General features: G+C 59.5%; 113 protein-coding genes and 4 tRNA genes (2 of these 117 only partly in view). 57 read left to right on the top strand and 60 right to left on the bottom strand.

Annotation, left to right across the window (positions count from 1 at the left end):
- The 3 genes from BTE54_RS15410 to BTE54_RS15400 all read left to right on the top strand — a co-directional run.
- Window positions 1-538, top strand: the 3' portion of a protein-coding gene (locus tag BTE54_RS15410; RefSeq protein WP_078053036.1) for a DUF2059 domain-containing protein. Its footprint begins 32 nt before the window's first position; the window shows 538 of its 570 coding nt (coding positions 33-570); its start codon lies beyond the left edge, outside the window; its stop codon occupies window positions 536-538.
- 147 nt (window positions 539-685) lie between these two features.
- On the top strand, window positions 686-2,074 hold the full coding sequence (gor, locus tag BTE54_RS15405; protein ID WP_078053035.1) for a glutathione-disulfide reductase: 1,389 nt from the start codon (window positions 686-688) through the stop codon (window positions 2,072-2,074).
- A 248-nt stretch (window positions 2,075-2,322) separates the two neighbouring features.
- Window positions 2,323-3,699 carry a 3-deoxy-7-phosphoheptulonate synthase class II gene (locus tag BTE54_RS15400; protein WP_078053034.1) on the top strand — a complete coding sequence of 459 codons (1,377 nt, stop codon included), beginning with the start codon at window positions 2,323-2,325 and terminating at the stop codon, window positions 3,697-3,699.
- A gap of 170 nt (window positions 3,700-3,869) precedes the next feature.
- Here BTE54_RS15400 and BTE54_RS15395 read toward each other — a convergent pair whose 3' ends face one another.
- The 6 genes from BTE54_RS15395 to phaC form a co-directional block, all read right to left on the bottom strand.
- On the bottom strand, window positions 3,870-5,609 hold the full coding sequence (locus BTE54_RS15395) for a TadG family pilus assembly protein (protein ID WP_078053033.1): 1,740 nt from the start codon (window positions 5,607-5,609) through the stop codon (window positions 3,870-3,872).
- Window position 5,610: 1 nt separating this feature from the next.
- A complete protein-coding gene (locus tag BTE54_RS15390; RefSeq protein ID WP_078053032.1) occupies window positions 5,611-6,033 on the bottom strand; it encodes a TadE/TadG family type IV pilus assembly protein in 423 nt (140 codons plus the stop codon).
- Window positions 6,034-6,170: 137 nt separating this feature from the next.
- Complete coding sequence (radC, locus tag BTE54_RS15385; RefSeq protein ID WP_065654999.1) at window positions 6,171-7,004, bottom strand: DNA repair protein RadC; 834 nt, start codon at window positions 7,002-7,004, stop codon at window positions 6,171-6,173.
- Between the two features lie 14 nt (window positions 7,005-7,018).
- Window positions 7,019-7,858, bottom strand: a complete 840-nt coding sequence (gene map / locus BTE54_RS15380) for a type I methionyl aminopeptidase (RefSeq protein ID WP_078053031.1) — start codon at window positions 7,856-7,858, stop codon at window positions 7,019-7,021.
- 31 nt (window positions 7,859-7,889) lie between these two features.
- Window positions 7,890-8,609, bottom strand: a complete 720-nt coding sequence (gene sfsA / locus BTE54_RS15375; RefSeq protein WP_078053030.1) for a DNA/RNA nuclease SfsA — start codon at window positions 8,607-8,609, stop codon at window positions 7,890-7,892.
- A 32-nt stretch (window positions 8,610-8,641) separates the two neighbouring features.
- On the bottom strand, window positions 8,642-10,501 hold the full coding sequence (gene phaC / locus BTE54_RS15370) for a class I poly(R)-hydroxyalkanoic acid synthase (protein ID WP_078053029.1): 1,860 nt from the start codon (window positions 10,499-10,501) through the stop codon (window positions 8,642-8,644).
- 139 nt (window positions 10,502-10,640) lie between these two features.
- Between phaC and BTE54_RS15365 the strand changes: the two genes are divergently transcribed.
- Window positions 10,641-11,066, top strand: a complete 426-nt coding sequence (locus tag BTE54_RS15365) for a hypothetical protein (protein ID WP_245316604.1) — start codon at window positions 10,641-10,643, stop codon at window positions 11,064-11,066.
- Between the two features lie 635 nt (window positions 11,067-11,701).
- Here the strand turns inward: BTE54_RS15365 and fnrN are convergent.
- Window positions 11,702-12,427, bottom strand: coding sequence for a transcriptional regulator FnrN (fnrN, locus tag BTE54_RS15360; RefSeq protein ID WP_004441967.1), 726 nt, complete (start codon window positions 12,425-12,427; stop codon window positions 11,702-11,704).
- Between the two features lie 213 nt (window positions 12,428-12,640).
- On the opposite strand from fnrN, the gene hemN reads away from it, so the two are divergent.
- The 8 genes from hemN to BTE54_RS15320 all read left to right on the top strand — a co-directional run bounded on the left by hemN (window position 12,641) and on the right by BTE54_RS15320 (window position 20,742).
- Window positions 12,641-13,990: an oxygen-independent coproporphyrinogen III oxidase gene (gene hemN / locus BTE54_RS15355; RefSeq protein ID WP_078053027.1), complete on the top strand. Its 1,350-nt coding sequence runs from the start codon at window positions 12,641-12,643 to the stop codon at window positions 13,988-13,990.
- A gap of 114 nt (window positions 13,991-14,104) precedes the next feature.
- Complete coding sequence (locus tag BTE54_RS15350) at window positions 14,105-14,389, top strand: acyl carrier protein (RefSeq protein ID WP_003495848.1); 285 nt, start codon at window positions 14,105-14,107, stop codon at window positions 14,387-14,389.
- Window positions 14,390-14,477: 88 nt separating this feature from the next.
- The gene (locus tag BTE54_RS15345) at window positions 14,478-14,957 is read left to right on the top strand and encodes a 3-hydroxyacyl-ACP dehydratase FabZ family protein (protein WP_078053026.1); all 480 of its coding nucleotides are present in this window, start codon (window positions 14,478-14,480) and stop codon (window positions 14,955-14,957) included.
- Window positions 14,958-15,166: 209 nt separating this feature from the next.
- Window positions 15,167-16,363 (top strand): beta-ketoacyl-ACP synthase, encoded by a 1,197-nt coding sequence (locus BTE54_RS15340; protein ID WP_078053025.1) that lies wholly within the window; start codon window positions 15,167-15,169, stop codon window positions 16,361-16,363.
- Between the two features lie 11 nt (window positions 16,364-16,374).
- A complete protein-coding gene (locus BTE54_RS15335; protein ID WP_059758707.1) occupies window positions 16,375-17,658 on the top strand; it encodes a beta-ketoacyl-ACP synthase in 1,284 nt (427 codons plus the stop codon).
- A 145-nt stretch (window positions 17,659-17,803) separates the two neighbouring features.
- Entirely contained in the window at window positions 17,804-18,832 is a 1,029-nt protein-coding gene (locus BTE54_RS15330) for a zinc-binding dehydrogenase (protein WP_059758710.1), read from the top strand.
- On the top strand, window positions 18,829-19,767 hold the full coding sequence (locus BTE54_RS15325) for a lipid A biosynthesis lauroyl acyltransferase (protein WP_078053024.1): 939 nt from the start codon (window positions 18,829-18,831) through the stop codon (window positions 19,765-19,767). Before BTE54_RS15330 ends, BTE54_RS15325 begins: the two co-directional genes overlap by 4 nt.
- 279 nt (window positions 19,768-20,046) lie before the next feature.
- The gene (locus BTE54_RS15320; RefSeq protein ID WP_035240634.1) at window positions 20,047-20,742 is read left to right on the top strand and encodes a hypothetical protein; all 696 of its coding nucleotides are present in this window, start codon (window positions 20,047-20,049) and stop codon (window positions 20,740-20,742) included.
- A gap of 31 nt (window positions 20,743-20,773) precedes the next feature.
- On the opposite strand, the gene BTE54_RS15315 is transcribed toward BTE54_RS15320, so the two are convergent.
- Entirely contained in the window at window positions 20,774-21,577 is an 804-nt protein-coding gene (locus BTE54_RS15315; protein ID WP_078053023.1) for a TSUP family transporter, read from the bottom strand.
- A gap of 183 nt (window positions 21,578-21,760) precedes the next feature.
- Between BTE54_RS15315 and BTE54_RS15310 the strand changes: the two genes are divergently transcribed.
- The 5 genes from BTE54_RS15310 to recJ all read left to right on the top strand — a co-directional run bounded on the left by BTE54_RS15310 (window position 21,761) and on the right by recJ (window position 27,929).
- A complete protein-coding gene (locus tag BTE54_RS15310) occupies window positions 21,761-22,720 on the top strand; it encodes a nucleoside hydrolase (RefSeq protein WP_078053022.1) in 960 nt (319 codons plus the stop codon).
- Window positions 22,721-23,022: 302 nt separating this feature from the next.
- Window positions 23,023-24,243: an LL-diaminopimelate aminotransferase gene (locus tag BTE54_RS15305; RefSeq protein WP_035260789.1), complete on the top strand. Its 1,221-nt coding sequence runs from the start codon at window positions 23,023-23,025 to the stop codon at window positions 24,241-24,243.
- Between the two features lie 60 nt (window positions 24,244-24,303).
- The gene (locus tag BTE54_RS15300) at window positions 24,304-25,614 is read left to right on the top strand and encodes a homoserine dehydrogenase (protein WP_003524852.1); all 1,311 of its coding nucleotides are present in this window, start codon (window positions 24,304-24,306) and stop codon (window positions 25,612-25,614) included.
- A gap of 187 nt (window positions 25,615-25,801) precedes the next feature.
- Entirely contained in the window at window positions 25,802-26,026 is a 225-nt protein-coding gene (locus BTE54_RS25115; RefSeq protein ID WP_161987935.1) for a hypothetical protein, read from the top strand.
- A 94-nt stretch (window positions 26,027-26,120) separates the two neighbouring features.
- Window positions 26,121-27,929: a single-stranded-DNA-specific exonuclease RecJ gene (recJ, locus tag BTE54_RS15290; protein ID WP_078053109.1), complete on the top strand. Its 1,809-nt coding sequence runs from the start codon at window positions 26,121-26,123 to the stop codon at window positions 27,927-27,929.
- 142 nt (window positions 27,930-28,071) lie between these two features.
- Here the strand turns inward: recJ and BTE54_RS15285 are convergent.
- From BTE54_RS15285 to BTE54_RS15260, 7 genes are all read right to left on the bottom strand, one after another.
- Window positions 28,072-28,146 (bottom strand) — tRNA-Glu (locus BTE54_RS15285).
- A gap of 218 nt (window positions 28,147-28,364) precedes the next feature.
- A complete protein-coding gene (locus tag BTE54_RS25430; RefSeq protein WP_272872066.1) occupies window positions 28,365-28,490 on the bottom strand; it encodes a hypothetical protein in 126 nt (41 codons plus the stop codon).
- 106 nt (window positions 28,491-28,596) lie between these two features.
- A tRNA-Glu gene (locus BTE54_RS15280) sits at window positions 28,597-28,671 on the bottom strand.
- A gap of 303 nt (window positions 28,672-28,974) precedes the next feature.
- Window positions 28,975-29,748, bottom strand: coding sequence for an amino acid ABC transporter ATP-binding protein (locus tag BTE54_RS15275; protein WP_003524857.1), 774 nt, complete (start codon window positions 29,746-29,748; stop codon window positions 28,975-28,977).
- Window positions 29,749-29,759: 11 nt separating this feature from the next.
- The gene (locus BTE54_RS15270; protein ID WP_065655013.1) at window positions 29,760-30,917 is read right to left on the bottom strand and encodes an amino acid ABC transporter permease; all 1,158 of its coding nucleotides are present in this window, start codon (window positions 30,915-30,917) and stop codon (window positions 29,760-29,762) included.
- Window positions 30,918-30,919: 2 nt separating this feature from the next.
- Window positions 30,920-32,116 (bottom strand): amino acid ABC transporter permease, encoded by a 1,197-nt coding sequence (locus tag BTE54_RS15265; protein WP_065655014.1) that lies wholly within the window; start codon window positions 32,114-32,116, stop codon window positions 30,920-30,922.
- Between the two features lie 106 nt (window positions 32,117-32,222).
- Window positions 32,223-33,245: an amino acid ABC transporter substrate-binding protein gene (locus tag BTE54_RS15260; protein WP_065655015.1), complete on the bottom strand. Its 1,023-nt coding sequence runs from the start codon at window positions 33,243-33,245 to the stop codon at window positions 32,223-32,225.
- 376 nt (window positions 33,246-33,621) lie between these two features.
- Between BTE54_RS15260 and BTE54_RS15255 the strand changes: the two genes are divergently transcribed.
- Window positions 33,622-34,809 (top strand): cystathionine beta-lyase, encoded by a 1,188-nt coding sequence (locus BTE54_RS15255; protein WP_078053021.1) that lies wholly within the window; start codon window positions 33,622-33,624, stop codon window positions 34,807-34,809.
- 2 nt (window positions 34,810-34,811) lie between these two features.
- On the opposite strand, the gene BTE54_RS15250 is transcribed toward BTE54_RS15255, so the two are convergent.
- Complete coding sequence (locus BTE54_RS15250; protein ID WP_078053020.1) at window positions 34,812-35,993, bottom strand: FAD-dependent monooxygenase; 1,182 nt, start codon at window positions 35,991-35,993, stop codon at window positions 34,812-34,814.
- A 30-nt stretch (window positions 35,994-36,023) separates the two neighbouring features.
- The gene (locus BTE54_RS15245) at window positions 36,024-36,269 is read right to left on the bottom strand and encodes a zinc-finger domain-containing protein (protein WP_035261222.1); all 246 of its coding nucleotides are present in this window, start codon (window positions 36,267-36,269) and stop codon (window positions 36,024-36,026) included.
- Window positions 36,270-36,439: 170 nt separating this feature from the next.
- Between BTE54_RS15245 and BTE54_RS15240 the strand changes: the two genes are divergently transcribed.
- The 3 genes from BTE54_RS15240 (at window position 36,440) to BTE54_RS15230 (ending at window position 38,588) form a co-directional block, all read left to right on the top strand.
- Window positions 36,440-37,216 (top strand): alpha/beta hydrolase, encoded by a 777-nt coding sequence (locus tag BTE54_RS15240; protein ID WP_078053107.1) that lies wholly within the window; start codon window positions 36,440-36,442, stop codon window positions 37,214-37,216.
- A gap of 202 nt (window positions 37,217-37,418) precedes the next feature.
- The gene (cysE, locus tag BTE54_RS15235; RefSeq protein WP_065115719.1) at window positions 37,419-38,243 is read left to right on the top strand and encodes a serine O-acetyltransferase; all 825 of its coding nucleotides are present in this window, start codon (window positions 37,419-37,421) and stop codon (window positions 38,241-38,243) included.
- Between the two features lie 141 nt (window positions 38,244-38,384).
- A complete protein-coding gene (locus BTE54_RS15230; RefSeq protein ID WP_003524869.1) occupies window positions 38,385-38,588 on the top strand; it encodes a DUF3126 family protein in 204 nt (67 codons plus the stop codon).
- A 55-nt stretch (window positions 38,589-38,643) separates the two neighbouring features.
- Here BTE54_RS15230 and BTE54_RS15225 read toward each other — a convergent pair whose 3' ends face one another.
- Window positions 38,644-40,038, bottom strand: a complete 1,395-nt coding sequence (locus BTE54_RS15225) for a cytochrome P450 (RefSeq protein ID WP_078053019.1) — start codon at window positions 40,036-40,038, stop codon at window positions 38,644-38,646.
- A 111-nt stretch (window positions 40,039-40,149) separates the two neighbouring features.
- Here BTE54_RS15225 and BTE54_RS15220 point away from each other — a divergent pair, with 111 nt between their 5' ends.
- Complete coding sequence (locus BTE54_RS15220) at window positions 40,150-40,809, top strand: TetR/AcrR family transcriptional regulator (protein ID WP_078053018.1); 660 nt, start codon at window positions 40,150-40,152, stop codon at window positions 40,807-40,809.
- A 97-nt stretch (window positions 40,810-40,906) separates the two neighbouring features.
- Here BTE54_RS15220 and fdhA read toward each other — a convergent pair whose 3' ends face one another.
- Window positions 40,907-42,097, bottom strand: coding sequence for a formaldehyde dehydrogenase, glutathione-independent (gene fdhA, locus BTE54_RS15215; RefSeq protein ID WP_003524961.1), 1,191 nt, complete (start codon window positions 42,095-42,097; stop codon window positions 40,907-40,909).
- A gap of 161 nt (window positions 42,098-42,258) precedes the next feature.
- Window positions 42,259-43,131, bottom strand: a complete 873-nt coding sequence (locus BTE54_RS15210; RefSeq protein ID WP_065655019.1) for an ATP-binding protein — start codon at window positions 43,129-43,131, stop codon at window positions 42,259-42,261.
- 206 nt (window positions 43,132-43,337) lie between these two features.
- On the opposite strand from BTE54_RS15210, the gene yajC reads away from it, so the two are divergent.
- The 5 genes from yajC (at window position 43,338) to BTE54_RS15185 (ending at window position 48,204) form a co-directional block, all read left to right on the top strand.
- Entirely contained in the window at window positions 43,338-43,685 is a 348-nt protein-coding gene (gene yajC, locus BTE54_RS15205; protein WP_003524964.1) for a preprotein translocase subunit YajC, read from the top strand.
- A gap of 80 nt (window positions 43,686-43,765) precedes the next feature.
- Window positions 43,766-46,339 carry a protein translocase subunit SecDF gene (gene secDF, locus BTE54_RS15200; protein ID WP_003524965.1) on the top strand — a complete coding sequence of 858 codons (2,574 nt, stop codon included), beginning with the start codon at window positions 43,766-43,768 and terminating at the stop codon, window positions 46,337-46,339.
- Window positions 46,339-46,731, top strand: a complete 393-nt coding sequence (locus tag BTE54_RS15195; protein ID WP_003524967.1) for an Mth938-like domain-containing protein — start codon at window positions 46,339-46,341, stop codon at window positions 46,729-46,731. The genes secDF and BTE54_RS15195 overlap by 1 nt, the downstream gene beginning before the upstream one ends.
- A gap of 23 nt (window positions 46,732-46,754) precedes the next feature.
- On the top strand, window positions 46,755-47,600 hold the full coding sequence (locus BTE54_RS15190) for a phytoene/squalene synthase family protein (RefSeq protein WP_078053017.1): 846 nt from the start codon (window positions 46,755-46,757) through the stop codon (window positions 47,598-47,600).
- A 145-nt stretch (window positions 47,601-47,745) separates the two neighbouring features.
- A complete protein-coding gene (locus tag BTE54_RS15185) occupies window positions 47,746-48,204 on the top strand; it encodes a hypothetical protein (RefSeq protein ID WP_078053016.1) in 459 nt (152 codons plus the stop codon).
- A gap of 20 nt (window positions 48,205-48,224) precedes the next feature.
- Here the strand turns inward: BTE54_RS15185 and BTE54_RS15180 are convergent, their stop codons facing one another.
- The 3 genes from BTE54_RS15180 to lipB all read right to left on the bottom strand — a co-directional run bounded on the left by BTE54_RS15180 (window position 48,225) and on the right by lipB (window position 51,114).
- Window positions 48,225-49,160, bottom strand: a complete 936-nt coding sequence (locus tag BTE54_RS15180; RefSeq protein ID WP_198939155.1) for a DMT family transporter — start codon at window positions 49,158-49,160, stop codon at window positions 48,225-48,227.
- Window positions 49,161-49,248: 88 nt separating this feature from the next.
- Window positions 49,249-50,316, bottom strand: a complete 1,068-nt coding sequence (locus tag BTE54_RS15175) for an NAD(P)-dependent alcohol dehydrogenase (RefSeq protein ID WP_078053015.1) — start codon at window positions 50,314-50,316, stop codon at window positions 49,249-49,251.
- A gap of 66 nt (window positions 50,317-50,382) precedes the next feature.
- A complete protein-coding gene (lipB, locus tag BTE54_RS15170) occupies window positions 50,383-51,114 on the bottom strand; it encodes a lipoyl(octanoyl) transferase LipB (protein WP_065655042.1) in 732 nt (243 codons plus the stop codon).
- Window positions 51,115-51,303: 189 nt separating this feature from the next.
- On the opposite strand from lipB, the gene BTE54_RS15165 reads away from it, so the two are divergent.
- A tRNA-Leu gene (locus BTE54_RS15165) sits at window positions 51,304-51,388 on the top strand.
- Window positions 51,389-51,586: 198 nt separating this feature from the next.
- On the opposite strand, the gene BTE54_RS15160 is transcribed toward BTE54_RS15165, so the two are convergent.
- Entirely contained in the window at window positions 51,587-51,832 is a 246-nt protein-coding gene (locus BTE54_RS15160; RefSeq protein WP_143240724.1) for a hypothetical protein, read from the bottom strand.
- Between the two features lie 216 nt (window positions 51,833-52,048).
- Here BTE54_RS15160 and BTE54_RS15155 point away from each other — a divergent pair, with 216 nt between their 5' ends.
- Window positions 52,049-52,474, top strand: a complete 426-nt coding sequence (locus BTE54_RS15155) for a PAS domain-containing protein (protein WP_065655024.1) — start codon at window positions 52,049-52,051, stop codon at window positions 52,472-52,474.
- A gap of 77 nt (window positions 52,475-52,551) precedes the next feature.
- On the opposite strand, the gene BTE54_RS15150 is transcribed toward BTE54_RS15155, so the two are convergent.
- A complete protein-coding gene (locus BTE54_RS15150; RefSeq protein ID WP_003502827.1) occupies window positions 52,552-52,719 on the bottom strand; it encodes a Thivi_2564 family membrane protein in 168 nt (55 codons plus the stop codon).
- Window positions 52,720-52,830: 111 nt separating this feature from the next.
- Here BTE54_RS15150 and BTE54_RS15145 point away from each other — a divergent pair, with 111 nt between their 5' ends.
- A complete protein-coding gene (locus tag BTE54_RS15145; protein WP_078053014.1) occupies window positions 52,831-53,256 on the top strand; it encodes an OsmC family protein in 426 nt (141 codons plus the stop codon).
- A gap of 3 nt (window positions 53,257-53,259) precedes the next feature.
- On the opposite strand, the gene BTE54_RS15140 is transcribed toward BTE54_RS15145, so the two are convergent.
- From BTE54_RS15140 to BTE54_RS15130, 3 genes are read right to left on the bottom strand one after another with little or no spacing between them, the layout of a single operon-like run.
- Window positions 53,260-53,754: a peptide deformylase gene (locus BTE54_RS15140; protein ID WP_078053013.1), complete on the bottom strand. Its 495-nt coding sequence runs from the start codon at window positions 53,752-53,754 to the stop codon at window positions 53,260-53,262.
- A gap of 17 nt (window positions 53,755-53,771) precedes the next feature.
- Window positions 53,772-54,074, bottom strand: coding sequence for a hypothetical protein (locus BTE54_RS15135; protein WP_078053012.1), 303 nt, complete (start codon window positions 54,072-54,074; stop codon window positions 53,772-53,774).
- Window positions 54,074-56,374 (bottom strand): FdhF/YdeP family oxidoreductase, encoded by a 2,301-nt coding sequence (locus BTE54_RS15130; protein ID WP_198939154.1) that lies wholly within the window; start codon window positions 56,372-56,374, stop codon window positions 54,074-54,076. Before BTE54_RS15130 ends, BTE54_RS15135 begins: the two co-directional genes overlap by 1 nt.
- Window positions 56,375-56,767: 393 nt before the next feature.
- On the opposite strand from BTE54_RS15130, the gene mgtE reads away from it, so the two are divergent.
- The gene (mgtE, locus tag BTE54_RS15125; RefSeq protein WP_065655029.1) at window positions 56,768-58,195 is read left to right on the top strand and encodes a magnesium transporter; all 1,428 of its coding nucleotides are present in this window, start codon (window positions 56,768-56,770) and stop codon (window positions 58,193-58,195) included.
- Between the two features lie 72 nt (window positions 58,196-58,267).
- Entirely contained in the window at window positions 58,268-58,654 is a 387-nt protein-coding gene (locus tag BTE54_RS15120) for a MerR family DNA-binding transcriptional regulator (protein WP_003524989.1), read from the top strand.
- Window positions 58,655-58,923: 269 nt separating this feature from the next.
- Here the strand turns inward: BTE54_RS15120 and BTE54_RS15115 are convergent, their stop codons facing one another.
- Both BTE54_RS15115 and BTE54_RS15110 read right to left on the bottom strand, forming a co-directional pair.
- Window positions 58,924-59,889 carry a DUF1624 domain-containing protein gene (locus BTE54_RS15115; RefSeq protein ID WP_078053010.1) on the bottom strand — a complete coding sequence of 322 codons (966 nt, stop codon included), beginning with the start codon at window positions 59,887-59,889 and terminating at the stop codon, window positions 58,924-58,926.
- A 69-nt stretch (window positions 59,890-59,958) separates the two neighbouring features.
- Complete coding sequence (locus BTE54_RS15110; protein WP_003524993.1) at window positions 59,959-60,651, bottom strand: DUF599 domain-containing protein; 693 nt, start codon at window positions 60,649-60,651, stop codon at window positions 59,959-59,961.
- A gap of 503 nt (window positions 60,652-61,154) precedes the next feature.
- Between BTE54_RS15110 and cobU the strand changes: the two genes are divergently transcribed.
- The 5 genes from cobU (at window position 61,155) to ccoP (ending at window position 65,312) form a co-directional block, all read left to right on the top strand.
- Complete coding sequence (cobU, locus tag BTE54_RS15100) at window positions 61,155-61,676, top strand: bifunctional adenosylcobinamide kinase/adenosylcobinamide-phosphate guanylyltransferase (RefSeq protein WP_065655031.1); 522 nt, start codon at window positions 61,155-61,157, stop codon at window positions 61,674-61,676.
- 238 nt (window positions 61,677-61,914) lie between these two features.
- Window positions 61,915-63,537 carry a cytochrome-c oxidase, cbb3-type subunit I gene (gene ccoN / locus BTE54_RS15095; protein WP_065655032.1) on the top strand — a complete coding sequence of 541 codons (1,623 nt, stop codon included), beginning with the start codon at window positions 61,915-61,917 and terminating at the stop codon, window positions 63,535-63,537.
- 10 nt (window positions 63,538-63,547) lie between these two features.
- On the top strand, window positions 63,548-64,279 hold the full coding sequence (gene ccoO / locus BTE54_RS15090) for a cytochrome-c oxidase, cbb3-type subunit II (RefSeq protein WP_078053009.1): 732 nt from the start codon (window positions 63,548-63,550) through the stop codon (window positions 64,277-64,279).
- A 13-nt stretch (window positions 64,280-64,292) separates the two neighbouring features.
- Window positions 64,293-64,445 carry a CcoQ/FixQ family Cbb3-type cytochrome c oxidase assembly chaperone gene (locus BTE54_RS15085; protein ID WP_003502810.1) on the top strand — a complete coding sequence of 51 codons (153 nt, stop codon included), beginning with the start codon at window positions 64,293-64,295 and terminating at the stop codon, window positions 64,443-64,445.
- A 3-nt stretch (window positions 64,446-64,448) separates the two neighbouring features.
- Window positions 64,449-65,312, top strand: a complete 864-nt coding sequence (ccoP, locus tag BTE54_RS15080; RefSeq protein WP_078053008.1) for a cytochrome-c oxidase, cbb3-type subunit III — start codon at window positions 64,449-64,451, stop codon at window positions 65,310-65,312.
- Window positions 65,313-65,549: 237 nt separating this feature from the next.
- Here the strand turns inward: ccoP and BTE54_RS15075 are convergent, their stop codons facing one another.
- Entirely contained in the window at window positions 65,550-65,906 is a 357-nt protein-coding gene (locus BTE54_RS15075; RefSeq protein WP_078053007.1) for a VOC family protein, read from the bottom strand.
- Between the two features lie 10 nt (window positions 65,907-65,916).
- On the bottom strand, window positions 65,917-66,321 hold the full coding sequence (locus tag BTE54_RS15070) for an SRPBCC family protein (RefSeq protein ID WP_078053006.1): 405 nt from the start codon (window positions 66,319-66,321) through the stop codon (window positions 65,917-65,919).
- A gap of 118 nt (window positions 66,322-66,439) precedes the next feature.
- Between BTE54_RS15070 and ccoG the strand changes: the two genes are divergently transcribed.
- The 5 genes from ccoG to gndA all read left to right on the top strand — a co-directional run bounded on the left by ccoG (window position 66,440) and on the right by gndA (window position 72,558).
- The gene (gene ccoG, locus BTE54_RS15065) at window positions 66,440-68,023 is read left to right on the top strand and encodes a cytochrome c oxidase accessory protein CcoG (protein ID WP_078053005.1); all 1,584 of its coding nucleotides are present in this window, start codon (window positions 66,440-66,442) and stop codon (window positions 68,021-68,023) included.
- A complete protein-coding gene (locus BTE54_RS15060) occupies window positions 68,020-68,520 on the top strand; it encodes a FixH family protein (RefSeq protein ID WP_020813183.1) in 501 nt (166 codons plus the stop codon). The genes ccoG and BTE54_RS15060 overlap by 4 nt, the downstream gene beginning before the upstream one ends.
- Window positions 68,517-70,808 (top strand): cation-translocating P-type ATPase, encoded by a 2,292-nt coding sequence (locus BTE54_RS15055; protein ID WP_078053004.1) that lies wholly within the window; start codon window positions 68,517-68,519, stop codon window positions 70,806-70,808. The genes BTE54_RS15060 and BTE54_RS15055 overlap by 4 nt, the downstream gene beginning before the upstream one ends.
- Window positions 70,805-70,963 carry a cbb3-type cytochrome oxidase assembly protein CcoS gene (gene ccoS, locus BTE54_RS15050; RefSeq protein ID WP_003502794.1) on the top strand — a complete coding sequence of 53 codons (159 nt, stop codon included), beginning with the start codon at window positions 70,805-70,807 and terminating at the stop codon, window positions 70,961-70,963. Before BTE54_RS15055 ends, ccoS begins: the two co-directional genes overlap by 4 nt.
- 164 nt (window positions 70,964-71,127) lie before the next feature.
- A complete protein-coding gene (gene gndA / locus BTE54_RS15045; protein ID WP_078053003.1) occupies window positions 71,128-72,558 on the top strand; it encodes an NADP-dependent phosphogluconate dehydrogenase in 1,431 nt (476 codons plus the stop codon).
- A gap of 68 nt (window positions 72,559-72,626) precedes the next feature.
- Here gndA and BTE54_RS15040 read toward each other — a convergent pair whose 3' ends face one another.
- The 3 genes from BTE54_RS15040 to BTE54_RS15030 form a co-directional block, all read right to left on the bottom strand.
- Window positions 72,627-72,953, bottom strand: a complete 327-nt coding sequence (locus BTE54_RS15040; protein WP_035223395.1) for an RcnB family protein — start codon at window positions 72,951-72,953, stop codon at window positions 72,627-72,629.
- A gap of 190 nt (window positions 72,954-73,143) precedes the next feature.
- On the bottom strand, window positions 73,144-74,175 hold the full coding sequence (mgrA, locus tag BTE54_RS15035) for an L-glyceraldehyde 3-phosphate reductase (protein ID WP_078053002.1): 1,032 nt from the start codon (window positions 74,173-74,175) through the stop codon (window positions 73,144-73,146).
- Window positions 74,176-74,279: 104 nt separating this feature from the next.
- Complete coding sequence (locus tag BTE54_RS15030; RefSeq protein ID WP_198939153.1) at window positions 74,280-76,778, bottom strand: glycoside hydrolase family 2 protein; 2,499 nt, start codon at window positions 76,776-76,778, stop codon at window positions 74,280-74,282.
- Between the two features lie 489 nt (window positions 76,779-77,267).
- Between BTE54_RS15030 and BTE54_RS15025 the strand changes: the two genes are divergently transcribed.
- Entirely contained in the window at window positions 77,268-78,320 is a 1,053-nt protein-coding gene (locus tag BTE54_RS15025; RefSeq protein ID WP_162934075.1) for a LacI family transcriptional regulator, read from the top strand.
- Window positions 78,321-78,514: 194 nt separating this feature from the next.
- Here BTE54_RS15025 and znuA read toward each other — a convergent pair whose 3' ends face one another.
- Entirely contained in the window at window positions 78,515-79,507 is a 993-nt protein-coding gene (gene znuA / locus BTE54_RS15020; protein ID WP_078053000.1) for a zinc ABC transporter substrate-binding protein ZnuA, read from the bottom strand.
- A gap of 104 nt (window positions 79,508-79,611) precedes the next feature.
- On the opposite strand from znuA, the gene znuC reads away from it, so the two are divergent.
- Genes znuC through zur form a run of 3 tightly spaced genes read left to right on the top strand, consistent with a single transcriptional unit; the run spans window position 79,612 to window position 81,753 of the window.
- Complete coding sequence (gene znuC / locus BTE54_RS15015; protein ID WP_078052999.1) at window positions 79,612-80,532, top strand: zinc ABC transporter ATP-binding protein ZnuC; 921 nt, start codon at window positions 79,612-79,614, stop codon at window positions 80,530-80,532.
- Window positions 80,525-81,343 (top strand): zinc ABC transporter permease subunit ZnuB, encoded by an 819-nt coding sequence (gene znuB / locus BTE54_RS15010; RefSeq protein WP_078052998.1) that lies wholly within the window; start codon window positions 80,525-80,527, stop codon window positions 81,341-81,343. Before znuC ends, znuB begins: the two co-directional genes overlap by 8 nt.
- Entirely contained in the window at window positions 81,340-81,753 is a 414-nt protein-coding gene (gene zur / locus BTE54_RS15005; protein WP_020809932.1) for a zinc uptake transcriptional repressor Zur, read from the top strand. The genes znuB and zur overlap by 4 nt, the downstream gene beginning before the upstream one ends.
- A gap of 37 nt (window positions 81,754-81,790) precedes the next feature.
- Here zur and BTE54_RS15000 read toward each other — a convergent pair whose 3' ends face one another.
- Both BTE54_RS15000 and BTE54_RS14995 read right to left on the bottom strand, forming a co-directional pair.
- Window positions 81,791-82,324: a gamma carbonic anhydrase family protein gene (locus BTE54_RS15000; protein ID WP_065655446.1), complete on the bottom strand. Its 534-nt coding sequence runs from the start codon at window positions 82,322-82,324 to the stop codon at window positions 81,791-81,793.
- Window positions 82,325-82,355: 31 nt separating this feature from the next.
- On the bottom strand, window positions 82,356-83,045 hold the full coding sequence (locus BTE54_RS14995; protein ID WP_078052997.1) for a fumarylacetoacetate hydrolase family protein: 690 nt from the start codon (window positions 83,043-83,045) through the stop codon (window positions 82,356-82,358).
- A gap of 137 nt (window positions 83,046-83,182) precedes the next feature.
- Between BTE54_RS14995 and dusA the strand changes: the two genes are divergently transcribed.
- The gene (gene dusA / locus BTE54_RS14990) at window positions 83,183-84,193 is read left to right on the top strand and encodes a tRNA dihydrouridine(20/20a) synthase DusA (protein ID WP_078052996.1); all 1,011 of its coding nucleotides are present in this window, start codon (window positions 83,183-83,185) and stop codon (window positions 84,191-84,193) included.
- 6 nt (window positions 84,194-84,199) lie between these two features.
- Here dusA and BTE54_RS14985 read toward each other — a convergent pair whose 3' ends face one another.
- Together BTE54_RS14985 and uvrA are read right to left on the bottom strand one after the other, a co-directional pair.
- Window positions 84,200-85,000 (bottom strand): DUF72 domain-containing protein, encoded by an 801-nt coding sequence (locus BTE54_RS14985; protein WP_078052995.1) that lies wholly within the window; start codon window positions 84,998-85,000, stop codon window positions 84,200-84,202.
- Window positions 85,001-85,056: 56 nt separating this feature from the next.
- On the bottom strand, window positions 85,057-87,978 hold the full coding sequence (gene uvrA / locus BTE54_RS14980; protein ID WP_078052994.1) for an excinuclease ABC subunit UvrA: 2,922 nt from the start codon (window positions 87,976-87,978) through the stop codon (window positions 85,057-85,059).
- A 264-nt stretch (window positions 87,979-88,242) separates the two neighbouring features.
- On the opposite strand from uvrA, the gene BTE54_RS14975 reads away from it, so the two are divergent.
- The 3 genes from BTE54_RS14975 (at window position 88,243) to BTE54_RS14965 (ending at window position 89,461) form a co-directional block, all read left to right on the top strand.
- Window positions 88,243-88,818: a single-stranded DNA-binding protein gene (locus BTE54_RS14975; protein ID WP_198939152.1), complete on the top strand. Its 576-nt coding sequence runs from the start codon at window positions 88,243-88,245 to the stop codon at window positions 88,816-88,818.
- Between the two features lie 93 nt (window positions 88,819-88,911).
- Window positions 88,912-89,178, top strand: a complete 267-nt coding sequence (locus BTE54_RS14970; RefSeq protein ID WP_065655440.1) for a type II toxin-antitoxin system ParD family antitoxin — start codon at window positions 88,912-88,914, stop codon at window positions 89,176-89,178.
- Window positions 89,171-89,461, top strand: a complete 291-nt coding sequence (locus BTE54_RS14965; protein ID WP_078052993.1) for a type II toxin-antitoxin system RelE/ParE family toxin — start codon at window positions 89,171-89,173, stop codon at window positions 89,459-89,461. The genes BTE54_RS14970 and BTE54_RS14965 overlap by 8 nt, the downstream gene beginning before the upstream one ends.
- Window positions 89,462-89,538: 77 nt before the next feature.
- Here the strand turns inward: BTE54_RS14965 and BTE54_RS14960 are convergent, their stop codons facing one another.
- Together BTE54_RS14960 and BTE54_RS14955 are read right to left on the bottom strand one after the other, a co-directional pair.
- Window positions 89,539-90,687, bottom strand: coding sequence for an HPP family protein (locus BTE54_RS14960; protein WP_078052992.1), 1,149 nt, complete (start codon window positions 90,685-90,687; stop codon window positions 89,539-89,541).
- A 132-nt stretch (window positions 90,688-90,819) separates the two neighbouring features.
- Window positions 90,820-91,449 carry a MarC family protein gene (locus BTE54_RS14955; RefSeq protein WP_003525062.1) on the bottom strand — a complete coding sequence of 210 codons (630 nt, stop codon included), beginning with the start codon at window positions 91,447-91,449 and terminating at the stop codon, window positions 90,820-90,822.
- Window positions 91,450-91,666: 217 nt separating this feature from the next.
- Between BTE54_RS14955 and gyrA the strand changes: the two genes are divergently transcribed.
- A complete protein-coding gene (gene gyrA / locus BTE54_RS14950) occupies window positions 91,667-94,450 on the top strand; it encodes a DNA gyrase subunit A (protein ID WP_078052991.1) in 2,784 nt (927 codons plus the stop codon).
- A 96-nt stretch (window positions 94,451-94,546) separates the two neighbouring features.
- Here the strand turns inward: gyrA and BTE54_RS14945 are convergent, their stop codons facing one another.
- The 3 genes from BTE54_RS14945 to BTE54_RS14935 form a co-directional block, all read right to left on the bottom strand.
- A complete protein-coding gene (locus BTE54_RS14945; protein WP_078052990.1) occupies window positions 94,547-94,807 on the bottom strand; it encodes a hypothetical protein in 261 nt (86 codons plus the stop codon).
- 83 nt (window positions 94,808-94,890) lie between these two features.
- Window positions 94,891-96,384, bottom strand: a complete 1,494-nt coding sequence (locus BTE54_RS14940) for a D-alanyl-D-alanine carboxypeptidase family protein (protein WP_078052989.1) — start codon at window positions 96,382-96,384, stop codon at window positions 94,891-94,893.
- A gap of 138 nt (window positions 96,385-96,522) precedes the next feature.
- A complete protein-coding gene (locus BTE54_RS14935) occupies window positions 96,523-97,242 on the bottom strand; it encodes a hypothetical protein (RefSeq protein ID WP_078052988.1) in 720 nt (239 codons plus the stop codon).
- Window positions 97,243-97,379: 137 nt separating this feature from the next.
- Here BTE54_RS14935 and BTE54_RS14930 point away from each other — a divergent pair, with 137 nt between their 5' ends.
- The 4 genes from BTE54_RS14930 (at window position 97,380) to BTE54_RS14915 (ending at window position 98,559) form a co-directional block, all read left to right on the top strand.
- On the top strand, window positions 97,380-97,643 hold the full coding sequence (locus BTE54_RS14930) for a hypothetical protein (RefSeq protein WP_035261275.1): 264 nt from the start codon (window positions 97,380-97,382) through the stop codon (window positions 97,641-97,643).
- A gap of 15 nt (window positions 97,644-97,658) precedes the next feature.
- Complete coding sequence (locus BTE54_RS14925; protein WP_035261278.1) at window positions 97,659-97,886, top strand: hypothetical protein; 228 nt, start codon at window positions 97,659-97,661, stop codon at window positions 97,884-97,886.
- Window positions 97,887-98,228: 342 nt separating this feature from the next.
- The gene (locus BTE54_RS14920) at window positions 98,229-98,381 is read left to right on the top strand and encodes a hypothetical protein (protein ID WP_162856850.1); all 153 of its coding nucleotides are present in this window, start codon (window positions 98,229-98,231) and stop codon (window positions 98,379-98,381) included.
- 88 nt (window positions 98,382-98,469) lie between these two features.
- A tRNA-Ser gene (locus BTE54_RS14915) sits at window positions 98,470-98,559 on the top strand.
- 136 nt (window positions 98,560-98,695) lie between these two features.
- Here the strand turns inward: BTE54_RS14915 and BTE54_RS14910 are convergent.
- The 15 genes from BTE54_RS14910 to BTE54_RS14840 all read right to left on the bottom strand — a co-directional run bounded on the left by BTE54_RS14910 (window position 98,696) and on the right by BTE54_RS14840 (window position 109,650).
- Entirely contained in the window at window positions 98,696-99,124 is a 429-nt protein-coding gene (locus BTE54_RS14910; RefSeq protein WP_143240723.1) for a hypothetical protein, read from the bottom strand.
- A 127-nt stretch (window positions 99,125-99,251) separates the two neighbouring features.
- Window positions 99,252-99,563: a hypothetical protein gene (locus tag BTE54_RS14905; protein WP_078052985.1), complete on the bottom strand. Its 312-nt coding sequence runs from the start codon at window positions 99,561-99,563 to the stop codon at window positions 99,252-99,254.
- Window positions 99,560-99,904, bottom strand: a complete 345-nt coding sequence (locus tag BTE54_RS14900; protein ID WP_078052984.1) for a head-tail adaptor protein — start codon at window positions 99,902-99,904, stop codon at window positions 99,560-99,562. Before BTE54_RS14900 ends, BTE54_RS14905 begins: the two co-directional genes overlap by 4 nt.
- Window positions 99,901-101,106, bottom strand: coding sequence for a phage portal protein (locus tag BTE54_RS14895; protein WP_078052983.1), 1,206 nt, complete (start codon window positions 101,104-101,106; stop codon window positions 99,901-99,903). The genes BTE54_RS14900 and BTE54_RS14895 overlap by 4 nt, the downstream gene beginning before the upstream one ends.
- Window positions 101,093-101,635, bottom strand: coding sequence for an HK97 family phage prohead protease (locus BTE54_RS14890; RefSeq protein WP_078052982.1), 543 nt, complete (start codon window positions 101,633-101,635; stop codon window positions 101,093-101,095). The genes BTE54_RS14895 and BTE54_RS14890 overlap by 14 nt, the downstream gene beginning before the upstream one ends.
- Window positions 101,632-101,910: a head-tail connector protein gene (locus BTE54_RS14885; protein WP_051674137.1), complete on the bottom strand. Its 279-nt coding sequence runs from the start codon at window positions 101,908-101,910 to the stop codon at window positions 101,632-101,634. Before BTE54_RS14885 ends, BTE54_RS14890 begins: the two co-directional genes overlap by 4 nt.
- A 1-nt stretch (window position 101,911) precedes the next feature.
- Window positions 101,912-103,078 (bottom strand): phage major capsid protein, encoded by a 1,167-nt coding sequence (locus tag BTE54_RS14880; RefSeq protein ID WP_078052980.1) that lies wholly within the window; start codon window positions 103,076-103,078, stop codon window positions 101,912-101,914.
- Between the two features lie 280 nt (window positions 103,079-103,358).
- Complete coding sequence (locus BTE54_RS14875; RefSeq protein WP_078052979.1) at window positions 103,359-103,610, bottom strand: hypothetical protein; 252 nt, start codon at window positions 103,608-103,610, stop codon at window positions 103,359-103,361.
- Window positions 103,611-103,624: 14 nt separating this feature from the next.
- Window positions 103,625-105,289, bottom strand: coding sequence for a terminase TerL endonuclease subunit (locus BTE54_RS14870; protein ID WP_078052978.1), 1,665 nt, complete (start codon window positions 105,287-105,289; stop codon window positions 103,625-103,627).
- Between the two features lie 155 nt (window positions 105,290-105,444).
- Complete coding sequence (locus BTE54_RS24970) at window positions 105,445-105,774, bottom strand: hypothetical protein (RefSeq protein ID WP_078052977.1); 330 nt, start codon at window positions 105,772-105,774, stop codon at window positions 105,445-105,447.
- A gap of 127 nt (window positions 105,775-105,901) precedes the next feature.
- Entirely contained in the window at window positions 105,902-106,159 is a 258-nt protein-coding gene (locus BTE54_RS14860; RefSeq protein ID WP_078052976.1) for a hypothetical protein, read from the bottom strand.
- A gap of 186 nt (window positions 106,160-106,345) precedes the next feature.
- Window positions 106,346-107,443 (bottom strand): AAA family ATPase, encoded by a 1,098-nt coding sequence (locus tag BTE54_RS14855; RefSeq protein WP_078052975.1) that lies wholly within the window; start codon window positions 107,441-107,443, stop codon window positions 106,346-106,348.
- Between the two features lie 2 nt (window positions 107,444-107,445).
- Window positions 107,446-107,649: an AlpA family phage regulatory protein gene (locus BTE54_RS14850; protein WP_034495695.1), complete on the bottom strand. Its 204-nt coding sequence runs from the start codon at window positions 107,647-107,649 to the stop codon at window positions 107,446-107,448.
- Between the two features lie 272 nt (window positions 107,650-107,921).
- The gene (locus BTE54_RS14845) at window positions 107,922-109,064 is read right to left on the bottom strand and encodes a site-specific integrase (RefSeq protein WP_078052974.1); all 1,143 of its coding nucleotides are present in this window, start codon (window positions 109,062-109,064) and stop codon (window positions 107,922-107,924) included.
- A 247-nt stretch (window positions 109,065-109,311) separates the two neighbouring features.
- Window positions 109,312-109,650: a hypothetical protein gene (locus tag BTE54_RS14840; RefSeq protein WP_003523701.1), complete on the bottom strand. Its 339-nt coding sequence runs from the start codon at window positions 109,648-109,650 to the stop codon at window positions 109,312-109,314.
- A gap of 318 nt (window positions 109,651-109,968) precedes the next feature.
- Between BTE54_RS14840 and BTE54_RS14835 the strand changes: the two genes are divergently transcribed.
- Both BTE54_RS14835 and BTE54_RS14830 read left to right on the top strand, forming a co-directional pair.
- Entirely contained in the window at window positions 109,969-111,057 is a 1,089-nt protein-coding gene (locus tag BTE54_RS14835) for a septal ring lytic transglycosylase RlpA family protein (protein WP_065655433.1), read from the top strand.
- 75 nt (window positions 111,058-111,132) lie between these two features.
- On the top strand, window positions 111,133-112,137 hold the 5' portion of the coding sequence (locus BTE54_RS14830; protein ID WP_078052973.1) for a D-alanyl-D-alanine carboxypeptidase family protein. The gene runs 168 nt beyond the window's last position; the window shows 1,005 of its 1,173 coding nt (coding positions 1-1,005); it begins with the start codon at window positions 111,133-111,135; its stop codon lies beyond the right edge, outside the window.

Raw genomic sequence — 112,137 nt, 5'->3', positions numbered from 1 at the left:
CGCTGCTTCGATCCTCATTTCCGGCGTCGTGTTCGGTACTGCCGCACGCGCTCAGGAAATTTCGGAAGCGCATATCGCTGCCGCACGGCAGGCGATCACCTCTCTTGGCGTTACCGACCGTTTCGACGACATTCTGCCGGGTCTGGCGGAGCGTCTGAAGGCCGAACTCATTCAGGCTTCGCCGAACGTTCAGGACGCGATCACCGAGACTGTCGATGCGAAGGCTCTCGAGCTTGCGCCGCGCCGCGCAGATCTGGAGCGCGAAGCAGCGCTCACCTATGCGCGCGCCTTCACCGTCGAAGAGCTGAACGCCATTTCCACCTTCTACAGCAGCGAAGCCGGCAAGAAGCTTCTGAAGGACGGCCCGATCGCCACGCGCGAACTGATGAAGGCTGCCGACATCTGGGCCGCCGGCATCAACCGCGACCTCAACGCTTCCAGCATGTCGGAACTGCAGAAGGTTGCCGGCGCCGATCTGAAGCCGCTTCCGGCCGATCAGAACGCCACCGGTGGCGCTCCGGCTGCTCCCAAGCCCTGATTGGGTGAACGGACAATTCAGAAATATTCAAAGCCCGGCCGCAAGACCGGGCTTTTCATTTGTGCGTCGCAGCACCTATATGTGCCGTGAATGCGCCGCCGCCCGTCTCGAGGCTGAGGACGGCGGTTTTGATCAGGGGTTTTGACTATGACAGCTTATGACTACGATCTTTTCGTCATCGGTGGCGGTTCCGGCGGCGTGCGCAGCGGCCGCGTGGCGGCCTCGCTCGGCAAGCGCGTCGCGATCGCCGAGGAATACCGCTATGGCGGAACCTGCGTCATCCGCGGCTGCGTGCCGAAGAAGCTGTTCGTCTACGCCTCGCAATTCCCTGAGCATTTCGAGGATTCGGAAGGATTCGGCTGGAGCGTCGGCGAGCGCAGCTTCGACTGGAAGAAGCTCATCGCGGCCAAGGACAAGGAAATCACCCGTCTCGAAGGGCTCTACCGCAAGGGTCTGGAAAACGCCAAGGCCGATATTTTCGATAGCCGGGCGGAACTGGTCGACGCCCATACCGTGAAGCTGACGAAAACCGGCGAGACCTTCACCGCCGAGCGCATCGTGATTGCCGTCGGCGGCACGCCGAACGAGCACAAGGCGCTGCCCGGCCATGAGCTGACGATCTCGTCCAACGAGGCTTTCGACCTGGAAGAGCTGCCGAAATCGATCCTGATCGCCGGCGGCGGTTATATCGCGGTGGAATTCGCCAATATCTTCCATGGGCTCGGCGTCGAAACGACCCTGATCTATCGCGGCAAGGAAATCCTGTCGCGCTTCGATCAGGACATGCGCAAGGGCCTGCATGAAGCGATGGAGGCCAAGGGCATCCGCATCCTTCTGGAAGATATCATCGAGGAAGTCAGCAAGGACGGCGCCGGCGGTTTCGTGGCACGCACCAAGCAGGGTAGCTCTCTGCATGTAGGTCTTGTCATGCTGGCGCTTGGTCGCGATCCGAATACCAAGGGCCTCGGTCTCGAAAACGCCGGTGTGAAGGTGGATGCGCGCGGCGCGATCATCGTTGACGATTATTCGCGCGCGAATGTGCCGAATATCTTCGCGCTGGGTGACGTCACCGACCGGGTACAGCTGACGCCGGTGGCAATCCATGAGGCAATGTGCTTCATCGAAACCGAATACAAGAACAACCCGACCAAGCCGGATCACGAGCTGATCGCGACGGCGGTGTTCTCGCAGCCGGAAATTGGCACCGTCGGCCTTTCGGAAGAGGAAGCCGGCAAGAAATATCCGGAACTGGAAGTCTATCGCGCCCAGTTCCGGCCGATGAAGGCGACGCTTTCCGGCCGTCAGGAAAAGACGATCATGAAGCTGATCGTCAATGCCGCCGACCGCAAGGTTGTTGGCGTCCATATTCTCGGCCATGAGGCGGGCGAGATGGCGCAGCTTCTCGGCATCACGCTGAAAGCCGGCTGCACCAAGGATGATTTCGACCGCACCATGGCGGTTCATCCCACAGCCGCCGAAGAACTGGTGACGATGTATTCGCCGAGCTATCGCGTCGTGAATGGCGAGCGTGTGTAACGCCGGTACGGGCGTCGTATAATCGTCGCCCACATCAGCCTGCCGCCCTTTGAAAGCGAAGTTTTCGAATGGCGGTGGGGTTGTTAAATCGTTTGAATTGACTTTTGTGCGTCTGGAGCGCTCAAAACGGGCAGAATGAGCCGGATGGCTCGGGGATCGGCTATGCAAAGCCGATGCTTGGAGCTATAAGCCGCTCAATTTTTCGAGGCGGCCGCGCGACGTCGCGTGGGCGAGAAAAGGGTGAGAACATGGCACAGAATTGGACCCCCGGCAGCTGGCGGCAGAAACCGATCCAGCAGGTTCCCGAATATCCGGATGCGGCAGCACTTGCGGCAACGGAAGCCACGCTTGCGACCTATCCGCCTCTGGTCTTTGCCGGCGAAGCCCGCCGCCTGAAGAAGCAGCTCGCCAATGTGGCTGAAGGCAACGCCTTCCTGCTGCAGGGCGGGGATTGCGCCGAAAGCTTCCTCGAGCATGGCGCGGACAACATCCGCGACTTCTTCCGTGCCTTCCTGCAGATGGCCGTCGTGCTGACCTATGGCGCGCAGCTGCCCGTCGTAAAGGTCGGCCGCATTGCCGGTCAGTTCGCCAAGCCGCGCTCTTCCAACGTGGAAGCGCAGGATGGCGTGACGCTGCCGTCTTACCGCGGCGACATCATCAACGGCATCGAATTCAACGAGGCCTCGCGCATCCCGAACCCGGAGCGCCAGCTCGACGCCTACCGCCAGTCGGCGGCGACGCTGAACCTGCTGCGCGCTTTCGCGATGGGTGGTTACGCCAACCTTGAAAACGTTCACCAGTGGATGCTCGGCTTCATCAAGGACAGCCCGCAGGCGGACCGTTACCGCAAGCTGGCCGACCGGATTTCCGAAACCATGGACTTCATGAAGGCGATCGGCATCAGCGCGGACAATAATCCGAGCCTGCGTGAGACCGACTTCTTCACCAGCCATGAGGCGCTGCTGCTCGGTTACGAAGAGGCGCTGACCCGCGTCGATTCCACCTCCGGTGACTGGTATGCCACATCCGGCCACATGCTGTGGATCGGCGACCGCACGCGCCAGCTCAACCATGCGCATGTGGAATATTTCCGTGGCATCAAGAACCCGATCGGCCTGAAATGCGGTCCGTCGCTGACGCCCGACAATCTGATCGAGCTGATCGATGCGCTGAACCCGGCAAACGAGGCCGGCCGCCTGACGCTGATTTGCCGTTTCGGCCATGACAAGGTGGCGGACAGTCTGCCGAAGCTCATCCGCGCTGTCGAGAAGGAAGGCCGCAAGGTCGTCTGGTCCTGCGATCCGATGCATGGCAACACGATCACGCTCAACCACTACAAGACGCGTCCGTTCGAGCGCATCCTGTCGGAAGTCGAAAGCTTCTTCCAGATCCACCGCGCTGAAGGCACGCATCCGGGCGGCATCCATATCGAGATGACAGGCAAGGACGTGACGGAATGCACGGGCGGTGCGCGCGCCGTGACGGCGGATTCGCTGTCCGACCGTTACCACACCCATTGCGATCCGCGCCTCAATGCCGATCAGGCGCTGGAACTGGCCTTCCTGCTGTCCGAGCGCATGAAGAGCGGCCGCGATGAGAAGCGTCTGGCAATCGCCAACGCCTGATCTGACACCATAAACAAAAAAGCCGCCGGGAGACCCTCCGGCGGCTTTTTCGTGCGCGGCGCTGACCTAAAGCGCCTCGCGTTTAATCTGATTCATGCGACGCGCTTTATATTTTTGTTTTTACGCATGTCTTTGTCCCAAAACCGCTGCACACTTTTGGGAGACATGCTCTATTGCACCAGCGCCGGCTGCTGGCAGCGGACATCCGTGACCCGCACATCGGCTTCGCCGATCTTGACGCCGAGAACCAGAAGCACGTTGTAGAGCAGCTGATCGACCGGAGCGGTGACTGCCGCGAGCGTGTTGGCAAGCGCCGACTGAATGCCCGCCAGACCTCCCAAATCCAGGTTGAGGAAGAGAAGCCTTATATCCAGGTTGAGGTTTTTCAGCAGTGAACTGACAAGAGTGGTGACTGTGTCCTTGGTGGAGACGCTCTTGATCTTGGCCTGGGTAATATCGGACTGCGTGAAGGTCAGCTTGCTCTTGGTCATATTGGTGGCGTTGATGAGGGCGCTGCCATTGATGGCGAGCAGTGCTGAATCCACGATTGCGGCCTTGGTGACGCGCGGGTCCCTGCCGAAATTGGCAAAGGCAGTGGTATCGACATTGCCAAGGGCGATTTCGGCAATGCCGGGAACGACCTCGACATCGACGGTGCCCTGTCCGCCACCCGTGCAGCGAATATCGGCAAGCCGCGCTTCGGCATGGGCGACTTCCACATAAAGCGGGAGATTGACCTTGAGGCCGGCAATGGCCTGAAGCCCGTCCACCACGACGTTGACCGCCAGCCGGGTCTGTGCAGTACGCACGATGGTGCCCTGACCGCCAACGGCGAGCGACGGCGTTTCGACCGGCGGTTCACCGATGGCGAGCGTTGCCTTGACCGAGGCGAGGCCGAGAAGATTGGCGTTGATGTTAAGCCCCAGCTGGTTACCGCCATTGCCCGCCACGGCGGCGGCATTGATGAGATCGAAGACGCCGGCGGTGACCTTGAGGTTTTCGCCCGTACCGATCAGCTTGTCCGAGAACGGGCCGAGATTGAGTATCTCCTCGAGCTTGATCTTCACGTTGCTCTTGTTGACGGTTTTTTGCAGCGTATTCAAAATGTTGACGACCGCCGGCTGCAAGCCTGCGGTTTTCGTCAGTACGTCGAGGAATTTGCCGTAGCTGATTTCCGTCTTCAGAACATCCTTATAGGTGCCGGCGGTGAGGTTGAGATCGATGGCCAGCGCCTCGACGATCTTGAGCGCATTGACATCGGCGGCGAGAAGCGCCTGATAATCCATGAGTTTCAATGAAACCGTGGTGCCGAGCAGACCGCCGAGCAGGCTGTTGAGAATTCCCTCATCGAGGCTGGCGAGGCGCGATCCCACCGAAAATGCCGCGATCCTTTGGGACGAGGCCGTTCCGACCGCCGAGACCTTTGGCGGCTTGGTGAAGGCGGAAGCGAAGAATATCTGGCCCTGTTCGACGATGTTCACCTTTATCGCATTGGTGGGCAGGGCGTTATCGACGAAACGCTGGCCGACCGGGACAGTCGCATCCGGCTCGTAATGACCTTTGATGACCTCGGCATAACCCTTGCTGTTGGCGAATTCATTCAGCGGGTCGAAGGGTTGCAGGCCCTTTTCGGTCAAAAGTCCCTGCGCCGTCCTGACACCGAGATCCATGCCATTGAGGGCGAAATATTGCTGAACCGCCTTTTCGGCGTCCGTGGCGTTGGCTGCTGCCGATATGGCTGCGAGATCGGCGGTCTGCTGCAATTGCCGTTTTTGCAATGTCAGATAACCGTAGTCGACGCCGAGCGCCAATATGCCGATGAAGAGCGGTGCGGTGAGCCCCGCCGAAATGGCGATGTTGCCCGTTTTGTCCTTGAGGAAGCGGGGAAGCAGGGAATGAAAATCTCGCATGTCATGCTCCTCCGATCCGGATGGTGGAAAAACGCCGGATGACCGGCTCGGGCAGGGTGTAGCTGTAGAGGCTCCAGATCGGCAGATCGCGGGCGTCATATTCGACCTTCACCGTGAACTGGTTGGCATTGGCGGGATCCGTCGCGACATTGACGGTGAAGCGGCTCTTGTCCATGAAGGCGTAGCTGAGGTCGCTTTTGGTGACGAAATCCCGGGCAAGCTGCTGGCGCTCGGTCGTATTGAGGCCGGCAACCGCTGTGCGCGCCGCGTCGGCGGCGATCTGCTGCACCGAATAGGCCGCCATCAGATAAATGCCATAGGCGATCATGGTGAGCAGGACGAGAAAGAATATCGGTGCGACGATGGCGAACTCGACAGCAGACGAGCCAGATCTATCGCGAAAGAAACGCACTCCATTAAACATAAAGCACCCCCGTTCCTTCAGGCATCAAGGTTCGATGCCTTGATTTATTATTTTCGGAAATGCTAATTTATAGGTGTTAATTTTGTGTTGATGCCGCTCCTATGGGTTGCAGCTCTTCTTAAACTTTCGCGTCTACTTCAAATCAACCGAAGGCCTTTGAAACTGGCGTGGCCGTCCTTGCCGATGATGATGTGGTCGTGGACGGTGATGCCGAGCGGCTTTGCCGTATCGATGATGGTCTTGGTCATCTCGATATCCGCGCGCGAAGGGGTGGGGTCTCCACTTGGATGATTATGTATTAAAATCAAGGCGGTAGATGAAAGTTCAAGGGCGCGGCGCACCACTTCGCGCGGGTAGACCGGCGTATGATCCACTGTTCCCTGACCCTGCACCTCATCGGCGATCAGGACGTTGCGCTTGTCGAGGAACAGGACGCGGAACTGTTCGCGCGTTTCATGGGCCATGGCGGCGTGGCAATAATCGATGACTGAGGACCAGGAGCCGAGCACCTGCTTGTTGCGGATTTCGCTTTTCAGCATGCGCTGGGAAACGGAGGCGACGAGCTTCAGATCGAGCGCCACGGTTTCGCCCACGCCCTTCACCTCCTGCAACAACGGCAAGGGCGCGCCGAGCACGCCGCCAAGCGTCCCGAAACGGGCGATCAGGGCCTTGGCGATAGGTTTGGTATCGCGCCTCGGGATCAGCCGGAAGAGAAGAAGCTCCAACAATTCGTAATCGGCGAGCGCCGCGTCGCCGCCATCGCGATAACGCGCCCGCAGCCGGTCGCGATGTCCGTGATAATGGGCGGCATCCGTTTCCTGTTCGACCATGGCTGCCGGCCTTTTCGCGCCGCTTCGCGATTCGGCGAAAAAGCCGCGCTCATCCGCTCCGTTGAACAGATCGCCTTCGCCCGCCTGAAAGCCGGGAGTTTTGGAAAGATCGGCGGAAGGCGGGGCGGGGCGTTTTGCCATAGGCGGGTCTGGCCTTATGCGGGGGGAAGCGGCGGCAGGCCCGGACGGTCGAAGCCGCCGGGCGACAGTGTGAAGATTTCGCAGCCCGTGGCCGTGACGCCGACGGCATGTTCATATTGGGCGGAGAGCGACCGGTCGCGCGTTACCGCCGTCCAGCCGTCGGAAAGCACCTTCACATGCGGTTTGCCGAGATTGATCATCGGCTCGATGGTGAAGATCATGCCTTCGCGGATTTCCGGGCCTTCGTCCGGGCGGCCGTAATGCAGGATGTTCGGCGTGTCGTGGAACAGGCGTCCGACGCCATGGCCGCAGAAATCGCGCACGACGGAGCAGCGCTCGGCTTCCGCATAGGCCTGGATTGCCGCGCCGATTGCGCCGGTGCGCACGCCGGGCTTCACCGCCGCGATGCCGCGCAGCAGGCATTCATAGGTCACTTCCATCAGCCGCTCGGCGGCGCGCTTGATCTGGCCGACCGGATACATGCGGCTCGAATCGCCATGCCATCCGTCAAGCACATAGGTCACGTCGATATTGACGATATCGCCTTCGCGCAGCGGCTTTTCATCCGGAATGCCGTGGCAGACGACGTGGTTGATCGAGGTGCAGACGGATTTGGTATAGCCGCGATAATTCAGCGTTGCCGGCAGCGCGCCGTGGTCGGCGCCGAATTCGAAGACGAAACGATCAATGGCGTCGGTCGTCACGCCCGGCTTGACGATTGCGGCAAGTTCATCGAGGCAACGCGCCGTCAGCTGGCACGCCTTGCGCATCCCGTCGAAGTCCTCAGCGGTATAGAGGCGGATAACGCCGGTATTCTTGAGGGGGGCGGAGGCTGCGTCGATATAGGTGACCATTTTGGTGCTTTCTGTCTCTTTACGTCCCTGTTCATAAAACAGCCGGACGCCATTCGTCCATCTTAACCGTTCCGCTGACCGAAATTTGTGCCGGGGAGACCGTGCATTTCACCGCATAGGCCTCTACGCCGCGCGCCATCGCCCGCTGAAACGCCAGCGCATAGACGGGATCGAGATCGTCGCAGATGCGCATCCGGTCGCAATCGTCGCGCTGGATGAGATAGAGCATCACCGAACGGTAACCGGCTTCCGCAGCGTCACCCAGTTCCTCCAGATGTTTCGCGCCGCGTTTGGTGGCGGTATCGGGAAATTCGGCGAGGCCTTGCTCGCGCATGAAATGCACGTTCTTGACTTCCACATAGGCGTCCGGCCGGCCGGGCTCGGACAACAGGAAATCGATGCGGGAATTGCGGCCGTATTTCTGTTCGCGCCGGATCGTCGAATAGCCGCCAAGTTCAGGGATGCGGCCGTTCAGGATCGCTTCTTCCGCCAACCGGTTCGGCATGCCGGTATTAATGCCGACCGTGGTGCCATCGGCCTCGACCATTTCCAGCATGTGCCGGTACTTGCGGGTCGGGCTGTCATGTTCCGACAGCCATATGCGGGAGCCCGGAGCCGTGAGCCCGCGCATGGAGCCGGTATTGGGGCAGGAGCCGGTGATCGCGGTGCCGTCTTCCAGAATGGCGTCGAACAGGAAACGCTTGTAGCGGGCGATCAGCGTGGCGGGAGTAAGCGGGGGCGTGAAGAACATGTGGCCTGAAAGATGAGAAATGATGGGTGCGGTCAGGAGAGGACATAGGTTCCCGGCGCATCGCCGAGCACGGGGCGCTTGCCGTCTTCCGGTTTTCGCGCCGTCACCTTTTCAGCGCTCTGGCTTTCGATCCAGTTCTGCCAGTGCACCCACCAGGAGCCTTTGTGCGGGGTGGCGGCGGCCTGCCAGCCGTCAAAGTCTCCGGCCGGTGACGGGCCTGTCCAATATTGGTATTTTTCAAGCTGCGGTGGATTGATGACGCCGGCTATGTGGCCGGAAGCGCCGAGCACGAATTCCACCGGGCCGCCGAACAGCGCAGCACCCGTGAAGACCGATTTCGCCGGCGCGATATGATCGTCGCGGGTGGCGAGGTCATAGACCGGGATTTTGATGTCGCCGAGATTGATCCGCTTGCCGGCGACCCGCATCAGCCCGCGGGCGAGATTGTTCTCGAGGTAACAATTGCGCAGATAAAAAGAGTGGCTGGCGGCCGTCACCCGGGTCGAATCGGAGTTCCAGTAGAGCAGGTCGAAGGGCAGGGGCTCGGCGCCGCGCAGGTAATTATCGACCACATAGGGCCAGATGAGATCGGAGGCGCGCAGCATGTTGAAGACGGTCGCCATGATCGAGCCGTCGAGATAACCGACCGCCTGCATGTGCTTGTCGAGCGCCGCCAGCTGGCCTTCGTCGATAAAGACCTTGAGATCGCCGGCATGGATGAAATCGGTCTGGGCGGCCAGCAGCGTGGCGCTGCGGATGCGCTCATTGCCTTCCTGCGCATGCAGCGCCAGCGCGGAAGATAAAAGCGTGCCGCCGACGCAATAACCGATGGCGTTGATTTCTTTTTCGCCGGTCCGCTCCTCGATGGTATCAAGCGCAAAATCGATGCCTTCGCGAACGTAATCATCCCAGCCCTTGTCGGCGAGGCGGGCATCCGGGTTGATCCAGGAGACCATGAAGACGCTGTGACCCTGCTCGAGGCACCAGCCGACGAAGGATTTCTGCGGGTTGAGATCGAGGATGTAGAATTTGTTGATCCATGGCGGCACGATTAGCAAAGGCCGTTTGAAGGCCTTCTGCGTCGTCGGCGCATAATGGATGATTTCGCAGAGCGGGCTTTTTGCCACCACCTTGCCCGGCGTGACGGCGATATTCTGGCCGATGACGAATTTGCTGTAATCGGTCTGGCGCAGTTTCAGATGGCCATTGCCGGCCGCTACATCCTCGGCCAGCTGCGCCATGCCCTTGACGAGATTGGCGCCGCTGGAGGCGACCGTTTCGCGAAAAACCTGCGGATTGGTGAAGACGAAATTGGCCGGCGAAAGGGCCTCCGTCACCTGGCGCATATAAAACAGCGCCTTGGTGCGGGTATGTTCGTCCAGCCCATCGGCCTCCGTCACCATCCGGTCGGCGAAACCAACGGTGGTCTGGTAGGCTTTCAGGAGAAAATCGAAGAACGGATTTGCCTGCCAGTCGGCATCGGCAAAACGCCTGCTCCTGCGTTCCGCAGGGCCGCTTTCGGCGGGTTTTTGCGGGGCCGAATCGGCATCGCCGGAAAACTGCGCCACCGATTTCGCCCACAGATCGTAATAGCTGGAGAGAAGATGGGTCTGCGCCTCCAGCGACCGCTTCGGTTCGGCCATCCAGTATTCGGCGACATCGGAGAGCGTCTTGACCAGATCGGTTACCGGATCGGCGCTTGCCTGGGGGATTTCACCGCGTTCGCGCGGCGCCAGCCATTCGGAGGCGGCCTTCCCGAGATTTTCGAGCGCGCGGGCGATGTTGATCGCGAAGGCTTCAGGGTCGCGGATCAGGTAGGCCTCGGCGGAACTGGCGTCGAAGCCGGGCGTTTTGCGACCCTTTTTCCCAGCCCCGCCGTCAACACCTGCCATGCACGATCCTCCACCAAATTTGTGTTTGCACATTCTGCATGAAAACGAATACAAGTTCCACCAGCAAGGGGAGGCCGCAAAGGGCCGAACCGCGGTCGAATTCGATATCGGCAGATAACCTTACAGGCGGAACATGACGATGGGCAAGCAGATGGGCACATTCGGAACATATGCGGAAAATGCCGCGAGAATCGCTGTGCTTTCGCTCTCCGGCGCCATGCTCGTCACCACGCTTGCTGCCTGCAAGACCCCGGAGCCGATCGTGGCACCTGCCCATATGCGCCGCCCGACGACCGAAATCGTTGGTCCGCGCCCCGTCAGCGACACCGCGGTGAGCCAGAAGCGCGACACCGGCACCTATCCGACCTTTTCCCAGCCGCTGACGGCCGCAGGCAGCCAGATGGGCGATGACGAGGCCTCCAAGATGGAAACAAATCTTTCGCGTCTGGGTGCTGCACGGCGCAATGGCCAGATTTCGGAAGCCGAATACAATCGCAAGGTGGCCGAGCTGCGGGCGCTTGCCGAAAACCAGAAGCCGGTCGCGACGCCTGCCGCCTCGCAATAAATCCAAATCAATACATGCTATGGCCATCGCCTATGGCAGCTTTGGCACCATATTTTGCGAAACCGGTTTTGATCGAAATGCGCAATCCAAAAGTGCTTTTAGTTTTTGTAGTTTTGTTGGGCTTTCTGCCTCTTGTCCTGCGCTTATTCGAGGTGAGGCCGTCGATGTACCTAGGTATATCGATCTTTGTTCTGAATATTTTAGTCTGCTTGTGTGGTGCGGCCACGCGATATCGTTTGGGGTGGCTGAGTTACGGGGTCGCCTGCGTATTCGCTTTTGTGCTGTCTGGCACGTCTAGCCCTCTCTCCCTTGTCCTGTTGTTGCTTGCATCGAAAGTCTGATTTGTTTTGATGGCTCTGTCTTGCGGGATGAGCGGCAATCATAACCCCTTTTTTACCCTGCCTCTGAACCATCCGCTTACCCAAGATGTTAAGCGGATGGATGCGGTTTGCCGCTTATGATGCAGCCATAACAAACAGGCCGCTGGAAAAGCGGGGCACGGGGTGAAATATCATGAAATGCATCGCCGCTCTGCTGGTTCTTGCCAGTTTTGCGCTCGCACCCGCTCAGGCGCGGGCGCCACACATCAATTTTGGTGCTCCCGCACTTGAAGGGCGGTAACAGGGCAGATTTCGTCAGTCGTTGCCGGCGGCTTCGCTGAGGGCGTCGAGGTCCGGCACCGTGATATGGCGGTTGTTCTCGATGCGGATAATGCCTTCCTTGCGCAGCTTTGTCATTTGCCGGCTAACTGTCTCGATGGTGAGACCGAGGAAATCCGCGATGTCGGCGCGTGAAAGCGGCAGGTCAAAGCAGGATTTGTCGTCGTTTTCCGGGTCGATATGGGTGGCGATCATATAAAGGAAGCTGGCAACCTTTTCCTGCGCCGATTTGCGCCCCAGCGTCAGCATCCAGTCGCGCGCCTCGTCCAGTTCCTTCAGGGACTGGCTGTGGAGCTTGCGTTCCATATCGGGCACTTCGGAAACCATCCGGTCGACGACGCGGCGCGGGAAGAGACAAATTTCCACATCGGTTGCGGCTTCCGCCGTCATCTTGCTTTCCGCCATGAAGGGGCGGCCGAGAAAGTCCGGTGCGAATTGCAGGCCGACGATCTGCTGGCGGCCGTCCGACATCATTTTCGACAGCTTCACCACGCCGTTCAGGATATTGCCGTAGGAGGTGACGAGTTCGCCCTGGCCAAGAAGCTCGTTGCCCGCTTCCAGTTTCTTGCGGCTGGAATGGCGATTGAGGTCACAGAGCTGCTGCGGCGTCAGCGTGCTGCAAAGACCGCCGTGACGCGCCTCGCAGGAGCGGCAAACAACGGGTTCTTCCGAATTGTGGATGGTCTTCTGCAGCGTGTCCATAAGCCTTTTCCAATGCTGGCTTTTTCGGGACGATTACGACCGTGGGTGTCAAATCCGGTCTCATGCAAGGCTTTCGCCACGTAGCCGTCGCCCCTGCGTCTACTTTAGCAAGAACTTACGGTGCAATTTGATTGAAGTCAAAGTTGCAAACTGTCGCAGCCGTTACTGAAAGAGAGGAAATCGACATTTTCTTGATAAAAGGCAAATCGGGCGATGAATACCGAACTTCTTCACAAATATTCGGGTGCAGTGCCGCGCTACACGAGCTATCCGACCGCGCCGCATTTCCACGAGGGAATCGATAATGGCACCTATCGCCGCTGGCTCGGCGCGCTCGGTCACAGGAATCGCCTCTCGCTTTATCTGCATATTCCCTATTGCGACCGGCTGTGCTGGTTCTGCGCCTGTCACACCAAGCACACGCTGAAATACGAGCCGATTGCCGTTTATCTTGAAGCACTTAAGCAGGAGATCGAAGCCGTCGGCGCGCTTGTTTCGCCGGATGCGGTGGTGAGTGCCGTGCATTTCGGCGGCGGCTCGCCCACCATGTTGAAGCCAGAGGACATGCAGAGCCTGATGGACTGTCTGCGGCGTCATTTCACCTTCGGCCTCGCACCCGAGATCAGCGTCGAGATGGACCCCAACGATCTGGATGACAGCCGCTACGATGCGCTTGCCGCCATCGGCATGTCGCGGGCGAGCCTCGGGGTTCAGGACTTCGATGACAAAGTGCAAAAAACCATCAACCGCATCCAGTCCTTCGAACAGACGAAATCCGTGGTGGATGCGGTGCGGGCGAGGGGCGTTCATTCGGTCAATTGCGACATTCTTTATGGGTTGCCGTTCCAGACCTGCGGGACATTGGAAAAGACGGTGAACCAGATCGTGTCGCTCGACCCCGATCGCATCGCGCTTTTCGGTTATGCGCATGTTCCGTGGATGAAAAAACACCAGTCGCTGATCCCGGAGCATGCCCTGCCGGATATTGCCGAACGCTACCGCCAGATGACGATGGCGGCGGAGATGCTGAAACAGGCGGGTTACGAGGCCATCGGCATCGATCACTTCGCCAAGCCGACCGATACATTATGCCAGGCCGCCGAAGCGGGCGCCCTGCGGCGGAATTTTCAGGGATATACGACCGACACGGCCGATGCGCTGATCGGGCTTGGCGCATCATCCATCGGCAGGCTGCCGCAGGGTTATGTGCAGAACATGGTGGCGACGGGGGAATATCAGCGGATGGTGGGCGAGGGCGGTCTTGCCGCCGTCAAGGGCATAGAGTTGTCGCAGGACGATCATCTGCGCTCGCATGTCATCGAAAGGCTGATGTGCGATTTCGCTATCGATCTTTCGCAGTTGCAGCACCGTTTCGGCGAGGTCAGCCACTCCGTGAGAGCCCAGGCGCAGCGTTTTGCGGCAAGCGACAAGGATGGCGTAGTGCGGATGGACGCCGATATTTTTGCGGTGACGGAGGCTGGAAAGCCCTTCGTGCGTAATATCGCGGCAATCTTCGACGCCTATCTCGGCAATGGACGCGGCCGCCATTCGGTTGCTGTTTAGGCAACAGTTTTGGGGCAAATTTCAAAGTTACGTCACGAAACCATTGGCTTTTTTGTGCGACTTGCCTATGTGGTGCGTCAGACAGGATAATTCATACGAACGACAATAAGGATTATGGGCGTGACAGCTACATTCGACAAGGTTGCCGACATTATCGCCGAAACCAGCGAAATCGACCGCGAAACCATTACGCCGGAGAGCCACACGATCGACGATCTGGGCATCGACAGCCTCGACTTTCTTGATATCGTTTTCGCGATCGACAAGGAATTCGGCATCAAGATTCCGCTCGAGCAGTGGACGCAGGAAGTCAACGAAGGCAAGGTTTCCACCGAAGAATATTTCGTGCTGAAGAACCTTTGCGCCAAGATCGACGAATTGCGCGCAGCCAAGGGCTGATCTGACAGTGCCCGCTTCAGGCGGGCATTTTCTTTTGATGCCGCCTGCGGGCAAACTATGACTAACCGACCAGAGACGGGCCGGACGGATGCTGCTTGAATATTTTCAGATGATCGACAAGGTCGAGGCCGTGGACATGACGACGCGCACGTTGAAGGCGCAGTCTGTCGTTCCCGACAAAAGCCCGGTTTTCGAAGGCCACTTTCCCGGCATGCCGCTGGTTCCGGGCGTGCTTCTGATCGAGACCATGGCGCAGGCTTCCGGCATGATGGTTCTGGCGTTTTCCGATTTCGCCTCCATGCCGTTCCTGATGTCGGTCGACGGCGCCAAGATGCGGACCTTCGTGGAGCCGGGCGCGGTTCTCGACATCGAGGCGGTGCTGGAGCATGACGGTTCCGGCTTTGCAGTTACCAAGGCGAAGATCACCTCGGATGGCAAGAAGGTCTGCGACGCGCAGCTTAAACTCAGGACCATGCCCTTCAGCGAAATCCGGCTTGGGCCTATCGTCAAGAAGCGGGCCGAGGAAGTCGGCCTGATGGCGGCGATTGCCGCGGATGCGCAGAAATAAGCGTTTCCGTCCGTTTCGAAGGAGAGCGTTTTTCCCGCCGGCTCGGTTTTTGAGCACGAAAATCGTGGGCTCGCGACGGCGGATCAGGCCTTCACCATTGCCAATCCGCATCGCGCGCTTTATTCCGCAACGCATGAAGTGGTTGTTCGCGACCGCTGTTGGATAGCCGTGACCGTTTCGACGGGGCCGGCTGCAAAGGATGACAGACGATGAAATCTGACAATGATGTGGTGATAACAGGGGTCGGCATCGTGACCTGTCACGGCGTCGGCAGCCAGGCGCATGTGGCGCTTCTTTCGGGAACCGCCGTGCCGGAGCCGGTGGTCGAGACCGAAAAGTTCAAGCCCTATCCGGTCCATCCCATGCCGGAGATCGACTGGTCCGCGCAGATCGCCAAGCGCGGCGACCAGCGCCAGATGGAAAACTGGCAGCGTCTCGGCGTTTTCGCCGCCGGTCTGGCGCTCGACGATGCTGGGCTGAAGGAAGATGCCGAAGCCTGCGCCACCATGGACATGATCGTTGCCGCCGGCGGCGGTGAGCGCGACATCAATGTCGATACGCTGATCGTCGACGAGGCGCTGAAGCGTAATGACCGCGAAAAGCTGCTCAATGAGAAGCTGACGACGGAGCTGCGCCCGACGCTGTTTCTCGCCCAGCTTTCCAACCTGATGGCCGGCAATATTTCTATCGTGCACAAGGTTACCGGGTCTTCCCGCACCTTTATGGGCGAGGAAGCGGCCGGCATTTCCGCCGTCGAAACCGCGTTCCACCGCATCCGCTCCGGCGAATCGAGCCACGCGCTGGTGGGCGGCGCCTTCTCGGCGGAACGTCCCGACATGATCCTGCTGTTTGAGGCCATCGGCGCGCATGCGCAGGGCGGCTGGCAGCCGCTGTGGTCGCGTCAAGGTCAGGAAGGCGGCGGCATGGTTTCCGGTTCGCTCGGCGCGTTCCTGGTGCTGGAATCGCGCAAGCACGCCAGCGAGCGCGGCGCACGCATTTATGCCCGCATCGACGCCATCGAGGGCGACCGCGGCAGCCGTGACGAAGGCAAGATGGAAAAGCGCATGGAGCGGTTGCTTGCTCCCGCCAAGGACAGTGCGGCGACCGTCGTGTTTTCCGGCGCGAGCGGTTATGACGGCGTAACGGCCCGCGAGAAGGATATTCTCGAAAGGGCCCTGCCGAATGCCGTCATTCGCGGTTTTGGCGGTGTCACCGGTCATGGGCTGGAAGCACAGTTTCCGCTCGGGCTGGCGCTTGCCGCGCTGACGCTTGAAAGCGGCGCGAAGGTGCCTGCCTTCGATGCGGCTGAGGAAAAGCCCATGGGCGAGGCGGCCAGCGAAGCCGTCGTCACCACCGTCGGCCATGTGCGCGGCGAAGGTGTCGCCGTTCTGTCCCGCGACGTTTGAGGAGAAAGACCATGACTTCCAATTTCAGGGATCATCTCGGTCGTCCCATCGTCGCCGTCACCGGCATGGGCATCATCACCTCGCTCGGGCAGGGGCTTGCCGATAACTGGGCGGCGCTGACATCGGGCAAATCGGGCATCCACAAGATCACCCGTTTCCCGACCGAGGGGCTTTCGACCCGCATCAGCGGTACGGTGGATTTCATCGATATCCCGGTTCCGAATTCGGTCGAGCGTTCCTATGCCTTCGCGCGCGAAACCACCATCGAGGCACTGGCGCAGGCCGGTATCTCCGGCGATTTCGACGGCCCGCTATTTCTCGCGGCGCCGCCTATCGAGCCGGAATGGAGCGCCCGTTTCGAGCTTGCCGACCGGTCTCCGCCGGCCGCCCAGCCGGGTGACGCCTATGAACGGTTCTTGACGGCCTTCCGCCAGCGTCCCGACCCGGCATTCCAGGAAGCCGCCCTGTTCGGCGCAATTTCCGAGCGTCTTTCCGACCGTTTCGGCACACGCGGCCTGCCGGTCACGTTGTCTACGGCCTGTGCATCCGGCGCGACCGCGATCCAGCTCGGCGTCGAGGCAATCCGCCAGGGCCGCACCGAGCGGGCGCTGACGGTCGCCACCGACGGTTCGGTCAGCGCCGAGGCGCTGATCCGCTTCTCGCTTCTCTCCGCGCTTTCCACCCAGAACGATCCGCCGGAAAAGGCCTCCAAGCCGTTCAGCAAGGACCGCGACGGTTTCGTGATCGCCGAGGGTGCTGCGACGCTGGTGCTGGAATCGCTGGAAGCCGCCGTTGCACGCGGCGCGAAGGTTCTCGGCATCATCAAGGGTGCGGGCGAAAAGGCCGATAGCTTCCACCGCACGCGCTCTTCGCCCGATGGCGGCCCGGCGATTGCGACGATCCGCGCGGCACTGGCCGATGCGGGCGTGGCCGAAAGCGATATCGGTTACATCAACGCCCACGGCACTTCGACGCCTGAGAACGACAAGATGGAATATGGCTCCATGCTCGCCGTCTTCGGCGAGGGCCTGAAGAATATTCCGCTGTCGTCCAACAAGTCGATGATCGGCCATACGCTCACCGCCGCCGGCGCCGTGGAAGCGGTGTTCTCGCTGCAGACCATGCTGACCGGCACGCTGCCGCCGACGATCAACTACAACAATCCCGATCCGACCATCACGCTCGATGTGGTGCCGAATGTGAAGCGGGATGCTCAGGTGAGTGCGGTTCTGTCCAACTCCTTCGGGTTCGGCGGGCAGAATGCAAGCCTTGTCATGACGCGGGAACCGGCTTAACCGGTTTCGCCATCAACAGGAGCGTTTCCCGGGCAACTGCGGAAACGCTCTCGCTTCTTTGATTACGCATTCCGGCCGCAAAACGGTTACAGAGTTTTGCTGGAATCGCACTAGAGATTAACGCCTTCGGGCGAAGGACTGATATATGCGCGCTCTTCAACTCGTGGACGACCGGAAGCTCGAAAAAGTGGACCTGCCCGAACCGGATGCCCCGGCGCCGGGCGAGGTGACGCTGCGCGTCAAGGCGGTTGCGCTCAACCACATCGATGTATGGGGCTGGCGCGGCATGGCTTTCGCCAAGCGCAAGATGCCGCTCACCATCGGTGCCGAGGCTTCGGGTGTGGTCGAAGCCATCGGTCCGGGCGTTTCGAATGTGCTGCCCGGCCAGCTCGTGTCGATCTACGGTGCGCGCACCTGCGGGCTGTGCAAGCCGTGTCGCGAAGGCCGTGACAATCTGTGCGAACATGTGCAGGGTGTGCACGGTTTCCACCTTGACGGTTTCGCGCAGGAAAAGATCAATATTCCCGCCCGCCAGCTGGTGCCCGCGCCGCATGGCGTCGATGCCGTTGCAGCGGCTCTCGCACCGGTGACCTTCGGCACCGTCGAGCACATGCTGTTCGACAATGCCAAGCTGGAGTCCGGCGAAACCATCCTCATCCATGCCGGCGGTTCCGGCATCGGCACGGCGGCGATCCAGCTTGCCAAGAAGATGGGCTGCACCGTCATCACCACTGTCGGTTCCGACGACAAGATCGAACGGGCGAAGGCGCTGGGCGCCGATCACGTCATCAACTACCGGACTGACCGTTTCGAAGGCGTCGTGCGCAAGCTGACGAAAAAGAAGGGTGTCGACGTGGTGTTCGAACATGTCGGCAAGGACACCTGGGCGGGTTCGATGTTCTCGCTGAAGCGCGGCGGCCGTCTCGTCACCTGCGGTTCGACGTCGGGCGTCTCCACCGATATCAACCTGATGATGCTGTTCCAGCAGCAGCTGAAACTGCTCGGCTCGTTCGGCTGCCGCATGGAAAACATGGCCAACGCCATGCAGAAGATGGCGCGCGGCATCGTTCATCCCGTCATCGACACCGAAGTGACCTTCGACGATATCGACCGGGCGCTGGAGCGCATGGAGACACGCCAGGTATTCGGCAAAATCGTGCTGCGGATGGACTGAGCATCTTGAAGCTTTTCCTGACACGGATTGTCCTGAAACTGGACCACTTCCGGCAGTGGCTGATTGCGACATTCGCCTTCGGCCTTCTCAACCTGCTGAAGCTCTTTCCCGCTGATGCGGGCATTCGCGCCGCCGACCGGCTGGCGCGCTGGGTGGGGCCGAAAACCGGCCGCCACAAGCTGATGCTCCATAATCTGGCGCGCGCTTTTCCGGAGAAATCCGAAGATGAGCGGCTTGAGATCGCCATGGATAGCTGGGCCAATATGGGCCGGCTTGCGGCGGAATACGTGTTTCTCGACCGGCTGTTCGATTTCGATCCGGAAAAGAACGAAACGGGCCGCATCGAGGTCGAGGGCATTCCGACCTTCCTCGAGCTGCGCGACAATCCGCGACCCTTCATCGTCTTTACCGCCCATAGCGGCAATTTCGAATTGCTGCCGGTGGCCGGCTCGGCTTTCGGTCTCGATGTAACGGTGCTGTTCCGTCCACCGAACAATCCTTTCGTGGCCGACAAGGTGTTCAACTTCCGCAAGGAGCGCATGGGCAATCTTGTGCCGTCGCACGCCGGCTCCTCTTTCGCGCTGGCGCGGCAGCTGGAAAAGGGCGGCGGTGTCGGCGTGCTCGTCGACCAGAAGTTCGGCAAGGGGCTGACGACAAAGTTCTTCGGCCTTGAAGTCCGCACCAACCCGCTGCTTGCCAAGCTGGTGCGGCAGTTCAACTGCGATGTCTATCCGGCCCGTTGCGTTCGTCTTCCCGACAATCGCTACAGGTTGGAAATAGAGCCCAAGGTTGAAATTCCGCGCGATGAGAAGGGTAATGTCGACATTCAGGCGACGGCGCAGCTTCTGAACGACAAGGTGGAAAGCTGGGTGCGCGAATACCCCGGACAATGGCTGTGGTATCACGACCGATGGGACGTGAAGCACCAGATTTAAGGTGATGCCGTGCGGCCCGATCCTCGGCGATTTTTACGAAATTCGGCCGTAGAATGATGTGTTCCGATGTTTTTTCCATATTAATGGAACCTCATTTTTCGTTCATGGATTATCGAAATTGAAAAATTGGCGGCTGCTGTGATATTTTGGACAACAATCCTCGCAGCGTTCCTGCGTTTCGTTACGTCATTTTTAAGCGCAAAGACGCTATAATCAGGGGGCAAAGGGTTAATTCGTTCGCATTGGGAACCGGGTTATGCCCGTTCAGGGAGAGTTGGGTTGAAAGATTTGATTGAGTTGTTCTGGCTGCGTTATACGGAACTGCAATCTGCCGTTGGTAAGAACGAAGCCGACAAGATCGCAGTGCTGGAGCGTGAACTGGAGCAGCTTCTCGAGCGGGTCGTCGGACGCAAGACAGAAAATTCCGAAGATATTCGCGAGCAGTTCCGTTTCGCCATCGACCTCCTCAACCACGAGGCGGAGGATCTGGGCTGCGTGCAGCGCAACTCCGAGCTTCTGCGGACACTCGTTGATCGTTATGTCGGGATGCCTTCGAAGGCCAAAGTCGTTGGTGACGAGGACGAGGACACGCTGGAGTGGCATCATCGCCACCTGATCCTCGATGAAGACATGCTGAACGATCTGGACGATCCCGTCGTGATCGTTACGCCCGGCTACCGCGTTTCGTTCGCCAATTCTCTTGACGCATTTCAGCGCAATGCGCCGGAAGGGCTTGTGGGTTGCCATATTGCGGAGCTGGTTGGCGTCCACCGTTTCCAGAACGACCTCAGGGACAAGCTCGACAATTGTTTCAAGGGCGATACGTCGAAGTATACCTACGCGGAAGACCAGAACGGCCGCACGATCGTGAAATCGTTGGAAATGTCGCCGTGTTATTCATCTGCCTACAAACTTGTTGGCGCGATGGTCGTCATCCGTGAAATCGAGGATCGCAGACGCCGCGCCACGGCGTGACGTTACACGTCCGTCTCTGACGACCATCCTTTTACGTCGGGAATATCGTTTCCCATATCGTCGCGATGGACCACGCGGACGAAGCGTCAATAAGAAGCTTCGTCGCCATGGCCAGGCAGGAAATCACCAGCAGAGGGCGGATGATCTTCGCGCCGTTCTTCATGGCGAAGCGGGAGCCGATCTGTGCGCCGATGAACTGGCCGACGCCCATGGCGAGGCCGAGCTTCCACAAAACCGCACCACCTATCGCAAACACAACGAAACCGCCGAAGTTCGAGCCGAGGTTCAGAAGCTTGGTGTGGGCGGTTGCTTTCAACATGCCGAAACCGGCAAGCGCCACGAAGGCGAGCATGTAGAAGGAACCCGCGCCGGGGCCGAAAACACCGTCGTAGAAGCCCACCAGCGGCGCGACGGTGAAGCCGAACACGAAGGGTGTGATGCGGCGGTGGCTGTCGATATCGCTGAGCTGCGGCTTGAAGGCGAAATAGATCGCAATCGCGATCAGCAGGAACGGCATGATGGTGCGCAGCACGCTCGAAGGCACGAAGCCGGCGGCGACCGCGCCAAGCCCGCCGCCAAGCATAGCCATGACGGCCATGGGCAATTGTTCCCTCAGATTGACATGGCCGCGCCGGGCATAAGCGATGGTGGCGGAGGCAGAGCCGAATTGCGATTGCAGCTTGTTGGTGCCGAGCGTATCGAGCGGTGCAATGCCCATGATCAGCATCGCCGGAATGGTGATGAGGCCGCCGCCACCGGCAATGGAATCGATAAAGCCGGCAAAGATGGCGACGCAGAAAAGGACGAGAAAAACGTTGAGGGCGATATCTTGCACTGGGGATGTCCGGGCAGCGGCGGGAGAGGGCTTCTTCTTTCACTGAAAAGACCGCCACGCAATATTTTTCTGCATGATATGCCGCCTGCGGGGGGATTGCGGTGTTGCCGCTTATCGTTATGTTTCCGTGGCGCGTCGCCGGCAGAAGCGGATGGCGCTTGAAGACATACGGATGAGGGCATTATGCATAAAGTGATATTCGATACGGATCCCGGTGTAGACGACGCCATGGCGCTTCTGTTCCTGCACCGTCACCCCGATATCGATCTGATCGGCGTCACCACGGTTTTCGGCAACGCTCCCATCGATATCACCACCCGCAATGCGCTCTTCCTCAAGCGGGAATGGCAGATGACAGCGCCGGTCGCAAAAGGCGCGGGCGTGACCTTCGATCCCGCCCGCAAAGAGGGGCATTGGCCGACCTTCATCCACGGCGAAAACGGCCTCGGCGATATCGATATCCCTGAAACCATCGATCTGCCGCTCGATCCGCGGCCCGCGCATCGCTTCATCATCGAAACGGTCAAGGCCAATCCAGGCGAAGTGACGTTGATCGCTGTTGGCCGCATGACCAATCTGGCGCTGGCTTTGCGCGAAGAACCTGACTTCGCCGCTCTGGTGAAGGAAGTGATCGTCATGGGCGGCGCCTTCGACATCAACGGCAATGTCTCGCCGGCGGCCGAGGCCAATATTCATGGCGATCCGGAAGCGGCCGATCTTGTCTTCACTGCGCCGTGGCGCGTGGTCGTCGTCGGTCTCGATGTCACGACAAAAACCGTGATGACGAGCGCCTTCATGGCTGAGATGGCAGAGGCGGGCGGCAAGCCGGTGCAGCTGCTTTCGGACCTGTCGCAATTCTATATCGATTTCTACAAGACCCGCACCGGTGACGGCATGGTGGTGCATGACAGCTGCGCCTGCGTTTATCTCGTCGCGCCGGAACTGTTTACCACCCGCAGCGGCCCGGTGCGTGTCGTCTGCGGCGGGCTTGCCGATGGCCAGACGATCCAGAGGCCGGATGGCCGCGCCTTTCCGCCGGGCGACTGGGACGGGCATCCGAGCCAGCTCATCTGCACGGATATCAAGCCGGAGCGCGTGCTTTCGGTCATCCGCGCGGCAATTGTGAAGGGTGAGCACGGCTGAAGGGCAGGAATGGCCGTTCTTGAGCATGGCTTGCCTTGCATTTTCCAAGAATCTGGCGTTATGCAAGTTCCCTGATCATAGTGCGCGATCCGCCTTGCCGGCGGGGCTGAGAAGGCCGTGCCGGAAGGACGGGCGGATCACCGCTATGCGGCGTGGGCCGAGAAAAGCCTTGTAGGTTTTCCCGTGCTTTGCGCTACAATGAATAACGCCTGCCGGGTCGGTTCGTGTCGGCGGCGTTTAACAACAAAAAACGAACCTTCGTTATGGGCCGGCAGAACCGGTCCATTCCCATGAGGAAAGAGATGGAAGAGTTTCACAAGGTCCGGCGTCTGCCGCAATACGTCTTCGAACAGGTCAACCGTTTGAAAGCGAGCGCGCGAGCGGCCGGGGCCGATATCATCGATCTCGGCATGGGCAATCCCGACCTTCCGACCCCGAAGGCCATCGTCGACAAGCTTTGCGAGGTCGTTCAGGACCCGCGCACCCATCGTTATTCCTCGTCCAAGGGCATTCCCGGCCTTCGCCGCGCGCAGGCAGCCTATTATGCCCGCCGTTTCGGCGTGAAGCTGAACCCCGACACGCAGGTCGTCGCCACGCTCGGCTCCAAGGAAGGCTTCGCCAATATGGCGCAGGCCATCACCGCACCGGGTGACGTGATCCTGTGCCCGAACCCCACCTATCCGATCCATGCCTTCGGCTTCCTGATGGCGGGCGGGGTTATCCGTTCGATGAATGTCGAGCCGGATGACAGCTTCTTCGGACCGCTGGAGCGCGCGGTGCGCCATTCCATTCCGAAGCCACTGGCGTTGATTGTCAACTACCCGTCGAACCCGACGGCGCATGTCGCCTCGCTGGATTTCTACAAGGACGTCATCGCCTTTGCGAAGAAGCACGAGATCATCGTGCTTTCCGACCTTGCCTATTCGGAAATCTATTTCGACGAAAACAATCCGCCGCCATCGGTTCTTGAAGTTCCCGGCGCAATCGACGTTGCGGTGGAGTTCACCTCCATGTCGAAGACCTTCTCCATGCCCGGCTGGCGCATGGGCTTTGCCGTCGGCAACGAGCGGCTGATCGCGGCGCTGACGCGCGTGAAGTCCTATCTCGATTACGGCGCCTTCACGCCCATCCAGGTTGCGGCGACCCATGCGCTGAACGGTGACGGTTCCGACATCGCGGAAGTGCGCAATGTCTATCGCCGCCGCCGCGATGTGATGGTCGACACCTTCGGCAAGGCGGGCTTCGAAGTTCCGCCGCCGGCGGCGACGATGTTCGCCTGGGCGAAGATCCCGGAAAAATTCCGCCATCTCGGCAGCCTGGAATTCTCCAAGCTTCTGGTCGAGAAGGCAGATATTGCCGTTGCTCCCGGCATCGGCTTTGGCGAGATGGGCGACGATTACGTCCGTCTCGCGCTCGTGGAAAACGAGCATCGAATTCGTCAGGCAGCGCGCAATCTGAAGCGTTTCCTGTCGAGCGCAGACGAAACGATGCATAACGTCGTTTCGCTCAACGCCCACAGATAAGGGCAACCCAAGGCGGCCGGGTCCCGGCCGCCACCATCAACAGCAATCAGGAACATACCCATGGCAGATTCATTGAGAATCGGCATAGCGGGGCTCGGCACTGTCGGCGCTTCGCTCGTGCGCATCCTCCAGCAGAGAAGCAACGAACTTGCGATTACCTGCGGACGCGCGATTGAGATTATTGCCGTGAGTGCGCGCGACCGTTCGCGCGACCGTGGCATCGATCTCAAGGGTATTACCTGGTTCGACACGCCGGAGCAGCTGGCGAGCGAAGCGGAGATCGACGTGTTCGTCGAACTGGTCGGCGGTGCTTCCGGTCAGGCGGAAAATGCGGTGCGCGCGGCACTTGCACGCGGTCTCCATGTGGTGACAGCCAACAAGGCGCTGCTGGCCAAACATGGCGTCGAATTGGCGACCATTGCCGAAGACAAGGGCGCGCTTCTTAATTTCGAAGCGGCGGTGGCCGGCGGTATCCCCGTCATCAAGGCACTGCGCGAATCCTTGACCGGCAACCATGTGTCGCGCATCTACGGCATCATGAACGGCACCTGCAACTACATCCTGACCAAGATGGAGAAGGAAGGGCTGTCCTTCGAGGCCTGTCTGAAGGAAGCGCAGCGGCTCGGTTACGCGGAGGCCGATCCGGCCTTCGATATTGAGGGCAACGATACGGCCCACAAGCTGGCAATCCTGACGACGCTTGCCTTTGGCAACAAGATTTCGGCCGATGACATCTATCTGGAAGGCATCACCAATATCTCCAGCGAGGACATTCAGGCGGCCGCCGAACTCGGTTATCGCATCAAGCTTCTCGGCGTGGCGCAGGTGACCGAATCCGGCATCGAGCAGCGCGTGCATCCGACCATGGTACCGCTCGATTCCGTTATCGCCCAGGTGGATGGCGTCACCAATGCGGTGGCGATCGAATCCGATATTCTCGGCGAATTGCTGATGGTTGGTCCGGGTGCGGGCGGCAACGCCACGGCGTCTGCCGTGCTTGGCGACATTGCCGATATCGCCAAGAGCCGTCCGGGGGCCCAGCAGGTGCCCGTTCTCGGCCGTCCGGCAAAATCGCTGACGGAATACCGCCGCGCCAAGATGAAGAGCCATGAGGGCGGTTATTTCATCCGCCTGACGGTGAAGGATCAGGCCGGCGTCTTCGCCTCCATCGCCACCCGCATGGCGGATAACAATATCTCGCTGGAATCCATCGTGCAGCGCCAGCGCGTGCACGTGGAAGGCGCGCCGCAGACCATCATCCTCGTTACCCACGCGACGATGGAAGATGCGATCCGGAAGGCCGTGAAGGCGATCAAGAACGAGAAATATCTCGTCAGCGAACCGCAGGTTATCCGGATCGAGCGCACCTGAGACGCTTCGTCATCTTGATGTTATCGAGGGCCGCGCTTCCGGATGGAGGCGCGGTTTTTCGTTCTATGGCTGCCCGCATCGTGCCGGTAGTCTCGCGCCCATAAAATTTGGGGGGACGGCGTCGGAAGCGCTGGAAAACAAGGCGATTCGGCACTATGGTTAATCCAGTTCACCAAGCGAGGGAGGCGTGGCCGTGACATCGATCATCCTGTTCAAGGACAATAAGCGCGCAGGCTTTGCGGCCGCCCATCACCGGGCGCGGCCTCACAATGCCAATGACAATATTCGCAGCATGGAATTCGATATGGGGAAGCATGAGCGCAACTGGTGTTCGCTTGCCGTGTTCTCACTGCTGCTGCTTGTTGGCGCGGTCTCGATCGTCAGCCCGTTTTTCTCGATTTTTTCGGTGTGAATCCTCATAAGCGCGTTTTTGCTTGAAAAACGCGCCATCGCCATTTAGCCCGTTTTAGAGCGCGATTGGGCGCATGACAGGATGAATGGACAGCATGGCAATGATGGAGCCGGCCGATACCGTGGCCCGCGCGTTTCTAAGCGTGGAGCGGTCGGCGACAGAACAGCGCTGGGTGTCGCGGCTGGATCAGGCCGGGCAAAACCGCGCGCTGGCGATGTCCCAGATCCACGCTATTCCAGAACTGATCGCACGGGTGCTTGCCGGGCGCGGTGTGGGTGTTGATGACGCCCTGGCGTTCCTCGAGCCGACCATCCGTTCCCTGATGCCCGATCCGCATGTGCTGACCGATTGCGAAAAGGCCGCCGAGCGGCTGGTGCGGGCCATCGAGACAGGCGAGAAGGTGGCGATCTTTGGCGACTACGACGTCGACGGCGCTGCTTCCTCCGCTTTGATGTACCGGTTTCTCGCGCATTTCGGTCTTACACCGGAAATCTATATTCCCGACCGCATTTTCGAGGGCTATGGGCCGAACCCGGCGGCGATGCAGCAACTTGCCGCCAATGGTGCGACGCTGATTGTGACGGTCGATTGCGGTTCCACCAGCCATGAATCGCTGAAGGCCGCCAGGGATGCGGGAACGGATGTGGTGGTGATTGACCACCATCAGGTCGGCACGGAGCTGCCGCCGGCCGTGGCGCTGGTCAATCCCAACCGCGAGGACGATCTTTCGGGGCAGGGGCATCTCTGCGCCGCCGGCGTCGTGTTCCTCGTGCTGGTCGCCACCCTGCGGCTGTTGAAGGAGAGGCGGCACAGGCAGGCCTTCACGCTCGATCTGCTGTCGCTTCTCGATATCGTCGCGCTTGCCACCGTGTGCGATGTGGTGCCGCTGAAGGGGCTCAACCGCGCCTATGTGGTGAAGGGGCTGATTGCCGCGCGCCATATGAACAATGCCGGGCTCGCTGCCTTGTTCAAGAAGGCGGGGCTGGGCGGGCCCGTGACGCCCTATCATTTCGGTTTCCTGATCGGGCCGCGCATCAATGCCGGCGGCCGCATTGGCGACGCTGCGCTCGGCAGCCGTCTCCTGACCATCGACGATGCGTCGCAGGCCGAGGTCATTGCCGAGAGGCTGGATGAGCTGAACCGCGAGCGGCAGGCCATGGAAGCGGCCATGCTGGCGGAAGCCGAAGCTGAGGCGCTGTTCGAATATGGCGACGGCTCGGGTGCGGGCGTCATCGTTACCGCGCGTGAAAACTGGCATCCCGGCATTGTCGGTCTGCTTGCCTCGCGTCTGAAGGATCGCTTCCGTCGTCCCGCCTTCGCCATTGCCTTTGATCCCTCCGGCAAGGGCACCGGTTCAGGCCGTTCGATCAACGGCTTCGATATGGGGCGCATGGTGCGCTCCGCCGTGGAGGCCGGCTTGCTGGTCAAGGGTGGCGGTCACGCCATGGCGGCCGGCCTGACGGTGGAGCGCGCCAATCTCGGCAAGCTCAGGACTTTCTTCGAGGAAGCGGCGGCAAAGACCGTGAACGAGCTGGTGGAAAGCAGCGTGCTGAAGATTGACGGCGCTATCGGCGCGTCGGGTGCCACATTGCAGCTTGTCGACCAGCTGGAGCAGGCCGGTCCATATGGCTCCGGTCATTCGCAGCCCATCTTTGCCGTGCCGGCGCATCGTCTGCGCGATGTGCGGCTTGTGGGTACAGCTCACGTCAAGATCACGCTGGAGGCCATGGACGGCTCGCGGCTGGACGGCATCGCGTTCCGCGCCGCAGAAGCGCCTCTGGGGCAGATGCTGCTGAATGCGCGTGGCCGGAACATTCACGTCGCCGGCACCGTGGGCGCCGATCTCTGGCAGGGGCAGAGGCGCGTTCAACTGCGCGTTCTGGACGCGGCATTCGCGCCCTGACTTTGCGCAATGACAGGGCCTTCCAGCTATATTGGAATTTCACCGGACACCGGCCCAGGCGAGTGGATGAGACACAACGAGACTTCTTTACGCGATGCGTGAAGATTTTCTTGCAGGCAGCTGATTTTTAAGGAGAAGCAAGTGGCACGCCCTAGGGGAGTCGAACCCCTCTTTTCAGAATGAAAATCTGACGTCCTAACCGATAGACGAAGGGCGCGTGCGCTTGTGGTGTGGCGCCCTTATAGTCAGGCTCCGGTTGGTCCGCAAGCGGAAAAATTGATTTTTCTCGCTTCGTGACGAGTTTTTTTATGGAGGCCGGAAGGGCTGTGGAAAACTGCGCCCGAACTGGCCAAGGCCTTGAAATATCGCCCCTATCGCTGCGCGTCAGTAATGGCCCCATGTCTTGCGGGAGGCGGGGGACGCAGTCTCTAACCCTTAGCTGGCAAAGGCGGCCGGCTCGATGAAGCGGATGCTGTGGGGAGAGCTGAAGGGGAAAGGCAAGCCGGTCGATTTGCCTGTTGGCGTTTCGTCCGGCTTGCCTTCCATCGGGGGGGACAGCATTCTAACGTACCCGACGGGAATCGGTTCCGGCACATTGATCACGCGTGACGAATTTGCCAGCTGATGCGATGTGGTTATATTTTGAAGGGGAGAACACGAAGGCAAGTGGCACGCCCTAGGGGAGTCGAACCCCTCTTTTCAGAATGAAAATCTGACGTCCTAACCGATAGACGAAGGGCGCGTGCGCTTGTGGTGTGGCGCCCTTATAGTCAGGCTCCCGAAGGTCTGCAAGCGGAAAAATGCATGATTTGACAAAAAAATGACATGGGCCTCCAGAAGCCCTGAAAAACAAGGATTCCTGTTTCGTAACAAATGGTTAAACTGCGACGCCGCGCCCATTTTTGTGCTCTTGGCGCTTCGAGAGCGGTGGAATCACGGAATCGAAATCGTCGCGCTCGTGCATGGAGATAAGGATTTCAGCAGGTCTCCAGAAACGAAAACGGGGCCGAAACGGCCCCGCTCGATATACATGTCGATCTCAGTCTCAGTGCAGAATCTGGCTGAGGAACAGCCGGGTGCGCTCGTGCTGCGGATTGTCGAAGAATTCGGCGGGCGAGTTCTGTTCGACGATCTGGCCCTGGTCCATGAAGATGACGCGGTTTGCCACCTGGCGGGCGAAGCCCATTTCGTGGGTCACACACAGCATGGTCATGCCGTCTTCGGCAAGGCTCACCATGGTGTCGAGCACTTCCTTGACCATTTCCGGGTCGAGCGCCGAGGTCGGCTCGTCGAACAGCATGATCTTCGGCTTCATGCACAGCGAGCGGGCAATCGCCACGCGCTGCTGCTGGCCGCCGGAGAGCTGGCCGGGATATTTGTTCGCCTGCTCGGGGATCTTGACGCGCTTCAGATAGTGCATCGCCACTTCTTCGGCTTCCTTCTTGGGCATCTTGCGAACCCAGATCGGCGCCAGCGTGCAGTTTTCGAGGATCGTAAGATGCGGGAAGAGGTTGAAGTGCTGGAACACCATGCCGACTTCACGACGCACCTCATCGATCTTCTTAAGGTCGTTGGTGAGTTCGATGCCATCGACATTGATCGTGCCCGACTGATGTTCTTCAAGCCGGTTGATGCAGCGGATCATGGTCGATTTGCCCGACCCGGAAGGACCCGCGATAACGATGCGCTCGCCCTTCATGACCTTCAGGTTGATATCGCGCAGCACATGGAAGTCGCCATACCACTTGTTCATGCCGATGAGTTCGATCGCCACGTCCGTAGTCGAGACGGTCAGTTTTTTTGCTTGGGTTTCTGCCATTTGAGCGTCCCTTATCGTTTATGCCCGGTGTCGAGGTGCCGTTCCATGAACAGCGAATAACGCGACATGCCGAAGCAGAATATCCAGAATACGAAGCCTGCGAAAATATAGCCAGTCATGGCGGTGACGGGCGTGGCCCAGTTCGCATCCGATTGGTTGAGTGTGACAATGCCGAGCAGATCGAACATGCCGATGATCGAGACCAGCGACGTGTCCTTGAACAGCCCGATGAAGGTGTTGACGATGCCCGGAATGACGAGCTTCAGCGCCTGCGGCAGCACGATCAGCCTCGTCTTCTGCCAGTAGTTCAGGCCGAGCGAATCCGCACCTTCATATTGTCCCTTCGGAATGGCCTGCAGGCCGCCGCGGATCACCTCCGCCATATAGGCCGAGGAGAACAGCGACACGCCGACGAGCGCGCGCAGGAACTTGTCGAAGGTCCAGCCGTCGGGCAGGAACAGCGGCAGCATGATGCTGGCGAAGAACAGGACGGTAATCAGCGGAATGCCACGAATGACCTCGATGAAGAGCACGCAGAGCATCTTGATCACCGGCAGGTTCGACCGCCGGCCGAGCGCCAGAAGAATGCCGAAGGGGAGCGACACCGTGATCCCGAAGAACGACAGGATGAGGGTCACCATCAGGCCGCCCCACAGCTGCGTTTCCACCTTCGGCAGGCCGAAGACGCCGCCGATGAGCAGGAAGAACGCAATGAAGGGCAGGATGATGAAAAGCGCCAGCGCATTCAGTCGCTTGAACGGCGCTTTTGGAATCAGCATCGGTATAAGCAGGATGGCGAACGTCACCATCACCAGGATGGGACGCCAGCGTTCGTCGATCGGATAGCGGCCGAAGACGAATTGGCCGAGCTTTGCCGAAACGAAAGCCCAGCACGCACCGGACTGGCCGTCCGGCAGCGCGCCGCCCTGCGAAGCGGTCAGGCAGGCGATACGATCGCTGCCGGTCCATACCGCGTCGATGAACAGCCACTTGATGATCGGTGGCACCAGATAGGCGAGCAGGGCAAGGGCGATCACCGTCAGAACGGTGTCCTTCGGCGTGGCAAAGAGTTTGGTGCGCAGCCAGTGGCCGAAGCCGACGGCGCTCGAGGGCGCGGGTTTGGCGTCCTCGATGGTCTGTCGCACGAATGCGTGATTGCTGATCGTCATCGTTATCGCTCCACCAGGGCCATTTTCGCATTGAACCAGTTCATGACCACGGCCGTGAGCAGGGACAGCGAGAGATAGATGACCAGCCAGATTGCAACGACTTCGACTGCCTGTCCCGTCTGGTTCAGGATCGTGCCGCCGACCGAGACGATGTCGGCGAAGCCGACAGCGACCGCAAGCGAGGAGTTCTTGGTCAGGTTGAGATACTGGCTCGTCAGCGGCGGGATGATGATGCGCATCGCCTGCGGAACGACGATCAGGCGCGTCGTGGTGCTGGAGCGAAGTCCCAGTGCATCCGCAGCTTCCGTCTGACCCTTCGCCACAGCCTTGATGCCGCCGCGAACGATTTCGGCGATAAAGGAGGCGGTATAGAAGGAAAGCGCCAGGAACAGCGACATGAATTCAGGTGCGACAACCGCGCCGCCCGACAGGTTGAACCGCCCGGCAATCGGATAGTCGAATGTCAGCGGCGCCCCCAGCGCCAGAAACGTCGCCAGCGGCAGGCCGATGATGAGAAGCGTCACCGTTATGCCGGTGCGGAACTGCTGTCCGGTTCTTTCCTGTCTGGCCTTCGCCCAGCGGTAAACGAAGACGCTGAGAACGATGGCGACCAGGAAGGCCAGCGGCACGAGCCAGGTGCCTTCTCCCCACAGCGGCTTGGGATAGAAGAAGCCGCGATTGTTGAGGTAGGCTCCAAGCGGAAGCTCGAGTGACTCGCGCGCCTGCGGCAGAACCGAGATGACGCCCTTGTACCAGAAGAAGATGACGAGCAGCGGCGGGATGTTGCGGAAGATTTCCACATAGGCCTGCGCGAGTTTCGAAATCAGCCAGTTATTGGACAGCCGGGCGATGCCGACGATGAAACCGATGATCGAGGCGGCGATGATGCCGAAAAATGCAACCTGGATCGTGTTGAGAATGCCAACGAGCAATGCCCGGCCATAGGTCGCGTCGCTGGTATAAGCGATCAGCGACTGGCCGATATCGAAACCGGCTCTTCCGTTGAGGAAGCCGAAGCCGGACGAGATGTTTGACCGTTGAAGATTGGTGATCGTATTCGTCACGATGATCCAGACGAAGGCGGCCAGGACGACGACTGTCAGGACCTGATAAAAAATGCCGCGTATGCGTGGATCGTAGATAAGTGACGACGCGCTTTGCGCGCGCGATCGTTGCGAACTGACCGCGTTGCCTGCCATAGGCACCTTTCCCTTTTATGTGCTCTTTGCGAGCTTATTTATATAATTTGAAGCGGAGGCCGGGCGTTGCCCAGCCTCCTTATGATCTAGCCGGTAATGGGGCCGATCAACGGACCGGCGGTGCGTATTGCAGGCCGCCCTTGGTCCAAAGCGCGTTCTGGCCACGCTCGATCTTCAGCGGAGAGCCAGCGCCGACGTTGCGGTCGAAGACTTCGCCGTAGTTACCCACCAGCTTGATGATGTTGTAGGCCCAGTCGTTGGTCACACCGAGATCGGTACCGATCTTGGTGCCTTCTTCCGTGCCGAGCAGGCGCTTCACATCCGGATTGGCGCTGTTCTTCTGCTCATCGACATTCTTGGAGGTGATGCCAAGCTCTTCGGCGTTGACCATCGCATAGTGAACCCAGGTCACGATGTCGAACCACTGGTCGTCACCCTGGCGAACGGCCGGGCCAAGCGGCTCCTTGGAGATGACTTCCGGCAGAACGACGTTTTCGTCCGGGTTCTTCAGCTTCAGGCGGATCGCGTAAAGGCCAGACTGGTCAGTGGTGTAGACGTCGCAACGGCCAGCATCATAAGCAGAGGTCGCGTCGGCTTCCTTTTCGAAAACCACCGGGTTGTACTGCAGATTGTTGGTCTTGAAGTAGTCGGCGAGGTTGAGCTCCGTGGTCGTGCCGGTCTGCACGCAGACGGCGGCGCCGGAAAGCTCGAGAGCGGACTTCACGTTGAGGCTCTTTTTGGCGATGAAGCCCTGGCCGTCGTAGTAGTTGACGGTACGGAAGTTGAAGCCCAGCGACGTGTCGCGGCTGATCGTCCAGGTGGTGTTACGGGTCAGAACGTCGACTTCACCGGACTGGAGAGCCGGGAATCGGTCCTTGCTCGAAAGTGCGACGAACTTGGCCTTCGAAGGATCACCGAAAACCGCTGTGGCAATACCACGGCAATAGTCCACGTCGATACCGGACCATTCGCCCTTGTCATCGGGATTGGAGAATCCCGGAATGCCGGCGCTGACGCCGCAGGTGACGAAACCCTTGCCCTTCACATCCTGAAGCGTCGCAGCCGAAGCGACCGAGGCTCCTCCCAAAACTGCTGCGCCGATGGCGGCCGACAGAATTGCCTTTTTCATTTTTCCCAACCTTTGTTTGTTATCGTCACTTGGAAGGGGACCGGCATGTTTGTCTTCCCCAGCTCCCCCTTCAGCGAGATCTTTTTCGATCCGCTTTTTCTATCACAATCGCAATTGGCAGCGGGGTCAAGACGTGCGGGCAATAATTGTGCCTATAAAACGGAATTTTCCAAATTTTGGTCGGGAAGTGTGCAAAGGGTGAAAATATAAGCATATTTTTGCGGAAATTTGCACTTGCACAGTATTTGTATACTTCTTGTATTCTGATTGGCGATGCGTCAATCCGACCTGCCCAGGCGTCCCTGCGGGACTTGACCTTGCGTTGCGCTCTTAGCATTGTCGCACGCGTCAATGTTCCTTCGAAAGCTGATCTGAAATGACCAAGACAAATGACCTGCTTTCCGCCGCAGGTGTGAATACGCGCCTGACCCATGGCGGCAACGATCCCGCGGACTGTTTCGGTTTCGTCAATCCGCCCATCGTGCGCGGTTCGACCGTGCTTTTTCCCGACGCGGAGACGCTTTCGACCGAAAACCAAAAATATACCTATGGCACGCACGGCACGCCGACCACGGATGCGCTGTGCAATCTCGTCAACGAGCTGGAAGGGTCTGCCGGAACCATTCTCGTGCCCTCGGGCCTTGCGGCCATCACCGTGCCGTTCCTTGCCTATCTCGGCGCCGGCGATCACGCGCTGATCGTCGATTCCGTCTATTTTCCGACGCGCCGTTTCTGCAATACGATGCTGAAGAAGCTCGGTGTCGAGGTGGAATATTACGACCCGGCAATCGGGGAGAGCATTGAGGCTCTCATACGGCCGAACACCAGGCTGGTGCATCTGGAAGCGCCGGGTTCCAACACCTTCGAGATTCAGGATGTCAGGCTGATCACCGATATCGCTCACCGCCATGATTGCGTGGTGACGATGGACAATACCTGGGCGACTCCGCTTTATTTCAAGCCGCTCGATTTCGGCGTCGATGTCTCCATTCACGCCGCCACCAAATATCCCTCGGGTCATTCGGATGTGCTGATGGGCTTCGTTTCGGCCAATGAAAAGCACTGGAAGGCGCTTTATCAGGCCAATACCAATCTCGGCATCTGCGTCACCTCCGACGATGCCTACCAGATCCTGCGCGGCATGCGCACCATGGGAATAAGGCTGGAGCACCACCAGAAAAGCGCGCTCGATATCGCCACATGGCTGGAGAGCCGTGATGACGTCGTCCGTGTGCTGCATCCGGCGCTGCCGAGTTTTGCCGGGCACGAACTCTGGAAGCGCGATTTCAAGGGCGCAAGCGGTGTCTTCTCCTTCGTGCTGAAGGCGGAAGAAGGCAAATACAAGCAGGCGGCGGCGGCCTTCCTCAACGCGCTGAACTTCTTCGGGCTCGGCTATTCCTGGGGCGGATACGAATCGCTTGCCGTTTCGGTGTCGCTTGTCGACAGAACCATCGCCAAGGGCCCCTCGGAAGGGCCGGTTATCCGCCTACAGATCGGGCTTGAGGATATCGCCGATCTCAAGAAGGACCTTGAGGCCGGGTTTGCGGCTGCGGCCGGGGTTTGACCTCAGCCTTTGGCACGATAGCCGTAGAGCCAGTCGAAGTCGTTCAGGAAGGCTTCGGTGGGACGCGTGGAAAACACGAAGTCCCGCGCAATACGCACCGGGCCTCTCGCGTGATAGGCAAAACGATTGAGAGAGGCCCGCTTGCGGGCCTTTTCTATGCGCGGCAGGCGCAGGGCCTCGAAGCTGGCAAGGGCCTGCGGCAAGGGCAGGGGCTTTTCGGCATTGCCGCCTGCCGTCGCTCCCGCAAGTTCAAACGCATCCTCTATCGCCATGGCCGCGCCCTGTGCGGCGAAGGGCATCATGGCATGCGCCGCATCGCCGATCAGCACCGTGTCGCGGCCATTGTGCCAGCGGCCCGAGCCGGCCTGATAGAGCGGCCAGAAGGTCGGATTCTCTGACGAATCGAGCAATCGGACGATATCCGGGCTGAAGCCGCGAAACTGTTCCATCAGCATGGCTTTCTGCCGCCCGCTCGATTCCGCCCGCCAGGTTGCGCCGGGGTCGGCACCGAGCGCGATGGCGACGATGTTGAAACCGCCGACTTCCTTCAGCGGATAGGCGACGATATGGCCGCCGGAACCGAGATAGGCGGTCACTGCGCTCTTGTTGATGGCTGACGGCACGTCATTTGCGGCAACGGTGAAGCGCCAGGCAATATTGCCGGAGAAGGTGGCTTTGGGGGCGGAAGGGACCGTGAAGCGGGCCGCCGACCAGACGCCGTCCGCGCCGACGATAAGATCATGGTCACGGAAGGTGGTTGCGGCAATCACGTCCGCCGTCGCGTTTTCAATGCGCTTGCCGAGATGCAGGCGGCAGAGCGGGTTGCGTGTCACCGCCTGGAGAAGCGCATTCTGCAGCGTCGAGCGGTGCAGCACGCCATAGGGTGCGCCCCAGCGTTTGCGCGCCACCGCGCCCATCGGCAGCGAGAGCAGCGTGGCAAGCGATTTTCCGGAGGCGAGTTCAACGCTGACCGGTTCGGTCCAGCGCTCTTCGATTTCCGGCAGCACGCCGAGTTCGGCGAGAATGCGGGCGGCATTGGGCGAGAGTTGCAGGCCTGCGCCCACTTCCGTCAGCTCACCGGCCTGTTCGATAATGTCACAGTCGACACCGTACCGGGCAAAAGAAAGGGCAGCGGTGAGACCGGCGATGCCGGCACCGACAATGGCTACGGATTTGATGGGCATTGGTGCGCCCCGATCAGGAAAAGTGGAAGGTCAGGCGGCCTTCACATGGAAGACGCAGCCCGGAGGATTGGTCTGCTCGGCCTTCAGCGACGGATTGTAGCGGTAAAGGGTGGAGCAGTAGGAACAGACCTTCTCGTTGTCGTCGCCCATATCGATGAAGATATGCGGATGATCGTAAGGAACGGAAGCGCCGGTGCACATGAATTCCTTGACGCCGATCTCGATCATGCGGTGTCCGCCATCGTTCTGGAAGTGGGGAATGGAATGCCCGGCCATGTTCGTCTCCAAATGCAATATCGTTATCGAGCCGCAATCCGTCTTCGCGTGCCGGCTCGTCGTTGCGGATATGTAGCCTCAAACGCATTGCATCTCCATAAAAATCGTCAGCAAAACATGTTCAACATTGCTAATTCCTGCCATATGGTCCGGCAAAAAGGATGTCCTTGATGAATCTCAACACGCCGCAGTTTTCCGATTTTTCCCATGACGGCCTTCGCCTTGCCTATTTCGACGAGGGCGATCCGGCGGGCGAACCGGTTCTGCTGATCCACGGCTTCGCCTCCAGCGCCAATGTCAACTGGGTGCATCCCGGCTGGCTGAAAACACTGGGGGATGCGGGCTACCGGGTGATAGCCATCGACAATCGCGGCCACGGCGCAAGCGACAAGCCGCACGATTCCGAAGCATATTATCCTCCGGTCATGGCCGAGGATGCGGTGGCGCTGCTCAACCATCTCGGCATCGCCGAAGCGCATGTGATGGGCTATTCCATGGGCGCGCGCATTTCCGCCTTTCTGGCCATGGCGCATCCGGAGCGTGTGCGTTCGCTGGTCTTCGGCGGGCTCGGCATCGGCATGGTCGAAGGTGTCGGCGACTGGGACCCGATTGCCGAGGCGCTTCTCGCACCTTCGCTCGATGTCGTCACCCATGAGCGCGGCCGCATGTTCCGCGCCTTTGCCGACCAGACGAAAAGCGACCGGCTGGCGCTGGCCGCCTGTATCGAGACGTCGCGGGTTCTCGTCACCCGCGAACAGGCTGAGAAAATCGATGCGCCAACGCTGATCGCGGTTGGAACGAAGGACGACATCGCCGGTTCCGCTGCGGAGCTTGCCGCGATCATGCCGCATGCGCGGGCGATCGATATTCCCGGCCGCGACCACATGCTGGCCGTCGGCGACCGGGTGTTCAAGGCGGCGGTGCTGGAATTTTACCGCTCGCTTTGATCAGAAGCATTTTCAGGAAAAGCGAGGCCCGGTTTTCCGTCCGGAAATGTGGCAACGCTGAGGGCGCGGCAAGAAACGGTTTTTCATGCTGCATGAAGAAAAACTGAAGCCTTGCCGCCTTTAAAGTCGTCATTCGAATCCCATTTCTAATCCACGTCTTTTTCTGTATAAAGAACGACCACTGCAAACGAGGAGACCATTCATGGTCGCACGTACCGAGGCCCGTCAGCCCGAACAGCTGGCGATCGTCGATCCCATCTGGGGCAGCCTGCTCAATGAAGCCCGCAGCGCCGCGGCACAGGACCCGCTGCTTTCGGCCTTCCTTTATTCGACGATCCTCAATCACCGGTCTCTCGAAGAATGTGTGATCTACCGCATCTGCGAACTCCTCGATCATCCCGACATGCAGGCCGTGCTTCTGCGCCAGACCTTCCAGGACATGCTGGATGACTGGCCGGAATGGGGAAGCGTGCTGCGCGTCGACATTCAGGCCGTTTACGACCGCGATCCCGCCTGCACGCGCTTCATGGAGCCGCTCCTCTATTTCAAGGGGTTTCAGGCCATCCAGACCCACAGGCTCGCCCACTGGCTGCTGCAGAAGGGCCGTAAGGACTTCGCGTTTTATCTGCAGAGCCGCTCTTCGAGCATTTTCCAGACAGATATCAATCCGGCCGCGCGCATCGGGAAGGGCATCTTCCTCGATCATGCCACCGGGCTGGTGGTCGGTGAGACGGCCGTGATCGGCGACAACGTCTCCATCCTTCACGGCGTCACGCTCGGCGGCACCGGCAAGGAAGGCGCGGACCGTCATCCGAAGATCGCCAATGGCGTGATGATCGGGGCGGGGGCGAAAATCCTCGGCAATATCGAGATCGGCAGCTGCTCGCGCATCGCCGCCGGTTCGGTGGTGCTGAAGCCGGTTCCGCCCAAGACGACCGTTGCCGGCGTGCCGGCGCGTGTGGTGGGAGAAGCAGGGTGTTCCGAACCCTCGCGCCTGATGGACCAGCTTATCGGGGCCGATATCTGACCGGCCCTGTCGCGCCCCAATGGGGCCGGCATTTTCACGGTCGTCCGTGTGGAAGACACGGATGACTTGCCGCTTTCACTTTACTTTGGCCTTTGTCCCATGCCAAAAGCGGGCCAACGCGAACCGCACAGGAGAATAGTGGTGAAAGCCGACGAAATCAAAAAACTCGACGCCTACTTCAAGCGTACCTTCAACCCGACGATGGTGGTCAAGGCGCGTCCGCGCAAGGACGATTCCGCCGAAGTGTATCTTGGCGAAGAGTTTCTCGGCGTCGTTTATATCGATGACGAAGACGGCGACCGCTCCTACAACTTCTCCATGGCGATCCTCGACGTCGATCTGTGATCGTCACCATCCGGTGACGGATGGAGTTTCGCACTAAACCAGTCGCCCGTGGCGGTTACGCCGCGGGCGATTTGTTTTTTCGGCTGCTGACGTGCATCATCAGGCGGTTTTCCGGCCGCAGGGTAACCCGCATCAGCGGCTCCGTATTTGCCGGGCTTTTGTTCCTGAGGTGAACGTCCTGCAAAAGCACGGCAAAGATCGCAACAGCCTCCATCATGGCAAAGGCATTGCCGATGCAGACGCGCGGGCCAGCGCCGAAGGGCATATAGGCATAGCGGTGGCGCGCCTTGACCTTTTCGGGCTCGAAGCGTGACGGGTCGAAGCGGTCGGGTTCTTCCCACAGTGTTGTGTGCCGGTGGACGGCGTAGATCGGCACATAAAGAACTGTGCCGGCCGGGATATCGTGTTCGCCGAGCCTGAAGTCCTGCAATGCCGTGCGTGTCACCACAGGGGCGGGCGGGTAAAGCCGCATCGCTTCCGAAAATACCTGCCTGGTATAGGTCAGGCGGGCGATATGGTCGGCCGCGACCGGTTCACCGGCGGTAACGGTCTCGATCTCATCGATGACCTTGCGCTCCACGTCGCTGTTTTGCGAGAGCAGATGGAAGGTCCAGGCAAGGCCGAGGGCCGTGGTTTCATGCCCGGCGGTGATGAAGGTCAGGAGATTGTCGATGATTTCCGTGTCGCTCATCATGCGCCCGGTTTCCGGATCTTTCGCTTCGAGCAGCATGGAAACCAGATCGTTCCTCTCGATCGGATTTTGTCGCCTTTCGGAAATGACGGTTGCAAGGCTGGAGCGAAGATAATCCACCGCCGCGCGCGCCTTGCGCCGGCCCGGATGCGGAAGCCACTCCGGTGCGCCCAGCATGGCGAGTGCGAAGGTCCAGCCCGTGGGTTTCAGATAATCGGTGATGCTTTGCTCGACGCGGGCTATATCGATGCCGTGGCCGCCGGACATCATGGTTTCGACGATGATATCGAAGGTCGTCCGCATCATCTCATGGCCGATATCGATGTCGCCGGCGGGCGATGCGTGCCAGCGCTGTTGCGTGCGGCGCGCGGCGTCGATCATGACCGGCAGCAATTCCAGCAGCTTCTCGTGCCGGAATGCTGCGGCGACGGATTGCCTTTGCCACTTCCAGTGATCGCCATCGGCCGTCAGAAGTCCCTGGCCGAGCGCGGGGCCGAGGGCGCGGCGCACATCTTCGCCCTTGCCGAGCAGATGGGCGTTCTTGACAAGCGCCTCATGAATAAGCGCGGGATCGGCAAGATGAACCCGCATGACGCCGCCGAGACGGGTAAAGACCGCCGGCTCGCTGAAAATTTCCGGCGGCAGAGCCTTCAGCGGATTGCGGATGAGCGACAGCGCGACGCGGGCGGTTGCGAATTTGGAGACGGGAGCGATTCCGGGCGTATCCGGGGAGGCGGTGCGAAGGTCGGTTCCGGTCATTTTACAGGTCCTTTGTCCGCGTTGAACACTTACATTTCCTGTTAAGGTGTATACCTTATTGTGGGTATTTAAGGTACATACCTTAGATTTCAATGGTCGGGTTCGAAATCAATGAAGAAAAGCAGTACCGCGCGGACGGCAGCACGTCCCACACGCCAGAGAATTCTCGACGCCGCTCTTACTCTGTTTAACGAGCGCGGGCCTGACCATGTGACGACCGCCGAAATCGCAAGGGCGGTGGAGATCAATGAGGGCAATCTCTATTATCACTTCCGCACCAAGGAAGCACTGGTTCTAGCGCTGTTTGCCCAGTTCGAAGCCGATGCGCTGGCAATTGTCGGAAAGATTGACGGGGCCGATGAGGGAGCGGCGGCAACCTATGCCGGTTTTCTGCGGCTCTGGTTTTCGCTGGTGTGGGACTACCGGTTCCTGTTTCGCGATCTGGTCGGTCTTGTCTCTTCCGCCCCGGCACTGGTGGAGCCCGTGCGAACCATAAGCGCCGCGATGCGCCTTGCCGTCGGCGATATCGTCGCGCGCATGGAGAAAGCGGGCCTCGCTGCGATACCCGAGGAAGAACGGCCTGCCGTTTTGACGAACCTCTGGATCGTCTCCACCTATTGGGCGTCCTATCTCAACCTTCAGGAAGGCATCACCGAGTTCGGTCCGCCGCAGCTGGACTGGGGATTGAAGCAGGTCTCAAGCCTGTTCAGACCTTATCTCTCCCCGGAAGCGAAAGCCGAGCTGGAAGTGTTGCTGGTAGGGGAGCCGTAGGTTTCGCCGGGTAGTGACAGGGCCAGAAAACAGGGACGCCCGCGACGAAATCCGTCGCGGGCGCCTTTACAATTATCAGCCATATGCGGCTGAAGTATCAGGCAGCCTTCAGCAGATCGCCATGCGGATCGAGGACGAACTTGGTGGCCGCGCCCTGATCGAAGCTTTCATAGCCCTGCACCGCATCGTCGAGCGCGATGATCTTGGCGTTGACGATATCGGCAATCGGCAGGCGGTCGTGCAGGATCGCCTGCATGAGCTGGCGGTTATATTTCAGCACCGGCGTCTGTCCGGTGTGGAAGGATTGCGCTTTTGCCCAGCCGAGGCCGAAGCGCAGCGACAGGCTGCCCTGTTTCGCCGCCGCATCCACCGCGCCGGGGTCTTCGGTGACGTAGAGGCCCGGAATGCCGATGGAGCCGGCGGCGCGGGTGATTTCCATCATCTGGTTGAGAACGATGGCCGGCTGTTCGCCGCCCGCATGGCCGCGCGCTTCGAAGCCGACGGCGTCGATGGCGCTATCCACTTCGTTGGTGCCAACGATTTCGGCGATCATGTCGCCCAGCCGGTCGCCTTTGGAAAGATCGACGGGTTCAAAACCGACTTTTGCCGCGTGCGCAAGGCGATCCTTGTTGAAATCGCCGATCATGACGACCGCAGCACCCAGAATGCGGGCGGATGCGGCGGCGGCAAGGCCGACCGGGCCGGCGCCCGCGACATAGACCGTGGAGCCGACGCCGACGCCCGCCTTGACCGCGCCATGGAAGCCGGTCGGCAGAATGTCGGAGAGCATTGTGAGGTCGCGGATCTTCGACATCGCCTTGTCGCGGTCCGGGAACTTCAGCAGGTTGAAATCGGCATAGGGGATGGTGACATAACGGGCCTGTCCGCCGATCCAGCCGCCCATATCGACATAACCATAAGCACCGCCGGCGCGGGACGGGTTCACCGTCAGGCAGACGCCGGTATCCTGCGACTTGCAGCAGCGGCAGCGGCCGCAGGCGACGTTGAAGGGCACGGAGACGATATCGCCGATTTCCAGCATTTCGACATCGACGCCTTTTTCGATGACTTCGCCGGTGATTTCATGGCCGAGGACGAGGCCCGGCATCGCCGTTGTGCGGCCGCGCACCATATGCTGGTCGGAGCCGCAGATGTTTGTGGAAATGACCTTGAGAATGACGCCGTGCTCGATGCGGCGGCCATCCGGCGCCTCAAGCTTCGGGTCATCGATATCGCGAACCTCGACCTGACCCGGCCGCATGTAGACGACGCCTCTGTTCCTGCTCATATCCATCTCCTCCATGGTTTGAACACCGTACCTGTCCGCTCCTCCGGAAACAGGTGACTTCATGGGTGCAGCAAACCATGTGAGGGGAGATGTGGCGTTCGGGAATACGACACGCGGTGTGGTCGTAACGACACCGCGTTTCGCCCGATGTCACGGTGGCGTTATCTGTCGAGCGGTTTTCTGAGACGGCCGGCGGCGTCCTGAATATATTGCCAGGCGACACGGCCCGAGCGGCCGCCGCGCGTGGTCGCCCATTCCAGCGCCTCGTGATGCAGCGTTTCGCGGTCAAGACCCAGATCGAAATGCGTCGCATAGCTGTCGATCATCGTCAGGTAATCTTCCTGGCCGCATTTGTGGAAACCGAGCCACAGGCCGAAACGGTCCGAGAGCGAAACCTTCTCCTCCACCGCTTCCGAAGGGTTGATGGCGGTGGACTGCTCGTTTTCCATCATGTGGCGCGGCAGAAGATGGCGGCGGTTGGAGGTCGCATAAAACAGCACATTGTCCGGCCGGCCTTCGATGCCGCCGTCGAGCGCCGCCTTCAGCGATTTATAGGCCGTATCGTCATGGTCGAAGGAGAGGTCGTCGCAGAAGACGATGACGCGATGGCCGGAGGCTTTCAATATATCGAGCAAAGCGGGCAGGGTGTGGATGTCCTCGCGGTGCACTTCCACCAGTTTCAGCGAAACGCCGCTTGCCGCGCGCACATCTTCGTGAACGGCCTTGACCAGTGAGGATTTGCCCATGCCGCGCGCACCCCACAACAGCACGTTATTGGCGGCAAAACCTTCCGCGAAACGCAGCGTGTTTTCGTGGAGAATGTCGCGGACATGGTCGACGCCACGGATGAGCTTCAGGGCGATGCGGTTGGGGCGGGGAACCGGCTGGATAAAGGAGTTGACTGGCGCCCAGACGAAACAATCGGCCGCATTCCAGTCGTTTACGGCGGGCGCCGGTCCGGCCAGACGTTCCACGGCGATGGTGAGCCGGCGCAGTTCTGAAAGAAGCAGGGAGGCCGTTTCTTCTCGAATCATGGTGTTTCTTCCGCTTGTCTGGTGTTCAAAACTCTGTTTTGCGCCCGGCCTAGCATGGCGTTTCAGGCCCATAAAGGTTAAGAGGTCCGGAATCGGTACGGCGTGGGCCCTGCATCTGTTGCAATCCCGGCGTTCCCCACTATATTCCGGCGGCTTGAAAGCTGGGGCGGCATCCAAGGTCGTGCCGTAATTCTGAGGAGTTTTATATGTTCATTAGTCAAGCTTTTGCCCAGGACGCAGCGGGCGGCGCATCGGCCTTCGGTTCCGGCCTTGAGATGCTTTTCCTGTTTGCGCCGCTTATGGTGGTCTGGTACTTTTTCCTTATCCGCCCGCAGCGCGCGCAGATGAAGAAGCGCCAGGAAACGCTGACCAATATTCGCCGTGGCGATCAGGTCGTTCTCGGCGGCGGCATCGTCGGCAAGGTGACCAAGGTCATCGATGACAATGAACTCGAAGTCGAAATCGCCGAAGGCGTGAAAATCCGTGCCGCCCGTGCCTACATTGCCGAAGTGCGTGTGAAGGGCGAAGTGGTCAAGACGGAAGCCGCTTCCTGATCCTGCCGGATTATCGAATGCCCGATTGCGAATTTTGACGGGTTGCGCAAAGCGCGACCCCAACCCTGACCGAGATCGAAATGCTTCATTTTTCCCGTTGGAAAACAGTCTTCATCTGGCTGCTTGTGCTGGCAAGCGTCTTCATCGCCTCTCCCAACCTGTTTACGGACAAACAGCTGGAGGGCATGCCTGCCTGGTACAAGGACAACAAGGTAACGCTCGGTCTCGACCTTCAGGGCGGTTCGCACATCATGCTCAAGATCGAGCGTTCCGACATCGTCAAGGAACGGCTCGAAACGATCGTGGGCGATGTGCGCACGCAGCTTCGCGACGCCAACATCCGCTATTCGGGGCTTACCGGCAACGGCCAGCAGATTCAGGTCCGCATCAGCGATCCCGCGCAGGTGGAAGCCGCCAAGAACGCGCTTCGCGACCTGACGCAGCCGGTGTCCGCCGGCACGCTGGTCGGCGGCTCCATCACCGAAGTGACGATGAATGACGGCGGCGACAATCTGCTCAGGCTCAACCTGACGGATGAAGGCATCGACTACCGCCTGTCGTCCGCCGTTTCGCAGTCCATCGAAGTCGTGCGCCGTCGCGTTGACGAAGTCGGCACCACCGAACCGCTCATCCAGCGTCAGGGTTCGGACCGCATCATCGTGCAGGTGCCCGGCCTTCAGGATCCGCAGCGCCTGAAATCGCTTCTGAACCAGACGGCAAAGCTCTCCTTCCGCATGGTCGATACGACGATGCCGGTACAGGAAGCCATGAACGGCCGTCCGCCCGCGACCTCCGAGGTTCTCTATTCACAGGACGATCCGCCGGTTCCCTATCTGGTGGAACGTCGCGCGCTCGTTTCCGGCGACAATCTCGTCGACGCGCAGGCAAGCTTCAACCAGCAGACCAACGAGCCGGTCGTTACCTTCCGCTTCGACAGCCGCGGTGCGCAGCGCTTCGCGCAGGCGACGCAGCAGAATGTCGGCAAGCCTTTCGCCATCGTTCTCGATAACCAGGTCATTTCCGCACCTGTCATCCGCGAGCCGATCATCGGCGGTTCGGGGCAGATTTCGGGTAACTTCTCGGTGCAGGGCGCCAACGATCTCGCGGTCCTGCTGCGCGCCGGTGCGCTGCCGGCCACGCTGACCGTGGTTGAAGAACGCACCGTCGGCCCGAGCCTCGGTAACGACTCCATCACCGCCGGCCTGACGGCCAGCGCCATCGGCGCGGTCGGCGTCCTCATCTTCATGTTCGTCTTTTATGGCTTCTTCGGCCTGCTGGCGAACATCGCCCTCATCGTCAACGTCATCATGCTGCTTGCGGTGCTAAGTGTGATCGGATCGACGCTGACCTTGCCGGGTATTGCCGGTATCGTCCTGACCATCGGCATGGCCGTGGATTCGAACGTTCTGATCTATGAGCGAATACGCGAGGAGGTGAAGAGCGGCAAACCGCTGATCCAGTCACTGGATAACGGCTTTACCCGCGCCTTCGCCACTATCATCGACGCCAACCTGACGACGCTGATCGTCGCAAGCGTGCTGTTCTACATGGGTACCGGCCCGGTCAAAGGCTTCGCGGTTACGCTGGCCGTCGGTATCATCACGACCGTCTTCACGGCCTATACGCTAACAGCGTGGATGTTCGGCTACTGGGTTCGCCGCAGCCGCCCGAAACACCTGCCGAAGGGTGTCCGTACCGCCATGTTCGACGGTCGCGACATTCCCTTCATGCGTTATCGCCGCGTGGTGTTCATGATCACCGGCGCCATCATGCTCGCCTGCGTCGGCGGTTTCGTGGCCAAGGGTCTGAACCTCGGCATCGATTTCCAGGGCGGTTCGGTCATCGAAGTGCGCGCCAAGCAGGGTGAAGCCGATCTGGCCGATATTCGCGATCGTCTGAACCAGCTCAACCTCGGTGAAATCCAGGCGCAGAATTTCGGTACGCCGCAGGATGTTCTCATCCGCATTCAGGCGCAGGACGGCGGCGAAAACGCCGAGCAGTCCGCCATCACCATGGTGCGCGGCGAGCTTGAGGACAAATACGACTTCCGCCGCGTGGAAGTCGTGGGTCCTGCCGTTTCCGGCGACCTGACCGTTACCTCCACCATCGGCGTTATGCTCGCTATGGCGGCGATCATGGTCTACATCTGGGTTCGCTTCGAGTGGCAGTTTGCACTCGGCGCGGTCATCTCCATGGTGCATGACGTGGTCTTCACGATCGGACTGTTCGTCTTCCTTGGGATAGAGTTCAATCTGACCAGTATCGCGGCGATCCTTACGATCATCGGATATTCGCTGAACGATACCGTGGTCATCTACGACCGTGTCCGTGAAAACCTCAGGCGATACAAGAAGATGCCGCTTTCCATGATCATCGACGTGTCGCTGAACCAGACTCTGTCGCGTACGATCCTTACCGGTCTGACCGTACTTCTGGCACTGCTGGCACTGTATCTCTTCGGCGGCGAGGTCATCCGTTCCTTCACCTTCGCCATGCTGTTCGGTGTCGGTATCGGCGTGTTCTCCTCGGTCTACATCGCCGCTCCGGTGCTGATCGCCTTCAAGCTGCGTCCTGATAGCAAGGATGCGGAAGACGAGAAGGACGACAAGAAAGAAAACAACACCGGCGCCATTGGCGGCAAGCCTGCCGTCTGATGGCCGGCGGGATTGAAATACGCCCGGCCCATTTTCCCGGCCGGGCGCCCATCGATGCCTATGGCAATGGCGGGTTCCGTTTTGCCGACATGTCGCATCGCGGTTCGCTTCTGCTCCTGCCTTCGGGCATCTATGGGTGGGAGCCTGTCGATGCGAAAGAACTGACGGTCGGACATTTCGAAAAGGTTCTGGCGGAAGCGCAGGATATCGAAGTGCTGCTGATCGGCACGGGCGACGGCATGCGGGTTCTGCCGAAGGAATTGCGCGCCGCCTTCAAGGAGGCGGGCATTTCGGTGGATCCGATGAGCACGGGGGCTGCCGTGCGCACCTATAATATCATGCTGTCGGAATCGCGCGCCGTGGCTGCGGCGCTGATTGCCGTCGAAGGCTGACAGGACGTTTCGCGCGGGGAACCATGGCACCCACAGAAAATCTCGACGTCTGCCTCGCGACGCTGCGCGATACCGATCGCGACCGCTATCTCGCCTGTCTTCTGTCGCCTGCCGACAGGCGTAATGCGCTTGCCGCGCTATACGCCTTCAATGCCGAAATAGCCCGCATCCGCGATTCCGTGCGCGAAGCGCTGCCCGGCGAGGTGCGCATGCAATGGTGGCGCGATCTTCTCGACGGCAATCCACATGGCGACAGCCAATCCCACCCGGTGGCAGCAGCGCTTTTGACGACGATCGAGCACTATCGCCTGCCGCGCCCGGTTCTCGCCAATATGATCGAGGCGCGTATCTTCGATCTCTATGACGACCTGTTCGAGGATCGCAATGCGCTGGAAGGTTATGCCGGAGAGACCGCATCCGCATTGATCCAGCTTGCAAGCCTCGTGCTTTCCGCTGAAGACGCCGCATCCAGCGCGGAGGCGGCAGGGCACGCGGGCGTGGCGCAGGCCATGGCGGGCATGCTGCTGCTCATGCCGCTGCACCGGCGTCGCGGGCAGGTCTATATTCCCGCCGATATGCTGGCTGCGGCCGGGCTCGACCGCGAAACATTTCTTGAAGGGCAGGACAGGCAGCGCATCGGCATCGCCATCGAAATTTTCGCGGCCCATGCGCTGGATCATATTGAGAAGGCGAGACGCGCGAAGATTTCAAAAAATGTCTTTGCCGCCTATCTTCCCGTCGCCCTGTCCGGGCCGGTCATCGCCGCCGCCCGTAAGGCTGGGAGTGGCGTATTCGACGGCGACCTGCAGCTGTCGCAGCTTCGCCGGCAATGGCTGCTGGCAAAGGCTTCCCTCCTCAAGCGTTTCTGATGGCACGGATCGCGCCAGACTGCGAAACGACGTCGATCCCACAAAGCCACACTTCACACAAGCCTCGGTCTATATGAACCTGAACCGGGTTCGCATCGTTTCGATTCGCGAGTCTTGATGTTTCGATGCTGAGGGAGCGTCCCGGATGAGTATTGCGATCTGGATTATCGTTTTCGTGCTGCTTTCGGTCTTCGCTGTTTATGCCTGGCGCATGTCGCGGGCGACGGATGAGGATAACAGTCATGATGTGGGGCAGGCGATCATGGATTTCGCCCGCGCCTTTCCCAATGAGGCGATCAGAAGTCTGCATATGACGGCGGATGGCGGCGCAGCCTTCGTGCGGCTGCACGACAACAAGGCCGGCTTCATGCGCAATATGGGATCGCATTATGTGTGCGTGATGATCGATCCCGAGCGCATCCGGGTCGAAAGTCTTGAAAGCGGTGACGGTTTCGTTGTCACCTTTTTCGACATGCCGAAATATAGCGCCTCATACCGGTTCAAATCGGCCGGAGAGGCGGCCGAGGTTTCCCTCTGGCTGCTCGGCAGTCTCGTGGAGGCGCAGGACCATCACGACGAAGGCCCGCTGCCCTCGAACGGTTGAGGCACGTCAGGTGTCGGCTGTCACTGCCCGTCAAGCGGCGGGGTCGCACCGGCCTGCTGGCGCTCGCGCCAGATGATGAACAGGCCGGATGCGACGATGATGAGGATGCCGAGCCATTTCGACGGCGTCGGGAAGTCCGAAAACAGCGCATAACCGAGAATCGTCGCCGAGATGATCTCGAAATACTGGAACGGCGCCAGCAGAGAGAGCGGCGCCAGCCGGAAGGCCCTGACAATCAGCAGGTGCATGTAGCCGGATATCGATCCCAACAATACAAGCAGGGCAAGTGCGAAGCCGGATTGCGGCAGCGAGACGGCAAAATCCTTGTCGCCCAGCGCATCGCCGGCGAAAAGTGCCGCCCCCATGAACACGGTACCCGCAATGCCCGACATTGTCTGCATGACCAACGGGCTGTCGGCATCGCCGATGGCGCGGTTCAGGAAAAGGTAGAGCGTATAAAGAAAGGCGCAGGCGACCGGCAGGAGCGATGTCCAGCCGAAGATTTCGAAACTCGGCTGTATGACGATCAGCGCGCCGCCGAAGCCGACCGCAATCGCCGTCCAGCGCTTCCAGCCCACCTTGTCGCCGAGGAAGAGGGCCGACATCATCGTCAGCATGAAAGGCTCGACGAAATAGATCGCGAAGACATCGGCGAGCGGCATGTATTTGACGGCGGCGAAAAACATCAGGCTGGCCGAGGCGTGCAGGACGCCGCGCAGGCAGTTCATCCACGGCCGCCTGGCGCTGAACAGCGCTCTGGGCGACACCACGATCAGCAGCGGTAGGGTGCAGAGCACCTGGAAAAAGAAGCGGTAGAAGGTCACCTGCGCCGGCGACATGCCGCCGCTCACCGCCATGTATTTGGCAATCGCATCCATGACCGGCAACACCAGCATGCAACCCGCCATGATGGTCATGCCCTTGGCGATATCGTTGAAACCGGTCTGGCTGGTCATGGATCGGGGAGTCATGGGTCAGGCTGCGCTTTTGACCGAAAGGTCCAACGGGAGAGGGGACGCCCGCAAGGTCGCCCCCCTTCTGGGGTCAGGCGGCCTTCTGGCGCGGCAGGCTCTTCATATCAATGACGAAACGATAACGCACATCGCTTTTTATCATGCGTTCATAAGCGTCGTTGATCTGATCGATATCGATCATCTCGATTTCTGCGGCGATGCCTTTTTCGGCGCAGAAATCCAGCATTTCCTGCGTCTCGGGAATGCCGCCGATCATCGAACCGGCAAAGGTCTTTCGACCGGGAATGAGGCTGAAGGCCATAACCGAGAGCGGCTTTTCCGGTGCGCCGACCTGCACCAGCGCGCCGTCACGTTTCAGCAGCGCCAGATAGGCGTTGATGTCATGGTCGGCGGCCACGGCGTCGATGATGAGATCGAGGCTCGAGGCGGCTTTTTTCATCTGCTCGGCATCGCGCGAGACGATCACCTCGTGTGCGCCGAGCTTTTTCGCATCCTCTGCCTTGCTGGGCGACGTCGTGATCATCACCACGGTTGCGCCCATGGCATTGGCGAGCTTGACGGCCATATGGCCAAGACCGCCAAGACCGACGACGCCGACACGCTTGCCGGGTCCGGCGTTCCAGTGGCGCAGTGGCGAATAGGTGGTGATACCCGCGCAGAGCAGGGGTGCCGCTGCCGCCGGATCGAGGCCTTCGGGAATATTGAGGACGTAACGGTCATCGACGACGACGTGGGCGGAGTAACCGCCGAGCGTATGTGCACCGCCGCCCATCGCCTTGTCGGGCGAATTATAGGTGCCGGTCATGCCGTTTTCGCAATATTGCTCCAGCCCCTCGGCGCAGCTTGCGCAATCCCGGCAGCTATCGACGATACAGCCGACGCCGACGCGGTCGCCCGCCTTGAACCGGGTGACCTGCGAGCCGACACGGCCGACGCGGCCGATGATTTCGTGGCCTGGAACGCAGGGATAGAGGGAGCCTGGCCATTCGCTGCGGGCAGTGTGGATATCGGAGTGGCAGACGCCACAGAATTCGATCTCGATTTCGACATCGCGCGGGCCGGGATCGCGACGCTTGATGGTCGCGAGCTTCATCGGCGAAGAGCCGTCATCGCAGGCATAGGCGGACGTAGTGAACATGATCGCTCCTCCTCTTGTGGTGATCGATGCTGGAAACACCGGCCTGCGGCAAAGGTTGTGGTGGGATCAGCCGCCTGCGCCGGTTTCGGGCACTGCCTCGCCAAACACCTCCTCAAAGGCCTCGCGCAGCAGAACGTCGACGTCGCCGATCATAACCGGCAATCCAAGATCGACAAGGCTGGTGACGCCATAGGCGCTGATGCCGCAGGGAACGATGCCGGAAAAATGCGAGAGGTCCGGATCGACATTGATCGAGAGCCCGTGGAAGCTCACCCATTTGCGCAGCCTGATGCCAAGTGCCGCGATCTTGTCCTCGGCCATGCCGCCATCGGGAAGCAGCGGTTTTTCCGGCCGCCGGACCCAGACGCCGACGCGGTCCTCGCGCCGCTCGCCACGCACATTCATCTTGTCGAGCGTGCGGATGATGACATCCTCCAGCGCCGCCACATAGGCGCGGACATCCTGCCGCCGCCGCTTCAGGTCGAGCATGACATAGACTACCCGCTGTCCCGGCCCGTGATAGGTATATTCGCCGCCACGACCCGTGGCGAAGACGGGAAAACGCTCCGGTTCTATGAGGTCGGCGGCATCGGCGCTGGTGCCGGCGGTATAGAGCGGCGGATGTTCCAGAAGCCAGACGAGCTCGTCTGCCTCGCCGCTGGCAATGGCGGCGACTTCACGCTCCATTTCCTCAATCGCCTGCTCATAAGGGACGAGGCCTTCCGAGATTCGCCAGCGAACGGGCGGCGAACCGGCGGCGGGGAGCATGTTTGTCTCGATATCGGTGCGTGTGAGCATGAAAAAGTCCTTTCCACAGCCTTCTCGCAAAATGGCGACAGGGCCGCAACCCCAGCATTTCCGGGCTTCCTGCATATAGGATGGTGCGGTGCGATTTTTAATTTCAAAAAACTGTCACGACGCTCTTGTGCACCGAAAATCCTTTTGCTACATGCACCCCCGTCGGCGCAAGTCGACGCCTACCACGATGCGGTCGTGGCGGAATTGGTAGACGCGCAGCGTTGAGGTCGCTGTGGGGCAACCCGTGGAAGTTCGAGTCTTCTCGACCGCACCAAAGAAACCCGCTTCGGCGGGTTTTTTCTTTTTTAGCCAGTCGTTTAGCTTGCCTTCTGTTTCCTGTCCCCGGCTCGTTGGACCATATTGGATGTGTCCCAAGCCACGCCAATCTACTTTAGCCCGCAGCCAGAGCGCCATGAATTAACAGCGGCAAATTATCGACCTGCCGCCGTTCGAATTGAATGGACGAGGTGGATCAGCGTCGGTTGCGCTGGCCGTCACCGACACGGTAGGGGTCACCATCCATGACCTGATCCATGCGCCACTCGTTTCCACGATATGGACTATGCCACGTCTGGCACCCGGCCAGAAAGACGGTTGCGGTCAGCAATCCGAACGTGAGGGCGGCTCGCACCATATTGAACTCCTTCGACATGTCATCACAAGCCATGTAGGCGCAGGCAGATGGTTTTGCGATGCCTCTTCGAAATTTGTCGTCCATTTCGGAAACCTGGAGCACGTCCGGTCAAAACGGAATCGTGGGGCGTGCTCTATCGCTTTGTTTTTTCGCATTCCCAGACGTAAAACCGTTACGCACTTTTACTGGAAATGCTCCAGCTGGATTCGGTCATCGTCAAATTTCAGTGGATATCGATGCACGCTGTAGTAGCCGTGCGTTTCCCCCTACAAAAAGGAGGGGTGGAATATTAGAGGTCCGATGTTAGCTTTTGTCAGGAAAATATGTCTGGGGGTTTTCGTGCAGGGGGACAAAACGGATTCAGACAATGCGCTTGGCTATTACATGTGGAGTATTTCCGATAACAGGCTGATCATGGATGCGGTCACTGCGGAATGCCATGGGTTTTCGGAGCCGGTTGCGTCGAGTGGGGTGACGATCGAGGAGATTCTCGAAAGAATCGACGTCGAGATGCGCGATCAGGTGGCGCAGGCCATTTTTGAGAGCATCACTACCGGTGTGTTTTTCGACCAGCGCTACAAGGTCAATCTGCCGGATGGGTCGGACCGGTGGATCGTGGCGAAGGGCAGGGCGATTTTTGATGCCGACAATACACCGTTTCTGGGTATTGGCAGCGTTCGGGATATTACCCTGAAAAAAACCTATCAGTTCGAGCCTCGGCAATAGCGACCGGACGGGGTGAAAACCGTGCATAAAAAGAGGCGGCTTTCGCCGCCTTTTTTCATCTGCACTGTGCCGGGACATCAGAAGACGGCAAGATATTTCAGCAGCGAAATAATGCCGATGATGATGACGATCACCTGTGCGATCTGTTTCGCACCGCCGCCGACCGGCAGTCGCGCGATAAGCCACAAGACAAGCACAATCACCAGGAAGGTGATCAGAATGCTGACGAGCGTAGATGTAACCATATGTCCCAGCTCCCTTTTCAATCAATACTCAACGGTCGTTCACCGTTGCGTGAGTAAAAGCGCGAGGCTAATTTTGGTTCCATCGGGTGAAATCGCGGTGTGAGGTCGGGCATGAATCGGTTCAGGGTTAAAAAGCGGCCGACGGGCGCTGTCGTCACTCTTGGCCGTCTCGGGCATCCCGATGTCGTCACGGCCACCGGAGGCGCCCTGACGGTGGTAACGGCGGCCTCGGAGCCGGGTTTCAATCCGCTCGATCTTCTTTATTCGTCGCTGTCGGCCTGTCTGGCGCTCAGCGCCCGGATTGCAGCAAGCCGCATGGGCGTGCTCGACCGGTTCGAAAAGGTCACGGTGCATGTATCCGGCGAAAAGGCTGAGGAGGAGCCGTCGCGGATCGTGCGTTTCGATGTCCGGATCGAGATAAAGGGGGATTTCGATGAGGCCACGCGCAGCGCCATCGCTCATATGGCGGAGGATATCTGCACCGTCAGCAACACGCTGAAGGGCGATGCGGAATTTGCTCTGTCGATTACCGGCTGACCATCAGGATTTCCGGGATTTTTCCCATTTTTTCACCAGCCGGTCGCGCTTGAGCTTCGAGAGGCGCTTCAGCCAGAAAATGCCGTCCAGCTGGTCGATCTCGTGCTGGATGCAGATGGCGTGAAATCCCTCGGCGGTCTGTCGGTGTTCGCCGCCGGATATGTCCTGAAATCTCACCTCGATTTCGGAGGGCCGCTCCACCTCGTCGGTAAATCCCGGCATGGAGACGCTGCCCTCCATATGGCGCATGGTCTGCGTGGATTGGCTGACGACTTCAGGATTGATGTAGGTAAGCACGGTTCCCGGTGTCAGCTCCAGCACGAAAACTCGCTGCTTGACGCCGATATGGGCGGCGGTGATGCCGACTCCGGGTGCGGCGCGCATCGTGTCGATCAGGTCCGCCACCAGCTCCTGTAATTGCCCGTCGAAAGCCGTGACCGGCGGACAGATTTCGGACAAGCCGAGATGGGGGTAGGGCAGGATCGGCCTGGTTGCCAAGGAATGCTCCGTTCGTTTCAAATCCGCAGGGACGCCGCCGCAAGGGACTGTCCTTCTTCGGTTGCCTCCAGAAAGCTGCGCTGGGTGCGGGCATCGCGTTTTGTCACCCGCACGAAACGTGGCGACAGGGCAGTGATTTCGCGCAGAATGAGGGCGTGCGCAAGCCCCAGCCGGTTGGCGATGCTGCGGCTGTCAGCGGCGATGCTCAGATAGACCGAAAGAAGGATCGCCGCACCCGTGGCGGTCAGCGCCTGTGAGGCGCTTTCCTGAACCCGCTCCACCGCCGCCATGAACGCCGCAGTGGATTGCTCCTCTTCCATCAGGAGGCATCCCGGCGCAGGCGAACGGAGACGAGCACCGATTTCGATGTCGGTGTGAAACTGCCTTCGCCATAGCTCGACAGCGGCACCAGCACGTTCAGTTCCGGATAATAACCGCCGACGCTGCCCTGCGGGATATTATAGGGCACCAGCCGGAAATTCTTTGCGATGCGTTCCACGCCGTCGCCATATTCGCCGATGACATCGACGCGCTGGCGGGAATGAGCGCCGAGAGCTTCCATATCCTTCGGGTTCATGAAGATGACTTGGCGCTCGCCATAGACACCGCGATAACGGTCATCCATGCCGTAGATCGTGGTGTTGTATTGATCGTGGCTGCGGAAGGTCTGCAATACGAACAGGTCGTCGCGCGTGAGCGCCTGCTGGTGTTCGGTCTGTTCGGGCAAGGGGCCGCTATAGAAGGTGGCCTTTTTCGCCGGCGTGTTCCATTCCCGTTCGGCTGCTGCGTTGCGCAGATGAAAACCGCGCGGCACGCGGACGCGCTCGTTGAAATTATCAAAACCGGGAATGACCCGCTCGATCATGTCGCGGATGAGATCGTAGTCATCGGCAAGCGCCTTCCAGTCGACATGGACATTGCCAAGCGTCGCCTCGGCGATACCGGCGACGATGGCGACTTCCGAACGCAGCTCATCCGAGGCCGGCGGATTGATGCCGCCGGAACCGTGCACCATGCTCATGGAATCCTCCACCGTGACGATCTGCGCGCGACCGGCCGAATTGCGGTCGATTTCCGTTCGGCCGAGGCAGGGCAGCACGAAGGAGGTTTCGCCCGGCACCAGATGCGAATGGTTGAGCTTGGTGGCGATGTTGACGGTCAGCTTCTGCTTTTCGAAGGCTTTAACGATCAGCGGGCCGTCGGGCGTCGCACGCATGAAATTGCCGCCGAGCGCGATGAAAGTCTGAGCCTTGCCGTCCAGCATCGCGGCGACGGCTTCGACGGTATTGTGGCCGGGCTTGCGCGGCATGGGGACGCCGAGTTCCTTCTCCAGCGCGTCGAGAAGCGCTGGCGGGGCCTTTTCGTCGATGCCGACGGTGCGGTCGCCCTGCACGTTGGAATGGCCGCGCACCGGGCAGAGGCCGGCGCCGGGCCGGCCGATATTGCCGCGCAGCAGCATGAAATTGGTGATCTCGCGAACGATGATGACCGAATGCTTGTGCTGGGTGACGCCCATGGCCCAGGTGGCGATGACGGAACCGGCATTCATGTAGATACGGGCGGCTTCCTCGATCTCCGCGCGGGTGAGGCCGGACTGGTCGAGGATGCTTTCCCAGCTCGTCGCATCGACGGCAGCACGATAGGCCTCGAACTCTGCCGCATGTTCGGCGATGAAGTCGTAATCGATGATGGCGGGTTCGCCCGCTGCCCTTGCGGCATCGTCGGCGGCGAAGACCGCCTTGCTCATACCGCGCACGGCCGCCATGTCGCCGCCCTGGCGCGGCTGGTAATAATTGGTGGCGATGCGGGTGCTGCCGCCGGTAATCATCTCAACCTTGTCCTGCGGGTCGGCAAAGCGTTCCAGACCCTTTTCGCGGATGGGGTTGAAGACGGCGATGCGGGCGCCGCGAAGGGCGGCGCGGCGCAGGTCGCCCAACATGCGGGGATGGTTGGTGCCGGGATTTTGCCCGATGACAAAAATGGCGTCCGTCTGCTCGAAATCCTCAAGCAAAACGGTGCCCTTGCCGACGCCGATCGAAGCCTTCAGGCCAACGCCGCTCGCTTCGTGGCACATGTTCGAACAATCGGGGAAATTGTTGGTGCCGTAAAGCCGGACCATCAACTGATAGAGGAAGGCCGCCTCATTGGAGGCGCGGCCGGAGGTATAGAACTCCGCCCGGTCCGGGCTGTCGAGGCTGTTGAGGATACGGCCGATTTCGGAGAAGGCATCGTCCCAGGAGACGGGCAGATATTTGTCGCTCGCCCGGTCATAACGCATGGGATGGGTGAGGCGGCCCTGTTTTTCCAGATCGTAGTCGGACCAGCCGCGCAGTTCCGAGACGGTGCGGCTGGCGAAGAAGTCCGGCGGCACGCGGGCCTCCGTCGCCTCCCATGACACGGCCTTGACGCCGTTCTCGCAAAATTCGAAAGAGGAGCCGTGTTCCGGGTCGCCCCAGGCGCAGCCAGGGCAGTCGAATCCATCCGGCTGGTTGGTCTTCAAAAGCGTGCGGGCGCCGGAAATCGGGGCGCCGGATTCGAGAAGGCGTTTGCCGACGCTTTTGAGTGCGCCCCAGCCGCCTGCGGCTGTCGATGCCTTGCCAATGAAGTCCGTCTTGCTCATGGTCCTGATTCCCGGAATCTGTCTTCTCGTGCCCGCCTGTCGGCGTTTGCCGTTTGTCAAATACTTATCCAGAAGCGCCGTTCCACGCTGCCTGTCAATGTCTTAATTGTGCATTGCGGCGAAACCTTTGTTCGCCCGTTCGACATTTAAAACGGGAACGGCGTAAAGGGGGTGGGCGTTGTCGCAAAACAAGCTGCAACGCCTGGCTAAACATGCCTATAGCCGCTGGCCGTGGCTAAGCCTGCCAACCGGAAGAGGAATGTCGAATGGATTTTTCGCCGCAGCCGGAGAGCTTGTTTATTTGCCGCTATCCGGTTGTTGACAATAAACCTTTTAACGCCATTCTGCCTGCACATCCGTGCACTGCGGCATTTGAATACAAGGGGACGCCAGATGACAGACCGTGACGACGATCCTGTCGCGCCCGAGGACATGAAGCCTGCGGAAGCGCCCTCCGATATTTATGCAGAAGACGGCTCCGTCCGCTCGGATTTTCTGACGATGGTGGGTGCCGCGATCGCTGACCGCGATCTGCTTTTCCTGCGCAAGAACGTGGCGCGGCTGCACGAATCCGAACTCGGCGACCTGCTAGAATCCATCCTGCCGGAACAGCGCCATGCGCTGGTGCGCCTTCTCGGTTCCGACTTCGACATGACGGCGCTGACCGAGGTGGATGAGGGTATCCGCCTCGATATCGTCGACCAGATGTCGAACGAGCAGATCGCAGCGGGTATCGGCGAGCTGGATTCGGACGACGCCGTCTATATTCTCGAGGACCTCGACGACGAGGACCGCGAGGATATTCTCTCGCAACTGCCGTTCACCGAACGTGTGCGGCTGATGCGGGCTCTGGATTATCCGGAAAGCTCGGCCGGCCGCCGCATGCAGACGGAATTCGTGGCCGTGCCGCCGTTCTGGACCGTGGGGCAGACCATCGATTATCTGCGCGAGGAGGAGGAGCTGCCGGATTCCTTCACGCAGATCTTCGTCATCGATCCCACCTTCAAGCTGGTCGGCGCGCTCGATCTCGACAAGGTGCTGCGCGCCAAGCGTCAGGTGAAGATCGAAACCATCATGCACGAGACCAACCACTCCATTCCGGCGGAAATGGACCAGGAAGAGGCCGCGCAGCTTTTCGAGCAATACGACCTTCTCTCCGCCGCCGTGGTCGACAACAACGGCCGACTGGTGGGCGTGCTGACCATCGATGACGTGGTGGATGTCATTCAGGAAGAGGCCGAAGAGGATCTGCTGCGCCTTGGCGGTGTCGGTGACGAAGAACTGTCGGACTCGATTGCCAGCACATCGCGTTCACGCGTGCCCTGGCTTGCGGTCAATCTCATCACCGCCTTTCTCTCCGCCTCCGTCATCAGCCTGTTCGATGCGACGATCCAGCAGATCGTCGCGCTGGCGATCCTGATGCCGGCGGTGGCCGGCATGGGCGGCAATGCCGGGTCGCAGACCATGACGGTGTCGGTGCGGGCACTTGCCACCAAAAGCCTCGATATTCACAACGCCGCGCGCATCATCCGGCGTGAGGCGGGTGTGGGTATCCTGAACGGCATGCTGTTCGGCTGCGCCATCGGCATTGTTGCCGGTATCTGGTTTCAGGATATCCATATTGGCGGCATCATCGCCACGGCCATGTGTCTCAACATGCTGGCGGCGGCGCTGGCGGGCATTCTCATTCCGCTGGTGCTCGACAAGTTCGGGGCAGACCCGGCGGTCTCCTCGGCGGTCTTCGTCACGGCGGTCACCGATATTGTCGGCTTTTTCGCCTTTCTGGGGATCGCGACCTGGTGGTACGGTATTTCCGGGTAAGGCGAGGCGGGCGAAAATTGACTTTTACGTGAAGGTCAAATAATATCATCCGGTTATGAATCGGATAGGCCCTTGGACAAGTATTATAGCATAACCGAACTGACACGCGAATTCGGTGTTTCCACCCGTACCTTGAGATTTTACGAGGACGAGGGGCTGATTCACCCTGAGCGTCGCGGGCGCACACGGCTTTTCAGGGCTGCGGACCGCCGCCTCATTCAGGAAATCCTGCGCGGCCGCCGTATCGGTTTCACGATCTCCGAAATTCGCGAAATCATCCACGTCTACAAGGAACCGCCGGGCGAATCGGGCCAATTGGTGCTTCTGATGAAGAAGGTCGATGAAAAGCGCGCGGAGCTTCGGCAAAAACGCAAGGACATCGAAGAGACGCTGGCGGAACTCGACAATGTCGAAGAAGCCTGTCTGACGCGGCTTGCCGAAATCGGCGTGGGGACGTGAAGCCGGCCCCGGCCCTATAGCGGTGTTGGCTATTCCGTTGACGTAGCTGTCAAGAATGGCTCCGAAGCCTTTTCACTTTTGTTGCATATGGAACGAGCGGGTTTCGCTTGTCTCTTCTCCCCGCCGGGGAGAAGGTCGCGGCAGCGGGATGAGGGGGGCAAGCTCTCGATTTATCGCCGACGTTGCCCCCTCATCCGACCCTTCGGGCCACCTTCTCCCCGGCAGGGAGAAGAAGAGGCGGCAAGCGCTAACGTTCTGGCTACCTGAGCCTACTGCGCCTCAACCGTGCACTGCTGCGCCACCTCGCTTACCTTCGTCTGCTGATCGGCGCTGAGCTTGCCTTCCATCATCGTGTCGAACAGGTTTTCGGCCTGCAGCTTCTCCAGCGTGCAGCCGCAGAAACGCTGGCACAGTTCCAGTCCGTTCGCCTGCTCGACGCAGCTCTTTTCACAGCTCGACTTGTAAAGCTCGACCTGATCGACAGGCGGGGGCGGGGCGATGAGTGACAGCGTGTAGACGAGCCCGATCAGCACCGGCTGGTGGATCAGGTAAAAGGCAAGGCTGTGACGGCCGGCGCCTGCAATCAGGTTGCGAGGCGAACTCGGGCTTCGAAAGCGGTCGAGCCAGTCGCGCGGTGTGACGAATTGCGAGACCGCAAGTCCGGCGAGGAAGGGCGCAAGCCAGGGCAGCAGCGGCACATAATCGTTCGAGCGGGGGGGCATGGTGGAAAAACCGATCCAGGCCAGCCATTTTGCGTTGAACAGTTCCGATTGCAGATAGTGCGGCAGGATGAAAGCAACCACTGCAAAAAGCAGCGTCACTGCCGCGGGTGCTCGCAGGAACAACAACCCGACAAGGCTTGCGGCGGCGATATTGTGCAATATGCCGAAGAAGATGAAGCTGTCCGGAAAGGCGAAATAGGTGGCGACGGTAATGAGCAGCGCCGAGCCGGCCACCATCGCAAAACGCTTGCCGAAGGACGGCCAGTTCACGCCCTTGCCATGGGCGAGAAACAGGCTGAAACCGGCCAGAAACAGGAACGAGCTGGCGATGCCGCGCGCATAGAGCTTCCACAGGCCGGTCGTCGCCGTGCCGGGTTCGAGATAGCCGAAATATTCCAGATTCCACGTGAAGTGGTAGGACGCCATGGCGATGAGGGCCAGCCCGCGCAGGGTGTCGAGACCGCCTATGCGGCCTTTGCGGCGGTTTTCGTTTGCGGCTGCGTTCGTGTCCATGGTTTCCGTTTTTCAAGCTTTCGGGGAGGCCGGTATCACGCTGGGCTTGGCCCTTGAAGTGCGGCTATTTCAAGGCCTGTTTTCTTCCATGATGGCGCGTCGCGCTTCGGAAAAGAACTGGCGGCGTAACAGCGCCACGATGATGATGACCGTGCTGGCGATGAAGACGTAAGGGCTGATGAACCAGCCGAGATAACCGATGGACAGAAAGATGGTCCGCAGGCCGTCATTGAAGTTCTTAGCAGCGATGATGTTCATCTTTATGACGTTTTCCGCCGCCCGCTCCGCCGCCTCGCGATCGGCGCCGACATCGTGGACCATGGGAATGGCGCCGAACAGTATCGTGCAATAGTTGAACAGGCGGTAGGACCAGCCGAACTTGAAGAAGGAATAACCGAACAGGCAGGTGAGTCCGATGACCTTCAGTTCGAAGGCCGTGCGCCCGGCATAATGCACGAAAGGCATGTCGCGAAACACCGATTCGACCTGTTCTGTCGCGCCCAGAAGCGCGAAACATCCGCCGATGGCGAAGATGGAGGTGGAAGCGAAAAAAGCGGTACCGTTCTGCAGGCCGGCCATGATCTGCGTGTCGATCATCTTCAGGTCGCGCTTCAGCGAATTCATGATCCAGTCTCGCCGACGCTCGGCCATGGCCTGATTGAGGCTGGCTCTCGAAAACAGCCGCGTTCCCGTCGTGACATGGGTATAGACGGCCCATAACAGGATGAAAACGACGATCGAGATATAGTCCATGACGGTCATCACGGGCGGGCCACCTTGCTGTTTGCGAATCTTCGAAAGCATATTGATTTGAAGGCCATGGCAAGGCAATGGCGGCGGCTGCCGTCACTCCATATTCTCCTTTGGCGTTGCGGTTTCATCATTCGGTTTTTCGCTAACTTTCCGGTAACCAAGTCGCTTTATCAATCCAGTCGCGGACGACAGGTCTGCCGGTTCCGGATTAAGGTTTTGCGTTCCGGTTCCGCCTGATTTTTGGCTAACGGCAGGGACCGATTGACAGGATGGCCGTTCGCACCTAGCCTTTCATCAGGACCGGTGTTTCCGGTATCCGGAGTCGCCAAGGCTAATATGCCCGGCATCCTGCAGGCAGGTCTTGTTTTCTCCGGCCCGGTATCAGCGGCAGTCCGGCATGAGCAACCGGGGGACGCCTTTTTCTACGAATCGTTCCCTTCATGTCTGCCTGTCCCTGGCTTGCGACACGGCGAAGATGCCGGTCCACTTCATTCTCTTCCTTCAGGTTTTAGATGACAGATAAAAACCGCTCCGTTTTCATTCTTGGCGGCGCGCGCTCCGGCAAGTCCCGTTTTGCGGAAGAGCTTGCGGGCAAGTTCGGTGGAAGCCTGCATTATCTGGCCACCGGCCGGGCATGGGATGACGAGATGCGTGAGCGCATCGTCCATCATCAGGGGCGGCGCGGCGGCGAATGGACCACCCATGAAGCGCCCGTCGATATTGCCGCCGTGCTGGAGCAGCTCGATGCGCCGGAAAATGTCGTTCTCATCGATTGCCTCACCCTGTGGCTCACCAATCTGATGATGGAGAATGCCGATATCGAGGCTGCCTTTGCGGCGCTCGAGGCGGCGATTGTATCGGCTCGGGCGAGGCTGATTTTCGTTTCCAACGAAGTCGGTCTCGGCATCGTGCCGGAAAACCGCATGGCGCGGGAATTTCGCGACCACGCCGGCCGCCTGCATCAGCGAATCGCCGCCATTGCCGGTGAGGTCTATTTTGTCGCCGCCGGTCTGCCCCTGAAGATGAAGGGCTGAAGCGGCACCCGCGAAAGCGGGCCGACATCGCCGTGTATTTTTGCTCTTACGCAAATTCCTCTCATAAAGCCGCGCCCCGTTTTGCCGGGGCTGCGACAGCTTTGCTTTCTTGATCTGGATCAAGGTGGCGTTCCCCTGCCGGTGGCAATGCTCCAACCGACGCAAAGGCGCGTTTCCGCTCTCCCAGGCGCGTGCCGTGCCTTTCGTCGGTCGGCTTGCACGTTGGGGGAAACCAACAATGAATTACACGTTAGAAACCGCGATCGTGGCCCTTGGGGCCTTTCTCGCGTTGCTCGGGGCAGCCTTTGCCCATGACAGTCTTTTCGCCGCCCATATGTGGGTGCTGTTCTTTACGCTTCTGGTCAGCACGGTGCTTCTGCTGCGCCGTGTCTCCTTCGCGCCTGTCGATTCAGCCGCGCGTGCCCGCCTCAAGTCGGAATATTTCGACGAGGTGGTGAAATACGGCGTCATTGCCACCGTGTTCTGGGGTGTCGTCGGCTTTCTGGTCGGCGTCGTGGTGGCGCTTCAGCTCGCCTTTCCCGATCTCAATATCGCGCCCTATTTCAATTTCGGCCGGATGCGGCCGCTGCACACATCGGCGGTGATCTTCGCTTTCGGGGGAAATGCGCTGATCGCCACCTCCTTTTACGTGGTGCAGAGAACCTGTCGGGCGCGCCTGTTCGGCGGCAATCTCGGCTGGTTCGTGTTCTGGGGCTACAACCTCTTCATCGTCATGGCCGCCACCGGCTATCTGCTCGGCATCACGCAGGGCCGCGAATATGCGGAGCCGGAATGGTATGTCGATATCTGGCTGACCATCGTCTGGGTTGCCTATCTCGTCGCCTTCCTCGGCACCATTTTCATGCGCAAGGAGCCGCATATCTATGTGGCGAACTGGTTCTACCTGGGATTCATCGTCACGATTGCCATGCTGCATATCGTCAATAATCTCGCCATTCCGGTCTCGTTCCTCGGCGTCAAGAGCTACTCGGCCTTTTCGGGCGTGCAGGATGCGCTGACGCAATGGTGGTACGGCCACAATGCCGTTGGCTTCTTCCTGACGGCCGGCTTCCTCGGCATGATGTATTATTTCATCCCGAAGCAGGTGAACCGCCCGGTCTATTCCTACCGCCTGTCGATCATCCACTTCTGGGCGCTGATCTTCATGTATATCTGGGCCGGTCCGCACCACCTGCACTATACCGCGCTGCCCGACTGGGCGCAGACGCTCGGCATGGTGTTCTCGGTGATGCTGTGGATGCCCTCGTGGGGCGGCATGATCAACGGTCTGATGACGCTTTCGGGCGCATGGGACAAGATCCGCACCGATCCCGTCGTGCGGATGATGGTGATGGCGGTTGCGTTTTACGGCATGGCGACCTTCGAAGGCCCGATGATGTCGATCAAGGCGGTCAACTCGCTCAGCCACTATACCGACTGGACCATCGGCCATGTTCATTCCGGCGCTCTCGGCTGGAACGGCATGATCACCTTCGGCGCGATCTATTACCTGACGCCGAAACTGTGGGGCAGGGAGCGTCTCTATAGCCTGCAACTGGTCAACTGGCACTTCTGGCTCGCCACGCTCGGCATCGTCGTTTACGCCGCCGTCATGTGGGTGGCCGGCATCCAGCAGGCGCTGATGTGGCGCGAATATGATGCCCAAGGCTTCCTCGTCTATTCCTTCGCGGAATCGGTCGCGGCGCTGTTCCCCTACTACGTGATGCGTGCATTGGGCGGCCTGATGTTCCTCAGCGGCGCGCTGATCATGGCCTACAACGTCACGATGACCATCCTCGGTCATCAACGCGAGGAGGGCGCCAGCAAGGACGCGGCTCCTTCGCTGCAGCCTGCTGAATAAGGAGAGGCCGATGTCCATACTTGACAAACACGGCGTCATCGAACGCAACGCGACGCTGCTTCTGGTCGGCTCCCTGCTGGTCGTTTCCATCGGCGGCATCGTTGAAATCGCACCGCTCTTTTATCTCGAAAACACCATCGAGAAGGTGGAGGGCATGCGACCCTACACGCCGCTGGAACTGGCCGGGCGCAACATCTATATCCGCGAGGGCTGTTACGTCTGCCACAGCCAGATGATCCGGCCGTTCCGCGACGAGGTGGAACGTTACGGGCATTACAGCCTGGCGGCGGAATCCATGTACGATCATCCGTTCCAGTGGGGTTCCAAGCGCACGGGGCCTGACCTTGCGCGCGTCGGCGACCGTTATTCGAACGAGTGGCACGTGCAGCATCTGGCCGATCCGCGTTCGGTGGTGCCGGAATCGGTCATGCCCTCCTATGCGTTCCTGAAGACCACGCCGCTGAAGATCACCGACGTTTCCATGGAGCTGAAGGCCAACCGCGCCGTCGGTGTGCCCTATAGCGACGAGATGATCGAGAAATCCGCTGCCGATCTTGCCGCCCAGGCCGACCCGAATGCGGATTCGTCGGAACTTATGGCGCGTTATCCGAAAGCGAAGGTGGGCGATTTCGACGGCGATCCGGCCAAGCTCACCGAAATGGATGCGCTGGTCGCCTATCTGCAAATGCTCGGCACGCTGGTCGATTTCTCGACCTATGACGATGCCGCCGGATACCGGTGAGGAGGTGTGAGCCATGGAAACCTACACGGCCATGCGCCACTTCGCCGATAGCTGGGGCTTGCTTGCCATGACCCTGTTCTTTGCCGGCGTCGTCGTTTTCACCCTTCGCCCCGGCTCGAAGAAGGCCGCGGACGATGCCGCCAGCATTCCGCTCAAGGAGGACTAGGATATGTCCGAAAAACACATTGATGACATCAGCGGCGTCGAAACCACCGGCCACGAATGGGACGGTATCCGCGAGCTGAACAATCCCATGCCGCGCTGGTGGGTCTGGACCTTCTATTTCACGATCCTCTGGGCCATCGGCTATACCATCGCCTATCCGGCATGGCCGCTGATCAATGGGGCGACGCAAGGGTTGCTCGGCTGGAACAGCCGCGGCGATATTGCCGCCGAAATTGCCGATGCAAAACAGTCGCAGAGCGTCTTTGTCGACAAGATCGCCAATTCGTCGCTCGCCGAAATTCAGGCCGACCCGACCCTGATGCAATTTGCCCTTTCCGGCGGCGCTGCCGCTTTCAAGGTCAATTGCATTCAGTGTCACGGTTCGGGCGCGGAAGGCGGGCAGGGCTATCCCAACCTCAACGATGACGACTGGATGTGGGGCGGCAGCGTCGACGACATCTATACGACGGTGAAGCACGGCATTCGTTTTGCCGACGATGCGGATACGCGCGCTTCGGAAATGCCCGCTTTCGGTGAAATTCTGAAATCGGACGAAATCCGCGAGGTCGCGGCCTATGTCGTCAGCCTCACCGGCACCCCATCCAACCCGGCTCTGGTGGAGCCTGGCAAGCAGGTCTTTGCCGACAATTGCGCTTCGTGTCACGGCGAAGATGCCAAGGGTAATCGCGAATTCGGCGCGCCCAATCTGGCCGACGCGATCTGGCTGAAGGCGCATGGGGAGGAAGGCATCGTCGCGCAGATCCGTTCGCCCAAGCACGGGGTCATGCCCGCCTGGGGTGAGCGTCTCGGCGATACGACGGTCAAGCAGCTGGCGATCTTCGTTCATTCGCTTGGCGGGGGTGAGTGATTGCTTGAGGTAGAAAAGCAAAGGGCCGCGTGATGCGGCCCTAAGGCCACGCGGAGATGTTTTGGGCAGAGTACCTCATCCGCACTCCGTCACCCCGGACTTGATCCGGGGTCCAGCGCGATCAAGTCATTGATCGCAAAAGACTCTTCTCACGGCGCAGACGCGCCGTGGCTGGATGCCGGATCAAGTCCGGCATGACGGAGAGGTTTCAATGTGGGCCGCGATGCGGCCTTTTTCTTATCGGTCCGACCAGACGGCCAGTTCGTATCCGTCCGGATCGGTGAAGTGAAAACGCCGGCCGCCCGGAAACTCGAAGATTGCGACGCTGATCTGCCCGCCGGCGGCTTCGACGCGTCGCTGCACATCCTCGATATCGTCGGCGTAGAGAATGACGAGCGGTCCGCCCTTGGCCGAGACCGGAGCCGTCGTGGTGAAACCGCCGGTCAGCCGGCCATCGGAAAACTCGCAATATTGCGGACCGTAATCCTTGAAGGACCAGCCGAAGGCGCCGCCGTAAAATTCCTTGCTGCGCTCGATATCGGCGACGTTGAATTCGACATAGTCGATCCGCCGGTCGTTCGTATTCGTGGTCATGGTTCCTCCATCATTCCTTTTCGAGCAGCGCCTTCAGCGTTTCGAGATCGGCCGTGATCGCTTTTGCATCCTGCTCGAAATCCTCGTCCGTCATGCCCTGAAGGCGAAGCAGGGTGAAACTCACCTCCGTGCCGCTGCCGTTCGGCGTTACCCGTAGCGCGTTATAAACCCTCACCCCATCCGGCAATGTCACGACATGGTCGATGACGCCGAACTCGTTTGCGGGCGCGAAATTGACGCGCACTTCGCCAAGCGGCCCGCCCTCGGCGATCCAGTCCTCGCCGTCCGGTGTGAGGCCGCCCGCAAGGCCTGCGGCCCAGCGGGGCATGTTCTGCGGGTTGGAGGCGAAGTCATAGACGTGGCTCCAGGGTTTTTCGACCGACAGATGAATGATTCTCGACTGCATGACAGGCATTTCATCCTCCCTTGGCGGCGCGTTCCCATCTGCGCCACTTTGTCGTCACTTGATGTAAGTCAAGGATGTTTCACCGGGGAGATGGGAGAAAGCAAGGAGATAAAAACGGACTCTTATCATGAACATCTATCGCGCCGGACAGGATCGCCCGCAACAGCCCGTCGAGAGGCTGGAGGCGGAAGCCGTCAATTCCGCAAAAACGCGCAAACCGCTCTACGAGGCACGCAGGAAGATTTTTCCCAAGCGCGCGGAGGGGCGGTTCCGGCGGTTCAAATGGCTGGTGATGCTGGTCACGCTCGGCATTTATTATCTGACGCCGTTCCTGCGCTGGGATCGCGGCCCCTATGCGCCGGATCAGGCGGTGCTGATCGATATCGCCAACCGGCGCTTTTATTTCTTCTTCATCGAAATCTGGCCGCAGGAGTTCTTCTTCGTTGCCGGATTGCTGGTCATGGCCGGGCTTGGGCTGTTTCTCGTCACTTCCGCTGTCGGGCGTGCATGGTGCGGTTACACCTGTCCGCAGACCGTCTGGGTCGACCTGTTTCTGGTGGTCGAACGGGCGATAGAGGGCGACAGGAACGCGCGCATGAAACTGGATGCCGCGCCCTTCACATTCGGCAAATTGCGCAAGCGGGTGCTGAAACACGCGATCTGGCTGGTGATCGGCGTTCTGACCGGCGGCGCCTGGATTTTCTATTTTGCCGATGCGCCGACGCTTGCCATGCAGTTCATGACCGGGCAGGCGCCGATGATCGCCTATTCCACCGTCGCCATCCTCACCGCCACCACCTATGTCTTCGGCGGGCTGATGCGGGAACAGGTATGCACCTATATGTGTCCCTGGCCGCGCATTCAGGCGGCGATGCTGGATGAGAACTCGCTTGTCGTCACCTATAATGACTGGCGCGGCGAACCGCGCTCGCGGCATGCGAAAAAGGCTGCGGCGGCAGGGGAGAGCATCGGCGACTGCGTCGATTGCAATGCCTGCGTCGCGGTCTGTCCCATGGGTATCGACATCAGGGACGGGCAGCAGCTGGAATGCATCACCTGCGCGCTCTGCATCGATGCCTGCGACGGGGTGATGGACAAGATCGGCAAGCCGCGCGGGCTGATCGCCTATGCGACGCTTTCCGAATACCAGTCCAACATGGCGCTGGCGACCGGCAATGGTGAGCATGCCATCCGCCCCGCCAATGTGCGCGAGGAGGACGGCAGCTTCAGGAAGAGCATCCGCCACTTCAACTGGCGCATCGTCTTCCGGCCGCGCACGCTGCTTTACACGGCCATCTGGTCGGCGGTCGGCATCGGCATGCTGTTTGCGCTGGTGACGCGCGAGCGGCTGGCGCTGAATGTCCTGCATGACCGCAATCCGCAATATGTGCTGGAATCGAATGGTTCCATTCGCAACGGCTATACGGTGCGCATTCTCAATATGGTGCCGCAGCCACGCACAATGAGCCTGACCATGGAGGGCATTCCGAATGCGGTGATGAAGATCAACGGTATGCCGGACACGGCCGCACGCACCTTCGAAGTGACGGTGGAGCCGGACGAGGCGACGACGCTGAAGGTCTTCGTCACCCTGCCGGGCAAAGATGTTGCGCGGGCGGCGGAAAATTTCGAATTCATCGTCAGCGATACGGGAGGCCATGAGACGGCCCGCTACGATGCTGTCTTCAACGCTCCGGGAGTGAAAAAATGACCGTGAACAATCGCCAGACGTCCGGTTTCACTTTTACCGGCTGGCATATGCTGGGTGTCATGCTGCTGTTTTTCGGCACCGTCATCACCGTCAACATGGTGATGGCCTGGAACGCGGTCAACAGCTGGAGCGGGCTCGTCGTGCCCAATACCTATGTGGCCAGCCAGCAGTTCAACGCCAAGGCGGAAGCCGCCAAGGCAAGGGCCGCGACCGGTATCAAGGGCAAGCTCATCGTGGATGAAAAGACGGTGCGTTACGAGGTGTTTCATCCCGACACCGGCCCGGTCGACACGGATAAGGTGACGGCGCATTTTCGCCGGCCTGTCGGGGAACGCCAGAATTTCGACATGGAACTGACCCCGGTTTCCACCGGTGTCTTCACCGGCCCGCATGACATGCTGCCGGGCCAATGGATCGTCGAGGTTACCGCCGTCAAGGACGGCCGGATCATCGTGCATGAGGGCACGCGGATCGCCGTCATCAGGGGGCGCCAATGAGCTGCTGCGCACCGGGAACGGAAGGTTCGCTACAGCTTGGCGAGCCGGTCAATCCGCCATCGTCGGAGGAGTTGCTGCTGGCGAGCCGCGATCTGGGGCAGGGATTGCGCCAGACCGATCTCAGTGTGCCGGATGTGTATTGCGGCGCCTGCATCACCACCATCGAGACCGCGCTCGGCCGTCTTGGCCAAGTGGAGCGGGCGCGTGTGAACCTGTCGTCCAAACGTGTGGCGGTCGTCTGGAAAGAAGAGGTCGACGGCGTCAGGACCGATCCCGCCGATCTTGCCCGCGCTATTCTTGCGACGGGATACCGCACGCATCTTTTCGCCAGCGGGCAGGATGCCTCGGACGCGTTGCGCTCGCAGCTGATCAGGGCGGTGGCGCTGTGCGGCTTTGCTTCCGCCAATATCATGCTCCTGTCCGTCTCCGTCTGGTCGGGGGCGGATGCGGCGACGCGCGACATGTTCCACTGGATTTCGGCGATGATCGCCGCGCCGGCGCTGATCTATGGCGGGCGTTTCTTCTATCAATCTGCCTGGAACGCGCTGAAACATGGCCGCACCAATATGGATGTGCCGATCGCACTCGCCATAACGCTTTCCTATGCCGTTTCCCTGTGGGAGACGATCCATCACGGCGAACATGCATGGTTCGATGCGACCGTCTCGCTGCTGTTCTTCCTGCTCATCGGCCGCACGCTGGATCATATAATGCGCGACAAGGCGCGCTCGGCCATTGCCGGGCTTGCCCGGCTTTCGCCGCGCGGGGCAACGGTGATCGGTGAGAACGGAACGCGGGAGTATCGGCCGCTTGCCGATATCCAGCCGGGAATGTCGATTGCGATTGCGGCCGGAGACCGCGTGGCGGTGGATGCCGTGGTCGTCTCCGGCAGCAGCGATCTCGACGTGTCCATCGTCAACGGTGAAAGCGCGCCACGCCGCGTTGCGGCAGGCGACAGCCTTCAGGCCGGCACGCTCAATCTTACCGGTTCGCTGATTGCGCGGGTGACGGCATCGGCGAAGGATTCCTTCCTCTCGGAAGTAATCGGGCTGATGGAGGCGGCCGAAGGCGGGCGGGCGCGTTACCGGCGCATCGCCGACCGGGCCGCAAGCTATTATTCACCCGTGGTGCATCTTCTTGCGCTGGTGACGTTTTTCGGCTGGGGCATTTTCGGCGGTGACTGGAAACAGGCGATGCTGATCGCCATTGCGGTTCTCATCATCACCTGCCCCTGCGCGCTTGGCCTTGCCGTTCCCGTCGTGCAGGTGGTGGCCGCCGGAAGGCTCTTCCGGCACGGCATCATGGTCAAGGAAGGCTCGGCGATGGAGCGGCTGGCCGAAATCGATACCGTGCTGTTCGACAAGACCGGCACCCTGACTATCGGCAAACCGAGATTGGTCGAGACCGGCGATGTGAAGCCTGCCACCATGGCGATTGCGGCGGGGCTTGCCGCCCATTCGCGGCATCCCCTGTCGAAAGCCCTGCATGCTGCCTATAGCGGCGCTGTGCCGGCCTATGAGGCGGTGCGGGAAATTCCGGGCTCCGGCGTCGAGGCGGAGACGGAAGCCGGAACCTACCGGCTGGGCAATCGCCGTTTCGCATGCCCGGATGAGGCGAGCGTCGATAATGGCGATGCGCGGTCGGAAGTTGTGCTGTCTCTCGATGGCCGGCATCTGGCGAGCTTCGGTTTCGAGGACAATGCGCGCGCGGGTGCGGTTGCGGCATTGCGCAGCCTGTCGGTGCGGGGCCTGATGCAGGAAATCGTTTCGGGCGACCGGGCCGCAGCCGTCAGCGCCATGGCGCAGCGGCTGGGGATCGGCAACTGGCGTGCGGATCTGTCGCCGAAGGACAAGGCGGCGCGCTGCGCCGAACTTGCCGGCGAGGGGCGCAGGGTGCTGATGGTGGGAGACGGTATCAACGACGCGCCAGCGCTTGCCGCCGCGCATGTGTCCATGGCGCCCGCCACCGCCGCCGATATCGGCCGGCAGGCCGCCGATTTCGTGTTCATGCAGGAGGATCTCGATGCCGTGCCTTTCGCAATCGAGACATCGCAGCGGGCAGGAAGGTTAATCCGGCAGAACTTCGCGCTTGCCATCGGCTACAACATCATTGCCGTGCCGATTGCGATTGCCGGTTATGCGACGCCGATGATTGCGGCCATCGCCATGTCGACGTCCTCGCTGATCGTCGTCGCCAATGCCCTGCGGCTTGCCGGTGCGGCTGAAACCGTCCGTCCTCAGAATAAAGCGAAGACCGGATTTGCAGGCGAGGGGGCGCAACTGGCATGAATATGCTGATCTATCTCATTCCCGTCGCGCTGTTCTTAGGAGCGCTTGGCCTTTTCGCCTTCCTCTGGTCGGTGCGCTCGGGCCAATATGAGGATATGGACGGGGCCGCCTGGCGGGCGCTGGATGATGGTGACGACCGGCCCCGACGATCATAAGAGGCGAGGCGGATTTGGCGTTTTGAACCGGCCTCGACCTGTCGCAAATATGCAAAGCTGATTTGCGTCATCAAAATTTAATCGTTTCAGTCGCCCCCAGCCTTGCCGTTTGTTCATTACAGTGCCACAACACGACCACCTAAAAGCAAGATGGAGGCACATCCGTGGAACAGGCAGAAATCGGTTTGATCGGTCTCGGCGTCATGGGCTCGAACCTGGCGTTGAACATCGCGGAAAAGGGCAACAAGATTGCCGTATTCAACCGAACCCCTGAAGCGACGAAAAAATTCTACGCCGAGGCTGGGGAGTTACAGGGACAGTTGATCCCCTGCGAAACCATCGAGGAATTCGTCGCCGCCATTCGTCCTCCGCGCCCGATCATCATCATGATCAAGGCCGGCGATCCGGTCGACCAGCAGATGGAAATCCTGAAACCGCATCTCGCCAACGGCGATATCATGATCGATGCCGGCAATGCGAATTTCCGCGATACGATCCGCCGTTTCGACAATCTGAAGGATAGCGGCCTGACCTTTATCGGCATGGGCGTTTCCGGCGGTGAAGAAGGTGCGCGTCATGGACCGTCGATCATGGTCGGCGGCACCGAGGACAGCTGGAAGCGCGTCGAGAAGGTGCTGACTTCCATTTCCGCCAAGTACAACAACGATCCGTGCGTGGCATGGCTCGGCAATGACGGCGCTGGCCATTTCGTCAAGACCATCCATAACGGTATCGAATATGCCGATATGCAGATGATCGCCGAAATCTACGGCATCCTGCGTGACGGCCTTGGCATGAGCGCCGTCGAAATCGCCGATGTTTTCGCAGAATGGAACAAGGGCCGCCTGAATTCCTACCTGATCGAAATCACCGAGAAGGTTCTGCGCGCCGCCGATCCGATCACCGGCAAGCCGATGGTCGATCTGATCCTCGACAAGGCCGGCCAGAAGGGCACCGGCAAGTGGTCGGTCATCGAGGCGCAGAACATGGGCGTCGCCGCAACCGCCATCGAGGCGGCCGTGGCTGCCCGTATTCTGTCCTCGCAGAAGGACGAGCGCGAAGCTGCCGAGAAGATTTTCGGCCTGCCGACCGTTGCGCCTGCACCGGCTGACAAAAAGGCCTTCATCGCCGATCTGGAAAGCGCGCTTCTGGCCGCCAAGGTCGGCGCTTACGCGCAGGGCTTCGCCATCATGTCGGCCGCCTCCAAGGAGTTCAACTGGAACCTGCCGATGCCGACGATCGCCCGCATCTGGCGCGCCGGCTGCATCATCCGCTCGGAATTCCTCGATGAGATCACCTCGGCCTTCACCAAGGACCCGCATGTGGCCAACCTCATCGTGACGCCTGCCTTTGCCGGCATCGTCAAGGATACCGACGCACCGCTGCGCCGTGTCGTCTCCTACGCCGTTCTCTCCGGCCTGCCGGTTTCGGCGCTGGCTTCGGCACTCGGTTATTTCGACGCCTATCGCCGTGGCCGCGGCAGCGCCAACCTCATTCAGGCGCAGCGCGACTTCTTCGGTGCGCATGGTTTCGAACGCACCGACGGTGTGGACAAGCCGCATGGCCCTTGGGGCAGCGGCGCCGACATTTTCTGATCGGCTGAAACGACAAACAAAAAGGCCCGCGAAAGCGGGCCTTTTTTCATTTCTGTTGCTGGTTCAACTCAGCGGGCGGCGGCGAGGCCGACGATCAGGCCGCTGACGGCGTTGATGAGCAGGAACTGGTTGTCGACGCGCACCCAGCGCTGGTCGCGGCGCGGCTCGGCAAGGCGATAGCGGCGATAATCGCGGCGGTCGATCACATGACGGCGTTCGCCCGCAGACAGGCGCTGGCCGCGATCCCAGCGGTGCTTCTTGACGATGACCTTCTTGGTGGTGACCTGACGCTCGACGGTGACACCGCGATGGCGATCGTCGTGGCGGCTTTGGGCCTGCGCCATCGGAGCTGCGAGAACGGTAGCGGCCAGAAGAATGGTGACGAACTTTTTCATGGAAGTTTCCTCTTGGGTTTCGATGAGGAGAACTTACGAATAAACGAATGAACGGAAACTGAATTTAAAATTACATTTATGTAATGGTTGTTAACGGTTAGGGGTGGGAGTTAATCTTTTGTTTTGAGATTTTTGGCCCGGCTTTTGCAATGTGCAGACCGCCCGGCGGAACCGGGCGGTCTCTCCTCAGTCAGACGCGTTCGGCGGATTTTGCCCAGAGGTTGATATCCGCTTCCTTGGCGTAACGGTCGATTTCGGCAAGTTCCTCGGCCGTGAAATCCGGCTTGTCGAGCGCCTTCACGCAATCCTCGACCTGTTCGACACGGCTTGCGCCAATGAGCGCCGAGGTGATGCGGCCGCCGCGCAGAACCCAGGCAATCGCCATCTGCGCCAGCGTCTGGCCGCGCCGCTCGGCAATGCTGTTGAGTGCACGGATGTTTTCGACATTGCGCTCGTTGAGGAAGGCCGGGTTCAGCGACTTGCTCTGCGATGCGCGGCTACCCTGCGGCACGCCGCCGAGATATTTCGTCGTCAACATGCCCTGCGCCAGCGGCGAAAAGACGATGGAGCCGATGCCCAGTTCTTCCAGCGTGTCGACGAGACCGTCTTCCTCGATCCAGCGGTTGATCATCGAATAGCTCGGCTGGTGGATGATGCAGGGCGTGCCGAGGTCCTTCAGGATCGCGGCGGCCTCACGGGTGCGCTTCGAATTGTAGGACGAGATGCCGACATAAAGCGCCTTGCCCGAGCGCACGATCTGGTCCAGCGCGCCGCAGGTTTCCTCAAGCGGCGTATTGGGGTCGAAACGGTGGGAATAGAAGATATCGACGTAGTCCAGCCCCATGCGCTTCAGGCTCTGGTCGCAGGAAGCGATCAGATATTTGCGGCTGCCCCATTCACCGTAAGGACCGGGCCACATGTTGTAACCGGCCTTGGAGGAGATGATCATCTCATCGCGATAGCCTCTGAAATCCGTCTTCAGAATTTCTCCGAAGGCGGTTTCGGCGCTGCCGGGCGGCGGGCCGTAATTGTTCGCGAGATCGAAATGGGTGATGCCGAGATCGAAAGCGCGACGGCATATGGCCTGTTTCGTCTGGTGCGGCGTGTCGTTGCCGAAATTGTGCCAGAGCCCCAGCGAAATCGCCGGCAGTTTCAGGCCGGTTTTGCCGCAGTGATTATATTTCATGGATGCATATCGGTTTTCGGCCGGTTGCCAAACCATGGGGTCTTCCTCCGCTTGCTGATGACTGGCTGCCGGAGAAACCGGCAGCCTTTTGAACTGATGAAGACAGGCGTGGGTTCACCTGTCATTCCCGAGAGGGATGGTTATGCCTTTCTCCGCATGCTTTCAATGCCGGGATTGGGCGAGGATTGGCAGGTATGAAGATCGAAGATGCGGAAATGCGGCTGGGGGCCGTCCGCTTTCGGGGTGAAGATGATACGGCGCGTTTCGCCGGCGGCAAGATCGAAGAGATTGTCGGAATAACGTCCGGGCTGATCTGCCTCCAGCATGACAAAGAGGGCGAGACCGGTGGCGGTGACATCGATTTCGAACTGGCCGTTTTTCAGTGTGCTGGTTGTGAGTGTCAGGCCGGCAGGCTGAAGTTCCAGCGCCTTGTAGCTATCGCGCGCATGGTGGCCTTCGCCGGTCATGCCGTTGGAAGCGATGAAGCTCCAGGCAAGGACGGCGCCGTGAGGCAGGGTGTCCATGTCAATGTCGGTCAATATCGCAGCCCTGTCGGTCGCGCAGGTGCCGTTGGCAGATTTCAGCGGCACGCGGTTGCCGTCCATGGTCAGGGCGACGATGTTCATGTCGATTTCCACATCCTCCGCCGTGTCGTTGACCATGGAGAAGCTCACCCGGCCTCCATCTTCTGAAGGGATGGTCGAGACTGTAACCGGCTGGAAGAAACGGCGGGCGGCATAATGCAGCGCTTTCCAGCCGCCGCCATAATCAAGGCTCGACCATGAGGCGACCGGCCAGGTGTCGTTCAGCTGCCAATAAAGCGTGCCCATGCAATGGGGCTTGAGCGAGCGCCAGTAATCGACAGCCGTGCGGATCGCCAGCGCCTGCTGGACCTGACTGAGATAAACGAAATTCTCGAAATCCTTCGGGAAGCGGAAATAGCGGAACATGGTGCCCGCAATCCGCTCATTGCCGCCGACGTTCTTCTGGTGCAGCTCGATGACCGGGGAGGCGATGTTCATGTCCCGGTCTTCCGCGTAGGTGCGGATGACGGGCATGGATGTATAGGACTGGAAACCGAATTCGGAGCAGAAGCGCGGTTTCACCGAACGATAATTGTCGAATGACTTGTTCTCGTGCCAGACGGACCAATAATGCATGTCGCCGGAACCATCGGCGTGCCAGGCATCGCCGTAATCGAGATAACCCGACGCTGGGCTCGATGGCCACCAGAGCGCTTCGGGAGCGGCTTTTTTCAGGGCCCGTTCGATGGTGCGGTTCAGGCGGTCATAGGCCACGAGATAACGGTCGCGATTGTTGCGGGATTCATCGAACCATGTCAGCGCACCCACCAATTCATTATCACCGCACCAGAGCGCGATGGAGGGATGGGAGGAGAGGCGTTTCACCTGATACTCGACCTCGTGTTCGACATTGTCGAGGAAATCCTCGCTGCAGGGGTAAAGGTTGCAGGCGAACATGAAATCCTGCCAGACCAGCAGGCCGAGACGGTCGCAGAGATCGTAGAACCAGTCTTCCTCATAGAACCCGCCGCCCCAGACGCGGATCATGTTCATATTGGCCTCGACCGCGGAGCAGAGAAGGTCTTCGGTCTTTTCCCGGCTGGTCAGCGAATAAAGCGCATCGGCGGGGATCCAGTTGGCGCCGCGGCAGAAGATTTCCCGGCCGTTGATGCGGAAGGCGAAGCGGCTGCCGGCCTCGTCCTTGTCCGTCAGAAGCTCGATGGTTCTGAAGCCGATCTGCCGGGTCACGGTCTCATCGGGCAATTCCACCGTCAGCTCGTAGAGCGTCTGTTCGCCACTGCCGGCTGGCCACCAGAGTTCCGGATTTTCTACGAAGAAGACGTGACGCACCACCGTTTCGCCGGCGCCCACGCCGCAATCGAGCCTGAGCCTTTCGTCATTCAGCGACAGATAGACCGGCAGGCTCGCCGGACCTTCGGCAAACAGCGTGACGGCGACATGCAGTTCCACGCCGCCTTCGACATGGTGCTGCGAGGTGACGACATGTTCGATGCGGGCTGTATCGAGGCGCTTCAGCAGGATTTTGCCGTAAAGGCCGAGCGGGGCAATCGCGATATTCCAGTCCCAGCCGAAATGGCATTGCGGCTTGCGCAGCATGTTGCCATTGGCAATCGGCGAATTGCCGGGGTGATAGGGAATATAAAAAGGCTGCCGCGCCTGCCGTTCCGCGCCGGCGGCGATGTTGGAATGGAAATGGATGCGGATGGTGTTTTCACCCGGCCGCACAGCCCGCGAAACATCCGGGCGGTAACGGCGGAAACAATTGTCGGCGCTCAGGACAGGAATGTCGTTGACGAAGACGATGGCGACGGTGTCGAGGTAATCGATATCGAGATACCAGCTGGCATCCGCCTCATCGAGAATGAATGTGCGCTCGAGGATCCAGTCCTGCTGTGCGACCCATTGTACCGCCTTCTCATTGGCGCCGTGATAGGGATCTGGAATGATGCCCGCAATTTTGAGCGCGGTGTGAATATCGCCCGGTACGGAAAGCTGGGTGGCGTGGTCTCCTTCCACCGAGGTCAAGCGCCAGGACCCGGCCAGATCGATGACGGTTTCGGGCGAGGAAGAAGAAATCATAATCGGACCCTGCATAATATGAATTCGAAGAAGACTGGCCTGCATCATGGTGCAGGCTTGTGTCAGAATCTGGGGAGAATGGATGCTCGCAAAGCGGCTGCCTCACATTTATCCGGCTTTGCGATTTCCTCCCTTCGGCAACGTTACCGTAAAACAATCGTTCCGTCATTCCTTTGAGTGACAATCGGTACCACGAAAAATGCCAGGGAACGCCGAGTCTTGACGATGCTGTTGCATCGACAAAAAATTATAGATTTTTATCATTTTATATTAGCGTGTTATGTAAATTTTTTAATCTATATAATGAGGAAATTGATCCAATGATATCCGGACTTTTGGCCCGTAAGAAAAGGATCGCAGACGGGAAATATTTTACGGACCTATATCGTTTTAGCTGAATTGGCCGATAGCCGGACGGGACCGGCCTTTGTCCGCAGACCTTTGCCTTTGCAACGGAGCAAAAGCTATCTATGATTATCGTTCGGTAAAGCGTGGCGAAATGACATGAACGATACTGGCAAATCCGGCAGGGACGACATACCCGCGACCACGGGCGAGCGTCCGACCTTGAAGACAATCGCCTATATGACGGGTCTCGGCATCACCACCGTCTCGCGCGCACTGAAGGATGCGCCCGATATCGGCGCTGAAACCAAGGAACGCGTGCGGCTGATCGCCCGGCAGATCGGTTACCAGCCAAACCGCGCCGGGGTGCGCCTTCGCACCGGCAAGACCAATGTGATTGCCCTTGTGCTGAGCGTCGATGAAGAACTGATGGGTTTCACCAGCCAGATGGTCTTCGGCATCACCGAGGTTCTTTCCACAACACAATATCATCTGGTCGTGACGCCCCACATCCATGCCAAGGATTCCATGGTGCCGATCCGCTATATTCTCGATACCGGTTCGGCGGATGGGGTCATTATTTCGAAGATCGAGCCCAACGATCCGCGCGTTCGTTTCATGACCGAGCGCAACATGCCCTTCGTCACTCATGGGCGGTCCGATATGGGCATCGACCATGCCTTTCATGATTTCGACAACGAGGCCTATGCCTATGAGGCGGTCGAGCGGCTGGCGCAATGCGGACGCAAAAGGATAGCCGTCGTCGTGCCGCCATCGCGGTTTTCATTCCACGATCACGCCCGCAAGGGGTTCATGAGGGCAATCAGGGATTTCGGCCTTAGTGAATTTCCGCTGGATGCCATCACCATCGAAACGCCGCTCGAAAAAATCCGCGATTTCGGCCAGCGGCTGATGCAATCCGATGACCGTCCCGACGGCATTGTTTCGATCAGCGGCAGCAGCACCATTGCGCTGGTGGCCGGTTTTGAGGCAGCCGGTGTGAAAATCGGCGAAGATATCGATATCGTCTCGAAACAGTCCGCCGAGTTCCTGAACTGGATCAAACCGCAGATCCACACCGTCAATGAGGATATCAAGCTGGCGGGCAGGGAGCTTGCAAAGGCCCTTCTGGCGCGCATCAACGGCGCGTCGCCGGAAACCTTGCAGAGCATCAGCAGCCCGGTCTGGTCTTCAATGGCGCCGAAGCCGTAACGAGCTGCATTGCGATTGATGGCGCGACGTCTCTTACCCAGCGATTGTCGCGCCTCGTTTCTTATGCATTACTTTATATTTCAAGCGCAAGTAACTGGTTTGAAATGTTTATTCTTCCGATCATTCACGCTTCGGCCGTATTCCGGCTCAAGGCCGGAATGACGGAGCCGGGGCGTTAGGGGCGGCAATGCGCATCAGGACAGGCAATCCTTCAGCGAGCCTGCAATGCCGCGCATCAGCTTGAAATAGAGGTCCGGGCCGGGTTCCAGTGTCGCTGCCTCCGGATCGAGCGTCGCCGATTTCGCGGCGGTGCCTTCGGTGATGACCGAAATCAGCTTCGGCTCGAATTGCGGTTCAGCGAAAACGCAGGTTGCGCCAAGCTGGCGAACCTTTTCCTGCATCTGTTTGACGCGGTCCGCACCCGGCAGGGTTTCGGGGCTGACTGTGATCGATCCCGCCGTCTTCACGCCGTAACGATGCTCGAAATATTGATAGGCATCGTGGAAGACGATGAAGGGCTTGTCCTTCACCGGCTTGACCGTTTCCCTGAGTTCGGCATCGAGCGCATCGAGGTCGTCGATCAGTTTTTTGGTATTGGCCTGATAGGTCGCGGCATTGCCGGCATCGGCCGCGATCAGCGCGGTTTCTATTGTCTGCGCCATGGCCTTGGCATTGGCGGGATCGAGCCAGAGATGGGTATCGTATGCACCGTGGTCATGGTCCTCGTGACCCTCCGCATGGTCGTGTCCATGATCGTGTGCGCCTTCCTCTTCAGCGTGGCCGTCATGCGCCTCGTGGCCTTCATCGCCATGGTCGTGTGCTTCAAAGGGGCCGCCTTCGCGGAAGGGCAGCTTTTCCAGACCCTTTGCGTCTTCCAGTTCCACCACGGTTGCCTTGCTGGCAAGCGCTTCGAGCGGCTTTTCCAGGAATGCTTCCAGTCCCGGCCCAACCCAGAAGACCACATCGGCCTTTTCCAGCTTGCGGGCATTGGACGGTCTGAGATTGTAGGTGTGCGGCGAAGCCGCGCCGTCAACGATGAGCTGCGGTTCGCCGACGCCCCGCATGATGGCGGCGACGAGGGAATGGACGGGCTTGATCGAGACCACGACATCGGGCGCGGCGGTGGCGCCGGAAGCGGCGGCCGCTATTGCCACCGATGCCATGAGCGGGATCAGGAACGATTTCATGAAATGCACTCCACTTGAAGAAGTATAGTTATGTTATTACATTTATTGCGTAACTCTATAACGTATGCAATAGCGGTAAGCAACATCGCCGAACGGACAATCCCATGCTTCATTCCGCCCATCGGGGCAAAGAGATACTGGTTTCCCTTGCCAATGCCGGCGTCCAGCGCAACGGCCGCTGGCTGGTGCGCGGCGTTGAGTTTTCCGTCAGCAAAGGCGAGATCGTCACGCTGATCGGGCCGAACGGTTCCGGCAAATCCACCAGCGCGAAAATGGCAATCGGCGTGGTGAAGCCGACCGAGGGCGAGGTTTCGCGCATTGCCGGTCTGAAGGTCGGTTATGTGCCGCAGAAGCTTGCCGTGGACTGGACCATGCCGCTTTCGGTGCGGCGGCTGATGACACTGACCGGCCCGCTGCCAGCCCGCGAAATCGATGCGGCGCTGAATGCGACGGGCATTGCGCATCTCGCCAATGCGGAAGTGCAGCACCTTTCCGGTGGTGAGTTCCAGCGCGCACTTCTGGCCCGCGCCATCGCCCGCAAGCCCGATCTGCTGGTTCTTGACGAGCCCGTGCAGGGGGTCGATTTCTCCGGCGAGATTGCGCTCTATGATTTGATAAAAAATATCAGAAATTCAAATAATTGCGGAATTTTGTTAATCTCACATGACCTGCATGTGGTAATGGCTGAAACCGACACCGTGATATGCCTGAACGGCCATGTCTGCTGCCGGGGCACGCCGCAGGCGGTTAGCCAGAGCCCGGAATATATGCGGCTGTTCGGCGGCGCCGCGGCCAAGGCGCTTGCCGTCTATAGCCACCATCACGATCATACGCATCTGCCTGATGGCCGGGTGCAGCATGCAGATGGTTCGGTGACCGATCATTGCCACCCGGAGGATGGGCACCACCATATGCATGACCACGGCCACCATCACGACAGCCATGACGAATGCGGCTGCGGCCATGAGCATGAGCATGAGGGCCATACGCCGTCCAGCCACGGACAGGGAGAGCGCCATGTTTGACGATTTCTTCGTTCGCGCCATGGTCGCCGGTATAGGCGTTGCGCTCACTGCCGGTCCTCTCGGCTGTTTCGTCGTCTGGCGTCGCATGGCCTATTTCGGCGATACGATGGCCCATTCGGCGCTGCTCGGCGTCGCGCTGTCGCTGCTGTTGCAGCTCAACCTCATCGTCAGCGTCTTTCTTGTGGCGTCGGCGGTTTCGATCCTGCTGCTCTTTCTCCAACGGCGGCAGGCGCTATCCGCCGATGCGCTGCTTGGTATCTTGTCCCATTCGGCGCTGGCGATCGGTCTCGTCATCGTCGCTTTCATGAGCTCGGTGCGCATCGATCTCGTCTCGTTCCTTTTCGGCGATATTCTCGCCGTTACCCGCAGCGATATCGCCCTGATCTGGGGCGGCGGGCTGGTGGTCATCGTCTCCATGGTGTTCCTGTGGCGGTCGCTGCTTGCCTCCACCGTCAATACGGAGCTGGCCGAGGCCGAGGGGCTGAACCCGGAGCGTGCAAAACTGATCTTCACGCTGTTGATGGCGCTGGTGATCGCCATTGCCATGAAGGTGGTCGGCATCATGCTCATCACATCGCTGCTCATCATACCGGCGGCGACTGCCAGACGTTTTTCCGCGACGCCGGAGGTGATGGCGGTGGTGGCTTCGCTGATCGGCGCGGTCGCCGTTGTCGGCGGCCTGTTCGGCTCGCTCAGTTACGATACACCGTCCGGCCCATCCATCGTGGTTGCCGCGGTGATCCTCTTCGTTATAAGCCTGTTGCCGGCGCCGGGTTTTTCCCGCGCTGCGGATGAAGGAGGCAAGTCATGAATGCGCAGACCCAGCAGAACCTCACCAAGAACCAGTCGCTGGTCATGAATGCCCTCTCAAACGCGCATCAGCCGCTCAGCGCCTATATGATCCTCGACAAGCTGCGGGATGAGGGTTTTCGTGCGCCGCTGCAGGTTTACCGTGCGCTGGAAAAGCTGGTGGAGTTTGGCCTCGTGCACCGGCTCGAGAGCCTCAACGCCTTTGTCGCCTGCACCCATACGCAGGCGGAGTGCTGCTCGCACCACCATGGTACGGTGGCTTTCGCCATCTGCGAATCCTGCGGGCAGGTGACGGAATTCCACGATCATGAAATCGACCACCGCCTGGAGCGCTGGGTGAAGGACAGCAAGTTCAAGGCGGAAAAGACCACCATTGAAATTCGCGGCCTCTGCGCCGCGTGCTCGGCTTAAGCTCGCGGGCAGGGCGGGCATGGATGCCCGCCGCTTCCTATCCTTCGACGATCGCCAGATCCTTCGAAAAGCGCTTCCAGTTTTCGATGTATTTTTCCGCTGAGCGGCGGAGCCCTGCTGCGGCCTCATCATCCAGCGTGCGGATCGCGCGCGCCGGCGAGCCGACAATCAGGGAATTGTCCGGAAATTCCTTGCCCTCCGTCACCAGCGCATTGGCGCCGACGAGGCAGTTGCGGCCGATCTTCGCGCCATTCAGGATCGTTGCGCCCATGCCGATGAGCGAATTGTCGCCAATGGTGCAGCCATGCACGATGGCATGGTGACCGATGGTGCACATTTCGCCGATGACGGCGGGAAAACCGGGGTCGCTATGCACCATCACGCCCTCCTGAATATTGGTGCCGCGCCCGATGCTGATCGGCTCGTTATCGCCGCGCAGCGTTGCGCCGAACCAGATGCCGACATCCTCACCGAGCGTCACCGAGCCGACGACATTGGCATCCGGGGCAACCCAGTAGCGATCAGGCGCAGGGGTCTGCGGCACCCGGTCGGCGAGGCGGTAAAGCGGCATCGTGGTCTCCTCCCTTTTGTTTTCTTCGGCCTCAGGCAACCGTCACGCCCAGCGTGCCGACACCCTCGACGCCGCATTCGATGCGGTCGCCACGTACGATGGGGCCGACGCCGGCCGGTGTGCCGGTCATGATGACGTCACCGGCGGCAAGCGTGAACAGCTTGGAAAGCTCGGCAATCACTTCCGGCACCTTCCAGATCATCTGGGCAAGATCGCCCGTCTGCTTGCGTTTGCCATTGACGTCGAGCCAGATCGCACCTGTGGCGGGATGGCCGATCCTGTCCGCCGGGACGATGGGGGAGACCGGTGCGGAATATTCGAAAGCCTTCGCGCCTTCCCAGGAGCGGCCCATCTTCTTCAGGCCGTCCTGAAGGTCGCGGCGGGTCATGTCTATGCCGACGGCGTAACCCCAGACATGGTCCAGCGCCTCGGAAGCCGGGATATCGGCACCGCCGCTTTTCAGAACCACGACACACTCGACTTCGTAGTGCACATTCGACGACAGCGGCGGGTAGGGGAAATCCTGACCGGCGGGCAGCAGATTGTCCGGGTTTTTCTGGAAATAAAAGGGCGGCTCGCGCGAGGGATCGTGACCCATCTCTATGGCGTGATCGGCATAATTGCGGCCGACGCAATAGACCCGCCGTACGGGGAACAGATCGTCCGTGCCTTCAACGGGCAGGAGAACGGGTTTCGGAGCGGGGATGACGGTGGCGGCCATGTCGATTTCCTGTCGTCTTTTTCGGTGCAATTCTTGTCCCGCGATTCCGGGGCGATTTCCAGTTCAAAATGACCCCGGCTGCAAAACTGGCTTTTTACGGTCCTTTGCTGTAGAAGCCGGCGCAAAGAGGTTAATTCATGTACAGACAAGCGCTTGCAAACGGCGAAAAAATCTTCGCCGTGGCCCCCATGATCGACTGGACCGATACCCGCTGCAGATTTCTGCACCGGCAATTGTCGAAGCGCGCGCTGCTTTATACCGAAATGATCGTTGCCGACGCCATCATCCATGGCCAGCGAGACAGACTGCTCGGTTATCACCCTGACGAACATCCCGTCGCGCTGCAGCTTGGCGGGTCTGATCCGACCAAACTTGCCGAGGCGGTGCGGATCGCTAGCGATTACGGATATGACGAGATCAACCTCAATGTCGGCTGTCCGTCGGATCGGGTGCAGTCCGGCACCTTCGGCGCTTGCCTGATGCGCGAGCCGGAGGTGGTGGCGCAATGTATCACCGCAATGAAGGCTGTCAGCAGCGTGCCGGTTACGGTAAAGTGCCGGATCGGGGTGGACGATCAGCAGCCGGAAGCGGTCCTGCCGGACTTTCTGAAGCGGGTTGTTGCGGCAGGCGCGGACGCCGTCTGGGTTCATGCGCGAAAAGCCTGGCTGCAGGGGCTTTCGCCGAAGGAAAACCGCGAAGTGCCGCCGCTCGATTACGATCTCGTCTATCGCATGAAGCGGGAAAACCCTGATGTCTTTATCGGCATCAATGGCGGTATCGCCGATCTCGATCAGGCGAGCGAACATCTCCAGCATATGGATGGTGTGATGCTCGGCCGTGCCGCCTATCACAACACGTCCATTCTTGCCGATGTCGACCATCGCATCTATGGCGAAGAGGCTCACCAGCCAGACTGGATGGCGCTGCGCGACGCGATGATGGCCTATGCCGCCGACTATATCGCCGCAGGCGGACGTCTCAACCACGTCACCCGCCACATGGTCGGGCTGTTTCAAGGCATGCCCGGCGCGCGCCGTTTTCGGCAAATCCTCTCCAGCGACGCCACCCGGCCGGGCGCAGGCCCGGAGGTGATCGAGGCCGCTTTCGCGGCCATCGATTTCAGCCCGACGAAAGACATGGCGGGCTGAAAGAGTTCAGACCGCCTTTTGCAGTTCCTGTGCACCGACAGGCGCATTCACCTTGCCGCCGGTGATGAAGAAGGCGAAGACATCGCGCGGTGTCTTTTCGACCATCCGATCCGGCGCTATCAGCGGCAGATCGTCCGGCACGCCGCCCTTTGCATAGGTCTTTACCCGGTCGGCCCAGTGGTCGATCTCTTTTTTCGGGTAACAGGTCTTGATATCGTCCTCGCCCTTCTGCAGGCGGCAATAGACGAAATCGGCCGTCACATCAGGCAGCATCGGATAATCATGATGGTCGGCGCAGACGACGGCGACCTTGTGCCTGGCGAGAAGATCGATGAATTCCGGAACCTGAAATGTCTCGTTGCGCACCTCAACCACATGGCGAAGACGGATGCCGTCCTGCTTCTCCGGTAACAGGGACAGAAATGCGCCAAAATCCTCCGCGTCGAATTTTTTCGTCGGCGCAAATTGCCAGAGGATCGGACCGAGGTGGGACCCGAGTTCCGTCAGCCCCTGCGTCAGAAACTTCGTCATCGACTCACCAGCCTCGGCCAGAACCTTGCGGTTGGTGACGAAACGGCTCGCCTTTAGCGAGAAGATGAAATCCTCGGGCACTTCGGAAGCCCATTTTGCAAAAGTTTCCGGCTTCTGGCTGCTGTAATAGGTGCCGTTCACCTCGATGGCCGTGAGCTGCCGGCTCGCATGCTCCAACTGGCGCTTCTTCGGCAATTTTTCGGGATAAAACGTGCCTTCCCATGGCTCAAAGGTCCAGCCGCCGATACCGGTGCGGATCGTGCCTGATGTCGACATATGCTGTTCCTCCTCCGGCCTTTGGCCTATCGAACCCTTGCGACGAAAGCTGCGGATTACTCCGCAGCCTCCCGTTTTCCAGCCGGCCGGCGCTCCAGAAGCTCCTTCAGGAAGTGACCGGTATAGGAACGCTCGACCTTCACGATGTCCTCCGGTGTGCCGGTCGCCACCACTTCGCCGCCGCCCGTGCCGCCTTCAGGCCCGATATCGATGATCCAGTCAGCCGTCTTGATGACTTCGAGATTATGCTCGATCACCACGACGGAATTGCCCTGCTCGACCAGCGCATGCAGCATTTCCAGGAGCTTGTTGACATCGTGGAAATGCAGGCCGGTCGTCGGCTCGTCGAGAATATAGAGCGTGCGGCCCGTCGAGCGTTTCGACAGTTCCTTGGCGAGCTTGACGCGCTGCGCTTCGCCGCCGGAGAGCGTATTGGCCTGCTGGCCGACCTTGATATAACCGAGGCCGACATCGAACAGCGATTGCAGCTTGTCGCGCACGGCCGGGACGGCGGCGAAGAACTCCACGCCTTCCTCCACCGTCATATCCAGCACATCGGCAATGGATTTGCCCTTGAAGGTGACATCGAGCGTCTCGCGATTGTAACGCTTGCCGTGACAGACATCGCAGGTGACGTAAACATCAGGCAGGAAGTGCATCTCGATCTTGATGACGCCATCACCCTGGCAGGCCTCGCAGCGGCCGCCCTTGACGTTGAAGGAGAAACGGCCCGGCGCATAACCGCGCGCCTTCGCTTCCGGCAAGCCGGCGAACCAGTCGCGGATCGGCGTGAAGGCGCCGGTATAGGTGGCCGGGTTGGAACGCGGCGTGCGGCCAATCGGCGACTGGTCGATATCGATGACCTTGTCGATGAATTCGAAACCGTCGATGCGGTCGTGTTCGGCCGGGATTTCGCGCGCACCCATCACCCGACGCGCCGCCGACTTGTAGAGCGTCTCGATGAGGAAGGTGGATTTGCCGCCGCCCGATACGCCGGTTACGGCAGTAAAGACACCGAGCGGCACGGCGGCCGTGACATTCTTCAGATTGTTGCCGCGTGCGCCAAAAACCTTGATCTCGCGACCCTTCTTGGGCTTGCGGCGCTCCGCCGGCACGGCGACACCGAGTTCGCCAGAGAGATATTTGCCGGTCAGCGATTTCGGATTGGCCATCACCTCCTGCGGTGAGCCTTCAGCGATCACCTGACCGCCATGAATGCCGGCGGCCGGGCCGATATCGACCACATAATCCGCCGTCAGAATGGCGTCCTCGTCATGTTCGACCACGATGACGGTATTGCCGATATCGCGCAGGTGTTTCAGCGTATCCAGCAGGCGGGCATTGTCGCGCTGGTGCAGGCCGATCGAGGGTTCGTCGAGAACATAGAGAACGCCGGTGAGGCCCGAGCCGATCTGCGAGGCCAGCCGGATGCGCTGGCTTTCACCGCCGGAAAGCGTGCCGGAATTGCGCGACAGGCTGAGATAATCCAGCCCGACATCGTTGAGGAAGCGCAGGCGTTCGCGGATTTCCTTGAGGATGCGGACTGCGATCTCGTTCTGCTTGGCGTTGAGGCTTTCCGGCAGTACCTCGAACCAGTCGCGCGCGGTGCGGATCGACATTTCGGTGACTTCACCGATATGCAGCCTGTTGATCTTGACGGCGAGCGCTTCCGGCTTCAGGCGATAACCGGCGCAGGCCGGGCAGGGGGCCGCCGACATATAGCGTTCGATTTCCTCGCGCGCCCAGGCGCTGTCGGTCTCTTTCCAGCGACGCTCCAGATTGGGCACAATGCCTTCGAAATTCTTCACTGTCTTGTAGGAGCGGGCGCCGTCCTGATAGTGGAATTCGATCTTGTCATCGGTGCCCTGCAGGATGGCGTGCTGCGCCTCTTTCGAGAGATCCGACCACTTGCTCGACAGCTTGAAGCCGAAAGCCTTGCCGAGCGCTTCCAGCGTCTGATTGTAATAGGGCGAGGAGGATTTGGCCCAGGGAGCGATGGCGCCGTCACGCAGGGTACGGGCGGGCTCCGGCACGATCAGGTTTTCATCCACCTTCTGCTGCGAGCCAAGGCCATCGCAGCTCGGGCAGGCGCCGAAGGGATTGTTGAAGGAGAACAGCCGCGGCTCGATTTCCGGAATGGTGAAACCGGAAACGGGGCAGGCGAATTTTTCCGAAAACAGCACCCGCTCATGGGTCTCGTTGAGCGACTTGTTGGCCGAACCGCCAGCGGCGGTTTCTTCCGGCGGCAGAGGCTTGTCGGCAAATTCGGCGATTGCCAAGCCATCGGCAAGCTTGAGGCAGGTCTCGAGACTGTCGGCCAGGCGTGCGGCCATATCCGGGCGCACGACGGCGCGGTCAACGACAACGTCGATATCGTGTTTGTATTTCTTGTCGAGGGCGGGCACGTCGGCGATTTCGTAGAACTGGCCATCCACCTTGACGCGCTGGAAGCCCTTCTTCATCAGCTCGGCAAGTTCCTTCTTGTATTCGCCTTTGCGGCCGCGCACGATCGGCGCGAGGATGTAAAGACGCGTGCCTTCCTCAAAGGCGAGGATGCGGTCGACCATCTGGCTCACCGTCTGGCTTTCGATCGGCAGGCCCGTGGCCGGCGAATAGGGCACGCCGACACGCGCGAAGAGGAGGCGCATATAGTCGTAGATTTCGGTGACCGTGCCGACCGTGGAACGCGGATTGCGCGATGTGGTCTTCTGCTCGATGGAGATTGCCGGCGACAGGCCGTCGATCTGGTCGACATCCGGTTTCTGCATCATTTCCAGGAACTGGCGCGCATAGGCCGACAGGCTCTCGACATAACGGCGCTGGCCTTCGGCATAGATCGTATCGAAGGCAAGCGAGGACTTGCCCGAACCGGAAAGGCCGGTCATGACGATCAGCTTGTTGCGCGGCAGGTCCAGATCGATGCCCTTGAGGTTGTGCTCGCGGGCGCCACGGATGGAAATCGTCTTCAGTTCACTCATGACAAGGCTCGGACAAAAATAACAGGCTTGATGGCAGCGCGTCCTTATGTAGTGACGCAGCCGGATGTGTCGAGGTCTATTCCCACTCGGTCGCAGCTTTTCGGAATGCTTGACTCGAAATCTGCGATTTAATAGAACAAAAAAGGAACGAATTGCAAGCGCGAATGTCTGCTCCCGCAGCTTAAGATTATTCTTTGTGGATAGTTCCATGCTTGCGGTGCCCTTTGCGGGCGGCGGCAGCTATTGTGTGTCGAATTTTTTGAAATGCAATTGCCGGTCATGATGGCCGGCGGACAGGATGACGAGATGGCTGGTAGCGTAAACAAGGTAATTCTGATCGGGAACGTGGGCGCCGATCCCGAAATCCGTCGGACGCAGGACGGCCGTCCCATCGCCAATCTGCGTATTGCCACTTCGGAGACCTGGCGGGACCGCAACAGCGGCGAGCGCCGCGAGAAGACCGAATGGCACACCGTCGTCGTCTTCAACGAAGGCCTGTGCAAGGTCGTCGAGCAATATGTCAAGAAGGGCGCCAAGCTCTATATTGAAGGCCAGCTGCAGACGCGCAAATGGCAGGACCAGACCGGCAGCGACCGTTATTCCACTGAAATCGTGCTGCAGGGCTTCAACTCCACGCTGACGATGCTCGATGGTCGCGGTGAGGGCGGTGGCCGCAGCGGCGGCGATTTCGGCGGCGGCAACGATTATGGCAGCGGCGGCGGCTCCAGCTATGGCGGCGGTTACGACCAGCAGTCCTCGTCGCGCGGCGGCTCTTCCCGTGGCGGCGGCCAGCCTTCCGGCGGCTTCTCCAACGATATGGATGACGATATTCCGTTCTGACTCTGATATCGAGGAAACTATCACAAGTCGGAATCTTTGTGATTTTTTCATATTCTCTGGTATCTTGGGAGGACTGACGGGAGATTTACAAATATGGCGACCATGACCGTTTCCTTGCCAGATCCCATGAAAGAATGGATCGAGACCCAGGTCCTGACAGGCGAATATGCGAGCGTTAGCGACTATGTGCGCGATCTGGTGCGTCGTGACCGGGCGCGGCGGGGGCAGGAGTTCAGCGTTGATGAGCTTCGCCAGATCGTCGCGGATTCCCGCGCGAGCGGCATCGGTTCCCGCAGTATGGATGATCTGTTTGCGGAAGCCGAACGGATAGCGGCCGCACGTGGAGTTGTGCGTGAGTAGCTATCGGCTGACTAAACAGGCCGAAAGCGAAATTCTCGATATCTTTATCTATGGCGTTGAACAGTTCGGATTGAGACAGGCACATTTTTACAAGAATGAATTGGAAGGCTGTTTCCAGTTGCTTGGCGATAATCCGCGCATGGGACGTCTTGCCCCGGCGATTGGGGAAGGTGTGCGCCGACATGAGCATGGAAGCCATGTCATCTTTTATGAAATTGACGTTTCAGGCGTCCTCATTCTCACGGTGGTGCATGGTAGAAGCATCCGCCGCCTGAAGCTTTGACGCTTTCGGGTAGCGGTTGACGTCCCTGGAATTTTTCAGCGTGTGTTCTTCCCGTTCATTGGCTTGAGTGCTGCCGCTTATGCCGCCACCTTGTCCGCCAGCATCGCCACCATGACATCGGATTGCGACACGATGCCCACCATCTTGCCTCTGGCGTCGATGACCGGCAGGTAGTGCAGTCCTTCTTCGGCAAAGCGGATGATGGCCTCCTCGATTGACGTTTCAGGCCGTACGGTTCTGACCGGCGATGTCATGATGTCCTTGACGGTATCGTTGGGGGCGCTTGCGCCGGAGAGGATGAGGCGCAGCCGCTGCAGGAAACCAATGGAGGGGCGGCCGTTTCTCCAGCTCGCCTTTTCCAGAAAATCCGTCTGGGTGACGATGCCGACGATCTCCGCTTTATCGTTGGTGACCGGCAATGCCTTGAAATGGTGGCTGTGCATCAGCGCGTGGGCATGACGCAGACTGTCATCAGGCGCAACACCGACGACATCGCGCGACATGACGCTGGCGCAATCGAGATGCAGCGCACGGCGACGCCAGGAGCGCAGTTCGGTCTTGCGTAAAATGGTTTCGAGCTCGTCGCGGTCGATATCCAGGACCTCGTCATATTCCTTCAGCACCTCGTCGAGGTCGTTGGAGGAAAAGCCGATTTTCTGGATGGGGGTCGGATCGGTGGTGCCATGGGAGGCCTTGCCGAGCTTCAGGCCGTGTGGGTAGGCGCGGCCGGTGGCATTGTTATAGGCGAGGGCCAAGGCAAGAAGGATCAGCGAATTTCCGGCGACGGGCCACAGCAGGAAACCATAACCGAGGCTGTGCACGGCAGGGCCGCCGAGAACGGCGGTGAGCGCCACCGCTCCGCTTGGCGGGTGCAGGCAGCGCAAAGCCATCATCGCGGCGATGGCAAGACTGATGGCAAGCGCGCTGGCAAGGAATAGATCCGGAACCAGCAGCGCCACTGTCACGCCCACGAAGGCCGAAACGAGGTTGCCGCAGAGGATCGACCAGGGCTGCGCCAGCGGGCTGGAGGGCACGGCAAACAGAAGCACGGCCGAAGCGCCCATCGGCGCGATCATGGCGGGCAGGGTGGGATCGAAACTGAGAGCGAGACTTCCCAGAAGGCCGGTCAGCAGAATGCCGACAAAGGCGCCGGTTGCGGAGCGCAGCCTTTCCCTGTTGCTGACGGGTGCGGCATCCGGGATGAGGCGACGCAGCGTGGAACGCATGGAGATAACTTTCGAATCCGAAAAAACATGCGTCTTTTAGCCGAAGCGGCGGCCGGATTTAAAGGGAGGATTTTCCGGCGTTTTGGCGATTGGCGAGAATTTATTGCGCAGGCACCGCCAAGGTGCGGCTTTTCAAAAAGCGAAGGCCGATTTTATGCCGTCGACCACGAACTGCACGGAAAGGGCGGCAAGCAGCACGCCGAGCAGACGGGTGAGGATCGCGCGGCCGGTATTGCCGAGAAAACGGTCCATCCGCTCCGAGACGATCAGGGCCGCATAAACGAGAGCCATGGCGAAAGCGAGGATCAGGATGAGCACCAGCATCTCGACGGTGGTTTTCATCGAGCCGGCAAGTAGCACGGTTGCGGAGATGGCGCCCGGCCCGGCGATCAGGGGCAGCGCCAGCGGAAAGACCGCCAGATTGTGAAGGTGGTCCTTGGTGATGGCGATCTCGGAGGTCTTTTCCTTACGCTCCTGGCGTTTTTCGAAAATCATCTCGAAGGAAATCCAGAACAGCAACAGGCCGCCGGCGATGCGGAAAGCGCCGAGCGAGATGCCAAGAAGATTGAGGATGGCAAGGCCGAAGAGCGCGAAGACGGCGAGAATGCCGAAGGCGATGATGGAGCCGCGCAGCGCCACCTGGCTGCGCTGGTCGCGCGTCATACCGGCGGTCAGCGCCAGAAAGACGGGGGCAAGGCCCGGCGGATCGAGCGTGACCAGAAGTGTGGTAAGCGCGTTGATGAGCGTTTCGCTGCTGGCCATTCTTTCCCCGTCTCATCTGTTTTTAGGGCGGAGCCTACGCAAGTCGCCGGCACTTTGAAAGGGAGCGGCGGCGCTTTTGCCGGGCTAAATCGTGAAAAGCGGCGTTCGTCTTGCAAATGACGCAAAAGCCTGTTCAAAACTCGCCGGGAAATTGGCTTAACGTGGCTGTTTCCGCTATAAAAATCCATCCGATTCTTAACAGAGAATGTGATCCGTTTTGACTGACCAGAGCCCCCCCGGCGGCGGAAAACTTCCGCCAGGCATTGAACCGATTTCCATCATGGAGGAAATGCAGCGGTCGTATCTCGATTACGCCATGAGCGTCATCGTGTCCCGCGCGCTTCCCGATGTGCGAGACGGCCTGAAGCCGGTTCATCGCCGTATTCTTTACGGCATGTCCGAACTCGGCATCGACTGGAACAAGAAATACGTCAAATGCGCCCGCGTTACCGGGGACGTGATGGGTAAATTCCATCCGCACGGCAATGCGGCGATCTATGACGCGTTGGCGCGTATGGCGCAGGACTGGTCGCTCCGCCTGCCGCTGATCGACGGGCAGGGCAATTTCGGCTCCATCGACGGCGATCCGCCGGCGGCAGAACGTTATACCGAATGCCGTCTGGAAAAGGCCGCCCATTCGCTGCTCGACGATCTCGACAAGGAAACGGTCGATTTCCGCGACAACTATGACGGCACCCTGCAGGAGCCGGTCGTCATTCCGGCGAAGTTCCCGAACCTTCTGGTCAACGGGGCAGGCGGCATTGCGGTCGGCATGGCCACCAATATTCCGCCGCACAATCTCTCGGAAGTCATCGACGGCTGTATCGCCATGATCGACAATCCGGCGATCGAGCTGCCGGAGCTGATGCAGATCATTCCCGGCCCGGATTTCCCGACCGGCGCGCTGATCATGGGCCGTTCCGGCATCCGTTCGGCCTATGAGACCGGCCGCGGCTCGGTCATCATGCGCGGCCGCGCCACCATCGAACCGATGCGCGGCGACCGCGAGCAGATCATCATCACCGAAGTTCCCTATCAGGTGAACAAGGCGAACATGATCGAAAAGATGGCCGAACTGGTCAAGGAAAAGCGCATCGAGGGTATTTCCGACCTGCGCGACGAATCCGACCGTCAGGGCTATCGCGTCGTCATCGAATTGAAACGCGACGCCAATGCCGAAGTCATCCTGAACCAGCTTTACCGCTATACGCCGCTGCAGACCTCCTTCGGCTGCAACATGGTGGCGCTGAACGGCGGCAAACCGGAGCAGATGACGCTCATCGACATGCTGCGCGCCTTCGTGGCCTTCCGCGAGGATGTCGTCAGCCGTCGTACGAAATATCTGCTGCGCAAGGCGCGCGAGCGTGCGCATGTGTTGGTTGGTCTGGCGATTGCGGTTGCCAATATCGATGAGGTCATCCGGGTTATCCGTCATGCGCCCGATCCCGCTTCGGCCCGCGAAGAGCTGATGACGCGGCGCTGGCCGGCGCAGGATGTGGAAAGCCTGATCCGTCTGATCGACGATCCGCGCCACCGCATTAATGACGACGGCACCTATAATCTCTCGGAAGAGCAGGCGCGCGCCATTCTCGAACTGCGCCTTGCCCGCCTCACGGCGCTTGGCCGCGATGAAATCGGCGACGAACTGAACAAGATCGGCGCGGAAATTTCCGAGTACCTCGAAATCCTGTCGTCGCGCCTGCGCATTCAGCAGATCGTCAAGGACGAGCTTGTCGCCATCCGCGACGAGTTCGGCACGCCGCGCCGTTCCGAGATCGTCGAGGGCGGTCCCGATATGGACGATGAAGACCTCATCGCCCGCGAGGACATGGTCGTCACCGTTTCGCATCTCGGCTATATCAAGCGCGTGCCGCTGACCACCTACCGGGCGCAGCGTCGCGGCGGCAAGGGCCGTTCCGGCATGGCGACGCGCGACGAGGATTTCGTCAACCGTCTCTTCGTTGCCAATACCCATACGCCGGTGCTGTTCTTCTCCTCGCGTGGCATCGTCTACAAGGAAAAGGTCTGGCGTCTGCCGATCGGTACGCCGCAGTCCAAGGGCAAGGCCCTCATAAACATGCTGCCGCTGGAGCCCGGCGAGCGCATCACCACCATCATGCCGTTGCCCGAGGACGAAACCACCTGGGAAACGCTGGATGTGATGTTCTCGACGACGCGCGGCACGGTTCGCCGCAACAAGCTCGGCGATTTCGTTCAGGTCAACCGCAATGGCAAGATCGCCATGAAGCTGGACGAGGAGGGCGATGAAATCCTCTCCGTCGAAACCTGTACGGACCGCGACGACGTGTTGCTGACGACCGCGCTCGGCCAGTGCATCCGCTTCCCCGTGGACGATGTGCGCGTCTTTGCCGGCCGCAACTCCGTCGGCGTGCGCGGCATCAACATGGCCGACGGCGACCGCATCATCTCCATGACAATTGTGGGTCATGTGGAAGCTGAACCGTGGGAGCGTGCGGCCTATCTGAAGCGCTCGGCTACCGAACGGCGTGCGGCAGGCGTCGATGAGGACGATATCGCGCTCGTCGGCGAGGAAGTGACGGAAGAGGGCGAACTCAGCGAAGAGCGCTATCAGGAACTGAAGGCACGCGAAGAATTCGTGCTGACGGTTTCCGTGAAGGGCTTCGGCAAGCGTTCCTCTTCTTACGACTTCCGCACCTCTGGTCGCGGCGGCAAGGGTATTCGCGCCACCGATACCTCGAAGACCAACGAGATCGGCGAACTCGTCGCGGCCTTCCCCGTGGAAGAAGGCGACCAGATCATGCTGGTTTCCGATGGCGGTCAGCTCATCCGCGTGCCGGTCAACGGCATCCGCATCGCCAGCCGTGCCACCAAGGGTGTGACGATCTTCTCTACCGCCAAGGATGAGAAGGTGGTTTCCGTGGAGCGCATCAACGAGCCGGAAGGCGACGAAGAAGCAGAGAACGGCAATGGCGAAGATGCCGCCGACGATCTGCCGGAGGCACCGGAGAGCGAGGCGTAAGCCGCCTCGTTATTTTCGGTTACCAATCAAGAAAAACCCCGCGGCGCTCAGGCTCCGCGGGGTTTTTGTTTGTGTCTTGTCGACTGCGTTTGATTTTCAGCGAATGCGAATATGGACCGGAGCGCGACCCGAGCGGCTCGCGACATGAAGGTGGATGTTCGCTTCCGGCTGATTGGAGCGCCAGGCGCGGGCGCCATGCGACAGAAGCAGCGCCACGAGATCGCGTGTCTTCGCCTTGGAACGATTAAGACCGAGATCGGCGATACGCATCGCCCCTTCGTGAATGGGATGCAGAACCGACAGGCTGCCATGCCCGTTGCCAGACGCAATGTCCGAATAATTCTCGTTGACTGCCATCTTGGAAAGCCTCGCTACACATTACAAACTTCGAGGAGACAGGCGATGTTTCGACTATGAACCACCGCCTGCGGAAACGTCTGTTACTGGAGTGACGCCCAGCAGCTGACGCCTTTCTTTTTCAATGCATTGCATGCATTCACCGCAGCGTTCTGGCCATCGAAGCCGCCGAAACGGGCGCGGTAGATCTGGGAGCCGTCCTTGCTGAAGGCGACCGTGAAGGGCTTTGCGGAGCGCAGTGCCGCGCCGCCCTTTTCCTGCGCGTTCTGCAACAGGCCGCGCGCGGAGTTCTCATCGGGAGATGCGCCGATCTGGATGACCCAGCCGCCCTGCGGAGCCTCGGCCCTGGCCGAGACCGAAGGGGCGGAGACAACAGGCGCCGTGGTAGACGCTGTGACGATATTGTCCACCTTGGTCGAATTGGTGATCAACTTGCGGTCCGGTGCAGCGGGCGCCTGATTGATTGGATCCTTGCCCTTCTGCCAGGTGGCAGCTTCCATGGCCTTGACGGCTGCATTGGAAGAGGAACCTGCGAAGGCGGTGACCGGGGCTTCTTCGTAACGGGTCTGCGGCACCGGACCGGAATTGGGTAGGCCGGCTGCGGTTGCTGCAACTGCCACGGAAGGAACAGCAGCGGCCACGGCGACGGGCTCTTCGACCGGCGCTGAGCGGGTCTGCGCGATCAGGTTGCTGTTGCCGCCACGCGATGCCTGCGGCAGGTAGGTTGCGACAAGCTTGCGCATGGTGGCGTCACGGGCAGCGCTGGAGCGGCCGCCGAGAACGACGGCGACGATGGAGCGGCCGTCGAGCTGCGCCGATGTGGCAAGGTTGCTGCCGGCTGCACGGGTATAACCGGTCTTGATGCCATCCACACCCTTCACGGTTCCGACGAGGCGGTTGTGGTTGCCGATAACCTGCTTGCCGAAGTTGAAGGTGCGGGTGGAGAAATAGCCGTAATATTGCGGGAAATGCTGGCGGAGCGCGACGCCGAGACGGGCCTGGTCGCGTGCCGTCGTCATCTGCGCCGTGTTGGGCAGGCCGTTGGCGTTGCGATAGGTCGTGCGGGTCATGCCAAGTGCGCGGGCCTTGGCGGTCATCATTCTGGCGAAACGGTCTTCCGAGCCGCCGAGATATTCGCCGAGCGCGGTTGCCATGTCATTTGCGGACCGGGTGACGAGTGCAAGGATAGCCTGTTCCACAGTGATGCTGCCGCCGGCGCGCACGCCGAGCTTGGATGGCGGCTCTTTCGCGGCGTTGGCTGACACCGGCACCTTGGAATCGAGCGAGATACGTCCGGTATTGAGCGCTTCGAATGTCAAATAAAGCGTCATCATCTTCGTCAGCGAAGCCGGATAACGCAGCCCGTCCGGATCCTCGCCATAGAGGACCTTGCCGGTCTTGGCATCGATGACGATGCCCGCATATTTCGGGTCGGCCTTTGCGGTCTGAACGGATGTTGCGGTTATGAACGCCGCAGCAAGGGTTAGCGCAATAAACCTTACGAAAGACGTCGCACCCGCTTTGCGCGAATGTGCCCCAGATAGACTTTTCAACACTGCTGAACTCTTCAATCGCATATTTCTGTTCCGCTCGGACACGCCCCGCCCGATGCTCCGGGAAGAAACTTTATCGGGATGGCGTTACCAAGTGGTTTATGAAAGGTATCTGCCTTCCATAAAATGCGACTTTTCGCACGCAATCTGTGCCGTGCTGTTTCACCGATTTCCGTCTTTTACGAGGCGGCGCTCGATATAGTTTTTCACATCCGCGTCCAGCTTTTGCCATTGCGGCAGCAGGGCGGAGGAGAAACGGTAGAACAGGCTGAGGTCCTGTCCGGCGTGAATATCCCTCTGGCAATCGCTGCCGGTGGCCGCCTGCGGCGTTTGCGGCAGCAGGCAGCGCACCACATAGGCGCTTTGGCCTTCGCGCTCGCCGGTCAATATGACTTCCTTGCCGTAACCGGAATCGGCGCGCAGGCGGTGCAGCAGCAGGCCGTGCTTCAGCGGTACGGGCTCTCCTTCCGTCAGCCGCGAATAGATCGGCCCGAAACGACCGGACATGTCCTCGGACATGGTGCTTTGCGAAAGCTGGATGAAAATCAGCCCCGCCGCCTGCGCCGGATCGTCGAAGACGGCGCGATTCGCTTCCTCGTAACCCTTAAGGTCAGGCCAGCTCAGATAAAGGTCGACGCGCTCGCGTTCTCCGCCGAGTCGCTCGGAAGGCGCCCGCAGGGTGTTTTTGGCAAGCTTCAGCCGGTCGTTGCCGATGACGATCTCAACCTCCTCGGTGGCCGTCGTATGGCCCGCCTGGAGAATCCGCTCGCCATACCATTTGATGCCGACGTTGAGGAGGCCGAGAAAGACGAGAAGAATTCCGGCGATGAGAGCGGCCCGGAACATGAGTGACGATGAAAGCAGGGGTTTCTGGTCGTTCATGGACTTCCATATTCATTCCGGCCGCCGGATGGGTTTCCGGCCGGGAAATAGCCGCGCAAAGCTTTAACCCGGGGCGATCGGCATTGAAATGATGTTTTGCCGCTGCTACCTGATAACCACCAAGCAAAGGACGGCATATGGCAGCGCGCGACAGATATTCCCGGAAGCTCGAATGTTCCAGATGTGGTCATCAGGGTTTTGCCGAAGCGTCGGAATCGGATGACAAGAGCCGCCGGGACGTCGATTTTCGCATCGATGAAATGCCGCGTGGATTTCGCGCGGAGCGCGCGTCGGGCGATCCGACGGATTTCATGATCCGCTGCGCCCAGTGCGGCAATATATTCCGTTTCCTGCAGAAAACCGCCTATGCGCCCGGAGGCGAGCCGCGCGTGAAGGCCTGAAGGGAAGGTGCCAGCATGACTTTACCGCAACAACCGAACGGAGCGCCGCAAAGGCGCAAGCCGATCTGGCCGTGGATCGTGCTTCTGGTGCTGACGCTCTCAGCCATTTACTCCTATAATCGCGCCAACGAAATCATCGCCGAATTGTCCGACACCTTGCCGCCGGCGCTGCTGAACCTGTTCGAAGATATTCTCAGGGGTGACGGCCGGCATGGCAATGGCGGGCCGAGCATCGGCGTCTGAGGCGAGGGCGGTATGGAGAGCGGCTGGCCTTTTTGGGCCGCGCTTCGTCGTCTGGGCCATAAAAGAAAAAAGCCCCGCAAAGAGGCGGGGCAGGTTGATCGCTCGGGGAAAGTTGGGCAATGCCCGGGAGCGATGGGTTGATATAAGTGACAATAGTGCTGACGCGATAGGCCATTTCTGTCCCAAACAGTACGCCTATGCATAAATTTCGCTCAATCAGCAGATTTTTAAACGATGAGTTCGAAAAATCTGTAAGACAACTTGACAGACTTACGCTTTATTCTTCGCATTGCCTCGAATTGCACATATTCGCCTTTAACATAACGTGACATGAGCAGACGCATGGATAAATCGGGAATCCTTTTCGTGGCGCTTTTGTTGGTGCTTGTCGCAATCGTTTTGAGCCTGACGCTATTCGATACGGCTCAGCAGGTGCCCTCGATACCTTCAGGCGACGGATCCCTGCTGCCGCCGGCAACGACGCCGGGGCAATGATCTGCCAACCGCAAGAGAAGGGCGACACGGCTCGCCGCGGGCGGGATTGACGGCCTTTTTCAAACCGCTATAAAGCCTCACCACCGATGGATGGGTGTCCGAGTGGTTTAAGGAACCGGTCTTGAAAACCGGCGTGCGTGAGAGCGTACCGTGGGTTCGAATCCCACCCCATCTGCCATTTATCAATAAAATCAATGACTTGCGGCGGTTTTTTGCCGGTTGCCATAACTTGCAAATTTTAATGGTTAGCTTTTTTTGGATGGGCTTCGATAGGACGTATTGTCACCGATTCGGCGTTACGCTTCACGCTGACTTCAAACGCTAAGCAGAGGTGTAACGGATAGCATTTTAAATCCGGCTATTCCAAAAGAGAGAATGGAAAAGAATGTCGCCGTTATCGCCAACCGCGCGCACCATTGGGCCTTTTTAACTTCAAGCGAATCGCTGTTGACCACCATTTGCAGATATGACGAGGCAGCATACGTGAAATTTAGCCACGTTAATCCGCCTCCCACTAAAGCAAAAATCGCTCCCATGAACAGAAACAGGCCAGACGCCTCAAAAAGCTTGGGGGCATGTTCTCCTGCTTGTGAAATTGCAATTAGTCCGCCACCATTGACAGCCAGTAGAGATGCCAGCATCCATTTGCCGTAATCTGCCTGCGTTGAGATACAGTGCTTCATTTGATCCAAAGCAATCTGCTTATAAATCTCTGTATCGTCACTGCTATTAGATTTCGTCACGATATGTCCTTCTTTACATGATGCCTGTGAACGTATCTTGCAAAAGCATGCTTATACAACAGCGATTCGCGGGATAACTTTATCACTGCAACAAAAATAGCCCCACGGAATACCCGTAGGGCTTTAGTTAGGCTGCCTTATACAGCTCCTTCAGTTCTTCCAAGTCTTCAGCAAGCATGGCGCTATAGGCCGTTGCCGCCGCTTCCGCCAACGCTTTGGCGAAGGGTGAGTTTCGCACCCATTGGAGCGTTGACTGCCCCTCTTTGGGTTTGACGTGCGCCACGGCGAAACCATGTTCGTGGTCATGGGTCAAGACCACATCGCGGATCGTCATCTGCATATCCGGCAGGAAGAACTGGACTTTTGCCAGCTTGCGGAAACCCGTTTCCCGGTCATAGCCCTTACTGATAGGCTCAATGCTGATAGTCTTTACCTTCACGGCTTTCCCTCCTCTGCTCGAAATGAAATGAAATCCCCTTTCTCTGAAGGCGTCATTAGCTTGATGTTGTATCTGCGGTTATCGCGGGTATCGCGCATGAACCATGTTGTGTTGACGCCCTTTGACTTCGGCTGCATTCGGATCGTGACTTCCACCGTCCTTTTGCCGCTCACCACGCCGTTAAGGTAAATCTCGTCACCATTTAGGACGCGGAACCGGCCTGCCGTGGTAAACCGCAAGGCGGGTGGACCGGCTCCCGGTGTAATTGTGCCGAAACCGTCATTTCCGTCTGTTGGCTGCCAGAAGGCGAAGGAACGGCGAAGATCGCCGCCCCCGGTCATCGCTGCACCTCCGATGCCTGGGCGTTTTGTGCCACGCCTAGCGCCGCCATGTTCAAGGGCTGCATATAGGTGTCGCCGCCCGGAACCTTGCTCATGTTCTCGAATGCGCGAATGTCATCCACCGACAGGAAGCCAGCTTCACGGCCAATCTTGTAAGCCGCGTAGCGGGTAGCCAGATCACCACGAAGCAAGCCGGACAGGTCATGCTCAATGTAGTGCGTCTTTCGCGCTTCAGGCGAAAGCAGCGTTGTGTTGTAGACGCTTTCGATACGCTTGGCCCAAGGCGCAAGGACTCGGGTCACAAGGGCGCGACTTTCCTCGCCAATGTTGCTGTAGGTCGCATCGTCGGTAATGCCCACGGCAGACGGCGGAACGCCATAGACGCGGCAGATATCCAGATTTGACAGCTTGCGGCTTTCGAGAAATTCGGAGTCTCGGCTGTTGAACTGGAAAGTTTCGAACTTAGCGCCGCCATCCAGCACCATGACTTCGTTCGCCTTGAGTTGCCCGACAAATCGATCCTTGAATTTCTTGATCGCCTCGTCTTTACCAGCGCCGCCGAGCTTTTCAGGAAACACTAGAGCGCCAGCCGGTCGAAATGCATTTTCAGCCGCTGTGCCTGCCGTGTCCTGTTGAGCTAAGGCAAGACCGAAGGTCGCACTTGCGATCTGGATAGGCGACAGACCTAGAACGCCGTCTTTCGTCCGATAGCGCACATGCAAGATTTCGTCTTGCGTATAGGTTTCCGTTCCACCGTTCGCCAAAGCGACCTTGTAGCGAAGGCGTCCGGTTGAAAGTCGTTCCACCGTGACCGAAGGCGACGGAATTGGATGCAGCGCGGTAATTTGGCTGCGGCCATTGCGTTCAATCCGGGCGTAAGCATTGCCGTACATCAGCGCCGAAACATTCATCCATTCCCGGCCCTCAAATGCGGTCAGGAGGGGAGAGAACGTATCTTTCAGCACTGGGTATAGCGCATGATCAGAAGCCGCCTCCCGGCCACCGTCATCCGTTCTACGGTAGACCTTCAGCGGCACGGCTGCCAGTTGTTCCGCGATTAGCTGGATACACCGATGGGCGACGGCATGGCCGCTGGCCTTCTCGATATCTGCACGGGCCTGCCAACGCGCGCCAAGGAATTCGCCTAGGAACGGATCGCTTGAAGAGACAGCGCGCGTTTCCTTTGTCCTAAACGGCCACATATGCACCTCCTTCCAATTCCAAGATTCGAATGCGGCGCTCCGCGTCGGTCATTGGCTTGCGTGACCGGACGGCAAGAGACGTGCCGGAATATGCCGGAAAGGCCTGCACAACGCTGATTTCGCGGAGGTCAATAGCCTTCAGGGTCCGCTTTTCGCCGTGCCATTCGTCGCCGCCTTCCGGGACGTTGAAACCGAACGACATGCCGCCGATATCATGGCGGGCAGCAAGCGAAGCGATATCGCGGCCCAACTGTGTGTCCGGCAAATCTAGTTCGAAACGGAGCCCTTTCTGATCCTCTTCGAGGATCAGGCTGCCCGATGCACTACGGCCCAACACCTTGCCGGGGTCATGATCGACAAGCGCCAGAATGTCCGGGTTCGAACGAAGCGAAGCACCAAACGCGCCAACCTGAATCACTTCGCTAAAATCGCCAATGCGGGTTTCGAGGCCAAACGTTGCCACGTAGCCCGTCAGTTTCTTTCCTACGGCCTTAACGTCGGTCGCCGCACGCTTTTCAAAGTTGCTCAAAACGATACCTCCCTGAATGGCTGCACAAGGGCGTCAACGCCGAATGCGATTGCTTGTGGTGGTTTCTCCGCTGCGGCCTCGCGAAAGGCAAACCAATGCCCGACTAGCAAAAGCGCCGCATGTTTGACGGGGGGTGAGGCCAGCTTGTCGGTAGGTACGCCGATTTCTGAAATGTAGCCTTCCGCCGCGTTGATGAGTGTCGAGACGTAGGCATCGTCCTCCGGGTAATCTACCCGGAGGTGAGCCTTTGCCTCTGCGAGAGAGACAGACGCCATATTAGGCGACGGCCTTCCATGCGAACGCTTCGGGATGACGGATAGCCACGTCAGCATCAAGGAACGCATGCAGGCGCAGACCGCCCTTAGAAGCGTCGGTGTAGGGGTTGGCGAGAATGTCAACGCCGCTCCAGTAGCCCACAAGGAGATTTGCGAACGCGCCGAAGATAAGCGGGTTTTCGCCGCCAATGGTCGGAACCTGATTCGTGGCAACAACGCGCTCATTGTGGAACGTGTCAGCCGTGGAAATCGGGCGCTGCTGGCCGTCCTTAAGCTTGCGGGCAACGCCCATCAGCGCCGGATTGGTCAAGAAACCCGTGGTGCCGGTCACGTCGTCAATCTGGAGCGCCGCGATAAGGTCAGCTGCAATGTCCGTCAGGTCCGTCGCAGTGGTCGCGTTTTCCGTGATTTGCGTCAGGATGCCAACGGGCTGCTTTGCGGCGGCGATGCCGTTGATAGCAGCGGAGTCGAGAGCCTGCGCAAGAACGAAAGCCAAGTCCTGCCGAAGCACGTTTTCGAGCGCAACGCCGTTCTGCAAGGTCAAGCGACGGGACATGTACATTTCGCCGGAAACCGTCTTCGGAGACAGCGAAACCTTGTCGAAAGTGGCATCGCTCGCCGTGGTGGCTTCGTCTTCGTTCACCCAGTAAGCCTGCGGGCCAGAGGTGAGGCGCGGCAGATCGAGATTCCCAGTCAGACCGGAAATGACCGTTGCGCCGAGAGACTGCACAGCCAGAACCGGGCGAAGGCGATCAATAAGGCCGCCTAGGTTCGTCGCAACAGTGTTGCCAGCGGTGCCGGTCGTGAGCATGGCGCGGTTTTCGTCACCGAAGATGAGAGACGTAGGGACCATCACGCCGCGCACTTCGCGACCCTTGGACAGTTCGTCATGGACTTCGCGTTCAACACCGGTCAGGCTATCGCCATTGCCTTCGCGGATGGCCTTGGAAACGGAGTAGGAACGCAGTTCGCGGGCCATGCTGTTATCAGCCGGTGCGGCCTCATGGCGCTCGAATTCTGCGATGGTTGCTGCATTCTTGATCTGGCCATCGAGGGCGCGAATTTCGCCTTCGATTGCTGTAAACTTCGCGTTGTCCGGGTTCTCGCCAAGGGCCTTCAGTTCTGCGAGCTTGGATGCACGGGTTTCGCGAAGATGGAACAGATTCATATAGTCTCCTTTTCTAGTAAGCGCGCAAAGAGCCACGCCGATACGGAATTGCTCGGTTGGGTAGGCGCAACGATGTCGTGGTTGTTTTACTGCCTTCGGCAGTGCTGCCCGCCCCTCAGTCGGGACAGGCTCGCCGGTTCAAGTCTCGTGCTTGCGTCCGGTGATTGTGTTTATACTCCGTTTTGCTTTCGCATCAACAGTAAATCGCAAAAGGCAAGTAAGTATATTTTCGCAGCGTTTGCTTGACAAAACAGCGAGTTAGAATTTTTGCGAAGCGATACTATTTGTCGATTAACTTTGCGCTGTGAAAAAACATGCTGGCCGTATTCACCAGCAGTTCTTCGCTAAAATCGTCGTCTCCAAAAATCTCTTTATCTTCTGCCGTGCTGAGTGGCGTCCTGAGTTTGACCAAAGTGCCGTCCACCGCAATGCAATCGAAATACTGGCGAGTTTCGTACGTGGACGATTTTCCCTCGTAATTATCGCCAGTCTCCAAAAACGTTATCTCGTACGTTTTCCCAACCTCAAACATGTCGTTTCTCTCTCCTAAGCATCTTCCATAAGACACGCTGGAAGCGAATTATCTTCCTCATGTCGCGCAGCAGTCTGCAATGCCATCGCAAGCGCCACAAGCCCGTCAATGCGTCCTGAGGCTTTCGACTTATCGAGCTTTCGAGCGCCGGATGGGTCTTTCGTGACGACAGCGTTCGCCGCACACATCCGAAGCAACGGGTTTCCCGCATGATTGACCTTCTGTTGCGCGACCGCGACTTCCAACATGTCAACGGCTGGAGACATGTCTTTGTATCCTTGCCCGAACGGCGTTAGTGGCAGATCAATCGAAGCCTTTGCCAGTTCGCGACGCAAGTCCTCAATGCGCCAGCGGTCGAATGCAATCTCCTTGATATCGAACCGGCCCGCCTCGTCAGCGATGTATTCCGCAACGGCCTGCGGATCGATGACCTTTCCCGGCAACAGCGTTAGCCTCGCATCCGCCTGCCGCGCCCAAACGTTGTACGGCACGCGGTCATTCTCCGATTTGCCGTCAATATCGAACTGAGGCAGGAAGAACCGAGGCAGGACAGTGAAGCGGCCATCGTCTTCAGGGAAAACCAGCACGAACGCCGTCAAGTCTCGCGCCGCTGACAGGTCAAGAGCGCCATAGCATTCCCGGCCTTCAAGCGCGGCTTCGTCAATAGGCTCTAGATCGCAGTCGTTCCACTCGCGCGCCGCGATGAAGCGTACCGTGCCGTCAATTCTCTGGTTGAGAATCTTGTTGCGGAAGTCCGCTTCCTTCGACGGGATTCGCTGGGCCTGTGCCGCCATGCGCTCGACTTGTTCCAAAGCAAGGAAATCGCCTAGCGCCGGGTTAGCCTTGATCCACGTCTCGTAGGACCATGCATCTTCATCAGGATCAGTCGTGAACAACGCCAGATGGAAACTTTCGTCCTCAACTTCGCCGGTCTTCACCTTCAGGCCGTAATCGATCATTTCCGAGAAGAAATGCGTGTCGTCTTTCGCCTGTGTGGAAATGACCACAACAAGCGGTTCATCACGTGCGCCAAGGGCCGAATCCATCGCGTCGAACAGATCGCGCTTCACCCAATAACCGGCTTCGTCAGCGAGGAAGAATGAGGGCGACAAACCGAGTTTGGAATCGGCGTCTGCGCTCACAGCCTTCAGAACGGAGCCTTCACCGGGATAACCGGCCTCGACTTCAATCTCTTTGCTGAATTTGATGATGTTGACACGCTCTGAAAGTTCGACATGGGCCTCCAGCATGGCTTTGCATTCGGCCCACGCTTTACCAGCCTGAATCTTATCCATCGCGCCGAAATACAATTCGCCGCGCTGTTCGGCTTCCGGTCCAACAAGATGGCAAAGGGCGAGGGCGGCACTCAGGCCGGTTTTCCCGTTCTTACGCCCCATCGACAGAACGGCGGTTCGCACCGGGCGGCGTCCGAATTCGTCAGTTGCGTAAATCGGTGCTAGAAATTCGTCTATCTGCCAGTCACGCAACTGCATGTTCTGGCCCGCAAGTTTGCCCTGCGTAATCTTCATGTCGTTAACGAATGCGACAACGGCTTCAAGCCGGGTGAGGCCTTCGACCTCCCAAGGAAGCACCTTGCGGTGCTTCGGCTGCCCGCCACTCATGATATCCCCGGTCTTGCCGGATGCTTTCGGCTTCGCGCCGGGTCCACGACGGCCCATACTCCATCTCCTTTCACATCATTTTCTTTGATCCTTTTCATTGATCGATCAAAATATTTGAAACTAAGTCTTCGCGAATGCCCCACGCCGTTCCCCGGCACGTTGACTCCCGTCTTTCGAGGCCCCCTACCTTTGGAACCGGGCAGGGAGGCCCGTCAGGCGTCGTTCCAGCCTTCCGGGTCAATCGGGTTGCCATCCACGTCAAAGCCAGCCCACGCCCTGCGAAAGCCGCTGCTCTTGCCCGTCTTTGCTGTGCGTCTGTCCTTGGCGTTGGTCTTGCGATTGTGACAGGATGCGCACATGCTGCTCAGGCCGGACAGGGGAGGGAACGCGTCACCTCCCGCATTGATAGCCTTGTCATGGTCTACGACTTCAGCAATCTCGATGACGCCACGCGCACGGCACGGCTCACAGACTGGGCATTCCATCAGCTTGGCTATGCGCAGCCGTTGCCATTGAGCCGTGTTATACGGCCATCTGCTCATGAGGGGCGGGCAGCCGAGGCCAAGGGCCGAGCCTTAACAACCTGCGGCTTGACCGGGATAGGCTGTTTCCGCACCGGATCGATACGGCTCAGACGTGCAAACACCTGCCGGTTTTGGTGCATCAGTTTCATTGCACTGCCACCCATTCACCGTGTCCAACAGCTTTAGCCAGACCATGGCGCTTCAGGCGCAGCAGCACCTCGTTGACCTCGTGACGCCCGTAACCCGTGAGCCGCGACAAGATCATGGGTGCTGCCGGTATTGACCGCTTCCGCAGGAGGGCAAGAACCTTTTCGTCTGGCTTTGGCAAACCACTCCATGCGACCGGCTTGCCTACGAGCGCGTTGATGACCTGCATATTTTCGGTGTGTGTCCTTTCGTTCATTCGTTTCTCCTTTCGTCTATATGATAGGTACAAACGGTAGTTTCGGTAGTTTGCACAAACCGAAATACCCTTACTACCGATACTATTTAATGTGATGCTAGAAGGACTTAGCTAGACTGTCCTCATATTAGCAATTGCGAACTACCGTAACTACCGTTCCTACCGAATGGTATGGTAGTTTCGTTGTCATGAGCTTTTCGGCTCTAGGCCGCGAAGAACCCATTTGCCGCGCCCGATCCTCGTAACCTTCCGGCTGGCACTCAACCGTTTCAGGCTCTTCGAAACGTCAAGCGGCTTTTCTTGGATGACTGCCGCCAGTTCGCTAGGGCCAATCGGATTGCCATTCATGAATCCAAGCTGCTGCAATATCTTGCCGGTCACGTCGCCGTAGCCTTGGCGGTCGCTTTCGTCGCTTTCGGTGTCGATCTCCCAAACACAAGCATCGGCGTCGAACCGCACCCTGAAGTCAAACTCCTGAAAGTCGCGCCCACGGCCATAAAGCCCCAAATCGCCGTCTTCATTCGGCACAAGCAAAATCGTGCCATCTGCCGCACCTGAAATGCCGCCCGTGCCGCTCACACGGTCGAAAGGATCGACCGCGCTGGCGCTGCCCTTGTTCGTATGGTGGACGATGACGATGCAAACCCGGTACTTGTTCGCTAGTTTCGTCAAAGGCCGCACATCGCCATAATCGCGTTCATACGGATCAACCTTGCCCTTGCGCGGCTCTCGAAACATTTTGAGAACGTCCACGATTACCAAGGATGCATCGGGGTGAGCTATCAGCCATTCCTCTAACTCCTTCAGGCCGCCCTTTTCCGCCGTGGGTATCTGGATTTGGAAATCCAGAGCATCCGTGAATGATTCCGCACCTTCGATTTCCTGCTTTCCCAAGCGGTCCTGAAGGCGAATGAATCCGTCTTCCAGCGCCAGATACAGAACGTCACCTTGTTCGGTTCGATGCCCCATGAACGGGATTCCGGCTTCCACGCAACGGGCCAATTGTAGCGACAGCCAAGATTTCCCTTGCTTCGGAGGACCGACAAGAAGAAGACAACCGGCAGGGAACAAGCCCTCCACAATCTGGCGCGGCCTCTCAAATCGCCGCCGCATCAACTGCTTTGCTGTCAGTCTGACTTCTTCAGGCTCGTCTTCCGGTTCCGATTCCGGCTTTGGCTTTGATTTTCGCGCTGGCGCGCTAAATGCGGCCCGCCTTCTACCAATCTTCTCGAAATTGAACTTCCCGCCCCAACCGGGGGACTCGTCTTCTGCATGCGGTTCCATCTTTAATGCGTGGTGCGCGATGCAATGCGTTCATCAAGCCAAGCCGTCACTTCGGAACGAACGTAAGCGATGCGGCGCGCCGATAGTTGGACCGGCTTCGGGAAATGGCCGGTCGCGCTTAAAATACCAAGCTGCATCGCGGAAAATGTGGTTTCGGCGGCAGCCTCCTTTGGCGACATGAGGCGCGGTGGAGATTTTTCGGACATGGATGCTCCTTTGCTGTTTCGTAAGACATTCCTTTCGTCAGCGATGACAGGGCGGGCAGCTGCAAGCCCGTGAGGGCGCGCAGAAATCCAGCCGGTCAAGCCGTGACAAGGTTCAAATTGTTAGGATTTGTTAGGGTCGGCGCATAATGCAGGCAACGTTCTCGACGTGCAGGGCTTCCGCGCTTCAGGTAACAATCAGTCTCCTATACGCAAGATTATTGCGCGTCAACTCCCTTTTTGCACATTTTACGAAAAGGGGCCTCATCGCGCTATTAATCAAGATAAGCACTCCAATCGTCCATCAACTTGCGCCGTTTCGCCAAAGCATCGGAGCGACGATAAGCGGCCTCCGTCTTATCTTTGAGCGTGTGAGCAAGCGCTGTCTCAATGACTTCGCGTGGATGATGTGTCTCGTCACCGGCCCAGTCTCGGAACGAGGATCGCAAGCCGTGTAATGTCTCCGTTCCGCCCGTAGCTGCGCGCAACGCCTTAACCAACGCCGTGTCTGATATTGCCTTGCCTTCGCTCTCACCTTCGAAAACAAGCGCGCCTGTGGCCATTTCCTGCCGCTCTTTGAGGATTTCCAAGGCACGGGCCGATAGCGGGACTCTGTGCTCCTTGCCTGCCTTCATCCGTTCCGCTGGAATGATCCAAAGCGCGTTCTCAAGATCGATTTCAGACCAAACCGCGCCCCGCGCTTCGCCAGAGCGGGCCGCAGTCAGGCAAGCGAATTCCGCCGCAACAGAGGACACACCTTTAGCCGCCCTCAGCTTCTTGATCACAGCGGGCAACACTTTGTAGTCGATTGCCTCATGATGGCCGCGATACAGTTTCTGGCGGGCAGGGAGCAATTCCTTCAAGCCCCCGCGCCAGTCGGCAGGATTATCGCCGGTATAAAGGCCGCGCGCCTTGGCATGGTCGATGACGGCTGCAATGCGCATGCGGGTGCGGTCGGCGGTTTCGGGCTTCTCTGTCCAGATAGGTTTGAGCGTCTCTACAACGTCATCGCGGGTAATGTCGGCAACAGCTTTTTTGTGCAGCGGTGCGGCGTACTTGTCGAGCGTCATGCGCCATGCAGCTTTGTGGCCCTTGCTCTTGGACTCGGTCATCTTCTTTTGGATCACGTCTTCCATGATCGCGGCGAAGGTCGGTCGCACCGCAAGTTCCTCACCCCGCGCCAGACGCTGCCGGATACCTTCGGCTTTCTCTCTGGCTAGATCAAGAGAAACGGGCGCAGTCCCTTGGCCGTAACCGCCAAGCCCTATCTCGGTACGCTTGCCGTCTCGCTTATAGATGAAGAACCATTGCTTCGAGCCGCCCGCCCGGACACGTAAATAAAGACCGTCACCGTCGCTATAGATGCCAGCGGTGGAAAGCTTCTTGATCTTCGTTTCCGTGAGCTTGTTGCGTGCCATCGTGATTTCCCGTTGCCATAACTTAGGCATGGAAAATACGCAAAATACGACGATTTACAAGGCTAATGAATACGTAATTTCAATGTGTTACGAGGATCGGCGGACACCCCATCTGCCATAAAGCGCAAAAATCATTCAAACACGCTGCGACGAGGGATGCCTCGATCGCGTTAATCAGCTTTGGAATGGCTCGAATTCAGCGCAAATGAGAAACCCGCCTTGCGGCGGGTTCCCAGTGTTCATCCAATCAGATTTCCGGGCAGCCCCGTTCGTTGGCGAAGGTGATGCGATCCGGTCCCCGGCGCGTGAAGCCTTCGACGACGACACGACCAGGTGTGACGCGCACGACCTCTGGATCGCGCAGGCCTGCTTCACGGGCGGCAGCGCGGGCTTCGCGTTCGCTGCAGCCACGCATGCGGGGCGGGCCGCGGCGGTCTACGTCCCGGTCACGATCGCGGATGACGGGGCGAACGCCGTCGGGGCCGATTCTGAGTTCCATGTCCTGCGCACCTGCGGGGATCGGCGCGGCGAAGGATACCAGGGCGATGCCCATCGCAAGAGCTGTGGTTTTCATAAGCTTGATCATGTTTCCTCCCTCAGCCGAAACCGGCGGAAAGCTCGTTTGTTTGCGGGGAGAGAACGCGGTTGCCGTCCGTTTGTTCCTTGCAGACGCGGTGAGCGGGAGATGTTGAGGCGGGCAAATTCGGCCCGATGGGTGGGCTCAAAAGATAGAAATCATTAACCACGTTCGTTACAATTTTATCGAATTTGCAGAAGTCGTTCGCATTTTCGCCACGTTATGCACAAGATTAAGCGACTGTTAGGTGCTTCGATGGCAGGGGCAAATAATCGAGGCAAGTGAGGGTGCGGTTCTCCGAGCCAATAGCAGCGTGGGGCAGACGATTTGAATTCTACGGTCAAGAAACTCGGCATCAACGCCAGGTCGGGCGTGAAGTGGCTTGCAATTTCCGTGCTTTGCGCCGCAACCGCATCGTGTTCCACGACATCCGAGACCAAGCCCAAGCCCAAGCGCAGCAAGGAATATTTTTCCGAATCCGAATATGGCGTCAAAGCCAGTCCGCGTGTGGCCGATGGCAAGGCCATTCCCAAGGGCGGCGGGCGAGAGTTGATCGGCAATGCCTATACAGTCAAGGGCCGCCGTTATTTCCCGAAGGAAGAGCCGGGTTACAACAAGACCGGTCTTGCTTCCTGGTACGGTTCTGCCTTCCATGGTCGCCTGACCGCCAATGGCGAAGTCTACGACAAAGAACATCTTTCTGCCGCACATCCGACATTTCCCCTGCCGAGCTACGCGCGCATCACCAACATGGAAAATGGCGCTTCGGTTCTGGTGCGCGTCAACGATCGCGGACCGTTCCACGAAGGCCGCCTGATCGACGTTTCCAGCAAGACGGCCGATCTTCTCGACATGAAGGCCACCGGCACGGCCAATGTGCGGGTGCAATATGCCGGCCGCGCACCGCTTGATGGTCACGACATGCCTTATCTGATGGCATCCTATATCCCGAAGGGTTCGCGCTCGCCGGGTGTGGCACCCGAAGGGCAGATCGCGACGGGCGTGATGGTGGCTTCGGCCTCGCCGAATTTCGTTCCGGCGCCCGCGTCCAACCCGAATTATGCCGGCTCCACACAGACGGCGCTCGTCGGTTCCAAGAAGAATGCGGCGCTTCAGGCCATGCCGCTGGTCAACGGCCCGGCACCGGCTTTCGAGCAGTTCGCGATACTGCCGGAAATCGGCCCTATCCTGGCGGAGCGCCCGGAAGGCAATTTCATGCGTGAGCCGGCGGCGCCTGGCGGCAATTATCTGCGTGTGCCGACGCCTTCCTCCAAATTTGCTGCGGCCTATTCCGAAGAATCGGCTACGGTCTCCAGGACCGCGAGCGCCTTCGACAGCGTGCTCGTCGACCGTGGCGCGCTCAACGAGCAATCGATACTCGCCCATGTGAAGCGTCAGCAGGCGAAGTCCCGCTGACGGGTTGAAGGATACGGCCGGCCTCTCGCCTTTATCGCGGGCAGCCGGTTACGGCAGGCAGGACTGGGCGGTTTCATGCGCAAGGCCATTCATCGCTCCTATCGTTCGGTCGCCGTAGCGGCAGCGTTTGCGTTTTTCAGTGCAGGCACGGTGCAATCGCAGACCGGCCCCTTCATCGCGAAGGCTGAACAGGCTTACATGATCGATGCCGAAACCGGCACGGTGCTTCTTTCGCAAAACGAGAATCAGCCCTTTCCGCCCGCGTCGCTTGCAAAGCTGATGACGGTTGAGGTGGTGCTGGATGCGCTGTCAAAGGGGCAGGTCACGTCAGAGACGGCTTACCCGGTCTCCGAATATGCCTGGCGCACGGGCGGCGCGCCCTCGCGCACCTCGACCATGTTCGCGGCGCTGAAATCCTCCGTCAGCATCAACGATCTTTTGACCGGCATCATTGTGCAGAACGCCAATGACGGCTGCATCGTCGTTGCCGAAGGCATGGCGGGTTCGGATGCCGCTTTCGCCAAGCGCATGACGGCGCGGGCGGGCGAACTGGGCATGAGCAGCAGCGCCTTCACCAATTCGACCGGGCTTCCCGACCCCGGCAACCGGACGACCGCGCGGGACATGGTGCGTCTCGCGCAGCATCTGCGCGATACCTATCCCGAGCGTTACGGGCTTTTCACCAAACCGGATTTCGAATGGAACCGGATTTTCCAGCGCAACAAGAATACGCTGCTGATGCCCGGCAGCGGTATCGACGGTCTCGGTCTCGGTTTTGCGGAAGGCAGCGGTTTTGCCGCTGTCGTTTCGGCGGAGCGGGAAGGCCGCCGGGTCTATCTGGCGCTTGCCGGCATCGTGGACGACAAGACGCGGCAGGAAGAGGCCCGCCGGGTGGTGGACTGGGGCCTGACCGCCTTTGAAAAACGCCATCTCTTCAGCAAGGACGAAGCGGTTGGGTCCGTCAGCGTTTATGGCGGCGATGTTTCGCATATCGATCTTTCGCCGAAGGAAGATGTCAGCGTGCTTGTACCGGTCAATAATCCGGATCGTATTTCCGGCCGCATCGTCTATCGCTGGCCC

The organism is Agrobacterium sp. YIC 4121 (assembly GCF_002008205.1).
GTDB classification, from domain to species: Bacteria; Pseudomonadota; Alphaproteobacteria; order Rhizobiales; family Rhizobiaceae; genus Agrobacterium; species Agrobacterium leguminum.
Note: the sequence above shows the minus strand (reverse complement) of the source record. Positions and strands in the feature narration are given on the sequence as shown.

Coding starts and splice junctions, on each gene's coding strand:
- gor (WP_078053035.1), top strand. CDS start 686: ATGACAGCTTATGACTACGATCTTTTCGTCATCGGTGGCGGTTCCGGC.
- BTE54_RS15400 (WP_078053034.1), top strand. CDS start 2,323: ATGGCACAGAATTGGACCCCCGGCAGCTGGCGGCAGAAACCGATCCAG.
- BTE54_RS15395 (WP_078053033.1), bottom strand. CDS start 5,609: ATGCGAGATTTTCATTCCCTGCTTCCCCGCTTCCTCAAGGACAAAACG.
- BTE54_RS15390 (WP_078053032.1), bottom strand. CDS start 6,033: ATGTTTAATGGAGTGCGTTTCTTTCGCGATAGATCTGGCTCGTCTGCT.
- radC (WP_065654999.1), bottom strand. CDS start 7,004: ATGGCAAAACGCCCCGCCCCGCCTTCCGCCGATCTTTCCAAAACTCCC.
- map (WP_078053031.1), bottom strand. CDS start 7,858: ATGGTCACCTATATCGACGCAGCCTCCGCCCCCCTCAAGAATACCGGC.
- sfsA (WP_078053030.1), bottom strand. CDS start 8,609: ATGTTCTTCACGCCCCCGCTTACTCCCGCCACGCTGATCGCCCGCTAC.
- phaC (WP_078053029.1), bottom strand. CDS start 10,501: ATGGCAGGTGTTGACGGCGGGGCTGGGAAAAAGGGTCGCAAAACGCCC.
- BTE54_RS15365 (WP_245316604.1), top strand. CDS start 10,641: ATGGGCAAGCAGATGGGCACATTCGGAACATATGCGGAAAATGCCGCG.
- fnrN (WP_004441967.1), bottom strand. CDS start 12,427: ATGGACACGCTGCAGAAGACCATCCACAATTCGGAAGAACCCGTTGTT.
- hemN (WP_078053027.1), top strand. CDS start 12,641: ATGAATACCGAACTTCTTCACAAATATTCGGGTGCAGTGCCGCGCTAC.
- BTE54_RS15350 (WP_003495848.1), top strand. CDS start 14,105: ATGGGCGTGACAGCTACATTCGACAAGGTTGCCGACATTATCGCCGAA.
- BTE54_RS15345 (WP_078053026.1), top strand. CDS start 14,478: ATGCTGCTTGAATATTTTCAGATGATCGACAAGGTCGAGGCCGTGGAC.
- BTE54_RS15340 (WP_078053025.1), top strand. CDS start 15,167: ATGAAATCTGACAATGATGTGGTGATAACAGGGGTCGGCATCGTGACC.
- BTE54_RS15335 (WP_059758707.1), top strand. CDS start 16,375: ATGACTTCCAATTTCAGGGATCATCTCGGTCGTCCCATCGTCGCCGTC.
- BTE54_RS15330 (WP_059758710.1), top strand. CDS start 17,804: ATGCGCGCTCTTCAACTCGTGGACGACCGGAAGCTCGAAAAAGTGGAC.
- BTE54_RS15310 (WP_078053022.1), top strand. CDS start 21,761: ATGCATAAAGTGATATTCGATACGGATCCCGGTGTAGACGACGCCATG.
- BTE54_RS15305 (WP_035260789.1), top strand. CDS start 23,023: ATGGAAGAGTTTCACAAGGTCCGGCGTCTGCCGCAATACGTCTTCGAA.
- BTE54_RS15300 (WP_003524852.1), top strand. CDS start 24,304: ATGGCAGATTCATTGAGAATCGGCATAGCGGGGCTCGGCACTGTCGGC.
- recJ (WP_078053109.1), top strand. CDS start 26,121: ATGGCAATGATGGAGCCGGCCGATACCGTGGCCCGCGCGTTTCTAAGC.
- BTE54_RS25430 (WP_272872066.1), bottom strand. CDS start 28,490: ATGCTGTCCCCCCCGATGGAAGGCAAGCCGGACGAAACGCCAACAGGC.
- BTE54_RS15275 (WP_003524857.1), bottom strand. CDS start 29,748: ATGGCAGAAACCCAAGCAAAAAAACTGACCGTCTCGACTACGGACGTG.
- BTE54_RS15270 (WP_065655013.1), bottom strand. CDS start 30,917: ATGACGATCAGCAATCACGCATTCGTGCGACAGACCATCGAGGACGCC.
- BTE54_RS15265 (WP_065655014.1), bottom strand. CDS start 32,116: ATGGCAGGCAACGCGGTCAGTTCGCAACGATCGCGCGCGCAAAGCGCG.
- BTE54_RS15260 (WP_065655015.1), bottom strand. CDS start 33,245: ATGAAAAAGGCAATTCTGTCGGCCGCCATCGGCGCAGCAGTTTTGGGA.
- BTE54_RS15255 (WP_078053021.1), top strand. CDS start 33,622: ATGACCAAGACAAATGACCTGCTTTCCGCCGCAGGTGTGAATACGCGC.
- BTE54_RS15250 (WP_078053020.1), bottom strand. CDS start 35,993: ATGCCCATCAAATCCGTAGCCATTGTCGGTGCCGGCATCGCCGGTCTC.
- BTE54_RS15245 (WP_035261222.1), bottom strand. CDS start 36,269: ATGGCCGGGCATTCCATTCCCCACTTCCAGAACGATGGCGGACACCGC.
- BTE54_RS15240 (WP_078053107.1), top strand. CDS start 36,440: ATGAATCTCAACACGCCGCAGTTTTCCGATTTTTCCCATGACGGCCTT.
- cysE (WP_065115719.1), top strand. CDS start 37,419: ATGGTCGCACGTACCGAGGCCCGTCAGCCCGAACAGCTGGCGATCGTC.
- BTE54_RS15225 (WP_078053019.1), bottom strand. CDS start 40,038: ATGACCGGAACCGACCTTCGCACCGCCTCCCCGGATACGCCCGGAATC.
- BTE54_RS15220 (WP_078053018.1), top strand. CDS start 40,150: ATGAAGAAAAGCAGTACCGCGCGGACGGCAGCACGTCCCACACGCCAG.
- fdhA (WP_003524961.1), bottom strand. CDS start 42,097: ATGAGCAGGAACAGAGGCGTCGTCTACATGCGGCCGGGTCAGGTCGAG.
- BTE54_RS15210 (WP_065655019.1), bottom strand. CDS start 43,131: ATGATTCGAGAAGAAACGGCCTCCCTGCTTCTTTCAGAACTGCGCCGG.
- yajC (WP_003524964.1), top strand. CDS start 43,338: ATGTTCATTAGTCAAGCTTTTGCCCAGGACGCAGCGGGCGGCGCATCG.
- secDF (WP_003524965.1), top strand. CDS start 43,766: ATGCTTCATTTTTCCCGTTGGAAAACAGTCTTCATCTGGCTGCTTGTG.
- BTE54_RS15195 (WP_003524967.1), top strand. CDS start 46,339: ATGGCCGGCGGGATTGAAATACGCCCGGCCCATTTTCCCGGCCGGGCG.
- BTE54_RS15190 (WP_078053017.1), top strand. CDS start 46,755: ATGGCACCCACAGAAAATCTCGACGTCTGCCTCGCGACGCTGCGCGAT.
- BTE54_RS15185 (WP_078053016.1), top strand. CDS start 47,746: ATGAGTATTGCGATCTGGATTATCGTTTTCGTGCTGCTTTCGGTCTTC.
- BTE54_RS15180 (WP_198939155.1), bottom strand. CDS start 49,160: ATGACCAGCCAGACCGGTTTCAACGATATCGCCAAGGGCATGACCATC.
- BTE54_RS15175 (WP_078053015.1), bottom strand. CDS start 50,316: ATGTTCACTACGTCCGCCTATGCCTGCGATGACGGCTCTTCGCCGATG.
- lipB (WP_065655042.1), bottom strand. CDS start 51,114: ATGCTCACACGCACCGATATCGAGACAAACATGCTCCCCGCCGCCGGT.
- BTE54_RS15160 (WP_143240724.1), bottom strand. CDS start 51,832: ATGGACGACAAATTTCGAAGAGGCATCGCAAAACCATCTGCCTGCGCC.
- BTE54_RS15155 (WP_065655024.1), top strand. CDS start 52,049: ATGTTAGCTTTTGTCAGGAAAATATGTCTGGGGGTTTTCGTGCAGGGG.
- BTE54_RS15150 (WP_003502827.1), bottom strand. CDS start 52,719: ATGGTTACATCTACGCTCGTCAGCATTCTGATCACCTTCCTGGTGATT.
- BTE54_RS15145 (WP_078053014.1), top strand. CDS start 52,831: ATGAATCGGTTCAGGGTTAAAAAGCGGCCGACGGGCGCTGTCGTCACT.
- BTE54_RS15135 (WP_078053012.1), bottom strand. CDS start 54,074: ATGGAAGAGGAGCAATCCACTGCGGCGTTCATGGCGGCGGTGGAGCGG.
- BTE54_RS15130 (WP_198939154.1), bottom strand. CDS start 56,374: ATGAGCAAGACGGACTTCATTGGCAAGGCATCGACAGCCGCAGGCGGC.
- mgtE (WP_065655029.1), top strand. CDS start 56,768: ATGACAGACCGTGACGACGATCCTGTCGCGCCCGAGGACATGAAGCCT.
- BTE54_RS15115 (WP_078053010.1), bottom strand. CDS start 59,889: ATGGACACGAACGCAGCCGCAAACGAAAACCGCCGCAAAGGCCGCATA.
- BTE54_RS15110 (WP_003524993.1), bottom strand. CDS start 60,651: ATGACCGTCATGGACTATATCTCGATCGTCGTTTTCATCCTGTTATGG.
- cobU (WP_065655031.1), top strand. CDS start 61,155: ATGACAGATAAAAACCGCTCCGTTTTCATTCTTGGCGGCGCGCGCTCC.
- ccoN (WP_065655032.1), top strand. CDS start 61,915: ATGAATTACACGTTAGAAACCGCGATCGTGGCCCTTGGGGCCTTTCTC.
- ccoO (WP_078053009.1), top strand. CDS start 63,548: ATGTCCATACTTGACAAACACGGCGTCATCGAACGCAACGCGACGCTG.
- BTE54_RS15085 (WP_003502810.1), top strand. CDS start 64,293: ATGGAAACCTACACGGCCATGCGCCACTTCGCCGATAGCTGGGGCTTG.
- ccoP (WP_078053008.1), top strand. CDS start 64,449: ATGTCCGAAAAACACATTGATGACATCAGCGGCGTCGAAACCACCGGC.
- BTE54_RS15075 (WP_078053007.1), bottom strand. CDS start 65,906: ATGACCACGAATACGAACGACCGGCGGATCGACTATGTCGAATTCAAC.
- BTE54_RS15070 (WP_078053006.1), bottom strand. CDS start 66,321: ATGCCTGTCATGCAGTCGAGAATCATTCATCTGTCGGTCGAAAAACCC.
- ccoG (WP_078053005.1), top strand. CDS start 66,440: ATGAACATCTATCGCGCCGGACAGGATCGCCCGCAACAGCCCGTCGAG.
- BTE54_RS15060 (WP_020813183.1), top strand. CDS start 68,020: ATGACCGTGAACAATCGCCAGACGTCCGGTTTCACTTTTACCGGCTGG.
- BTE54_RS15055 (WP_078053004.1), top strand. CDS start 68,517: ATGAGCTGCTGCGCACCGGGAACGGAAGGTTCGCTACAGCTTGGCGAG.
- ccoS (WP_003502794.1), top strand. CDS start 70,805: ATGAATATGCTGATCTATCTCATTCCCGTCGCGCTGTTCTTAGGAGCG.
- BTE54_RS15040 (WP_035223395.1), bottom strand. CDS start 72,953: ATGAAAAAGTTCGTCACCATTCTTCTGGCCGCTACCGTTCTCGCAGCT.
- mgrA (WP_078053002.1), bottom strand. CDS start 74,175: ATGGTTTGGCAACCGGCCGAAAACCGATATGCATCCATGAAATATAAT.
- BTE54_RS15030 (WP_198939153.1), bottom strand. CDS start 76,778: ATGCAGGGTCCGATTATGATTTCTTCTTCCTCGCCCGAAACCGTCATC.
- BTE54_RS15025 (WP_162934075.1), top strand. CDS start 77,268: ATGAACGATACTGGCAAATCCGGCAGGGACGACATACCCGCGACCACG.
- znuA (WP_078053000.1), bottom strand. CDS start 79,507: ATGAAATCGTTCCTGATCCCGCTCATGGCATCGGTGGCAATAGCGGCC.
- znuC (WP_078052999.1), top strand. CDS start 79,612: ATGCTTCATTCCGCCCATCGGGGCAAAGAGATACTGGTTTCCCTTGCC.
- znuB (WP_078052998.1), top strand. CDS start 80,525: ATGTTTGACGATTTCTTCGTTCGCGCCATGGTCGCCGGTATAGGCGTT.
- zur (WP_020809932.1), top strand. CDS start 81,340: ATGAATGCGCAGACCCAGCAGAACCTCACCAAGAACCAGTCGCTGGTC.
- BTE54_RS15000 (WP_065655446.1), bottom strand. CDS start 82,324: ATGCCGCTTTACCGCCTCGCCGACCGGGTGCCGCAGACCCCTGCGCCT.
- BTE54_RS14995 (WP_078052997.1), bottom strand. CDS start 83,045: ATGGCCGCCACCGTCATCCCCGCTCCGAAACCCGTTCTCCTGCCCGTT.
- dusA (WP_078052996.1), top strand. CDS start 83,183: ATGTACAGACAAGCGCTTGCAAACGGCGAAAAAATCTTCGCCGTGGCC.
- BTE54_RS14985 (WP_078052995.1), bottom strand. CDS start 85,000: ATGTCGACATCAGGCACGATCCGCACCGGTATCGGCGGCTGGACCTTT.
- uvrA (WP_078052994.1), bottom strand. CDS start 87,978: ATGAGTGAACTGAAGACGATTTCCATCCGTGGCGCCCGCGAGCACAAC.
- BTE54_RS14975 (WP_198939152.1), top strand. CDS start 88,243: ATGCAATTGCCGGTCATGATGGCCGGCGGACAGGATGACGAGATGGCT.
- BTE54_RS14970 (WP_065655440.1), top strand. CDS start 88,912: ATGGCGACCATGACCGTTTCCTTGCCAGATCCCATGAAAGAATGGATC.
- BTE54_RS14960 (WP_078052992.1), bottom strand. CDS start 90,687: ATGCGTTCCACGCTGCGTCGCCTCATCCCGGATGCCGCACCCGTCAGC.
- BTE54_RS14955 (WP_003525062.1), bottom strand. CDS start 91,449: ATGGCCAGCAGCGAAACGCTCATCAACGCGCTTACCACACTTCTGGTC.
- BTE54_RS14945 (WP_078052990.1), bottom strand. CDS start 94,807: ATGGCAGTCAACGAGAATTATTCGGACATTGCGTCTGGCAACGGGCAT.
- BTE54_RS14940 (WP_078052989.1), bottom strand. CDS start 96,384: ATGCGATTGAAGAGTTCAGCAGTGTTGAAAAGTCTATCTGGGGCACAT.
- BTE54_RS14935 (WP_078052988.1), bottom strand. CDS start 97,242: ATGAACGACCAGAAACCCCTGCTTTCATCGTCACTCATGTTCCGGGCC.
- BTE54_RS14930 (WP_035261275.1), top strand. CDS start 97,380: ATGGCAGCGCGCGACAGATATTCCCGGAAGCTCGAATGTTCCAGATGT.
- BTE54_RS14925 (WP_035261278.1), top strand. CDS start 97,659: ATGACTTTACCGCAACAACCGAACGGAGCGCCGCAAAGGCGCAAGCCG.
- BTE54_RS14920 (WP_162856850.1), top strand. CDS start 98,229: ATGGATAAATCGGGAATCCTTTTCGTGGCGCTTTTGTTGGTGCTTGTC.
- BTE54_RS14900 (WP_078052984.1), bottom strand. CDS start 99,904: ATGACCGGGGGCGGCGATCTTCGCCGTTCCTTCGCCTTCTGGCAGCCA.
- BTE54_RS14895 (WP_078052983.1), bottom strand. CDS start 101,106: ATGTGGCCGTTTAGGACAAAGGAAACGCGCGCTGTCTCTTCAAGCGAT.
- BTE54_RS14885 (WP_051674137.1), bottom strand. CDS start 101,910: ATGGCGTCTGTCTCTCTCGCAGAGGCAAAGGCTCACCTCCGGGTAGAT.
- BTE54_RS14880 (WP_078052980.1), bottom strand. CDS start 103,078: ATGAATCTGTTCCATCTTCGCGAAACCCGTGCATCCAAGCTCGCAGAA.
- BTE54_RS14875 (WP_078052979.1), bottom strand. CDS start 103,610: ATGTTTGAGGTTGGGAAAACGTACGAGATAACGTTTTTGGAGACTGGC.
- BTE54_RS14870 (WP_078052978.1), bottom strand. CDS start 105,289: ATGGGCCGTCGTGGACCCGGCGCGAAGCCGAAAGCATCCGGCAAGACC.
- BTE54_RS24970 (WP_078052977.1), bottom strand. CDS start 105,774: ATGAGCAGATGGCCGTATAACACGGCTCAATGGCAACGGCTGCGCATA.
- BTE54_RS14860 (WP_078052976.1), bottom strand. CDS start 106,159: ATGAACGAAAGGACACACACCGAAAATATGCAGGTCATCAACGCGCTC.
- BTE54_RS14855 (WP_078052975.1), bottom strand. CDS start 107,443: ATGGAACCGCATGCAGAAGACGAGTCCCCCGGTTGGGGCGGGAAGTTC.
- BTE54_RS14850 (WP_034495695.1), bottom strand. CDS start 107,649: ATGTCCGAAAAATCTCCACCGCGCCTCATGTCGCCAAAGGAGGCTGCC.
- BTE54_RS14845 (WP_078052974.1), bottom strand. CDS start 109,064: ATGGCACGCAACAAGCTCACGGAAACGAAGATCAAGAAGCTTTCCACC.
- BTE54_RS14840 (WP_003523701.1), bottom strand. CDS start 109,650: ATGATCAAGCTTATGAAAACCACAGCTCTTGCGATGGGCATCGCCCTG.